Raw genomic sequence first — 111045 nt, forward strand, 5'->3', positions numbered from 1 at the left:
TTCGGTGACTCGCTTTACGTTACGTATTCGCTGCCGGATTGCCTGGAAGTCATGACCTCGGACGTATCGAAAGGGCGCGCGCTGCGTTTCGTGCTGGAGCGGCTCGATCTCGAGACCGCGCAGTGTGTTGCTTTCGGCGACAACATGAACGATATCGACCTGCTCGAAACCGCCGGGCATCCGTTCATGATGAACAACGCAAATCCCGATCTCATGAAACGCCTGCCCGACGTACCGCGCGTCGGAAACAACTTCGAGGCGGGCGTCGCCCATCAGCTGCGCAAGCTGTTCGGCATTCGCGACGAACTGGCGTCGCCCGGACAGACGCCCGACTGAGCCGGCGTCACGGCGGGCCGCCGATGTTCGACGGCCGCCTGAGCCATTTATCCGCGACGGCCCCAGTTGTTGCCGTAACCGCCGTGGTTCCAGCGGGCGCGGTCGTATCGGCCGTAGTCGTGGTCGCCGCCGTGCCAGCGCGGCGCTTCATGGCGGTAGTACGGCGCGCGATACGCCGGAACCGCCGGACGCACATACACCGGAGCCGGCGCCACGTAAGCCGGCGCGCCGACCGAAACGCCGATGTGCAGATCGCTGTGGGCCTGAGCCGCTCCGACTGCACCGATGACAAGGCCGGTCGCGACGAGCATATGGGTGACGATGCGCTTCATTGTGTTTCTCCTTTAAGGCGACGTGTGTCGCATGAGTCCAATTTAAGCGCCGGCCGTCTTACATGCTTCGAGGACTTGTTACGGTGTGCAAGGACGATGTAAGCCGGAAAATAAGGGTGCCAGAACGGGCCGAATCGCCGGAAGCCTTATTCCATGGACCTCGCACGGCATGCCTCGATTTTACGAAATGAGTGTCGCAACAATTCATAAGCAGGCTGCGTAATTCGCCATTACATCTGTCGCGCCCAATTAATCTTTCGGGCGTCCGTTGTGGCGCAAAAACAAAAACGGGCGCATTTCGCGCCCGTTTTAACGACTGCTGCTTCTTTCCCGCCGAAACTTATTTCTGACGCGTCAACGCCGGATAAAGCACGCCCGCGAGAATCGCACCGATGATCGGCGCGATCCAGAACATCCACAACTGGTCGAGCGCCCAGCCGCCGACGAAGAACGCCTGGCTCGACGAGCGCGCCGGATTCACCGACGTGTTCGTGACCGGGATCGAGATCAGATGGATGAGCGTCAGGCACAGGCCGATTGCGAGCGGCGCGAAGCCTCTCGGCGCGCGGTCGTCGGTGGCGCCGAGGATCACGAACAGGAAGAAGAACGTCATTGCGACTTCGCAGACCAGCCCCGCCGTCATCGAGAAATGACCCGGCGAGTGCTCGCCGAAGCCGTTCGCTGCGAACCCGCTCGTCGCGAAGTCGAAGCTCGGATTGCCCGTCGCGATCAGGTAGATGACCCATGCGCCGAGCGTCGCGCCGATCACCTGCGCGGCGATGTAAGGCACGAGATCGCGCACCGGGAAGCGGCCGGCGGTTGCGAGACCGATGCTCACGGCCGGATTCAGATGGCAGCCCGAGACGTGACCGATGGCGTAGGCCATCGTGAGCACGGTGAGGCCGAACGCCAGCGAAACGCCGGCGAATCCGATACCGAGGTTGGGAAAGGCCGCGGCGAGCACGGCGCTTCCGCAGCCGCCCAGCACGAGCCAGAAAGTACCGAAAATTTCAGCGCCGAGACGCTTCGACAAATGCATGATCCTGTCTTCGTGAAAGAAATAAAAGCCGTTGATTTAAAACAAGAACGCATGACGTGCTTGTGCAGCGGAGTCTACGCGCGGCTTCTTTTAAAAACTGTCAAAAATGGTCGATCGGCTCTTAATTCACGGGCATTAGGTCGAAACTTCGGATTGTTCCTTATCGATAGACAAATCTGGCGCGGGTTTTTGCCTTAAGACGGCGGCGCATGAAAAAAATGCCGCCCGGCAAGCGGGCGGCATTCGATGCGATGCGAGTCAGACGATGGCTATCAGCCCACCGCGACTTGACGCAGCACCGGGCGTTTGGCGGCCTGGAGCATCGCCGTGTAGCTTTCGACGTAGTTCTGCGCCATCGTGTGCGCGCTGAAGCGGCGCTCGAACTGTGCGCGGATTTCCGTGCGCGACAGCTCGTCGAGACGTTGCAGCGCGCCGACCGCGCCCTGCACGTCTTCGCAGATGAAGCCCGTCACGCCGTGGTCGATCACTTCCGGCACCGAGCCGCGGTTGAACGCGATCACCGGCGTGCCGCAGGCCATCGCCTCGATCATCACGAGGCCGAACGGCTCGTTCCAGTCGATCGGGAAGAGCAGCGCCTTCGCGCCCGACAGGAATTCCGGCTTCTGCGCTTCGTTGATCTCGCCGATGAATTCCACGTGAGCCTGCGACAGCAGCGGCTCGATCGTCGACTTGAAGTATTCCTGGTCGACCTTGTCCACCTTGGCGGCGATCTTCAGCGGCAGGCCGCTCTGTGCCGCGATCTTTATCGCCAGATCGGCGCGCTTTTCCGGGCAGATACGGCCGAGAAACGCCAGATATTCCGGCTTCTTGTGCGGCTGCGGCGCGAGCAACTCGTTCGGCAGACCGTGATAAACGGTGTTCAGCCAGTTCGCCTGCGGCAGCGGACTGCGCTGGTTGTCCGAGATCGAAATGACGTTCGCCTTCGTGAACGTGTTGAAGATCGGCTGCAGTTCCGGCAGGTCGAGGCGGCCGTGCAGCGTGGTCACGAACGGCGTGTCCATCTGAGTGAACAGCGGGAACGGCATGTAGTCGAGGTGAAAGTGCAGCACGTCGAACTCGTGCGCGCGCTGGCGGACCGTTTCGAGCAGCAGCATGTGCGGCGCGAGCGCGTCGCGCACGGTCGGATCGAGGCGCAACGCGCGCGGCCACACCGATTCGAGGGTTGCCTTGGTTTGCGAATCGCCGCTCGCGAACAAGGTTACATCGTGGCCGAGCTCGACGAGCGCATCGGTCAGATATGACACGACGCGCTCAGTGCCGCCGTAAAACTTCGGAGGTACTGCTTCGTGCAACGGTGCAATTTGTGCGATTCGCATAACGTGACTCTCCATGTAGGTGAGGCATTGCAGTCACGCTCCGGTCGAGCGCTCAACACATGCCATTCGGGCGGGCCGCGTGTGGTGTGGACGCCGCCCGAGATCGGCCCGGAGATGAAGAAAACATCGCGACCGGGTTATCCCTTACTGCTCATTATCGGGATCGAGAGCGGCATTTCACGTCATTTTTCAATCGCTTATCGTTGTTACAGCGCGAAACATGTGCTGTTACGAAGTCAGAAATTGCACCGAAGAAGGCGATATGAACCGATGTGGAGCGTGGAACGGGCCGCGCGGCATAGGCAAGCAATTTGCGATCCCAAGCCTGGTGGGGCGTTTCGGGACGCGCGACCGTCGAAAATAAGCACTTCAACCATTAAGTCAGACGAATGATTGCCGATAATTCAAGTCTGCCGATCGGCAACCGAAGCCGCCGCCGTGTAAGAACTATTCCTACATGAATCTTCGCGAAACTCCGTCGTTGCGTCGGAAGCTTTATCCGACAGGCGCGGCCGCGGGCATCGGCGACAATCGAATCGACACTAGACAACGCGCGTGGGGCCGCATTCGCCTTTCCTTTGCGAATTCGAGCAAACGTTCACCACGCCGGGCCTGACCAGCCACGTATCGATTCGGGGAAAAGATGACGACCAGCAATACGAGTACGCTCGCGGAAATCCGCGAGGTGAATCTGTCGTACTTGCTCCTCGCGCAGAGGCTCCTTCAGGAAGACCGCGTTTCGGCGATGTATCGCCTCGGCCTGTCCGAGCAGGTCGCGCAGGTGCTGACCTCGCTGACGCTCGCACAGGCGGTGAAAGTGGCGTCGTCGAGCCATTTGCTGTGCCGCTTTCGTTTCGACGACCACGCGATCCTGTCTTCCCTCGCCGACAAGGACAAGAGCGCGGCACTCGCGCACGCCCACGCGGCGATCCTGCTGGCCGGCGCGCCCGTCGAGCAGATCGGCTAAGGCGCGCGAGCGACCGATGGCGACGAAAAGCGTAGTCGCGGAAGTGCGCGAAATCACCTTGGCGATCGAACTGATCGAACTCGGCGCGCGTCTGCAATTGCTCGAAGCGGAAACGAGCCTGTCGCGCGACCGCCTCATCAAGCTCTACAAGGAGCTGAAGGGCGTCTCGCCGCCGAAGGGCATGCTGCCGTTTTCGACGGACTGGTTCATGACCTGGCAGCCGAACATCCATTCGTCGCTGTTTCATGGCATTTACCGCTTCATCGACGAACACGGCGGCGCTGGCGGCACGCAGAGCACGATCCAGGCGATCGTAAAAAGCTACCGCCTCTACCTCGAGCACGCGACGCTGCACGGCGACGAGCCCGTGCTGTCGCTCACGCGCGCGTGGACGCTCGTGCGCTACTTCGAGTCCGGCATGTTGCAGACGAACGCCTGCACGCGCTGCGGCGGCCGCTTCGTCGCGCACGCCTACGAGCTGCGCGCGGGCTACGTGTGCGGCCTGTGCCAGCCGCCGTCGCGCGCGGGCAAGACGCGCAAGGCGCTTGCGCCGTCCGATGCTTCGGAGCGCGTGTCGCGCATCGCCGCCTGACGCCGCGTCATCGGCGGAACCTCGCGGCGACGCGGGGTTTACCGTTTGCCCGCGCCGTGGATTTGCCCCCAAAGTTTTCCAGTCGAGTGCCGTAAACCACTTAACGGCGGTCTTACCGCATCAAAACGTGAGGACTCGACTGTGCTGATTTTCGTGGGATCGCTCGTGACATTGCTGTCGGTTTTCGGCGGTTATGCGCTCGAAGGCGGGCACCTTGGCGCGCTCATGCAACCGGTCGAGATTCTGATGATCGCGGGCGCGGGCGTCGGCGCGTTCATCCTCGGCAACAACGTGAAGACGATCAAGGCGACCATTCAGGTCCTGCCGACGCTCTTCAAGGGCGCGAAGTACGACAAGAGCATGTACATGGAGCTGATGGGCCTGCTCTACGTGCTGCTCGCGAAGGCGCGCAAGGAAGGCACGCTCGCGCTCGAAGCGGATATCGAAGATCCGTCGAAGAGCCCGGTCTTCAGCCAGTACCCCAAGATTCTCGCCGATCACCACATCGTCGAATTCCTGACGGATTATCTGCGCCTCATGGTGAGCGGCAACATGAACGCGTTCGAGATCGAGAGCCTCATGGACGAGGAAATCGAGACGCATCACGTCGAGGGCGAGGCGCCCGCGCACGCGCTGACCAAGGTCGGCGACGCGATGCCCGCGTTCGGCATCGTCGCGGCGGTGATGGGCGTCGTGCATACGATGGCCTCCGCCGACCAGCCGCCCGCGATTCTCGGCGAGATGATCGCGCAGGCGCTCGTCGGCACCTTCCTCGGCATTCTTCTTTCCTATGGCTTCATCGGGCCGCTCGCGAACGTCGCGGAGCAGCGCGTCGCGGAGCAGACCAAGATGTTCCAGTGCATCAAGGTGACGATTCTCGCGAGCCTGAACGGCTACGCGCCCGCGATCGCGGTGGAGTTCGGCCGCAAGGTGCTGTTCTCGACGGAACGCCCGTCGTTCTCCGAACTGGAAGAACACGTGCGCCGGGTCAAGGCGAAGTGACGTTCCCATTGACCGAGACACAGCGATGAGCAACGAAACCGATCGCCCGATCTTCATCAAGCGCGTCGTCGCCGGCAAGAAGGGGCATCACGGCGGCGCGTGGAAGCTCGCCTACGCGGACTTCATGACCGCGATGATGGCGTTCTTCCTGCTGATGTGGCTGCTTTCGTCGACCTCGCCGGTGCAGCGGCGCGGCATCGCCGAATACTTCCAGATGCCGCTCAAGGCGGCGATGGTGGGCGGCAAGACCGTCGGCATGGACAACAGCATCATCACCGGCGGCGGGCGCGATATCTCCAGCATCGAAGCGGGCGCGGCGCGCAAGACCGATGGCAGCACGCAACTCGCGCAGCGCGCTTCGTCCGACACCGACGAGGAGCTGCTCAAGGCCGCGCAAGGCGAGCTCGAACGGCGCGAGCAGGTGCGTCTGCACGACCTTCAGGTGAAGCTCATGGCCGCGATCGAGGCCAATCCGACGCTGCGCCAGTTCAAGCAGCAGATCCGCATCGAATCGACGCAGCAGGGCTTGCGCATCGAGATCGTCGATACCCAGAAGCGCCCGATGTTCGCGCTCTCCAGCGACGCCGTGCAGCCGTACATGCGCGACATCCTGCGCGAGATAGGCCGATCGCTGAACGACGTGCCGAACCGCATCGTCGTGCAGGGACACACCGACGCCGTGAAGTACGCGGGCGGCGACAAGGGCTACAGCAACTGGGAGCTGTCGGCGGACCGCGCGAACGCGTCGCGGCGCGAGCTGGTCGCGGGCGGCATGGACGAAGCGAAGGTGATGCGCGTGCTCGGACTCGCATCGACGCAGAACCTGAACAAGAAGGATCCGCTCGATCCGGAAAACAGGCGCATCAGCGTCATCGTGCTCAACCGCAAGACGGAGCTTTCGATGCTGCGCGACGACGGCTCGCCCCCCGCGACGCTCGACAACGGCACGGACGCGAACGGCAAGCCATCGGCGTCGTTCGGCCTGTTCGGCGGCGTCGCGCCCAAACCCGCGGCGTACTGAGCAAATACCTCGAAAAAGACGCTCAAGACTCGACACGTTTCGACCGTCATCACGGCAAGAGACAAACATGATCAAGAACATTCTGGCAATCGACGATTCAGCCGCGATGCGGCAAATCCTCTCGGCGACGCTCGCGACGGCCGGTTACGAAGTGACCGTCGCGTCGGACGGCGACGAAGGCCTGGAGTGGGCGCTCGCGGAGCGCTTCGATCTCGTTCTGACCGACCAGCACATGCCGGGCAGAAGCGGGCTCGATCTGATCGTGGCGCTGCGCGGCAACCCCGCGTACCGGGCCACGCCGATTCTCGTGCTGACGACCGAAGGCGGCGAGCCGTTCAAGGACGCGGCGCGCTCGGCGGGCGCGACGGGCTGGATCGAGAAGCCGCTCGATCCGGACCTCCTGACCGAACTGGTCGCCGCGCTCTCGGAAGACACGCAGCACTGAACGGCAAAGAAAGCCCCATTAAAGAGCGCGCACAACGGCGCCGATTGAACAGCATTCCTGCGGTGACTCAAGCATGACACTCGACATTACCCAGTTCTATCAAACCTTCTTCGACGAAGCGGACGAACTGCTCGCGCAGATGGAGCAACTGCTGCTCGTTCTGGACATCGCGCATCCCGACCCGGAAGACCTCGCAGCGATCTTCCGCGCGGCGCACTCGATCAAGGGCGGCGCGGCCACATTCGGCTTCACCGCGCTCACCGAAACGACGCACATCCTCGAATCGCTGCTCGACCGCGCGCGCAACAACGAGCTCGTCCTGCGCCGCGACATGATCGACACGTTCCTCGCGACGAAGGACGTGCTGTCCGATCAGCTCGCCGCCTATCGCGCGAGCGCCGAGCCGGATGCGGCCGCCGCCGCCGCGATCTGCGCGAAGCTCGAGCGCCTGAAGAACGAGCAGGCCGAAGGCGGCCAGCCGGGAAATAGCGAGCCGCCCGCGCTGCCGGGCGCCGGCAACGGCGCGGCGAGCGCGAACGTCGCGCCCGCGTACGATGGCCCGAATGCGCCGCCCGCGCACGTCATCGCACAGGCGATGGACGCGATCGAGGACGACGGCAACTGGGACGGCGCGTTCGAACTCGCGGACGGAACCAACGCAGGAAATACGCATGCAGGGACCGCTGCCGCTGCGACGCCGGGACACACCGGCGCGCCGGTGGCGGAAGTGGGACCCCACCTGAAAATTACGCTACGGGGGGTGGGCGAGAAGGACCTGGCGACTCTGATCGAGGAGCTGGGGAATCTGGGAAGCATCGTCGGAGAGAAGAAGACGGACGCCGAGTACGTGGTTTGGCTCGACTCGGACGTCCCCGCCGACGATATCGTCGCCGTGTGCTGCTTCGTGATCGACGAAACGCAGATCACGATCGGCCGTGGCGATGCAGCGGCGCAATCCGCCGAACATGCACCGGCGACGGCGCAGGCGGTGCAACCCACGCTACAGCAAGAGCCGAAGCAATCGCGGGCGGAAGTCGCGCCCGCATCCGCGGCCAGCAATGAAGCAGCAAGAGAAGCAGCAAAAGAAGAAGCGGCGACGGCGGCGGGTTCGAAGGACCCGTCCGCCGCCCAGCCGTCGAAAGCATCGGCCACCGATGCGGACAAGAAGGCGCGCCCCCAAGCCGCGGCATCGGCGGAAGGCAGTTCGATTCGCGTCGGCGTGGAGAAGGTCGATCAGCTCATCAATCTGGTGGGCGAGCTCGTCATCACGCAGGCGATGCTCGCGGAAACCACGAGCACCTTCGATCCCGCCTTGCACGACCGCCTGTTCAACGGCATGGCGCAACTGGAGCGCAACGCGCGCGACCTGCAAGAGGCCGTCATGTCCATCCGCATGATGCCGATGGATTACGTATTCAGCCGCTTCCCGCGCCTCGTGCGCGATATCGCCGGCAAGCTCGGCAAGGAAGTGGAGCTCGTCACGTTCGGTCAGGCGACCGAACTCGACAAGAGCCTGATCGAGCGCATCATCGATCCGCTCACGCACCTCGTGCGCAACTCGCTCGATCACGGCATCGAAACCGTGGAAGCGCGCCGCGCGGCGGGCAAGTCTACTACCGGCCAGCTCGTGCTGTCGGCGGCGCATCACGGCGGCAACATCGTCATCGAAGTGAGCGACGACGGCGCCGGCCTGCGCCGCGACAAGATTCTCGCGAAGGCGCAGAAGCAGGGCATGCAGGTTTCCGAATCGATGAGCGACGAAGAAGTCTGGCAACTGATCTTCATGCCGGGCTTCTCGACCGCCGAACAGGTGACCGATATTTCGGGCCGCGGCGTCGGCATGGACGTGGTGAAACGCAATATCCAGTCGATGGGCGGTCATGTCGAAATCATGTCGCGCCAGGGCGCGGGCACGACGACGAAGATCGTGCTGCCGCTCACGCTCGCGATTCTCGACGGCATGTCGGTGAAGGTCGGCAACGAGATCTTCATTCTGCCGCTCAACTTCGTGATGGAGTCGCTGCAGCCCGTCGCCGACGACATCTACACGGTCGCGAACGGCGAGCGCGTGGTGCGCGTGCGCGGCGAATATCTGCCGCTCGTCGCGCTGCACGGCGTGTTCGATGTCGAAGGCGCGCGCACCGATCCGACGCAGGGCATCGTCACGATCATGCAGACCGAGGGACGCCGCTTCGCGATGCTGATCGACGAGCTCGTCGGCCAGCAGCAGGTCGTCGTGAAGAACCTCGAAACGAATTACCGCAAGGTGCACGGCATCTCCGCCGCGACCATCCTGGGCGACGGCAGTGTCGCGCTGATCGTCGACGTCGCCGCGCTCAACCGCGAATCGCGCGCGCAGCACGGCGCGCACTCTCACTGATACCGAAGGAGCCTTTCATGGCAGACGTTCAATCGATTCATACCGCTGCGCCTTCGCGACGTGATGCGCAACACGCCGAGGCCGCGGGGCAGGAGTTTCTCGTGTTCACGCTCGGCGCCGAGGAATACGGCATCGACATTCTGAAAGTGCAGGAGATTCGCGGCTACGACAACGTGACACGCATCGCGAACGCGCCCGCGTTCATCAAGGGCGTGATCAATCTGCGCGGCATCATCGTGCCGATCGTCGACATGCGCATCAAGTTCAATCTGGGCCGCGTCGAGTACGACAACCAGACGGTCGTGATCATCCTGAACGTCGCGCATCGCGTGGTCGGCATGGTGGTCGACGGCGTGTCGGACGTGCTGACGCTCACGCAGGAGCAAGTCATGCCCGCGCCCGAATTCGGCGGCACGCTCGCGACGGAATACCTCACGGGCCTCGGCACGGTCGACGGCCGCATGCTGATCCTGATGGACATCGAAAAACTCATGACGAGCCGCGAGATGGAGTTGATCGACTCCGTCGCCGCATAAAGCACGCAGGAACCAAGCCATGCTGAAGAAGTTGTCGATCCGCACGACGCTCACGCTCGTCGGCCTGTTGTTCACCGGATGCGCGGCGCTGATCGGCGCGCTCGCGCTCGTCGGACTCAATTCCGCCGGTGCGTCGCTTACCTCGCTCGCGCAGGAAGACATGGTCGCGATGCGCGCGCTCTCGGAAACGTCGTCTTATCTGCTGCGCTCGCGCGTCACGCTCGACCGCGTGCGCTCGCTCACCGAAGCGGGCAGCACCGAAGAAGCGAACAAGGCGATCGAGCGCGGTCAATATCTGCTCGACAAGAGCAACGAGAACTGGAAGCTCTACCTCGATACGCCGAAGCCGACGCTGCCGAAGGAGACGCTCGACGCGCTCATCACGCAGCGCGACACGCTCGTGAAGACCGGCGTGGAGCCGGAGTTCGCCGCGATCCGCGCGAACGACATGGCCGCGTATCACGCGATCGCCGACACGAAGATCAGCCCGATGTTCGTCGCGTTCGATCAGGCCGTGACGACTGCCGTCGCGGCGCATCAGGAACACGCGGAGCATTCGCGCGCCAGCACGTCGTCGCATATCGCGGCGCTCAACATGACGATCGGCGCGGTGCTCGTGCTCGCCGTGCTGATGCTGATCGGCACGCGCATGGCGCTCTCCAGCCTGATCGTGAAGCCGATCAACGAGGCCGTCGATCACTTCGACCGCATCTCGCGCGGCGATCTCACGCAGTCCGCGCACACCGACAAGCGCAATGAAATCGGCCGCCTGTTCGCGGGCATCGAACGCATGCGCGGCAACCTGACCGCGATGGTCGGCGCGGTGCATCGCGGCGCGGAATCGATCGATGTCGGCGCGCATGAGATCGCGAGCGGCAACACGGATCTGTCGCAGCGCACGGAAGAGCAGGCGGCGTCGCTGCAGGAAACCGCATCGAGCATGGAAGAGTTGACGAGCACGGTGAAGCAGAACGCCGACAACGCACGCCAGGCGAGTCAGCTCGCGGTGAACGCGTCGGATATCGCATCGCGCGGCGGCGATGTCGTCGAGCAGGTCGTCGAGACGATGCAGGCGATCGCATCGAGCTCGAACAAGGTCGTCGACATCATCGGCGTGATCGAGGGCATCGCGTTCCAGACCAACATTCTCGCGTTGAACGCGGCCGTCGAGGCGGCGCGCGCGGGCGAGGAAGGCCGCGGTTTCGCGGTGGTCGCGGGCGAAGTGCGCTCGCTCGCGCAACGCAGCGCGGCGGCGGCGAAGGAAATCAAGGCGCTCATCGGCGACTCGGCCGCGAAGGTCGACAGCGGCACGGAACTCGTCGCCCGCGCCGGTCAGACGATGGGCGAGATCGTGCAGGCGGTGCGCCGCGTGACCGACATCATGGGCGAGATCAGCGCGGCGTCGGAAGAGCAGTCCGACGGCATCGAGCAGGTCAATCGCGCCGTCACGCAGATGGACAGCGTCACGCAGCAGAACGCCGCGCTCGTCGAAGAGGCGGCGGCCGCCGCGGCATCGCTAGAGGAGCAGACGCGTCAGTTGAAGGGCGTGGTCGCGCAGTGGCGCGTGGAAAGCGCCGCGCCGGTGCGCGCGAGCGCATCGACGGCGGCGGCGCGTCTTTCGCCCGCGACGCGTATCGAACCTTCGACGTCCGCGATCGCATCGAAGGCGAAGTCCGCCGAGACGCCAAAAGTTGCGCCGGAAGCGGCCGTTAATAAGGAAACAGCGAAGGAATCTGCCAGCGAAGCGCCCAAGGCCGCGAGCAAGCCGATGGTCAAGCACGCGAGCGTAGCGAAGGCCGCCCCGGCCCCGCGCGCAAAAGCGACGACCGCCGACGACGGCGACTGGGAAACCTTCTAACCGGAACCGGACACGGCCATGCAGGCATCGCGCATCACGATCGATAACCGGCGCTTCATCGAAGCGCACGGAAGACGCGAGTCCGCATGGTCGAGCGCGACGAACACGCCACATCGGGCGTCAGGGACGACGTCAAGGAAGCACGAAACATCATGATGGCAACGCGCAACACGCGCGTCGACTCGTCCGCCAGTGTGCGCGGCCCGGAAGTCGAGCGCGATTTCGAATTCACGTCGGCGGATTTCGCCCGCATTCGCGAGCTGATTCATCGCCGCGCGGGCATCTCGCTGTCGGACCATAAACGCGATATGGCGTACAGCCGACTCGCGCGCCGGCTGCGCGCCTGCGGCATCGATACGTTCAAGCAGTATCTCGACCGCCTCGAAACCCACGAGGACAACGCCGAGTGGGAAGCGTTCGTCAACGCGCTGACCACCAACCTCACGGCATTCTTCCGCGAGTCGCATCACTTTCCGATTCTCGCGGAGTTCGTGAAGCGCCGGCAGCAGCCGTTCTCGGTGTGGTGCTCGGCAGCCTCGACGGGCGAGGAGCCGTATTCCATCGCGATGACGCTCGTCGAAGCGCTCGGCGAGCATGCGGCGCGTCAGTGCACGGTGTTCGCGAGCGACATCGACAGTCAGGTGCTCGCGAAGGCCGAAGCGGGCGTGTATTCGCTCGATCAGGTGAAGGCGTTGCCGGTGGAGCGCCTCAAGCGTTTCTTCCTGAAGGGCACGGGCTCGCACGCCGGCCTCGTGAAAGTGCGGCCCGAACTGCGCGCGATGGTGAACTTCGGCCGCGTGAATCTGACGGAAGCGCGCTACGACGTGAAAGGCCCGTTCGACGCGATCTTCTGCCGCAACGTGATGATCTACTTCGACAAGCCGACGCAAGGACAAGTCCTGTCGCGCTTCGAGCCGTTGATGAAGCCCGGCGCGTTGCTCTTCGCGGGACATTCGGAGAACTTCACGTACGTGTCGCAGGCATTCAGGCTGCGCGGACAGACCGTCTACGAACTGACGCGCGACACGAAAGTGGCGAGCGGTTCGAAACGCGCGCTCGCAGGAGAGCCGGCATGAGCGGACTTCCGATGGCGTCGAATCTCTATTTCGACAATCACTTCAAGAAGCCGGGCGTAAAGCTCTTGCCGAACGAGTTCTACATGACGAGCGATGACATGGTGCTCGTCACCGTGCTCGGCTCGTGCGTGGCGGCGTGCATCAACGATCGCACGGCGGGCATCGGCGGCATGAATCACTTCATGTTGCCCGACGACGGTTCCGACGCGTCGCATGCATCGTCGGATTCGATGCGCTACGGCGCGTACGCGATGGAAGTGCTCATCAACGAGCTCATCAAGCGCGGCGGACGACGCGAGCGCTTCGAGGCGAAGGTGTTCGGCGGCGGCGCGGTGCTCGCGGGCATGACGACCATCAACATCGGCGATCGCAATTCGGAGTTCGTGCGGCGCTATCTCGCGCTGGAGAAGATTCGCATCGTCGCCGAGGACTTGCAGGGCGCGCATCCGCGCAAGGTCGCGTTCATGCCGCGCTCGGGCCAGGTGATGGTCAAGAAGCTGAAGACGCAGCACGATCCGGTCGTCGTCGAACGCGAGCAGGCGCTCGTGCAGCGCACGCCGGAAGAGCGCGCGGAGCGGCTCGCGAAGGCGCGCGCGCGTGTCGAGCTGTTCCAGTCGAACGCGGCGGGCGCGAAGCCGCGCGCGGAGTTGTTCACCGCGTCCGCGAAGCCGGTCGTGAATCCGGCCGCGCATTCGACCACGAAGCCGCGCGTCGAACTGTTCGGCAATGCCGCGCGCATCCCGCGCGGCGTCAAGGCGGTGGAGGAAGCATGACACTCACCCACACGATGAACACGAACAAGATCAAGGTGCTGTGCGTCGACGACTCGGCGCTCGTGCGCAGCCTGATGACCGAGATCATCAATTCGCAACCGGACATGCACGTATGCGCGACCGCGCCCGATCCGCTCGTCGCGCGCGAGCTCATCAAGCTGCATAACCCGGACGTGCTCACGCTCGATGTCGAAATGCCGCGCATGGACGGCCTCGACTTTCTGGAGAAGCTGATGCGCCTGCGACCGATGCCGGTCGTGATGGTGTCGTCGCTGACCGAGCGCGGCAACGAAATCACGCTGCGCGCGCTGGAGCTCGGCGCGGTCGATTTCGTCACGAAGCCGAAAGTCGGCATCCGCGACGGCATGCTCGACTACGCCGAAAAGCTCGCCGACAAGGTGCGCGCCGCATCGCGCGCGCGCGTGAAGCAAAACGCGCATGTCGCGAGTGCGCCGGCGAGCGCCGCGACGCACAAGCCCGCGCCGCATTTCAACAACCCGCTCGTGTCGACGGAGAAGCTCGTGATCGTCGGCGCGTCGACGGGCGGAACCGAAGCGATCCGCGAAGTGCTCGTGCCGCTGCCGCCCGATGCGCCCGCGGTGCTCATCGCGCAGCACATGCCGCCTGGTTTCACGAAGTCGTTCGCGCAGCGCCTGAACGGGCTGTGCCGCATCACGGTGAAGGAAGCGGAGCATGGCGAGCGCGTGCTGCCGGGCCACGCGTACATCGCGCCGGGCCACGCGCATCTGGTGCTCGCGAGGAGCGGCGCGAACTATGTCGCGCATCTGTCGGACGCGCCGCCGGTCAACCGGCATCGGCCGTCGGTCGACGTGCTGTTCCGCTCGGCGGCGCAGCACGCGGGCAAGAACGCGATCGGCGTGATCCTGACCGGCATGGGCCGCGACGGCGCCGCGGGACTTCTGGACATGCAGCAGGCGGGCGCCTACACGCTCGCGCAGGACGAAGCGAGTTGCGTGGTGTTCGGCATGCCGCGCGAAGCGATTGCAATGGGCGGCGCGAGCGAAATCGCGCCGCTCTCTGAAATGAGCCGGCGCGTGATGGCGCGGCTTGCCTCGATGGGCGAACGCGTGCAGCGCGTCTGAACTTTTTGGATTAAGCGGCGCCGCCGCATTGAGAACTCAAGGGAGTAAAGATGGACAAGAACATGAAGATCCTCGTCGTCGACGATTTTCCGACGATGCGCCGTATCGTGCGCAATCTGCTCAAGGAACTGGGCTACGGCAACGTCGACGAAGCCGAAGACGGCGCGGCGGGTCTCGCGCGCCTGCGCGGCGGCGGCTTCGACTTCGTGATCACCGACTGGAACATGCCGAACCTCGACGGCCTGTCGATGCTGCAGCAGATTCGCGCGGACGCGACGCTTTCGCATCTGCCGGTGCTGATGGTGACGGCGGAGTCGAAGAAGGAAAACATCATCGCGGCGGCGCAGGCCGGCGCGAACGGCTATGTCGTGAAGCCCTTCACGGCTGCCACGCTCGACGAGAAGCTCACCAAGATTCTCGAGAAGATGGCCAAAGCGGGGAGCTGATCGTGACCGATCTGACCACTGAATTCGCAGCCGCCGTTGCCGCGGTTGCCGACACCGAGGGCGATCCGTCGAGCGACCGCATTCTCGCGCGCATCGGGCAACTGACGCGCACGCTGCGCGACTCGATGCGCGAGCTCGGCCTCGACAAGCAGCTCGAAGCCGCCGCGCAGGCCGTGCCCGACGCGCGCGACCGCCTGAAATATGTCGCGACGATGACCGAGCAGGCGGCCGAGCGCACGCTCAACGCGATCGAGCTCGCCAAGCCGATGCAGGAAGCCATGCAAACCGAGGCGCAGGCGCTCGATGCGCGCTGGGCCAAGTGGTACGACGCGCCGCTCGCGCAGGGCGAGGCGGGCGAACTGCTCGGCGAGACGCGCACGTTCCTGCAGAGCGTGCCCGAGCGGACGCAGGCGACCAACGCGCAATTGCTCGAAATCATGCTCGCGCAGGACTTCCAGGATCTGACCGGTCAGGTGATCAAGAAGATCACGGACGTCGTGTATCTGATCGAGCAACAATTGCTGGGCGTGTTGCTGGAGAACATCGCGCCGGAGCGGCGCGAGCAGTTCGCGGCGTCGGCGGCGGCGCTGATGTCGTCGGCGACCGGCAGCCCGGAAGGCTTGCTCAACGGGCCGCAGATCAACCCGGAAGGGCGCAGCGACGTCGTTCAGGATCAGTCGCAGGTGGATGATTTGCTGGCGAGCCTGGGCTTCTGAGGTGCGTTGCAAGCGATAGGTATTTCGACGTACTCAGCGTCACCCCGACACGCGAAGCGCATACCATTGCGCTTCGCGTTTTTTCTTATGTGCGCTTGCGAACGTTAGAGCTATTCCTCGCGGCTGGCATACTTATGGTATTCGCACTGAAAAAAACAGGGCGTGAAGCGGTGGCGCATCTGTCACTCAATCGTCAAGAACCGGCCGCGAGCAAAGGGTGCGCGGCCGGCGGATAACCGATAGGAGGCCCAGTGAAGGCACCGAAGCAATCCCGTCATGGGCATCTTGTAGGCGCGCTGGCATTCGTCGCCGGCGCGTTGAGCGCAGGCGCGGCCGCGCCCGCCTACGCAGTGCTCGGCGGCCAGCCGATGACCGCGCCGCAAGGCGCCAGCTCGACGTCCACCAATGCGGTCGCGCGTGCGGCCGTCGCGAGCGGTGCGTCGAACGCATCGTCGACATCGGCGGTGAATTACACCGTACGCACGACCACGCTCGCAAGCGGCACGGTCGTCAATGAATATTTGTCCACGGAAGGCGTGGTGTTCGGCATCGCGTGGCACGGTCCGCGCGTGCCGGATCTCGCCAGCCTGCTCGGCAGCTATTTTCCGCAGTACCAGGAGGGCCTGAAGGCGCAGCGCGCCGCGCGCGGCGGCCGTGGGCCGGTCAGTGTGCAAGGGTCCGGGCTCGTCGTGGATTCGGGCGGTCACATGGGCTCGTTCGCGGGCAGCGCGTATTTGCCGCAATCGTTGCCGGCCGGCGTGTCCGCCAGCGATATCCAGTAAGCGACGGGAGACTCAGTATGCATAGAACGACACTCGGCCATCCCGCCTTTTCTTCGTCCCGACGCGGCGGACTCGTCCGCTGGCTCGGCGTGCTCTGTCTTTCCGTCATGCTCGCCGCCTGCGGCGGTGGCGGCGACTCCAGCTCCAGCAGCAATAGCGGCGGCGGATCGTCCGGCGGTTCGGGCGGCTCCGGCGGCGGCAGTTCCAGCACCAGCAGCGCGAACGCGCAACCGATCGCGGCCAACGGCACGAACGCAGTGCCGATCAACGTCAACTCCGGCGTGGCGGGCTTCGTCAACATTCCGAACGTGTCGGTGACGGTGTGCGCGCCGGGCTCGTCGGTGTGTCAGACCATCGACAACATTCAGGTCGACACCGCTTCCTTCGGCCTGCGCATTCTCGGCTCGGCGGCGCAGTCGGTGCTCGGCAGCCTGCCCACCTCGCGCGCGTCGAACGGCGGCCAGCTCGCGGAATGCGCTGGCTTCGCGGACGGCTACACCTGGGGCACGGTGCGCACGGCCGACGTGAAGATCGGCACGGAAGTGGCGTCGAACGTGCCGCTGCAGATCATCGGCGATCTCGACGCATCGGCGGCGCCGACGGGCGATAACGGCTGTCCGTCCGGCAGCGACGAAAATTCGACCGCCGACATCGGCGCGAACGGCATTCTCGGCATCGGGCCGCAGACGTACGACTGCGGCTCCGGATGCGTGAGCACGCCGCTCAACGCGATGTACTTCTCGTGCAGCAACGGCGCGAATTGCTCGGGCGTCGCGGTGCCGCTCGCACAGCAGGTGACGAATCCGGTCACGAAGTTCGCGGTCAACAACAACGGCGTGATCGTCCAGTTGCCGCCGGTTCCCGATAACGGCGCGGCCACTGCGACCGGCGTGCTGATATTCGGCATCGGCACGCAGAGCAACAACGCGATCAGCAACGTGACGAAGTACGGCACGGACCAGTACGGCGACCTGACCGGCACCTACAAGGGCAAGACGTACAAGACGTTCTTCGACACGGGATCGAACGGCAACTTCTTCCAGGACAGCTTCCCGCTGTGCTCGGGTTCGACGGCGTTCTATTGCCCGAGCTCGCAGCAGTCGCTTTCGACGACGATCCAGGGCACCGAAGGCAACAGCGCGGTCGTGCCGTTCCTGCTCATCAGCGCGAGCACGCTCACTCAGGGCAAGAACAAGTTCGCCTTCAATAGTCTCGGTGGCCAGTTGGGCATGACGAACTTCTTCGACTTCGGCCTGCCGTTCTTCTTCGGCCGGCACGTCTATGTCGGATACGAGTTGCCGAACAGCTCGGCCTACGTGGCGTTCTGATGCGCCGATGACCTGACCGGAGATCGATTCCGGTCAGGCGGTCCGCCAATGAAAAACCGGCTGCGTTATGGCGCAGCCGGTTTTTTTTGTGTCACTCGCCCGCGCGAGGCTTGCGCGGCGCGCGCTCGGCGAGCGCGTCATAGAGCCAGCGCGGCAGCGCGTGCATCAGCATGCCCGCGACGCGCATCTGCCACGGAAACGTCGCGTAGCGCACCCGGCGTTCGATCGCGTCGGCGGCTTTCGCGGCGAAGCGGTCGGTGTCCATCAGAAAGGGCATCCGATACGGATTGTGCGCGGTCATCTCCGAGCGCACGTAGCCCGGCGCAATGGTGACGACGGCCACGCCGAGTGGCCGCATCTCGACGCGCAACGCTTCCAGATACTTCGCGACCGCCGCTTTCGACGCGCTATACGCGCCGCCGCCCGGCAGCCCGCGCACGCCCGCGACGCTCGCAATGCCGACGAGCGTGCCGCGCCGCGCGGCGGTCATCGACGCGACGAAAGGCTCGAACGTCGCGACCATGCCGAAATAGTTCACGTCCATCACGGTGCGGAAAGTGTCGAGATCGCCGTGGCCCGTCAGCGCGCCGCGGCTCATGCCCGCGTTCGCGATGACGATATCCGCCGCGCCATGCTCCGCGATGAAGCGGCGCGCGGCCTCGGCGAGCGCGTCGGCGTCGCGCACGTCGGCGGGATAAATCGAGATGGAGCTTCGAGGATGGCGCGCGGCGAAGGCCGCAAGAGATTCGGCGCGGCGGGCGACGAGGCCGAGCACGGCCCCGCGCTTCACGTATTCCTCGGCCAGTGCGAGGCCGATGCCGCTCGATGCGCCGGTGATGAAGACCTTCAGGCGAACTGCGTCCATACCGGCGCGAGAGGGATTCAGAGCTTCTTGTCGCGGACTTGCTGGACGAGGAAGTCCATGACTTGCGTCGTGCCCGGCAGGCTGTTGGTCATCGCCGGGCCGGTCTCGTACTTGCCCTGCACGACGACCGTCGGCACGCCGTCGATCTTGTAGTCCTGCAGGAGCTTCGCGTCGCGCTGCACGGCGCTTTGCGTCGAGAACGAGTTATACGCGTCCATGTACTTCTTCGGATCGACACCCTGCGTCTTGAGGAAATCCGCCTGCGCCTGCGGCGTCAGCAGATAGTTCTTCTTCACGTGGATCTCGTTGAACACCGCTGGCGTGACCTTCTCCGCGACGCCGAGCGCATCGAGCGCGTGGTACATCTTCGAATGCGGAATGAAGTCGTCGCGGAATGCCACCGGCACGCGCTTGAACACGACATCCGGCCCTTGCTTCTTCGCCCATGCCTCGATGTACGGCTCGAACTCGTTGCAGTGCGGGCAGCCGTACCAGAAGAACTCGATGACCTCGACCTTGCCGGCGGGCGCGGCGATCGGCTGGGGCGCCTGCAGCACGGTGTAGTCCTTGCCGGCGGCGGGCGCCGCGATCGCCGAACTCGCGACGCTCAGGGAGGCGGCTGCGATGCCGAGGGAGAGAGCCAACGCGCTGAAGATTTTTTTCATGATTGAAGAAGGTACGCAGTGAATACGCGACGGAACAAAAGCAGGTCCATAAGTGGGACATACGACGCTTAAGCCACGCTTAAGCGCCGACGCCCTTCGACTTCGTTTGCTGCGTTATTGCTTCGAGAAACGGATCACGGCGGTGTCGACGCCCGCATCGGAGAGACGTTGACGTGCGGTGTTCATGTCCTCGAATTTCGCGAACGGTCCGATGCGCACGCGATAGTACGTCACGCCGCCGGCATCGCGCTGCGTGACCTTCGATTCGAAGCCCTGAAAGCCGAGACGCGCACGCTGCTGTTCGGCATCTGCCTGCGTCTTGTAAGCACCGACTTGCAGGAAGTAGCCCGTGTTCGGCTCGCCGGGCGCGGGCGGCGTGGATTTCGCAGTCGCGGGCGCGGAGCCGCCCTTGGCCGGCGTGGCGTTCGCGTTACTCGTCGCGGCAGGCGCGTTGGGGGCGCTTTCCGGCTTCTTCGCGGGCGTCGTGCTCGCGGTCTTCGGCGCGGATGCCGTTCCGGCCGATGGCGGCACTTCGACGATCTGCGGCTCGTCGAGCATGCCCGACGACTGCGTCTGATTGTTGGTCTGACCCGGCGCGGTATTGGGCGGAGTGGGCTGGGCGGCCTGCGGCACCGCCTGACCCGGCGTCTTGCCCTGGAGCGGACGATTCGGATCGTACGGTTGTGCGGTGGCGGGCGCGGAGTTGGCCTCCGAAGGCGGCGGCGCGACCTTTGCCACGAACGGCGTCGGCGCGCGCGTGATGTACAGCGCGACGATCACGGCGATCGCGAGGCCGACAATCAGGCCCAGCACGATGCCAATGAACGTTCCCCCCGTTTGCTTCGACTGCTTCGATGTGCGGCGTGGTTTTGCCATCGTATGAATCACCTGCGAGAAAGTCTTCTGGTTGGGCGACGATTATAGCGGCGGCTCAAGGCAAGCCCGCGCCAGGCATCTGTTCGCGCACGCCGAAAATTCTGAATTCCGTGCGTGCGCGGCAGAAGGATCACATCTTTTGAGGAGCGGAAACGCCGATGGTCGCGAGACCGTTCTCGAGGACCTGGCGCGTCGCCGCGAGCAGCGCGATGCGCGCGGTGCGTTCCTTTTCGTCGTCCACGAGCACGCGCTCCGCATTGTAGAACGAGTGAAATTCGCCAGCGAGATCGCGCAGATAGAACGCGACCGCGTGCGGCGCGAGTTCGTCGGCGGCGTGCGCGAGCATTTCCGGGAATTCGGCGAGCTTGTTGAGCAGCGCCATCGCGCGGTCGCTCGACAGCGGCGAAAGGTCGGCCTTGGCCGCTTGCGCGACGTCGCCCGCGTAGCGCTCCTTCCAGTCGTTGAGGATCGTGCAGATGCGCGCGTGCGCGTATTGCACGTAGTAGACCGGGTTTTCGTCGTTCTGCTTGAGCGCGAGGTCGATGTCGAACACGAATTCGGTATCGGCCTTGCGCGAGATGAGGAAGAAGCGCACCGCGTCGCGGCCGCGGCGGATCGTGTCTTCGTCGATCTGATCGGGCGCGGTCTCGTGGCCCGGCGCGAGACCGCCCGACCATTCGATCAGATCGCGCACCGTCACGTAGCTGCCCGCGCGCTTGGAGATCTTCACTTCCTGGCCGTCGCGCATGACGGTCACCATCTTGTGCAGCACGTAATCGGGATAGCCCTTCGGAATGCCGACGCCCAGTCCTTGCAGACCGGCGCGCACGCGCGCGATCGTGCCGTGGTGATCCGAGCCCTGGATGTTGATGACCTTCGTGTAGCCGCGCTCCCACTTGGTCACGTGATAGGCGACGTCCGGCACGAAGTACGTGTACGTGCCGTCGGACTTCTTCATCACGCGGTCTTTGTCGTCGCCGTCGTCGGTGGTGCGCAGCCACAGCGCGCCGTCCTGTTCGTAGGTCTTGCCCGCATCGACGAGCGCCGCGACCGTCGTCTCGACGCGACCTTCCTTGTACAGCGACGACTCCAGATAGAACTGGTCGAACTTCACGCCGAACGCGGTCAGATCCATGTCCTGCTCGTGGCGCAGATAGGCCACCGCGAAATGGCGGATGGCTTCGAGGTCTTCGACGTCGCCTTTGCCCTTGACCGGCTCGCCGTCTTTCGCCGCGACGGTTTCGCCCGCCATGTAGTCGCGCGCGATATCGGCGATGTACTCGCCGTTGTACGCGGCTTCCGGCCACTCGGCGTCGCCGGGCTTGAGGCCGCGCGCGCGCAGTTGCGTCGAGACCGCGAGATTGTTGATCTGCACGCCCGCGTCGTTGTAGTAGAACTCGCGATGCACGTCGTAGCCCTGCGTTTCGAGCAGGTTCGAGAGCGCGTCGCCGAGCGCGGCCTGGCGGCCGTGGCCCACATGCAGCGGGCCTGTGGGGTTCGCCGACACGAACTCGAGGAGCACGTGCCTGCCGGCTTCGCGCGTCGAGCGGCCGAATGCGGCGCCTTCGCCGAGCACGGCCGGGATCACGTCTTGCTTGGCGGTGGCTGAAAGACGCAGATTGATGAAGCCGGGACCCGCGACTTCGGCGCTCTCGACGAGACCCTTGGCAGCCGGCAGGCCGAGCACCGCATCGATGATCTGCTGGGCGAGCTGACGCGGATTCGCGCGCAGCGGCTTGGCGAGCTGCATCGCGACATTCGAGGCGACGTCGCCGTGCGCCGCGACCTTCGGCCGCTCGAGGACGATTGCGGGCGCGACGAAGGCCGCTTCGCCCGGCGCCAGCGTGGCTTGCGCGACCTGCTTGACCGCGTCGGTGAGGAGCGTTTCGAGAGTGTGTTTATGTGCAGGCAGCATGCTGAATGTGATCCAGTGGAGCGAGGGCTGACGGGGCGCGTTCCGGCGGGTGCGCCGGCCCGGAATGGCGACTTCGCGACGCGTGGGCCCCGGAGTGTGGTGTTAGCAGCCGAACGTAATCGGCCACCACATAAAGTGGGGATTTTAGCAGGTGCTAATATGTCGAATCAGGGTGTCGTCATGTTGTCAGGGGGACCGGCTCGTCTGCGCGTTTCGTTTGCAAACCGCCTATGACCCAACATAAACAAAAGGACCATGCCATGCTGATCACATTCAAATCCCCGGCTTCACCGGACGTCATCATGCTCGAAAACCTCGCGGAGTACTTGCTCGGCATCATCGGCAAGCAGCTCACCGCGCGCGGCGTCATCACGCACGATGAAATTCCCACTGCCATCGAGAAACTCGAAGCGGCCGTCGCCACCGACAAGAAAGAGCGCGCGGAGCACGAGGGCCATTTTCACGAAGGCGAAGAAGGTCATGTGCCGCACGAGCATCCCGTCGGGCTCGCGCAACGCGCGTTTCCTTTCCTCGACATGCTGCGTCTTGCGCAAAAGGACAACAAAGACATTCTCTGGGGCGTCTGATTCGCGTCGTCCGTGGCGCCGACAAAGAAAAACCCGCATCGTTGCCGATGCGGGTTTTTTTCTTCCGAGGAAACGTCTGACGGCTTCGGTCGCTGTGCCGCGAGTTACTGCGACTGGCCGCTTTCCGCGCCAGCGGGCTTCGCGGGCGTGTGCGGTTTCTTCGGCTTCTTCGGTTTCTTCTTGTGCTCCGACTGCGGCGGCGAGTACGACGATGCCTGAGTGCTGCTCGCCTGCGCGAATGCAGCGGAACTCGATGCTGCGAGCAAAGCCGCGGCGATCGCTACGGTTACGGCGGACGTCATCTTCTTCATGCGACTTTCTCCGTTGACGAAAAGAGCGCGCTGGCCGTCATGACGACGGCTCATCGCGCTGACAAGTCTACGGAATTCAAAATTTCCCCGCCGGTTCCGTGCATATTCCCGACATCACGCGCGCGATATGTCCTTCAGCGCAGCGGCGCGAGCGCGCGTTCGGCATCGGCAGCCGAGATCGCCATGCGCCCGGCGTAGCTCGCGAGCTGGTCGTCGCCGATCTTGCCCACCGAAAAGTACGTGCTGTCGGGATGCGCGAGATAGAAGCCCGAGACGCTCGCGGCCGGCAGCATCGCGAGCGATTCGGTCACGCTCATGCCGATCTCGTCCGCCTGAAGCACTTCGAACATATCGCGTTTCACGAGGTGATCCGGGCACGCCGGATAGCCCGGCGCCGGACGAATGCCGACGTACTTTTCCGCGATCAGCGCATCGTTGTCGAGCGTCTCGTCCGACGCGTAGCCCCACAGTTCGCGGCGCACGCGCGCATGCAGCGCTTCGGCGAAGGCTTCCGCGAAACGGTCGGCCAAGGCCTTGAGCATGATCGCGCTGTAGTCGTCGTGATCGGCTTCGAACTGTTGTTCCTTTTTATCGACGCCGATGCCCGCCGTCACCGCGAAGATGCCGATGTAGTCCTTCGCGCCCGAGTCTTTCGGCGCGATGAAATCGGCGAGCGAGCGGTTCGGGCGCATCACGCCGTCGACCACGGGACGCACGCTCTGCTGGCGCAGATTGCGCCAGGTCATCGCAACTTGCGCGCGCGATTCGTCCGTATAGATCTCGATGTCGTCGTCGTTCACGGTGTTCGCGGGCAGCAGCATGACGACGCCGTTCGCCGTCAGCCAGCGGCCCTGGATCACGCGCGAGAGCATCGACTTGCCGTCGGAGAAAACGCGCCGCGCCGATTCGCCGACGATCTCGTCGTTGAGAATCGCCGGATAGGGACCGGCGAGATCCCACGTCTGGAAGAACGGACCCCAGTCGATGTAATTCGCCAGATCCGCGAGATCGTAGTTCCTGAACACGCGACGCCCGATGAAGCTCGGCTTCTTCGGCGTGTATGCGCTCCAGTCGATCTTCGTCTTGTTGGCGCGCGCCTCGTCGTAGGTGACCATCGGCTGCGCTTTCCGGTTCGCGTGCTGGGTGCGGATGCGCTCGTAGTCGCTCTTCAGCTCGTCGAGGTACTTCGCCGCGCCTTCGTCCGACAGCAGGCTCGACGCCACCGACACCGAACGCGACGCATCCGGCACGTACACGACCGGCCCTTCGTAATGTGGCGCGATCTTGACCGCGGTATGCACGCGCGAAGTCGTCGCGCCGCCGATGAGCAACGGCGTCTGCTTGCCGCGGAAATAGTCGTCGCGCTGCATTTCCGATGCGACGTACGCCATCTCTTCGAGGCTCGGCGTGATGAGGCCGGAAAGCCCGATAATGTCCGCGCCTTCTTCCTTCGCCTTCTGCAGGATGGTCGCGCAGGGCACCATCACGCCCATGTTGACCACCTCGAAGTTATTGCACTGAAGCACGACCGACACGATGTTCTTGCCGATATCGTGCACGTCGCCCTTCACGGTCGCGATGACGATCTTGCCTTTCGAGCGCACGTCCGCGCCGGCTTCGGCGAGCCGCTTCTTCTCTTCCTCGATGAACGGAATCAGATGCGCGACGGCCTGCTTCATCACGCGCGCGGACTTCACGACCTGTGGCAGGAACATCTTGCCCGCGCCGAACAGGTCGCCGACGACGTTCATGCCGTCCATCAACGGACCTTCGATCACGTTGATCGGCCGTCCGCCCGCCTTGTCGATCTTTTGACGGACTTCCTCGGTGTCTTCGACGATGAAGTTGGTGATGCCGTGCACGAGCGCGTGCGACAGACGCGCCTCGACCGGCTGATTGCGCCATTCGAGATTCTCTTCCTTCTTCGCCGCGCCGGTCTTGAACTTGTCGGCGATTTCGAGCAGCCTGTCGGTGCCGTCTTCGCGGCGATTCAGCACGACGTCTTCGACCCGGTCGCGCAACTCGGCGTCGAGATCGGCATAGACGCCGAGCTGCCCCGCGTTGACGATGCCCATGTCCATGCCCGCCTGGATCGCGTGATACAGGAACACGGTGTGAATCGCTTCGCGCACCGGATCGTTGCCGCGAAACGAGAACGATACGTTCGACACGCCGCCGCTCACCTTCGCGTGCGGCAGGTTCTGCTTGATCCAGCGCGTCGCTTCGATGAAATCGACCGCATAGTTGTTGTGCTCTTCGATGCCCGTCGCGATCGCGAAGATGTTCGGATCGAAGATGATGTCTTCCGGCTCGAAGCCGACTTCGTTCACGAGGATGTCGTACGAGCGCTTGCAGATTTCCGTCTTGCGCTGGAAGGTGTCCGCCTGGCCCTGCTCGTCGAACGCCATCACCACCGACGCCGCGCCGTAGCGGCGAATCAGTTTCGCGTGATGCTTGAACGCGTCTGCGCCTTCCTTGAGCGAGATCGAGTTGACGATCGCCTTGCCTTGCACGCACTTCAGGCCCGCTTCGATCACCTCCCACTTCGACGAATCGATCATGATCGGCACGCGCGCGATATCCGGCTCCGATGCGATCAGATTCAGAAAGCGCACCATCGCGGCTTTCGAATCGAGCATGGCTTCGTCCATGTTGATATCGATGACCTGCGCGCCGTTTTCGACCTGCTGGCGCGCGACGGCGAGCGCTTCGTCGAACTGGCCGTTCAGGATCATGCGCGCGAACGCCTTCGAGCCGGTCACGTTCGTGCGCTCGCCGACGTTGATGAAGAGCGAGCCGTCGGTGACGTTGAACGGCTCCAGGCCGGAGAGGCGCATCGTGTGATCGGTCATGTCTTGTATCTCTTTATCGATGTCAGGCTGCTTCTTACGCGACTTCGCGATATTGCGACGGGAACGCGCGTGGCTTCACTTCGGCGAGCGCCTTCGCGATTTCCGCGATGTGCTCCGGCGTCGTGCCGCAGCAGCCGCCCGCGACGTTCACGAGACCGGCCGTCGCGAATTCCTTCAGCAGGCCCGAGGTCACGTCCGGCGTCTCGTCGAAGCCCGTGTCGCTCATCGGATTGGGCAGGCCCGCGTTCGGATAGCAGGACACGTAGGTATCGCACAGCTTCGCCAGCTCGGCGATGTACGGACGCATCAACGCCGCGCCGAGCGCGCAGTTCAGGCCGAACGTGAGCGGCTTCGCGTGACGCAGCGAGTTCCAGAACGCTTCCACCGTTTGCCCGGACAGGATGCGGCCCGATGCATCGGTGACCGTGCCCGAAATCATGATCGGCGCGAGCTCGCCGGTGTCGTCGAACAACTGGTCCAGCGCGAACAACGCGGCCTTCGCGTTCAGCGTGTCGAAGATCGTTTCGACGAGGAACAGATCGCAGCCGGCATCGAGCAGCGCCTTCGCCTGCTCGTAGTACGCGTCGCGCAGTTCGTCGAAGGTCACGTTGCGCGCGCCCGGATCGTTCACGTCGGGCGAAATGCTCGCGGTCTTCGGCGTCGGTCCGATCGCGCCCGCGACGAAGCGCGGCTTGTCTGGTGTCGAATATCTGTCGCAGGCTTCGCGCGCGAGCTTCGCCGACTCGATGTTCATCTCGGCGGCGAGGTCTTCCATGCCGTAATCGGCCTGCGCGACGCGCGTCGCGCCGAACGTATTGGTCTCGACGATGTCCGCGCCCGCCGCCAGATATTGCTCGTGAATCTCGCGAATGACGTGCGGCTGCGTGATCGACAGCAGTTCGTTGTTGCCCTTGATGTCGCGGCCATAGTCCCTGAAGCGCTCGCCGCGGTATGCGGCTTCGTCGAGCTTGTAGCGCTGGATCATCGTGCCCATCGCGCCGTCAAGGATCAGGATGCGCTTTTGCAGCAGCGCGGGCAGCGTCGCACCGCGCGTGTAGGCGCGCGCGCGGGCTTTCGGGAGGGCGTTCTGGGTCATGACGGACGAGGCCTGCACCAAATGTGAAATAGCCTGACATTGTAGCCGCAGCGCCGGGCGGTCGCTTCCGGTCGAGGGCGCGCGCTTTTCATCGATGCGGGCAAAAAAAACCCCGCCAATTGCGGGGCGGGGTTTTCGGCAGATGGCGAGTGTCGCCTGAGCCGCGGGTCCGCGCGGCGGCGGGCGCGAGCGGCAGGCGCCGCCCGCGCGCGTGCATGCATCAGTGGAGCACGACGGGTTGGTTCATCAAGACATCGAACTGGCCGAGGAATTCATCGACATCCTCGAGCGACGGCTCTTCAGCGATCAACTGTTGCACGTGCTCGCGAAACTTCGCCGCGAGCGCGCCGTCGATGAAGATCTCCCGCTGCGTGTTCTTGTCGACGATCTCGTAGCCGCCTGCTTTCATCGCGAGATGGTTGTCTTGCGGCGGAAATTCGACGACGCAATAGTTGGGGCTGTTGTAGATCATTTGCATGGCGACACTCCTTATTCCTTGTTTGCTCCGTGGCAATCCTGAACCGTAGTTGGAGCGATTGGGTTGGAATTCAAGGGGTGGCCTCGATGTGATGCCGGTTGTATCGAGGCTTCTTTCGCAACAAAAACAGGAAGAATCAGGTCGAACCGCGTAAAAAGTTGCCCAATAATGCGGAAAAGCGCTGCGATTCCTCCACCGGTGTCAGATGCGCGGCATTGAGTATTTCGAATTGTGCGCCCGGCACCGTGTCTGCGACGACCTTCGAAGCAGCATGTGGCGTGCCAACATCGTGCTGACCCGCGATCACGAGCGTGCGCTTGCTCACGGAAGCCAGTTTGTCTCGCGCATCGAAACGGCTGACGGCCTCCGCCGCGCGCGCGAACCCCTCAGCGGGCGTACGCGCGATCGTGTCCCCGATCGGCTCGACCACTTCGGGGTGCGCCTTGCGGAATTCAGGCGTGAGCCAGCGCTCGAGCGTCGCTTCCACGATACTCGCAGTCCCGTGTTCGCGCACGGAAGCTGCTCGTTGCGCGAATGTCGGACGCGCGTCCTCGGCAATACAGGCCGGCGCGCCCACGACGGTCAGCGATTCCACTTTGTCGGCATGGTTGATCGCGAGCTTTTGCGCGACCATGCCGCCGATCGACAGCCCCACCACGTGCGCCGAGGGTGCGCCGAGCCGGTCGAGCAGATGCGCGAGATCGTCGGCGAGATCGTCGATCGTGAACGAATCCGGCGACACGGCCGTATCGCCATGACCGCGCAGGTCGTAGCGCAACACGGTGAAGTCGTGGCGGAAGTAGCCGGCCATCTGGTCCCACACCGAGAGATCGCCGGCAAGTTGATGGATGAAGACGAGCCACGGGCCGCCGCCTTCGTTGTCGAGAACGTAGTGTGTATCGATGCGATTGATCGTCAACTGCATGTCGGCTCCGTAAAGACTGCGGTTTGCGATGCTGTTTCCGATGGACTGCACGAAATGCCGCGCTTTCGCCTTGCCCGATGTCACGGAGTGTGACGGCCGCGTTACGGTTTGTCCGCCTGCAAAAGCGCGGGCGCAGCGGGCGCGGATTCCTCTGACGCAGCTTGCGTGCCCGACGCGACACTTTGTGCCGCCGCCGATGGCGCCGCGAGCCTGCCCGCCCAGAGCAGCTCGATTTGCATTCCGTTCGGCTCGGTTTGCAGAATCCGCACGGGCAGCCAGCCTATCGACGGCGCGAGCCAGATATCGAGCTTGCGGCGATCGCCCTCCTTGCGCGGCAGGCGCGTGAAATGGCGCGCGGTCGTGAAGCCGCCGCGCGCCTGAACGGTTTCGTCGCCGACGGTTTCGATCGGCCAGATTTCGTTGCTGTCGTTGTCCGCGACGCTGAATTGCCGCGTGACGCCCGGCGTGTACTTGTCCGGCGCGCCGCGCACGAGGCTCGCCAGTTGCATGACCACGCTGAAGCGGTCCTGCGCGCCGTCCGCGAGCGGCTGGCTCTGCGGCGTTTTCGTGTAGACGATCTGTTTCGTGTCGCGGTTGAAGATGGCGATATCGGCGGCGCGGCGGCCGCGCTGCTCGGAGTACTGCTCGGGCGCGATGCCGAATCCGTCGATATGGCCCTTGCTCGAATACACATAAGGACCGACGAACGGCAGCGGAATCGACACCACCATTTCGTAATGCTGGCCGTCGTTGCTCCAGTGGATCGTGCCGGTCTGGTTCATCACGCCGTTCACGAGCGTGTCGTAACGCAACTCGCCGGCGGGCGGAACACTGAACTTGTCGCCCGATGCCGCCGCTGGTTGCGATGCGGGAGAGGGCGCTTGGGCTTGCGCCTGCGCGGAGCCCGAGGCCGGCGCGGCTGCGGCCGGCGCGGACGCCGCCAACCCCGACGCAGCCGCCGGCGCGTCCGGCTGGGGCGTCGCGGCGGTCAATATCGGCGCGGGCGCGGGCGCGGGCGCAGGTTTCGGCGCAGGTGCGGCCGATTTCGGCGGCGCCGGCGGTGTCGGCCGCGCTGCCGCTGCTGGCGGCGTTGGCGCCGGCGGGGCGATCGGCCTGGGCGTCAGCAATTCCACCTGCACGGGCGGTGTTTCAGGCGCGGCGTTCGTCGGCTGCCGATTGCGCTCGATCCAGCGCACCGCGCTCAAGTGCAGGCCGACGACGATCAGCACCGCCAACATCCAGCGCCCCCAGCGTCGCGAAGTGGCGGAGTCTGAGTCGGATGCGGCATCGGACGGCTCGCCCGAGGCGGGGCGGGGACGGCGGAATTGAAACAGTGACATCGTGCAGGCGTGAAAAAGCGCTTGGTGCGGAGGAGCGAACGAAACGCGCAAGGAACGAAACGCGTAAGACACGCGCCATCGAAGCGATGTTCCTGGCCCGTCGATGAGCGCTGTCAGCGCTCGCCCGCCTTGTACCCCAGTTCATAGGACAGGCCGCGCGCGCATTCTCGCAACGCGGAGTCGATTTCACCGCCCCAGCGCAGGTCGAACGTGCCTTCGTGCCCGAGCGCGATGAGACCCAGCGCGAGCTCGCCCGTCGAATCGAAGACCGGCGTGCAGAACGCGTGGATCGTCGGCAGAAGCATGCCTTCCACGCGCGCCGCGCCGTGCTCGCGCACTTCGGCGAGGAGCGGCTCGACGTCGGCCAGCGTCTCGTTCGTCGTCGCGAGTTCGCGCTCGAGCATCGGCTGCGTCTTGCTGCGCGGCAGATACGCGGCAAAGAGCAGGCCGGTCGCGGACGAGAGCAGCGGCATCACGTCGCCGAGCTTGAGCGATGCCTTCGCGGGATGGCTCGATTCCATCCAGTGCACGACGGTCGGCCCCTGATTGCCCCACACCGCGATGCCGACCGTCTGATCGAGCCGGTCGCGCAGTTCCGCGAGCGCGATGCGCGCGAGTCTCACGCCATCGACACGTGCGAGCCGTGCGAGACCCATCTGCAACGCAAAGCCGCCGAGTTCATAGCGCCCGGACACCGGATCCTGCGACGCAACGCCGAGCCGCAGAAAACTCACCAGATAGCGATGCGCCTTCGCCGGGCTCATGCCCGCGCGCTGCGCGAGGTCACGCAGCATCATCGCGCGCGGCTCGTTGGTGAGGACGTCGAGCAGCCGGAAGCCGACTTCGATCGATTGAATGCCGGAGCGGGTTTTCTCCTCGGCGGTGTCGTTGGGGTCGAGGTTGTCTTCGTCGTCGGAAGCGGCGGATCGAGTCGATTGCATGAAGGGTGATAGCACAGCCAGGGGATTCACCATCGTAAAATAGATTTCCCCTAACGTCATCCCAAGTCACCGACACCCGCTCCATGAAACTCGCAACATTAAAGGACGGCACGCGCGACGGCCAACTGATCGTCGTATCGCGCGATCTGCGCACGGCAGCGATCGCCGACGGAATCGTATCGACACTGCAACGCGCGCTCGACGACTGGACCTTCTACGCGCCGCAACTCATGGAAGTCTATGAAGCGCTGAACGCCGGCCGCGCGCGCAACCCGTTCTCGTTCGATCCGAAGGCCTGCATGGCGCCGCTGCCGCGCGCGTTCCAGTGGGCAGACGGCTCGTCGTACGTGAATCACGTCGAGCTCGTGCGCCGCGCGCGCAACGCGGAAATGCCGCCCGAGTTCTGGACCGATCCGTTGATGTATCAGGGCGGCAGCGACGACTTCATCGGGCCGACGGACGACATCGTGTGCGCGACGGAATCGTACGGGATCGACTTCGAGGCGGAAGTCGCCGTCATCACCTCCGATGTCCACACGGCCGCGATGCCCGACGAAGCGCTCCGCGGCGTGCGCCTCCTGATGCTCGTGAACGACGTGTCGCTGCGCAATCTCATTCCCGCGGAACTCGCGAAGGGTTTCGGCTTCTTCCAGAGCAAGCCCGCGACCGCGTTCTCGCCGGTCGCCGTCACGCCCGACGAGCTCGGCGACGCGTGGCGCGAAGGCCGCGTGCATCGTCCGATGATCGTGCACTGGAACGGCAAGAAAGTCGGCCAGCCCGATTGCGGCACGGACATGGTGTTCCACTTCGGCCAGTTGATCGCGCACGCGGCGAAAACGCGCAATCTGCGCGCGGGCTCGATCGTCGGCTCGGGCACGATCTCGAACAAGGACACGAAGCGCGGGTACTGCTGCATCGCCGAGAAGCGCTGCCTCGAAACCATCGAGCACGGCGCGCCGCAAACGGAATTCATGAAGTTCGGCGACAGCGTGAAGATCGAGATGTTCGACGAAGAAGGCAAGTCGATCTTCGGCGCGATCGATCAGGCGGTCGTGCAACCCGAGCACTGAAGCCGCGCGCATCGCAACGGGTTTAGCCCGATGCGATGCGCGCCGGCCTCGCCTTACACTTTGCCGGGCTGCTTTCGCGCAGCGAAAAAACGTACAAGAAAAGGAGACGTCGATGGCGGCAGGCAAGTGGAAATTTCTGGCGGGCGCGGCGTTCGCGCTCGCCGCGACGACGGCGGCATTCGCGCAGACGGCGCAGCACGTGAAGATCGGTCTCGTGCTGTCGCTCACGGGGCCGGCCGCGTCGCTGGGCATTCCCGCGCGCGACACCGTCGCGCTTCTGCCGAAGGAAATGGGCGGCAAGCCGGTCGACTACATCGTGCTCGACGACGCATCCGACACCACGCAGGCCGTGCAGACGACGAAGAAGCTCATCAGCGAGGATCGGGTCGATGCCATCATCGGCTCGTCGATCACGCCGAACTCGCTCGCGATGATCGATGTCGTGGCGCAAGGGCAAACGCCGATGATCTCGCTGGCGTCGTCGTCGAAGATCATCGAGCCTGTCGACGACAAGCGCCGCTGGGTCTTCAAGACGCCGCAAACCGACGCGATGATGGCCTCCGCCATCGCCGAGCACGCGAGCAATCACGGCGTGAAGACGCTCGCGTACATCGGTCAGGCGGACGCGCTCGGCGAGACCTTCTACGCCGAAGTCGCGAAATTCGCGCAACTGCACAAGATCGAAGTGGTCGCGAACGAACGCTTCAATCGCACCGATCCGAGCGTGACCGGACAGATCCTCAAGATTCTCGCGGCGAAGCCTGATGCGGTGGTCGTCGGCGCGGCCGGCACGCCCGCCGCCCTGCCGCCGAAGACGCTCGCGCAGCGCGGCTATAAAGGCAAGGTTTATCACAATCACGGCGTGGGCAACCGCGACTTCCTGCGCGTGTGCGGCGCGGATTGCAACGGAACGTTCCTGCCCGCGAGCCCGGTGCTCGTCGCCGCGCAACTGCCCGACGATCACCCGGCCAAGCGTCTCGCGCTCGAATACATCAAACTGTACGAGGCGAAGCAGGGCGCGGGCACCGTGTCGGCGTTCGGCTCGTATGCGTGGGACGCGGGCATGCTGCTCAATCGCGCGGTGCCCATCGCGATGAAGGCGGGCGCGCCCGGTACGCCGGCGTTTCGCGCCGCGCTGCGCGATGCGCTCGAAGGCACGAAGAATTTCTCCGACACGAACGGGCAGGTCAACATGACGCCCAACGACCACATCGGCCTCGATCAGCGCGCACGCGTGATGGTCGAGATCCGCGACGGCAAGTGGATCTATCAGCCGCGCTAACCTTCAATCGACGAGACCATGAGCGATCTATCCATGTATTCGGGCTACCAATCGCTCGAATTGCGCCGCCATCCGCACGGCGTGCTCGAAGTCGTCATGCCGGGCGCGGGCGCGAACAAGAGCGGCCTTTCCACCGCCGACGCCAACATGCATCGCGAGCTCGCGGACATCTGGCGCGACATCGACCGCGATCCGCAGACGCGCGTCGCGCTGATCCGTGGCGAAGGCAAGGGCTTCTCGGCGGGCGGCGATCTCGGGCTCGTCGAGGACATGGCGAACGACTTCGACGTGCGCGCGCGCGTGTGGCGCGAGGCGCGCGATCTGGTCTATAACGTGATCAATTGCGGCAAGCCGATCGTCTCCGCGATGCATGGCCCGGCGGTCGGCGCGGGACTGGTCGCGGGCTTGCTGGCCGATATCTCGATCGCGTCGAAGTCCGCTCGCATCATCGACGGGCATACGCGACTCGGCGTCGCGGCGGGCGACCACGCGGCGATCGTATGGCCGCTGCTGTGCGGCATGGCGAAGGCCAAGTACTATCTGCTGCTGTGCGAGCCGGTGAGCGGCGAGGAAGCGGAACGCATCGGGCTGGTGTCGCTCGCCGTCGACGAGAACGAATTGATGCCGAAGGCGATCGAAGTGGCGAACCGTCTTGCGCAAGGCTCGCAGACGGCGATCCGCTGGACCAAGTACGCGCTCAACAACTGGCTGCGCTCGGCGGGGCCGACCTTCGATACGTCGCTCGCGCTCGAATTCATGGGCTTCGCGGGCCCGGACGTTCACGAAGGCGTGCGATCGCTGCGCGAGCGGCGCGCGCCGGATTTCCCTGGCGGCGCGCCGTTCTGAACGACGCGAACCTCACACGAAAACAAGGAGAGTCGAATGACCGATAACACCGGCGGCACGCCGCCCTACACGATTCCCGGTTTTCCCGGATTCGGCCAGGCCGACATGATGGGCAAGATGTGGGAGCTGATGCGCCTGAACCCGTTCGCCGCCGCGATGCCGGGCGGCGGGCAGGGCATGGGTCCTTCCCTCTCGATGATGTCCGACATGCTCGCTCCGCTCACCAACATCGAAGAACTCGACAAGCGCGTGACCGACATGCGCGCTGTCGAACACTGGTTGAAGCTCAATCTCAACATGCTGCAATCGGCAATTCAGGCGCTCGAAGTGCAGCGCGCGACGCTCGCGACGCTGCGCGCGTTCGGCGCGTTCGCGCAGACGTCGGTCGAGAGCGCCCACAGCGCGGCCGCGGAGAACGCGAAGGCCGCGACCGCTGGCTGGCCGATGAGCGGCGCGGCCGCGAAACCGGAAGCGCCGAAGGAAGAGGCCGCGCAGCCATCGTCCGACGAGAACGACGAAACCGCCGACAAATCGTCCGCGCCGCCGCCCGGTTTCGATCCGGCCGGCTGGTGGAACGTGCTGCAATCGCAATTCAATCAACTCGCGCATCTCGCGATGCTCCAGCCCGGCATGGGCGGCCCGCTCGACGCGGCAGGCGCGGCGGGCGAGCAGGCGGCAGCCGCCGGCGAACACGGCGCGCAGCCGGCGGACGGCGCCGAGGACAAACCCGAAGCCGCGGCCGCGAAGAAAGCCCCGGCACGCAAGGCCGCGCCGCGCAAGAAACCCGTCTGAATTCGCGCGTTCCGGCGCGCTCACGTCTTCTGTTCTCCGCACCCGGCGGCGCGCAATGCTCCGCCGGGCTTCGTGATTCCTTCGATTTGCAAGCCTGCATCGAACCGCGTCTTCGCGTCATCTGCATTCGTCACGCAGAAACGCATCTCAGCAGCACCGTTTGTTTCGAATTTGTCTATGATGAAAGCTCGACGGAGCAAAAAGCTTGTCCACCTTTCATGCCGGGCATGTAACCTGCATCGAGTGCGGCATGTTCGTTTAACTAGATTTGTCCATGACAAACTCATCAGAGCAAGACTTCGATTCCGAACCGGTCTCCGATAGCGACAACCTGCCGGACCCCGGCCTGCCGCGCACGGCGACCTCGGCCGTGACAGGAATCGGCATAGGCGCGATCGCTCAGGAAATTGGTCTGACGAAGGACACGCTGCGTGTCTGGGAGCGTCGCTACGGGTTCCCGCAGCCCATGCGTTCCGCCGGCGGCGAGCGCTTGTATCCGCAGGAGCAGGTCACGAAGCTGCGGCTCGTCAAGCGTCTGCTCGACGCGGGACATCGGCCGAGCAAGGTGCTCGGGCAATCGATCGACGTGCTGCAACAACTGGCCGAGAGCTCGGGCGTCGGCCAGGACGCGCCGGACGCCGAACTCGATCACCTGATCTCACTGCTGCGGGCGAGCGCTTACGAAGACTTCCGCTTCGGCCTGCTGAAGCGGGCGACGCGCGACGGGCTGGAGCGCTTCGTTCTGGATGTCGCGGCGCCGCTGTCGGCACGCGTCGGCAACGCGTGGGCGGCGGGCAGTTTGCAGGTGTACCACGAACATCTGTTCAGCGAGACGATCCAGTCGACGATGCGCGCGTTGATGCGCCCGCTCTCCGACGCCCTGCGCGGACGCGGCGGCCGTCCGCGCGTGCTGCTCACGACGCTCTCCGGCGAAGGCCACGGCCTGGGCATCCTCATGGCCGAGGCGATGTTCACGCTCTCCGAGTGCGAGTGCGTGCAACTGGGATTGCAGACGCCGCTGCACGATATCGTCGATGCGGTGACGGCCCATAACGTCGATATCGTCGCGCTGTCGTTCACGGCGGTGCTGCCGGCGCAGTCCATCGCGAACGGCCTGGCCGACCTGCGCAACCTGCTGCCGCCGCACGTGCGCATCTGGGTTGGCGGGAGCAGCCCGGCGCTGCGCCGCAAGTTCAGCGACGGCGTGCATCACATCGCGGGGTTGACCCCGATCGAGGAAACTGTCGCGGATTGGCGGGAATCCACCATGCTATGATGAAAGACGCGCGCCATGACGAGCATCGGCGCGGAAGCTGGCATGACGGGCGCATCGCATCTTTGTCATGCGAGCACGTCATACTGCGCAGCCGGCGCGGTTCCGGCGGCAGGCACGGCACCACTTGAAGATACCTCAGGCACAGGTTTCGCTCCTCACCCACGGTAGAACAAGACGCACAACAGCAACATTTGCACGGGGAAGTGCAGTGTTTACGCGGGGCGCGACGCGTTGCCGCAGCGCCAAATTTGCGCGCTCGTTGTCGCTTTTCGTCTTTGGCCGACCGAATCCCGCGTAAAATTGAAAGCTTGGCTGCTTGCGTGCAAGGCTTTTCTGCACGTCACGGCTGAAAGTCAATATAGATATAACGTCGCATAAGTGGCATCAGGGGTGGACAATGAACACCATGCTTTATCCGGAACTTTATAAATCGCTGGAATCTGTCCGCTGGGACATGGAGAAGGACATTCCCTGGGACAAGTTCGATGCGTCCCTGCTTACCGACGAGCAGGCCAGGACCATCAAGATGAACGCGATCACCGAATGGTCCGCTCTTCCCGCAACCGAAATGTTCCTGCGTGACAACCACCATGACAGCGACTTCTCCGCTTTCATGAGCGTGTGGTTCTTCGAGGAGCAGAAGCATTCGCTCGTGTTGATGGAGTATCTGCGTCGCTTCAAGCCCGACATGGTGCCGACCGAAGAGGAACTGCACGCGGTGCGCTTCGAATTCGATCCCGCGCCGCCGCTCGAAACGCTGATGCTGCATTTCTGCGGCGAAATCCGCCTGAACCACTGGTATCGCCGCGCCGCCGAATGGCACACGGAACCGGTTATCAAGCATATCTACGAAACCATTTCGCGCGACGAAGCCCGCCACGGCGGCGCGTATCTGCGCTACATGAAGAAGGCGCTCGCAAATGCGGGCGACACCGCGCGTGCGGCGTTCGCGAAGATCGGCGTGCTGATGGCGTCCGCGCGCCGCACGGAAAAGCCGCTGCATCCGACCAACCTGCACGTGAATCAGGCGCTTTTCCCGCGCGATACCGTGCAGTCGCGCCTGCCCGACCCCGAATGGCTCGAGCGCTGGCTGGACGATCAGATCCGCTTCGACGACAGCTGGGAGAGGAAGGTCGTCGAACGTATCCTGCACAATCTGTCGATTCTGTTCGAGCGTTCGTTCGCGACCGCCCAGGAGTTGAATCGCTACCGCAAGGAAGTGACGCAACGTCTGCAAGCCGCGCCGGGCGGCGCGGCCGAACAGCCGGCCTGAGCTATCGGGCTTCGATGAACAGACGGCCCGCCGGTCAGCACCGGCGGGCCGTTTTGCTTTGTTCCCCGGCGAAACGCCGTGGCACAATGCGCGCTTTCAGCACACCGCAACGAGCGCCGCCATGCCCGCCTTTTTCGAACGCAAGATCATCACGCGCGAAGCGCTCGCCGCGCGCCGTCCGACGCTCGCCGGTCCTGTCGTTTTTACCAACGGCGTCTTCGACATTCTTCATCGCGGACATGTGACCTATCTCGCCGACGCGAAGGCGCTCGGCGCGACGCTCATCGTCGGCGTGAACAGCGACGCTTCCGTGCGTACGCTCGGTAAAGGTGACGATCGCCCGATCAATCGCGAGGACGATCGCATGGCGCTGCTCGCGGCGCTGGAAAGCGTCGACTGGGTCGTGAAGTTCGAGGAATCGACGCCGCTGCAACTGATCGATGCAGTACATCCCGACGTGCTCGTGAAGGGCGGCGACTACGACATGGACAAGCTGGCCGAATCGGCGCTCGTGCGCGGCTGGGGCGGCACGGCGCTCGCCATCGCGTTCGAGCACGATCGATCCACCACCGCACTGCTCAGGAAAGTCCGCGCGCAATCCTGAGTCGTCCTCCTGCGCTCACTGCCCGAGCGGCGCGGTCTGCACGTTGGCGGCAGGCGCCGGTCCGCCGACGCGCGGCTGATCGAACGCTTCGTCGGGGCTCAGCGGGCGCGTCGCGAGCGCCTCGGGATGTACTTGCTGCAACAGATGATGCGGCTCGCGCGCGCCGGCGGCGGGCAGCGGGCCGAACATGCCGCGCATGACCGCGAACATCAGCAAGTTGGCGAGAATCAGAAGGGCGATCAGCCAGCGCAGCATTCTTGGGCTCCGTCCGTCAATCAGATCAGAAAGTCAGGATAAATGGCGCGCCGTCGCGTCGCGCGCGATGAGCGCGAGGCCGGACAGCACGAGGGAATCGTGGCGAGTATGGGGGACGTCGAGCGCGCCCGCGATTTCATTGGCAGCGCCGCCGCCGAGCACGAGCCGGACTTCGGCGTGCCAGTCCGCTTTCAGGTCGCGCCACGCGCGCTCGATCAGACTCGCCTGCGCGAGCAGACATCCGGCCGAGAGCGCGGCGGCGGTATCGGTGGCGAAGAGACTGCGCGTCTGCGTGAGCGCCTCGCGCGCCGATGCGGCGTCGAGCGTCGGCAATTGCGCCGTATGGCTGCCGAGCGATTCCATCATCAGCGACCAGCCGGGCGCGATCAGGCCGCCGGTGAACACGCCGTCGGCACGCAGCGCCTCGAGCGTCGTCGCGGTGCCGAAGGTCGCGACCAGCAGATGTTCGCCCGGATAGGCCGCGCGCGCCGCGATCATGCCGGCCCAGCGATCGCTGCCGAGCCGCGTCGGGTCGGCGTAGCTGTTGATCACCCCGCATTGCTCGGCGCGCGCGCGCACGACGGTGCGCGGCAGCGTCGGCCAGCGCGCGTCGAGCAGGCGCTGGATGCGGTTCTGCACCGGCATGCCGGCGACGTTCGAAATCCATGCGCTCGCCGGCGTGGGCAACTCGGACCAGTCGGCGAGGGCGGCGTCGTCGGCGGCGGTCGAGTGATGCGCGTGTTCGAAGGCGCCGTGCGAGAGCGACGCGCCGGTTTCATCGACGAGCGACCATTTGATGCGGCTATTACCCGCGTCGATGAGCAGATACGGCGCATCGTGACCGGTGGACTTCACGGACGTTCCTTCGCAAGCCGCAGCGTCAGCTCGCCGGTGGTGACGGTGCGCGGGCCCTCGGGTGCGTCGATCATCAACTGGCCGCTTTCGTCGACGCCCGCTGCGATTCCGCGCGTGACTTCCATGCCTTGATCGATCAGCGCGACTTCGCGTCCGGCCCACGCGTGCGCGTCGAGCCAGCGCTGGCGGAACGGTTTGAAGCCTTCGGCCTCGAAGCGCGGCAGCGCTGCGTCGAGCGCGTTGAGGAGCGCGGCGAGCGTGTCGGTGAGATTGGCGTCGGGCCAGGCGCGCGCGAGCGCGGCCGGCGCGGTGCCGGGCGCGGACTGTGCGGAGAGCCGGTTCGCATCGTCCACTTGCGCGGCGAGTTGTTCCGCGCCGTGCAGGTTCATGCCGATGCCGATCACGACCGCCGTCGCGTCCGGTGTGTTCCACGCGGTTTCGATGAGAATCCCGGCGAGCTTGCCGTCGTCGAGCAGGACGTCGTTCGGCCACTTCAGCGCGGGACGCGCGGACGGCGTGAGCGGCAGGCGCGCGAGCGCATCGAGCACGGCGGTGCCGATGGCGAGACTCAAGCCCGACAAACCTTCGATCGGCCGCCGCAATACGCAGCCGACCGACATCAGCAGCGCGTTGCCCGGTTCCGCGAGCCACGCACGGCCGCGCCGTCCGCGTCCGGCGGATTGCGAATAAGCGACGCGCACGACGGGTGAAGGCGTGCCGCCGCGGCGCGCCGCGCGCAGATGGTCCATCAGGTCGGCGTTCGTGGAGCCCGTTTCGTCGACGATGTCAATGGTCCAGTCGCGAGCGGGCCGCTCGGCAAGCGCCGCGAGCCGGGTGCGGTCGATGCGCCAGGGCGCGTCGGGGGCGAAGGGGGAGGAGTTCATGGCGGCTATTGTAGCGGCGCGGGGGCCGTACGACGCCTGCGAAAATTGCAAACGAACGCGATGCGCAATCGCTTGCCGCAAGCCTCGGCGTAGCCCTGCCATGTGTCGAGTGTGGGCGCGTCTTTGCCGTTGGGCGGCGATGCGTCGAAAAGCGCTACGGCCGATGTAGTCTTGCGCATCGGTTCGGTGGTTTGCGGTGCGTGAGACCGGGCACCTCGCGCGCGAAGGACGGTATCGAAGGCGTCGTATGCGGCCCTTGACGCGACCGACCGCCTGATGCGGCGGCGGTAGAACGTGATCGTCCGCGGATCGAACACGTCTGAGATTACATATTTGCTACATTGAAAGACTAGCCACGGCGACCGGCCGAGCCGCGCCACCGTCACCGTGCCCCCGCGATACTCTTCGCTACAATGTCCACTTCCCTTTAACCGCGTCTCATCGCGCCATCGATCCTTGGACTTCGACACGCCGCCGCGCCTAAGAGTGGAAGCCGGTCAGCAGGGCAAGGTGGTCCGGCTTTCAGGCCAGTGGACCGCGCTCGCGCTCGCCCGTGATCGTGCGAAGAGCGGCGTTACGCGGCGGCTGCGCGCGATCGGGCGCGAGGCGATCGGCCAGTGGGATCTGTTGTCCGTCGAGCGGCTCGATCACGTCGGCGGGCAGGCGCTCTGGCGTGTCTGGGGCCGCAAGATGCCCGCGACCATCGCGCTGTCCGACACGCAACGCGAGATCTTCGAGCGCGTCGCGCTGCTCGACGCCGAACGCGAGGAACCGGAACCCGTCGATCGCGTCGATCCGGTCACGCGCCTCGGCCAGCTCATCTTCGATTTCTTCGATCACCTCTACGGCGGCCTCGCGATGTTCGGCGGCTTCGTGCTCGATCTCATCGGGCTCGTTCGGCGTCCGCAGCGAATTCCGTGGACGGAGATTTCCGCCAACATCTACAGCGCCGGCGCGCAGGCGCTCGCGATCACCGCGCTCGTCGCGTTTCTGATCGGCATCGTGCTGAGCTATCTGTCCGCGCAGCAACTGCAGGCGTTCGGCGCGAATCAGTACATCGTGAATATCCTCGGGCTTTCGGTGATCCGCGAGCTCGGGCCGGTGCTGTCCGCGATTCTCGTCGCCGGTCGCTCGGGCTCCGCGATCACCGCGCAGATCGGCGTGATGCGCGTCACCGAGGAACTCGACGCGATGCAGGTCATGGGCATCCCGCATGGCCTGCGCCTCGTGCTGCCGCGCGTGATCGCGCTCGGCGTCGCGATGCCGCTGCTCGTCATGTGGACCAACATCATCGCGCTGACCGGCGGCGCGGTCGCCGCGAAGCTGGTGCTGGCCATCGACATGAATTTCTTCATCCGCTCGCTGCCGTCGGTCGTGCCGATCGCCAATCTGTGGATCGGGCTCGGCAAGGGTGTCGTGTTCGGCATGCTGATCGCGCTCGCCGCGTGTCATTTCGGTTTCCGCATCAAGGCGAATTCGCAGAGTCTCGGCGAAGGCACGACGACGTCCGTGGTGACGTCGATCACCATCGTGATTCTCGCGGACGCCGTGTTCGCGATCCTGTTCCAGCACGTCGGACTCTGACCGCCATGTCGACCACGCTCGCCACCGCCGTCCGCCATCAGCCGCCGCCCGTCATCGCGGAGCCGGTGATCGAAGTGCGCGATCTCACCAAGCGTTACGGGCGCACGGTGATCCACGAGCATCTGAATCTGGATGTACGGCGCGGCGAGATCGTCGCGTTGCTGGGCGGTTCCGGCTCGGGCAAGACCACGCTCGTGCGGCAGATTCTCGGGCTGGAAGCGGCGACCTCGGGCACGATTCGCGTGCTCGGCGAGGAATGGGCGCGCATGGACGACGAAACCGCGAAGATGCTGCGCACGCGCTCGGGCATGATGTTTCAGCAAGGCGCGCTGTTCTCGTCGCTGACGGTGTATGACAACATCGCGCAGCCGTTTCGCGAGCTCGGCAAGATTCCCGAGGATCTGATCCGCGAGTTCGTGATGTTGAAGCTGGAGATGGTCGGCCTCTCCTGCAAGCACGCGAGCAAGATGCCGGCGGCGTTGTCGGGCGGGATGGTGAAGCGGGTCGGCATTGCGCGCGCGATCGCGCTCGAGCCCGAACTGCTCTTTCTCGACGAACCGACTGCCGGCCTCGATCCGAAGGCATCGGACGAATTCGTCGATCTGATCGCCACGCTGCATCGCGCGCTCGGACTGACGGTCGTGATGATCACGCACGATCTCGATACGATGGTCGCGCTCTCCACGCGCGTCGCGGTGCTCGCGGACCGGCGCGTGCTCGTCGCGGCGCCGGTGGAGGAGGCGTGCGCGGTGGATCATCCGTTCATCCGCGAGTATTTTCTGGGGCGGCGCGGACGCCGCGCGCTGCAGGCCTTGCCGGCCGAGCGCCGCGCGAAGCTGCCGCCGTCCGCGCTCGAAGACGCGTCGATCGCCGTGAACAAGTGAGCGCGCGAAGCACGCGCGCTAGAGGAACCTGCCGATGGAAAACAAATCACACGCGTTCTGGACGGGGCTTTTCACGATCGTTCTCGTGCTGGCCATCGCGTTCGCCGCGTTCTTCTTCAACGTGGACCGGACCGTGCGCGTGCCTTACGACCTCATCGCGCGCACCAATGTCACCGGACTTTTCACGGACGCGGCCGTGCGCTATCGCGGTCTGGGCGTCGGCAAGGTGCAGTCGATCAGCTTCGACAAGAGTCATCCGGGGCAGATCCGCATCCGCATTCTCGTCGACAAGAACGCGCCGATGACGCACTCGACCTTCGCGACGCTCGGCTTTCAGGGCGTGACGGGTATCGCGTTCGTGCAACTCGACGACACCGGCAACGATCCGACCGCGCTGGCTTCGTCGCCGCAGCACGTTGCCGAAGTGCCGATGCGCCCGGGCCTGTTCGAGCAGTTGCAGCAGCGCGGCGACGTGATCCTGAAGAAGTTCGAGCGCCTCGCCGACGACGCCGACAAGTTCCTCTCCGACGACGTGCGCAATCAGCTCATGGCGACGACGAAGAGCCTGCAGGGCGCGGCCGACGGCATCGCGACACTGGCGAGCCAGGTCCAGCCCGCGACTGCACAACTGCCGCAGACGCTCAAGCAGATCGACGCCACGCTCGCCTCGACCAACAAGTTCGTGCAGAACCTGAATCGGCCCGACGGCCCATTCGTCACCAATCTGAACAAGGCGGGCAAGGCCGCGGAAGACGCGAGCGCGGCGCTCGCCGACATGAACGAATCGCTGCGCTTCGTGACGGCGCGCGTCGGCTTCGAGGCGTTGCCGCGCTTCTACTCGTTCAGCGACGACGTGAGCGCGGCGGCGCGTTCCGTCGATCGCGCCGCCGACGCGTTCAGCACCAATCCGCGCAGCGTGCTCTTCGGCGCGCCGCAGAAGGAGCCCGGACCGGGCGAGCCGGGCTTCACGTGGCCCGCGAAAGCAGCGCATTGATCGAGACAACGACATGGCAGACATCGACATGAAAGGAGCGATCGCGGCGTTCGCGCTCGGCTGCGTCACCTTGCTCGCGGGGTGCGGATCGACCTCGACCGCGATGCCGGACGCGCGTTACGACCTCGGCGCGACGCCCGCCGCCAGCGCGAGCGCCAGCGGCTTGCCGATGCCGCCGGTGAAAGTGCTCGCCGTGGCCGCGCCGCGCAGTCTCGAAAGCGACGCGTTCGCGTATCGGTTGAGCTACGTCGACGCACAGCGCACCGGAAACTATTCGAACAGCCATTGGACGATGCCGCCCGCGCAACTGCTGACGCAGCGCCTGCGCGAGGCGCTCGCGGCACGCGGCCCGATCCTGTCGGGCGCCGATCCGGTGCGCGCCGTGCCGCTGCTCGAAGTCGAGCTGACGAGCTTCGAGCAGGTTTTCGACGCGCCCGAGCAAAGCCACGGGCTCGTGTCGGTGCGCGCGACGCTCACGCAGCAGGGCCGTGTGGTCGGCCAGCGCAGCTTCGCCGCGAGCGCGCCCGCACCGAGCGCCGACGCGCCCGGCGGCGCCCGGGCGCTCGCGGCCGCATCGGACGACGTGATCGCGCAACTTTCCGCGTGGCTCGCCGCGCAGCCCCTTTCCGCTTCACGATGATCTTCGGCAGCTTCACCCTCCGCCCTGCACGAAGGCGTCCGGGCGGCTCATGACGATCAAGCAATGGCAGCGCCGCCCGTCGGCGTTTTCCCGGCAGGCGCTCGCCGCGTATGCGGCGCTCGTCGTCTATGGTTCGCTCTATCCGTTTTCCGGCTGGCGCTCGCTCGGTCTGAGCCCGCTCGCGTTTCTGCTCGATCCGCTGCCGCAATATCTGACCGTTTTCGATGTCGTCACCAATGTGCTCGGCTACATGCCGCTCGGCGCGCTGATCGTGCTCGCGCTCTATCCGCGCGTGCGCGGCACGCTCGCGGTGGGCGCGGCGCTGATCGGCGGCGCGCTGCTCTCCGGCACGATGGAAGCGATCCAGACGTATCTGCCGACGCGCGTCGCATCGAATCTCGATCTCGCCGCCAATGCGTTCGGCGCGCTCGTCGGCGGCGTGCTGATCGCGCCGGCGACGAGCGCGCTGCTCGATCGCGGCCTTTTGCGGCGCATCCGCTTCGCCTGGTTCGAGCGCGACGCGGCCTATGTCCTCGGGCTGACCGCGCTCTGGCCTTTCGCGGCGATGTTCCCCGCGCCGTATCTCTTCGGCGGCGGCGATCTGCCGCGCGTGCTGTGGGACGAGCTCGATCCGGCGATGCAGGACGCGATCCTCGCGTGGACGCCCGCCGCGTGGGACGTCGAAAGCTGGCCGGACCGGCTGGGCGCGCTCCTGCCGGACGACACATGGGAAGCGCTGATCACGTCGACGGGTCTGTTCGCGGCGCTCGTGCTCGCGACCCTGCTCACGAGAAAACGCGCGCCGCGCATCCGGCTGATGCTCGGCCTGATCGCGATGACGATCTTCGCGAAAGCGGGGGCGACCTTCCTGCAATCGCGCGCGGGCCTGACCTTCGACTGGGCGACGGACGGCGCGCTCGAAGGCATCGCCATCGCGACGATCTTGGGCGCGCTGTCGGTGTCGCTGCCGCGCGGCCTGAGAGCGGCGCTCGCGGGCGCGGCGCTCGTCGTCTCGCTCGCGCTCGTCAATCTGCTGCCGGTGAATCCGTATTTCGACATCGTGCTCGCCGACTGGCGGCAGGGACGCTATCTGCATTTCAACGGCCTCGCGCACTGGCTCGCATGGGTGTGGCCGTATGCGGCGCTCGGCTGGCTCGCGTCGGCGGCGGAGCGCGCGTGGCTCGCGCGCCGCCGCGCGCGCCGCGACGCCCGCTCCCCATAAGGAGCGGGCACGAACATCGCTGGCTATAATCGACCGACACTCTCACCGCACCACGCTCATGGATTCCTTCTACAAGTACCACGTGTTTTTCTGCCTGAACCAGCGCGATGCCGATGCGCCGCGTCCTAGCTGCGCGAACTGCAACGCGCAGACCATGCAGGAGCACGCCAAAAAACGCGTGAAGCAACTGGGCCTCGCGGGCGAAGGCAAGGTGCGCATCAACAAGGCGGGGTGCCTCGACCGCTGCGAACTGGGACCGGTGGTGGTCGTGTATCCGGAAGGCACGTGGTACACGTACGTCGACGAAACCGACATCGACGAAATCGTGGACTCGCATCTGGCCAACGGCAAAATCGTCGAACGTCTTCTGATCGATCAACCCGCATGAACGCGCAAACCGAAAAATTCCTGATCGACGGGCCGGTCGGCAAGATCGAATGCGCGCTCGACCGCACCGATGCCAATGGCCGACCCGCGCGCGGCATCGCGCTCGTCGCGCATCCGCATCCGCTCTTCGGCGGCACGATGGACAACAAGGTCGCGCAGACGCTCGCGCGCACCATGGTTCAACTCGGCTACGTGACGTATCGCTCGAATTTCCGCGGCGTCGGGCAGACGGGCGGCGAGCATGACAACGGCATCGGCGAGCAGGACGATCTGCTCGCGCTGATCGATCACATGCGCGCGCAACCCGGCCAGGCCGACGTGCCGCTCGTGCTCGCGGGCTTTTCGTTCGGCACCTTCGTGCTGTCGCATGTCGCGAAGCGCATGCTCGAAGCGGGCAAGGAAATCGAGCGCATGGTGTTCGTCGGCACGGCGGCGAGCCGCTGGGACGTCGCGCCCGTGCCCGACACCACGCTCGTGATCCACGGCGAAGTCGACGACACCGTGCCGATTCAATCCGTCTACGACTGGGCGCGGCCGCAGGAACTGCCGGTCGTCGTGATCCCGGGCGGCGAGCATTTCTTCCACCGCAAGCTGCATATTCTCAAGCGCGTGATCGTCGACGCCTGGCGTTGAGCGGTCCTTCGTCCAGCGAGCCGCGCAAGGTCTTCGAATGGCTTTGCGCGCGCTCGCGCGTCGATCGGTAAAACCGGCTAGGCGTAGCCTGAAAAACGTTAAAACGAGCGTCGACTGCGCAGAATCGAAGGAAAACGGAAGCGGCCCGCGCGTATAATGGCGCAGAATTTTTTCACTGTTTCCGGCCACGCGACGTTCTCGTGAACGCATCGCGGTCGTCGAAACCCGGCTTCAGAGAACCGTTTTTGCGTCCGTCTGTCGAACGAGCGCTTCTTCGCCGCGGCGCCGCGCGTGCCGCTGTCCTGGCGAAAAGCCCGACCGGCAGCGACGGTCAGCCTGTTCAACCCGTGCTTCGCCGATCATCCGATCCTCGATCGTCATCGTCGCAGCGTGCTTTTTCCGCCGATCGATCCTATGCGCTTTGTCCCTTCCGGCTTGTCTCTTCCTTCTATTTCCGTTTCCGCAAAAGCTGCTCTCGTTCTGCCCGCCGTGCTGGCCGCAGCGAGCGCTTTCGCGCAAGTCGCGCCGCCCGAAGTGACGGCCCGTTCGTGGGTGCTCGTCGACGCCACCAGCAATCAGGTGCTCGCGTCGGGCAATCCTGACGAACGCGTCGAGCCCGCATCGCTCACGAAGCTGATGACCGCGTATCTCGTCTTCGATGCGCTGAAGTCCAAGAAGATCAACATGGATCAGACCGTCATGCCGAGCGAGGCCGTGCGCCGCGTGCGCACGGACGAGTCGCGCATGTTCATCGAAGCGAACAAGCCGGTCACCGTGCACGATCTCGTGTACGGCATGATCATTCAGTCGGGCAACGACGCGGCCATCGCGCTCGCGGAGCTCGTCGGCGGCAGCGAAGGCAACTTCGTGACGCTGATGAACGCGGCGGCGAAGCGCATCGGCATGAAGAACACGAACTTCGCCGACGTGAACGGCATGCCAGATCCGCAGCACTACACGACCGCCGGCGATCTCGCCGTGCTGTCCACGCGCCTCATCCGCGACTTCCCCGAGTACTACAGCATCTTCTCGGTGAAGGACTTCACCTACAACAAGATCAAGCAGCCGAACCGCAACCGCCTGCTGTGGCTCGATCCGACCGTCGACGGCCTCAAGACCGGCCACACGAAGGCCGCGGGCTACTGCCTGATCGCGACCGCGAAGCGCTCGCTCGTCGGCGTGCCCGACGCGAGCCGCCGTCTCGTCGCCGTGATGATGGGCGAGCCGAAAGAGCACAACCGCGTGCAGGACAGCCTGAAGATGCTGAACTACGGCTACACCGCGTACGACGCGCTGCGTCTGTACAAGGCGAATCAGGTGATCGAATCGCCGCGCGTGTACAAGGGCGCGGCCGACAACGTGCAGGCCGGCGTCACGACGGATCAGTACATCACCGTGCCGAAGGGGCTCGGCGAGAAGGTCAAGCCGACCGTCACGCACGACAATCTCATCGTCGCGCCGATCAAGAAGGGTCAGCAGATCGGCACCGTCAAGATGGTCGCCGACGGCAAGGAAGTCGCGCAGTTCCCGCTCGTCGCGCTGCAGGACGTGCCGGAAGCGGGCATCTTCGGCCGCCTGTGGGACTCGGCGCTGCTGTGGTGGCAAAAGCGCAAGTAATCGACGAGCTGAAAAAGGAGCGGTCCCGATGAGCCAAGCCGAAGTATTCGATCCGACGGTCTATCTGAACGGCGAGTGGGGGCCGCTTTCCGAAGCGCGCATTCCCGTGCTCGATCGCGGGTTCATCTTCGGCGACGGCGTGTATGAAGTCGTGCCGCTCTACGCGCAAGCCGATGGCGCGCGCCTGCCATTCCGGCTCAGGCAGCATCTCGCGCGGCTCGATCGCAGTCTGGGCAAGATCCGCATCGACAATCCGTTCGACGAGGCCGGCTGGCGTGCCCTGATCGATCGCGCCATTCAGGAGAACGCCGGCAACGGCGACGCGCTCGTCTATATCCAGGTGACGCGCGGCGTCGCGAAGCGGCGCGGACACGCGTTCCCGGCGGGCATCACGCCGACCGTGTTCGTCATGCTCGGCCAGCTCGTGTTTCCGGGCATGGCGGATCGCGCGCGCGGCGCCGTGGCCGTGACCGCCGAAGACAAACGCTGGCTGCATTGCGACATCAAATCGATTTCGCTGCTCGGCAACGTGCTGATGGCGCAGCACGCCGCCGAAAACGATGCGCTCGAAACCATCCAGCTGCGCGACGGCTTGCTTACCGAAGGTTCGTCCTCAAATGTATGGATCGTGAAGGGCGGCACGCTGCTGGGCGCGCCGCGCGGACCGCGCATTCTCGAAGGCATCCGCTACGGGCTGATCGAGGAGCTGGCGCGCGAGAAGGGCATTGCTTTCGAGGAGCGCGACATCACCGAAGCCGAGTTGCGTTCGGCCGACGAGATCATGATCAGCTCCGCGACCAAGGAAGTCATGCCGATCACGACGCTCGACGGCAAGAGCGTCGGCGACGGCCGCCCCGGCCCGGTCTATGCTGCACTGTACGACGCCTACCAGCAGGCCAAAGCGCGCGAATTCGCGCAAGAGCGGAACGGCGCGAAGTGAAGGAGAAAGTCATGACCGATTCGAAACCGCAATCCACCGATCCGACCGACAGCGCGAAGCACAGCGCCGACGAACTGTTCGACTTCCCGTGCGATTTCCCGATCAAGGTGATGGGCAAGACGCATCCGGAATTCCACGACACGATCGTCGAAGTGCTCAAGGGCTTCGACAAAGACTTCGATGCGTCGCGTGTCGAAGCGCGCCCGTCGTCCGGCGGCAACTACACCGGCCTCACCTGTACCGTGCGGGCGCAGAACCGCGCGCATCTGGACGACATCTATCGCGCGCTGACCGGCCATCCGATGGTCAAGGTAGTGCTTTGATCTTGCCCGCGGGCGCATCGCACACGGCCGGCGTGCGTTCGTAGAGCAGCCTGAACTGCTCGGCTTCCTCGAAAACCCATTCTCTGAACGCCTGTACGCGCTTCGTTTGAAGGAGCGCCGTCGGGCACACGAAGTAGTATTTCCATGGGCTCGGGCCGTCGACGTTGAACAGCCGCACGAGGCGTCCCGCCAGGATCTCCTGCATCGCGAGCGAGCGCCGCACGAGCGCGACACCCTGACCGTCGATGGCCGCCTGCAGCAGATTCGACGAATCCTCATACAAGACGCCGCGCTTCGGTTCGGGAAGATCGGCGAGTCCGGCCGCGTCGAACCACGGGCGCCACAACTCCTCGTCGGACCGCAAGAGCGGCGTGGACGCGAGATCGCGCGGTACGCGCGGCAGCTCGCCGCCCCGGAAATTCGGCGAGCAGGCCGGAAAGAACACTTCGTCGAGCAATTCCTCCGTGTGCAGCCCCGCGTACTTGCCGTAGCCGAAGCGAATCGCGACATCCACGTCGTCGCGGTTGAAGTCGGTGAGCGCGTTCGTCGACAGCAATTCGAGATCGACTTCCGGGTGTTTCTCGATGAACCGTCCAACGCGCGGTGTGAGCCAGCGCGCCGAAAAAGACGACAACATCGACACGATCAGGCGCCGGTCGCGGTCGCCCGAGCGGATGCGGCGCGTCGATTCCGCCAGCGCGACGAGCGCCGCGCGCACTTCGGTGGCGTACCGCTTGCCGCGCTCGGTGAGACGCACGCGCTTGCCGTCGCGCGCGAACAGCGACACGCCGAGCTCGGCTTCCAGAGCGCGAATCTGATGACTGACCGCGCCGTGCGTGACGAAAAGTTCGTCGGCGGCGCGGGAAAAGCTTTCGTGTCGGGCGGCGGCCTCGAAGGCGCGCAGCGCGTTCAGCGCGGGAAGCTGGCGGAGGTCCATGTGGATTCTCGGCGTTATCGTTGTGAATACAGCTCACATAGCGGTGAAAATTGATCGTTTTGCCTGATGCCTTGTCACGCCTAGGATTGTAGTCATCGAAACGTTCCCTTGGCGGAGTGGATCATGCGAGAAATATCAACAAGCGTCACTTTCGAAATCAAGCCTGGCGAAACCGTGCCGATGCGCATCGCACGCGGCACGCGCCTGAGTGTGCAAGGAAGCGCCGTCTGGGCGACGCGCAGCAACGACATCGAGGATTACTGGCTCGTGCCAGGCGACAACCTCAGGCTGCGCGAACGCGAACGGCTCTGGCTTTCCGTCGAGGGCGACCGTCCGGCCTACGTCGTTTTCACGATCCTGCCGCGTTGCGACGAGCGCGCGATGCACTGGGTTTCGACGCGCATCGAGCGTTTGGCGCAGCGCCTGCGCTCGGGATGGCGCACCGTCTGAGCGTCAACTATTCGAATTTGCCATCGCAGGCATGCGAATTCACCATCGGCGGGCATGGGCCTATTTCGGTAAACTACCGGCACCATGTCCGCCACACCGCTCGCAGTCCCACACGAAATCCACGACGCGCCCGACACCGTGCTCAGTTCCGGTGAGTTTCCGGTCGCGCTGCGCTGGCGCGGCCTCGAGCCGTACGGCGAGAGCTTCGACGCGATGCGCGCCTTCACCGACGCCCGCACGCCCGATACGCAGGACGAAATCTGGCTCGTCGAGCATCCGCCGGTCTTCACGCTCGGTCTCGCGGGCGATCCGGCGCATCTGCTGCTCGCCGAAAGCGGCATTCCGCTCGTCAAGGTGGATCGCGGCGGACAGATCACGTATCACGGACCGGGGCAGATCGTCGCTTATCTGCTGATCGATCTGCGCCGCCGCAAGCTGATGGTGCGCGAGCTGGTGCGGCGCATCGAAGAGGCCGTGATCGAAACTCTCGCGACGTATAATCTCGCCACTGACCGCAAGGCCGGCGCGCCCGGCATTTACGTGGCGCGGCCATCGGCGCGGCAGGCCGAAGTACATCCGAACGTTCGTCTGCACGAACTGCATGAAGGCGCGAAGATCGCCGCGCTCGGACTCAAGATTCGCAACGGCTGCAGTTATCACGGCGTGAGTCTCAATGTGCGCATGGACTTGCAGCCGTTCCTCGCAATCAACCCGTGTGGCTACGCGGGGCTCGAAACGGTCGACATGGCGACGCTCGGCGTCGCGGCCGACTGGCGCGACGTAGCTCTCGTGCTGGCCGAACGGCTGGCGCTTCAAATCGGCGGCCTCCCCGCAATTGCCGCTGCAACAACCGGATCGACCGAATGACTGACGCAACCGCAAACCTGGCTGGCGATACCGCCGCTTCTGCTTCGTCGCCCACCGCTTACGACGCCACTGCAAAGCAGAAGGCACAAGCGAAGACGTCGAGAATTCCGATCAAGGTCATCCCGATCGAGAAGCTGAAGAAGCCGGACTGGATCCGTGTGCGCACCGCGACGGGCAACTCGCGCTTCTACGAGATCAAGCAGATTCTGCGTGAGCACAACCTGCATACGGTGTGCGAGGAGGCGAGCTGCCCGAACATCGGCGAGTGCTTCGGCAAGGGCACGGCGACGTTCATGATCATGGGCGACAAGTGCACGCGCCGCTGCCCGTTCTGCGACGTCGGCCACGGCCGCCCCGATCCGCTCGACGCGGACGAGCCGCTGAATCTCGCGCGCACCATCGGCGCGCTGAAACTGAAGTACGTGGTGATCACGTCCGTCGATCGCGACGATCTGCGCGATGGCGGCGCGGCGCACTTCGTCGAATGCATCAGGCAGGTTCGCGAGCATTCTCCGGAAACGCGCATCGAGATTCTGACGCCGGATTTCCGTGGCCGTCTGGATCGCGCGATCGGCATTCTGACCGCCGCCCCGCCCGACGTGATGAATCACAATCTCGAAACGGTGCCGCGTCTTTACAAGGAAGCGCGTCCGGGTTCGGACTATCACCACTCGCTGAAGCTGCTGAAGGACTTCAAGGCGCTGCATCCGGAAGTCGCGACGAAATCGGGGCTGATGGTCGGTCTCGGCGAAACGGAAGAGGAAATTCTTCAGGTGATGCGCGATCTGCGCGCGCACGACGTCGACATGCTGACGATCGGACAGTATTTACAGCCGTCGGAGCACCATCTGCCGGTGCGAGCCTACGTGCACCCGGATACGTTCAAGATGTACGAGGAAGAGGCGTACAAGATGGGCTTCACGCATGCGGCCGTCGGCGCGATGGTGCGTTCGAGCTATCACGCGGATCTGCAAGCGCATGGAGCGGGCGTGGTTTGAGCGGACCCGGCGGCTCGGCTCGCAGAGAAAACCCACGGGCGACCGTGGGTTTTTTGTTATCCGTGCACTAGGCCGAACACAACCCGGCGATCGCGCCGGAAAGGCCCGCCGATCGCTCACATGAGCGCCACCGTCGTCCAGAACGCCAGACACCCGCATTCCGGATTTCCGGAAACCCGGACGCCGCGCCGCGCCGCGCTAAGAAAAATCTCGAAAAATCATAAACTTAAGCGAAGCTTAAAACTGGCATTCCCCTTGCGATATAAGTGGCACGGCCCATGAGCCGCCCATAAAAGTCAAGGAGACACGCCGATGACCCCTCTCGCATCCAAACGTCCCTGAATCCGTCGACGAAGCGGCTATCGCTTACGCGGCGCGATTCGGCGTGCGCATCCCACAGATTCATCCGCGCATCCAGAACGCTTCCGCGCGTCAACGCTCGCCGCTGGCCCTACTTCCGCCAACTGCTTGTCATTGCCTGGAAACATCGTGAAAAAACCTATCCATAAAGTCCTGTACGTGCAGGTGATCGTGGCCATCATCATCGGCATCGCGCTCGGGCACTTCTATCCCGCTCTCGCCACCGACATGAAGCCGCTCGGCGACGGATTCATCAAACTCATCAAGATGGTGATCGGGCCGATCATCTTCTGTACCGTCGTGACCGGTATCGCCGGCATGGAGGACATGAAGAAGGTCGGGCGCGTCGGCGGCAAGGCGCTGCTGTACTTCGAAATCGTGTCGACGTTCGCGCTGATTCTCGGTCTCGCCGCGACGCACATCCTGAAGCCGGGCGTCGGCTTCAACGTCGATCCGTCGACGCTCGACCACAAGGCCGTCGATTCCTTCGCGACGAAGGCGCACGGCCAGAGCACGGTCGACTTCTTCCTGCACATCATCCCGGACACGCTGGTGTCGGCGTTCGCGCAGGGTGAAATCCTGCAGATCCTGCTGATTGCACTGCTGTTCGGCGCAGTGCTCGCGCATATCGGCGAACGCGGCAAGGTGGTGACGACGTTCATCGAAGGTCTGTCGAGTATCCTGTTCGGCATGGTCGGCATCATCACGAAGCTCGCGCCGATCGGTGCGTTCGGCGCGATGGCGTTTACCATCGGCAAGTACGGCATCGGCTCGCTGCTGCCGATGCTCAAGCTGATCGGCACGTTCTATCTGACGTCGATCATCTTCGTCGTGTTCGTGCTCGGCGCGATCGCGCGCATGGTCGGCTTCTCGATCCTGAAGTTCGTCGCGTACATCAAGGAAGAGATGCTGATCGTGCTCGGCACGTCGTCGTCGGAAGCGGCGCTCCCGCAACTGATGCTCAAGCTCGAAAAGCTCGGCTGCTCGCGTTCGGTCGTGGGTCTCGTCGTGCCGACCGGCTACTCGTTCAACCTCGACGGCACCAACATCTACATGACGATGGCCGTGCTGTTCATCGCGCAGGCGACCAACACCGACCTCTCGTGGGGCCAGCAGTTGACGCTGCTCGCGGTCACGATGCTCACGTCGAAGGGCGCGAGCGGCGTGACCGGCGCGGGCTTCATCACGCTGGCGGCGACGCTGGCCGTCGTGCCGACGATTCCGCTCGCGGGCATGGTGCTGATTCTCGGCATCGACCGCTTCATGTCGGAATGCCGCGCGCTGACCAATATCGTCGGCAACGGCGTGGCGACGGTCGTCGTGTCGGCATGGGAGAAGGAGCTCGACCGGAGCAAGCTGAAAGCGGCGTTGTCGCGTGATGTCGACGTGACCGACACCGAAGAAGCGAAGTCGGCGTAAGCACGTCATCAGCGATTCCCGGACACGCGATCATGCAAGCGGCGAAGCCTCAGTCTGCGAGTGCTTCGCCGCAGCCGTTTTCGGCGGCTGATCGCGCCCAGGCGTATGACACAATGGCAGATCCTCTCTCGCGGGAATCTGCTCACGTGTCGCGCCGCATCCTCGTGTTTTTCGCGCTTTTCGCCGCGCTCGTGGCGTGCTGCGCGCTCACGTGGCATCTCGCGTGGCAAAGCGGCATCGACGAACTGAGGCTCAATGCCGCCGCGCGCGTCGATCGCACGACGAATACGCTCAAGAGCACGCTCGACCGTTACGAATATCTGCCGTATTTGCTGTCGCGGCATCCGGTCGTGCAGGACGTGCTCGATCATCCGGATCGCGCCAGCGTCGAACGCGCGAACCGCTATCTCGAAGATCTCAACGCGCGCGCGCACGCCACCGTCACATATCTGATCCGCGCGAACGGAATCAGTGTCGCGGCGAGCAACTGGAACGCGGCGGACAGCTTCGTCGGCGTGGACTATAACTTCCGGCCGTATTTCATCGACGCGATGAAAGGCGGCGTCGGCCGGTTCTTCGGCATCGGGACCATCTCGACCGAGCCCGGCTACTACATCTCGCAGCCGGTATATCGGGAAAACGAGCACGGGGGCGCGCGCGAGATCATCGGCGTCGTGGTCGTGAAGCTGAATCTCGAATGGCTCCAGGGCGCGGATGCGTCCGAGCCGCTCATCGTCACCGACGATCACGGCGTGATCTTTCTCTCGTCGGTGCCGGCGTGGAAATACCACACGGTTCGGCCGCTGCCGCAGAACATCGAGGCGTCCGTCTATGCGACGCGCCAGTACGCGCAGCAAGCGATCACGCCGCTGCCGATGACCATCGTGAAGACGCTGGAAGGCAGCGCGCAGATCGTGCGCGTCGGCGGCGGGCGCAACGCCCCGGCGTATCTCGCGACGCATCGTTCGATCGGCGAACCCGACTGGCAACTGATCACGATGGCCGCGCTCGATCCCGTAGAGAGCGCCGCGCAGAACGCGGTCATCGTCACCGCGCTCGTGTTCGTCTCGCTGTGCCTGCTCGCGTTCTACTGGCGCATGCGCCGTGCGCGCGTGCGCGAGATGATCCGGAGCCGCGAGATGCTGCAGACGGCGTATGCCGAATTGAATCAGCGCGTCGCGGAGCGCACGGCGGATCTGTCGGCGGCGAACGCGCAACTCACGAAGGAAGTGAACGAACGCACCCGCGCGGAACAGGACCTGCGCGCCGCGCACGACGAGCTCATTCAGGCGAGCAAGCTCGCCGCGCTCGGCCAGATGGCTGCGGGCATCACGCACGAACTGAATCAGCCGCTCGCCGCGTTGCGCAGTTTCTCCGACAACACGCGCGTGCTGATCGATCGCGGCGATCAGGCGGCGGCGCGCGAAAATCTCGAAGCGATTGCGTCGCTGACCGAGCGCATGGGCAACATCACGAACCAGTTGAAGCTGTTCGTCACGAAGGCGCGGCCGAAGAACGCGCGCGCGGACGTCGCGCGGGCGCTGCGCAATGTGTTCTCGATGCTGCGTCCGCGCATGAAGAACGCTGTCATCGATATCGCGCCGGAGCTCGCCGAAGACAGCGCGCCCGTTTTCGTGCGCTGCGAGGATTTGCGGCTCGAGCAGGTGTTCATCAACCTCATCGGCAACGCGCTCGACGCGGTCGCGTCGTGCGACAGGCCGCGCATCGTCATCGAGCTGAACGCGCACGCGGATACGGTCGAACTCATCGTGCGCGACAATGGTCCCGGCATTCCCGCCGATGCGCTGCCGCGTCTTTTCGAGCCGTTCTTCACGACGAAGGAAATGGGTCAGGGCCTGGGCCTCGGCCTCGCGATTTCATCGGCGATCGCGCGCGATTACGGCGGCACGCTCGTCGCGCGCAACCGCGAGGCGCCGATCGTCGCGGACGGTCCAGAAGGGGGCACGCAGGCCGACGCCGACCATTCGCATGGCGCGGAATTCGTGCTGACGCTGCGCCGCGCGTAACACTTTGCAGAGGCAAGACATGACCACCGGTTTGCAGGTGATCTTCATCGAGGACGACGAGCTCGTGCGGCGCGCGAGCGTTCAAAGCCTGCAGCTCGCGGGCTTCGACGTGACCGGCCACGGCAGCGTCGAGTCCGCGGCGCGCGCGGTCGACGCGAGTTTCCCGGGCGTGATCGTGAGCGATATCCGCCTGCCCGGCGCGAGCGGTCTCGATCTGCTCGCGCAATGCCGCGAGCGCGCGCCCGAAGTGCCGGTGATTCTCGTCACCGGTCACGGCGACATCTCGATGGCCGTGCAGGCGATGCGCGACGGCGCGTACGATTTCATCGAAAAGCCGTTCGCTTCCGAGCGATTGATCGAAGCCGTGCGGCGCGCGCTGGAGCGCCGCAAGCTCGTGCTGGAGAATCAGGCGTTGCGGCGCGAACTGGCGGGCGCGGGGCAGAGCCGCATCATCGGGCGCAGTCCGGCGATCGAACAGGTGCGCCGGCTGATCGCGAACGTCGCGCCGACGGACGCGTCCGTGCTCATCAACGGCGATACGGGCGCGGGCAAGGAGCTCATCGCGCGCAGCCTGCACGACATGTCGCCGCGGCGCGACAAGCCTTTCATCGCGGTGAATTGCGGCGCGCTGCCGGAGCAGATGTTCGAATCGGAGATGTTCGGCTACGAGGCGGGCGCGTTCACCGGCGCGCAGAAACGGCGCGTCGGCAAGCTGGAGCATGCGTCGGGCGGCACGCTTTTTCTCGACGAAATCGAGAGCATGCCGCTTTCATTGCAGGTGAAGCTGCTGCGCGTGCTGCAGGATGGCGTGCTGGAACGGCTCGGCTCGAATCAGCCGGTGCGCGCGAATCTGCGCGTCGTCGCGGCGGCGAAGGGCGACATGAACGAGCTCGTCGCCGATGGCACGTTCCGCCGCGACCTGCTGTACCGGCTGAACGTGGTGACGATCACGCTGCCGCCACTCAACGAGCGCCGCGAAGATATCGTGCCGCTCTTCGAGCATTTTCTTCTCGATGCCGCCGTGCGCTACGAGCGGCCCGCGCCGCTCATCACGGATCGTCAGCGCGCCGAACTGATGCAGCGCGACTGGCCCGGCAACGTGCGCGAACTGCGCAACGCGGCGGACCGCATGGTGCTCGGCATTCTCGACGGCGGCGGCGGCGCGGCGGCGCTCGATGCATCGACGCAATCGCTCAAGGAACGCACCGAGCAGTTCGAACGCGCCATGATCGCGCAAGCGCTGGAGCAGTGCGGCGGCGCGGTCGCGGTGGCGGCGGATCGGCTGCAGCTCGGCAAGGCAACGCTTTACGAGAAGATCAAACGGTACGGAATCGTCGTGAAAGGCGAGTCGTCCGAGCGATAAAAAAAGCCCGCTGTTGTCGCCAGCGGGCTTCTTCTCCGATTTCGGAAGCGCTCAGGCCGAACCGAGCGCCTTGTCGAGCAGTTGATCCAGTTCCGCGAACGTCGGCTCGCCGACATAGCGCTTCAAAATCTTCCCGTTCTTGTCGATGACGAACGTCGTCGGCGTCAGTTGCACGTTGCCGAACTGCTTCGCGGCGCTGCCGTCGTCCATCGCGACCTTGAACGGCAGGTTGCGCGTCTGCGCGTAATTGCTGACGTACATCGGCGCGTCGTAGTTCATCGCCACCGCGACGAACTCCAGGCCGCGGCCCTTGAACTTGTTGTACGTGTCGATCATTTGGGGCATTTCCTTCATGCACGTCTCGCAGCTCGTCGCCCAGAAATTGACGAGATAGACCTTGCCCTTGAGGTCGCCCGATGTCGAGATCTTCTGTCCCGAGAGAAGCGTGAACGTGGCGTCCGGCACTTTCTGCTGGCCGCCGAACGCGAAATACCCGGTGCAGGCGATCACGCCCGCGACGAGCGCCATCACGATATAGCGCAGCGGGCTCTTGGCGCGCGTGGATGTTTCTTGCGTGGCTTGGGACATGAGGAACCTCGAAATGCTCTCCGGCGAACGGCGGACGCAGCCGCAACGGAGACTGCTGCGTATTTTAGCGCCAATTTCAGGATGAGTTCGTGACGTGCCGATAAGCCGGGCATTGCAGCGCGATAATGATGGTTTTCACGCAGCGGTTCGTCATGAAGCGAGTTTTCTCCGTGTTTCCATTCCATTTTCGACGCGCGGCTTCGCGCTTTCTTCTGAAGATCGTCCCGGCGCGCAGAGTGGTGTGCGCATCGGTCGCATGCGGCGCGCTGCTCGCCTGCACGCCCTCGTACGATTGGCGCACCGTGATGAACAACGACGATGGCTACGAAGTGACCTTGCCCGCGAAGCCGCGCTCCGACGAGCGGAAGATCGAAATCGCGGGCAAATCGATGACCATGCGCATGCAGACCGCCGAAGCGGGCGATGCCGTTTTCGCCGTCGGCACGGTGGTGCTGCCGAGCGCGGATCCGCAATTGCAGCGCGCGACGCTCGATTTCCTTCAGCAGGGTCTCGCGCGCAACGTGAACGCGAAGCCCGAAGCCCGCGCGACGCAGGTCGATCTGGCAGCGGGCGGGCGCGTGTTCGGCAGCGAGATCGAAGTGAAGGGAGAAGGCGGGGAGAGGCGCGAGTCACGGACGATTCACGCGCGCTTCGTCGCGCGAGGCGCGCATGTCTATCAAGTCGCAATCGTGTCAGACAAAGCGCCACCGCGGGAGCAAGCCGAGCAGTTCTTTACATCCTTCAAACTCTTTTAGAGGAAGGCCTCGAATTCTGCACGCGCTGACTTAAGAGGCGTCTTAGTCCATCTGAATAAAGCGAAGTTCCTTCGTAAGTTTACGTGCTAATGCGCGGATTCGTATGGACTTTTTCCGCTATCCACAGTGTCTGTGGATAACTGTGTGGAAAAGAGTGTGCGGTGGCGCTCAAAAGCCCGATGCATGCGGTTTACGTTAGTTTGCCTTCGTTCGTGGCAAGTTAAATAGTTCAATAAAATCAATGATCTGTGAAATAGGCTCAAAATGAGGTATTGATCGGATGAAAAAACGACCCGGATCGTTTCGGTGTGTATAAGTCAAGTCTTGACAAGCACTTTTCCGACTAGCAGAGCGCGGACCAGGCCCCGTCCACGCTGGCTTTATGCAACTAGTACACGCCGATACTGCACCGCCTCGGCGACGTGAGAGGCATCGGGCATGTCCGCGCCCGCGAGGTCCGCGATCGTTCGGACGACCTTCAGCACACGGTAGTAAGCGCGCGCCGACCAGCCGAAGCGCTCGCCCGCCGCGCGTAGCAATGCTTCGCCTGCGGAATCGGGGCGGCAGACTTCGTCGGCCTCGCGGCCATCGAGATTGCGATTGATCTTGCCCTGACGCTGCGTCTGAATGTCGCGGGCCGCCGCGACGCGGGCGGCGACGGCGGCGCTCGGCTCGCCGCGCTCCTTGCCGCGCGCCGACAGTTCTGCGGGCGATAACGCCGGCAACTCGATCTGAATGTCGATGCGATCCATCAGCGGCCCCGACAGCTTGCGCAGATAGCGCGCGGCGACATCCGGCGAACAGCGGCACCGGCCGCCCGGATCGCCACGCCAGCCGCACGGACATGGGTTCATCGCGGCGACGAGCTGGCATGCCGCCGGAAAATCCGCTTGCTGCGCGGCGCGCGAAATCGTGATCTGACCGACTTCGAGCGGCTCGCGCAGGGTTTCGAGCACTTTTCTGTCGAATTCAGGAAGTTCGTCCAAAAACAGGACGCCCAGATGCGCGAGCGTGATCTCGCCCGGCTGCGGCGGATTGCGCCCGCCGACGAGCGCCGCCGAACTCGACGAATGATGCGGCGCTCGAAACGGCCGTCGCCGCCACTGCTCGGGCGTGAAGCCGATCGAACTCGCCGAGAGGATCGCGGCGGAGGTGAGCGCTTCGTCGTCGTTCATCGGCGGAAGGAGGCCCGGCAAACGCGCGGCGAGCATCGATTTGCCCGCGCCGGGCGGTCCGATCATCAACAGATGATGTCCGCCGGCCGCGGCCACTTCGAGGGCGCGTCGCGCGGCGGGATGGCCGATCACGTCGGCGAGATCGGCGCAAGGCGCGGCGACCGGGGGCAGCGGCACCGCGTGCACCGGCATGAGGCGCGCGTCGGGCACGCCGTTCAGATGCGCGCAGAGCGTCGGCAAGTCGGCCGCGCCGAAGACTTCGATGCCGGGCACGAGTGCCGCTTCCGCCGCGCTCGCAAGCGGCACGTAGATTTCAGGGATGCGCGTGGCCGCGCCGCGCATCGAAGCGTAATGGCGCACCGCGCCGCAGACCATCGCGAACGCGCCGCGCATGGGACGCAGCGCCCCGGTCAGTGACAGTTCCCCGGCGAACTCGCGATGTTCGAGCGATTCAGGCGGAATCTGACCGCTTGCGGCGAGAATGCCAAGCGCGATCGGCAGATCGAAGCGGCCGCTTTCCTTCGGCAGATCGGCGGGCGCGAGATTGACGGTGATTCGGCGGACGGGAAAATCGAAGCCGCAGTTCTGCAGCGCGGCGCGCACGCGCTCGCGGCTTTCGCGGACTTCGAGATCGGGCAGACCGACAATGGAAAACGAAGGCAGCCCGTTAGCGAGATGGACCTCGACGACGACTTCGGGCGCGCGCCCAGGAGCGGGCGCGCGGCTGCGTACCACGGCAAGCGACATGATTTCACCTGAAACGGCGCGACGATCGCGCCGGCAATAAAACTAGAAACTCACGGCTCGCTAGCCGAGGTATGCAGTAGGGCGGCGCCGGACTCTAGTCTTGCGCGGCTGAGCTTCCGCCCGCGAGACGCTGCTCCAGTTGCGCGACACGCTTCTCGAGTTCTTCGAGACGCGCACGCGTGCGCATCAGCACTTGCGTCTGGGTGTCGAATTCCTCGCGCGTCACGAGATCCAGCTTCGAAAAACCTTGCGAGAGCATCGCCTTCATATTCCGTTCGACGTCTTTCGCGGGCGAATTCTTGAAGAGATCGCTCATCTTCTGCTGCAGGTCGTTGAAAACGTCGTTGGGCTGCTTCATCGTTTCTCCCTTTTGCACAAAAAAAGTGCATTCATTGTTAGGTCAGTGCTCCGCACTATCGAATGTTCGATATTGGTGCGCGCCTCATGCGACGCGGCCAGGATGCGAAGCACCTTTGGGGCGCCGCGATTTTAGCGCTGCCGCGCCCTCGCGTTGTCCGCCCATGCCCCTTTTTGCGGGACCTTGAGACCACTCTAGCAACGAACCTACCCCGGCGCCAGCACGCGCCGCGCGCGTTGGCCGTTCGGCAGACCCTTCGCGCGAAGGTTTCGCGAAATCGCGCAGACCCGCATGAATACTCGCTTGGCATACGAGTTGCATAAGTGGCGCGACCTTTTCTGCACGCTTCAATGGACGGCATCGAAGGATCAGCACACCACAGCGAGGGATACATGAAGCTCATTACCGCAATCATCAAGCCGTTCAAGCTGGACGAAGCGCGTGAAGCGCTGTCGGCAATCGGCGTCTCGGGCATCACGGTGACCGAGGTGAAAGGCTTCGGCAGACAGAAGGGACACACCGAGCTTTATCGGGGCGCGGAGTACGTCGTCGACTTTCTGCCGAAAGTGAAGATCGAGGCGGCCGTTTCGGACGACATCGTCGATCAGGCGATCGAGGCCGTCGAACGCGCCGCGCGCACGGGCAAGATCGGCGACGGAAAGATCTTCGTCACCGCAATCGAACAGGTCATCCGCATCCGCACCGGCGAGACCGGCGCCGACGCGCTCTAACAAGAAATTGGCGATAAGAGGAACCAGAAGAATGCGTAACTTTTTGATGTCACTGTTGGTGGCGGGCGCGCTGGTCGGCGCGAACGTCGGCACCGCTCTCGCCCAGGATGCGTCCGCTCCGGCCGCTGCCTCGGCACCCGCGTCGGACGCCGCCGCAAGCGCACCTGCCAGCGCCAATACGGCGATGGCGTCTTCCGCGGATGCCGCGTCGGCGGCGGCGGCCGCTTCGGGCGCGTCCGATGCCGCCCCTGCCGCGCCGACCGAGCCGGTCATGATCGATTCGTCGAAGATCAGTTCCGGCGATACGGCGTGGATGCTGACCTCGGTTGCTCTCGTGCTGTTCATGACGATTCCGGGCCTCGCGCTGTTCTACGCGGGCATGGTCCGCAAGAAGAACGTGCTCGCCACGGCGATGCAGAGCTTCGCGATCTGCTGTCTCGTGACGATCCTCTGGACGGTCGTCGGCTACAGCATCGCGTTCACGCCGGGCGGCTCGTTCATCGGTGGGTTCTCGCGCGTGTTCCTGCACGGCATGGCCTACATCAAGGGCGACAAGGCGACAACGCTCACCGTGAGCCATCTCGCCACGACGATTCCCGAGTCGGTCTACTTCGCGTTCCAGTTGACGTTCGCGATCATCACGCCGGCGCTGATCACAGGCGCGTTCGCCGACCGCATGAAGTTCTCGGCGATGCTCGTGTTCATGACGCTGTGGTCGCTCATCGTCTACTCGCCGGTCGCGCACATGGTCTGGGAACCGACCGGCTGGCTCGCATCGGCTGGCGTGCTCGACTTCGCGGGCGGCACGGTGGTTCACATCAACGCCGGTATCGCAGGCCTGATGTGCTGTCTCGTGCTCGGCAAGCGCGTCGGCTACGGCCGCGAAGTGATGGCCCCGCACAACCTCGTGCTCTCGCTGATCGGTGCATCGATGCTGTGGGTGGGCTGGTTCGGCTTCAACGCGGGTTCGGCGGTCGCGGCTGACGGCCGTGCCGGCTTCGCGATGCTCACGACGCAGATCGCCACCGCGTTCGCCGCTTTCGGCTGGATGTTCGCGGAGTGGATCACGAAGGGCAAGCCGTCGGTGCTCGGCATCATCTCGGGCGCGGTCGCGGGTCTGGTGGCGGTGACGCCGGCTTCGGGCTTCGTCGGCGTGACGGGTGCGATCGTGATCGGCATCGTCGCGGGCGTGGTCTGCTTCTGGTCGGCGACCTGGCTCAAGCACAAGTTCAACTACGACGACTCGCTCGACGCGTTCGGCGTGCACGGCGTGGGCGGGATCATCGGCGCGCTCCTGACCGGCGTGTTCGCGGTGAAGGACATCGGCGGCTTCGACGGCAGCGTGCTCGTGCAGGCGAAGGGTGTGCTCGTCACGCTCGTGTACAGCGGCATCGTCAGCTTCGTGTTGCTGAAGATCATCGACATGACCATGGGCTTGCGCGTCACGGAAGAACAGGAACGCGAAGGTCTCGACGTCACGCTGCACGGCGAGCACGTCGAATAAGTCTTGTGCCGCGACCGGCGCGCCGCGAGAGGGCGCACCGGATCGCGTGCAAAGAACGAGCGCAGCGACTTCGCCCGCCTTCATGGCGGGCATTTTTTTTCCGCGGTGCTTTCGTCGGGGTTTCGTCGAACCCAGGTGCGGGAATAAGCGCGGGAATCTATCGGGACGACGGGCGCAAACGAGCGCGGAGGCCGTGCGACAGGGGCCGGAAACCTTGTCGATTGGCGGTTCATCCCCAATTAGGCAAAGCAATTGCTCTACAATCTTTTCCTCCCCTTTGCGACCGGACCTGGCGCTGCAACGCCTTCTCCGGTCTCATGCAACGCACCGCGAGTAATACATGGTTCCGCACCTTGTTACGGCGTTAAGTGGCCCACTGCTCGACCTCGAGCGGAAAATTCTCGAGGCCATGCCTGCGATCGAACGCTGGTTCCGGCTCGAATGGCAAGAGCACACGCCGCCGTTTTACTGTTCCGTCGATCTGCGCAATGCGGGGTTCAAGCTCGCGCCGGTCGACACCAATCTCTTCCCCGGCGGTTTCAACAATCTGCCGCAGGAAGTGCTGCCGCTCGCGGTGCAGGCGGCGATGGCGTCCATCGAGAAAATCTGCCCGGACGCGAAGAATCTGCTCGTCATTCCGGAGCGTCACACGCGCAACGCGTTCTATCTCGAGAACGTCGCGCGCCTTGCGCTGATCATGCGGCAGGCGGGACTCAACATCCGCTTCGGCACGCTCGACGAGAACATTCACGGCCCGGTGACCATCGCGCTCGCGGATGGCCAGAAGATCGTGCTGGAACCGCTCGAGCGCACGCCGCGGCGGCTCGGCCTGAAGAATTTCGATCCCTGTTCGATCCTGCTCAACAACGATCTCTCGGCCGGCATTCCGCCCGTGCTGGAGAATCTGCACGAGCAGTATCTGCTGCCGCCGCTGCATGCCGGCTGGGCCGTGCGCCGCAAGTCGACGCACTTTTCCTGCTACGACGATGTCGCGAAGAAGTTCTCGAAGCTCGTCGAGATCGATCCGTGGATGGTGAATCCGTACTTCGCGCACGTGGAAGGCGTCGATTACGAGGCGCGCACGGGCGAAGAGGCGCTCGCCGAGGCCATCGACGGCGTGCTCAAGAAGATCGCGAAGAAGTATCGCGAATACGGCATCAGCGAGCGCCCCTATGTCGTCATCAAGGCGGATGCGGGCACCTACGGCAAGGGCGTGATGACCGTGCACGACGCGAGCGAAGTCGCCGCGCTGACCAAGCGCGAGCGCACGAAGATGAACGACGCGAAGGAGGGCCTGCAAGTCCACGACGTGATCGTGCAGGAAGGCGTGCATACCTTCGAGCGCGTTGAGAATGCGGTCGCGGAGCCGGTGGTCTACATGATCGACCGGTATGTCGTCGGCGGTTTCTATCGCGTGCACGAATCGCGCGAGCGCGATCAGAACCTCAACGCGCCGGGCATGCATTTCGTGCCGCTCGGCTTCGAGCACACGGCGCTGCCGGACACGCACGCCAAGCCGGGCGCCGCGCCGCCGAACCGCTTCTACATGTACGGCGTGGTGGCGCGGCTCGGGTTGCTGGCGGCATCGCTCGAGCTCGAGAAGACTGATCCGGAAGCGATTCAGGTGTGATCCGGTGCGAAATGACGGCTTAAGGTAAGCTCGCAGACCGCGCACCGAACTAGCGAATTCTCATGAACATCCTCTTTATCGCCGACCCGCTCGATCGCTTCAAGATCTACAAGGACACGACCTACGCGATGATGGCCGAAGCCGCGCGGCGCGGCCACGTGCTCTACGCGTGCGAGCCGCAGCATCTCGCGTGGACGGGCAGCCAGGTCGAGGCGGGCGCGCGGCGCATCGCGATCGTCGGCGACGAGGCGAACAGCGACCGCTGGCCGTGGTACGCGGCCGAGCAGGCCGAGCATTTGTCGCTCACGCATTTCGATGCCGTGCTGATGCGCAAGGATCCGCCGTTCGACATGGAGTACGTGAACGCGACCTGGCTGCTGGAGATCGCCGAGCGCAACGGCGCGCGCGTGTTCAACAAGCCTCAGGCGATCCGCGATCACTCCGAGAAGCTCGCCATCGCGGAATGGCCGCAGTTCGTCGCGCCGACGCTCGTCACGCGCGACGCCGCGCGCCTTCGCGCCTTCCACGCCGAGCACGGCGACGTGATTCTGAAGCCGCTCGACGGCATGGGCGGCATGGGCGTGTTCCGCGTGAAGGCGGACGGCATGAATCTCGGCTCCATCGTCGAGATGCTGTCCGAGGACGGCGCGCGCACGGTGATGGCCCAGAAGTTCATTCCCGAGATCACGGACGGTGACAAGCGCATCCTCGTGATCGGCGGCCAGCCGGTGCCGTATTCGCTCGCACGCATTCCGCAGGGCAGCGAAGTCCGCGGCAATCTCGCGGCGGGCGGTCTCGGACGTGCGCAGCCGCTGTCGGCGCGCGATCGCGAAATCGCCGAGACGCTCGGCCCGGTGCTGCAAGCGCGCGGCCTGCTGCTGGCCGGTCTGGACGCGATCGGCGACTATCTCACCGAAGTCAACGTCACGAGCCCGACGTGCTTCCGCGAGATCATGGATCAGACCGGCTTCGACGTCGCGGGCATGTTCATCGACGCACTCGAACGCGCGGCGCAATGAGTCTGTCGACGAACGGAACGCGCGCGGGCATCGCGCCAAACTCGCTTCTGCGGGACTGTTAGAATTGACTTCCCGGCGCCCGGTTTTCTGGGGCGCAATCGCGTCTCGAATCAGGCTCGAGCATCGAGGCGCAGCCAGGGGTAAGGGTGTCGGAAGGCAGTTGATTTCAGCCGGACCGGCGCCCACTTTAGAGTTATGTTCCGCGCCGCTCGCGCGCATTCGAGCGAACTCGGGCGCAATCGTCTGAGTTTTATCGCTAAATTGTCGCTGGGGCAATATCCTGACATGGCTGGCATCCTGATCATCGCGCACGCACCTTTCGCCACCGCGCTACGCGAGTGCGTGGCTCATATTTACGGCGGTCTGCCGGCGCGCATCGGCGTCATCGACGTGATGCCGGACTGCGATCCCGTGGAAGTCCGCGCGTTCGCGCGCTCCGAGATCGATCGTCTGAAGGAAGACAACGGCGCGATCGTGCTGACCGACGTGTTCGGCGCGACGCCCGCGAACATCGCGGCGAGCCTGCACGACGCCGACGTGCGTGTGCTCGCCGGCTGCAATCTGCCGATGCTGGTGCGCGCGGTCTGCTATCGCGCGACGCCGCTCGACACACTCACCGAAAAAATTCTCCAGGGCGGCTCGAAGGGCATCCAGGAACTGGATTCGTCCACGCCGCTCAATCCCTGCGCCCTTGCGACGAAGGCTGCCGGCTCGCCCGATCCGGCATGCTCGGCGAGCGCCGATCTCGTCAGCGCCAAGGCCGCCAGCCACTGATACCGCTCATTTCATCCATCTAGCGTCTCGGAGCATCATGCTGCAACAAGAAACAACAATCGTGAACAAGTTGGGGCTCCATGCACGCGCTTCGGCCAAGCTCACGCAACTGGCGGGCAACTATCAATGTGAGATCTGGATGAGCCGCAACGGACGCCGGATCAACGCGAAAAGCATCATGGGCGTGATGATGCTGGCGGCGGGCATCGGCAGCACGGTGACGATCGAGACCGAAGGCTCCGACGAAGCCGACGCGATGCAGGCGATCCTCGCCCTGATCGCCGACAAGTTCGGAGAAGGGCAGTAAGTGTTTCGACACACGGTCCTTTCAATCAAAAGCCGCGCATCGACGCGGCTTTTTCGTATCCGCGCGACCCGTTCGCGTAACGTCGCGCAACCGTTCCGGCCGCGACGCGAGCGTGTGTTCAGGGACTTGCCAGTGCAATCGAACTTATAATGGACGCGCGGTTTGTGCCCGCCGAGGGGGCTCCCGGCAGACCGCGACAATCAAAACTAGAGGAGGTGCGCGTGTCGTTCACGCTGCATGGAATTCCCGTCTCGCGCGGTATCGCCATCGGGCGCGCTTATCTGATCGCGCCGGCGGCGCTCGACGTAGACCATTACCTGATCGAACCCGATCAGATCGACGCGGAAATCGCACGATTCCTCGCGGCGCAGGCGGCCGTCCTTTCCGAACTGGAAGCGCTGCGCGAAGACCTTTCCGCCGACGCGCCCAGCGAAATGGGCGCGTTCATCGATGTCCATACGATGATCCTGAACGACGCCATGCTCGTGCAGGAAACCATCGACCTGATCCGCACGCGCCGTTACAACGTCGAATGGGCGCTCACCGAGCAACTCGAAATTCTCGGCAGCTATTTCGACGAGATCGAAGACGAGTATCTGCGCGAGCGCAAGGCGGACGTCGAGCAGGTGGTCGAGCGGCTGCTCAAGGCGCTGGCGGGCGCGCCGACGGCCGCGTCGCTTGTCGTGCACACGGCGGCGAGCAACGGGCACAACGAGATGATCGTCGTCGCGCACGATATCGCGCCGGCGGACATGCTCCAGTTCAAGACGCAGGCGTTCAAGGGATTCGTCACCGATCTGGGCGGGCGCACGTCGCACACGGCGATCGTCGCGCGCAGTCTCGGCATTCCGGCGTCCGTCGGCGTGCAGCAGGCGAGCGCGCTGATCCGGCAGAACGATCTCATCATCGTCGACGGCGATCATGGCATCGTGATCGTCGATCCGGCGCCGATTGTCCTCGAAGAGTATTCGTATCGACAGAGCGAGAAGCTGCTGGAGCAGCGCAAGCTGCAGCGCCTCAAGTTCTCGCCGACGCAAACGCTCTGCGGCACGAAGATCGAACTCTGCGCGAACATCGAATTGCCGGACGACGCGCAAGTCGCCGTCGAAGCGGGCGCGATGGGCGTGGGCCTGTTCCGCACCGAGTTCCTCTTCATGAACCACAAGGACCAGTTGCCGGAGGAAGAGGAGCAGTTCGAGGCTTACAAACGCGCAGTCGAGTTGATGAACGGCAAGCCGGTGACGATCCGCACGATCGACGTCGGCGCGGACAAGCCGCTCGATTCGATGAGCGGCGGCGATGGCTACGAGACCGCGCCCAATCCCGCGCTCGGCCTGCGCGCGATCCGTTGGAGCCTGTCCGAGCCGCAGATGTTCATCACGCAACTGCGCGCGATCCTGCGTGCGTCGGCGTTCGGCCCCACCAAGATCCTGATTCCTATGCTCGCGCACGCACAGGAGATCGATCAGACGCTCGACCTGATCCGCGAGGCGAAGCGTCAACTGGACGAGGAAGGCGTTGCGTATGACCGCCAGGTTCAGGTCGGCGCGATGATCGAGATTCCCGCCGCGGCCATCGCCGTGCGGCTGTTTCTGAGCCGGCTCGATTTCCTGTCGATCGGCACGAACGACCTCATCCAGTACACGCTCGCGATCGACCGCGCCGATAACGCCGTCGCGCATCTCTACGATCCGCTGCATCCGGCGGTGCTGAACCTGATCGCGTTCACGTTGCGTGAAGCGAAGCGCGCGGGCGTGCCGGTGTCGGTGTGCGGCGAAATGGCGGGCGATCCCGCCGTCACGCGGCTACTGCTCGGACTCGGGCTCACCGAATTCTCGATGCATCCGAGTCAGTTGCTGATCGTGAAGCAGGAGATCCTGCGCTCGAATCTGAAGGCGCTCGAGAAGCCGGTCGCGGATGTGCTCGCGGCTTACGAGCCCGCCGAGCTGCAGGCCGCGCTCACCGCGTTGCAGAAGGTCTGAGTCAGCGCGCGCGGCAGACCGGGCAATCCGGCTGCCGCGCGATCTTCATCGTGTTCCATTCCATGCGCAGCGAGTCGAGCATCATCAGCCGGCCCGCGAGCGTCTCGCCGAAGCCGCCTATCACGCGCAACGCTTCGGCGGCCTGCATCGCGCCGATGATGCCGACCGTCGGCGCGAACACGCCCATCGTCGAGCAGGCGACTTCCTCGAACGGCTGATCCGGCGGAAACACGCACGCGTAGCAGGGCGAGTGCGGCGAGCGGAAGTCGAAGGTGCTGATCTGCCCGTCGAAGCGCAACGCCGCGCCCGACACGAGCGGCACGCCATGCGCGACGCAGGCCGCGTTGATCGCGTGGCGCGTCGCGAAGTTGTCGCTGCAATCGAGCACGACCGACTTGCCGGGCACGTTGAGGTCGAGCCATGCGGCGTCCGCGCGCGCGTTCACCGTGATGACCTCGATGTCCGGATTCAGCGCGTTCAGGGTCTCGCGCGCCGATTCCACCTTGGGCGTGCCGACCGATCGCGTCATGTGGACGATCTGCCGTTGCAGATTCGTGAGATCGACGGTATCGGCGTCGGTGAGCGTGATTTTTCCGACGCCCGCCGCCGCGAGATACATCGCCGCCGGCGCGCCGAGTCCGCCCGCGCCGATGATGATCGCGTGCGCGTCGAGAAAGCGCTGCTGCGCCTCGATGCCGATTTCATCGACGAGGATATGGCGGGAATAGCGAAGGAGTTGGTCGTCGTTCATCGCGGGGAGAATCGGCTTGCTCGAACGAAGCATTCTAAGCGCGCAAAAGAGAAAAGGCTTCGCAGCGTCATGCTGCGAAGCCTTCGCGGAACTACGGAAACTTACTTCGACTGCTGCTGCGCGGTCGGCGACGAAGCTGGTTGCGCACCCGACGCCGGCGCGGAACCCGGCGTGGCCGGCAGCGCCGGCTGTGCGACGACCGGAGCGGACGCCGAACGCGGCGGCTTGTTCTGCGCGAGCTTGCGTTCGCTGTACGACTTCGACTCGACGACCTGCTTGCCTTCCAGCTTGTTCAGCCCCTGCTGGAGCATGAAGTCGTCAGAGCTGCCGAACTCGACCGGCTTGCGCTCGCGGTCCTTGCGGCGCTGCTCGGGCGTTTTCTTGTCGTTCTGCTCTTCGAGAATGCGCAGTTGCTCCAGGCGATCCGCCTCGCGCTGCTCCTGTTCCTTCTTCTCGTTCGGATCCTGCGTGTTCGCAAGGTGGTTCGAGTAGTCCACTTCGCGCGTGACGAGCGCGTCGTCCGGATCGCCGTCCGCGTATTGATCCACCGGCACGTCGGGGCGCACGCCCTGGTTCTGGATCGACTTGCCGCTCGGCGTGTAGTAGTAGGCCGTCGTCAGGCGCAGCGCGCTGTCGGCGGTCATCGGACGGACGGTCTGCACCGAGCCCTTGCCGAACGTCGTCTTGCCGACGATCAGCGCGCGATGATGATCCTGCAGCGCGCCCGCGACGATCTCGGAAGCCGACGCCGAATAGGCGTTGGTCAGCACGACCATCGGCACCTTCTTGAAGATGTCCGGCACGCTCTTCAACGGGTCGGAATCGAAGGACGGCAGGCGGTAGTTGTCATAGGTGTCGCGGAAGGTCTGCTTCGCGTCCGCGATCTGACCATTGGTCGACACGACCACCGCGTTATCCGGCAAGAACGCGCCCGCTACGCCGACCGCGCTTTGCAGCAAGCCGCCGCCGTTGTTGCGCAGGTCGAGCACGAGGCCCTTCAGGTTCGGCTGCTGGCGCGCGAGATCCTGCAGCTTCGCGGCGAGATCCGGCACCGTGCGCTCCTGGAAGCTCGTGATGCGAATGTAGCCGTAGCCCGGCTCCGGCACCTTCATCTTCACCGACTGCACGCGGATCAAGGCGCGCGTGACGGTGAGCGGGAACGTGCGGTCGTCGCTCTTGCGGAAGATCGTGAGCGTGACCTTCGTGCCCGGCTCGCCGCGCATCTGCTTCACGGCTTTATCCAGCGTCATGCCGCGCACCGGCTTGTCGTTGATGCGCGTGATCAGGTCGCCCGGACGGATGCCGGCGCGGAACGCGGGTGTGTCTTCGATCGGCGAAATGACCTTGATCAGCCCGTCTTCCGAGGAAATCTCGATGCCGAGGCCCGCGAAACGGCCCTTGGTCTGCTCCTGGAGTTCTTCGTAATCGGTCTTGTCGAGGTAGGACGAGTGCGGGTCGAGGCTCGACACCATGCCCTTGATCGCGGCAGTGAGGAGCTTCTTGTCGTCGACCGGTTCGACGTATTCGTGCTTGATCTGACCGAAAACTTCGGCGAAAAGCCGCAATTGTTCGAGCGGCAGCGGCGAGGAAGCGGCTTGCTGTGCGGATGCGGAAATCTGCAGGGTTGCCAGGGCGCCGGCAGCAACGCCGACGGCGACCAGGCCGAAGTTTTTCAGGTTCTTTCGCATAGAGAGTGCGGTCGGAATCGGATGGGCGGCATGGTATGTGACGGGCCAGTATACCCGCTCGCCTCGATTGGCGACTTAAAGGCAACTTAAATGCCTGAGCCTTTGATGCCTTGAAGCGTAAGCTTGCGCACGTTTCGACGGGATTCTGTCGGTGCCGCCGGCGCTTCGTCAGCCGGGCGCCATGAATAGGAAAGGGCGCCGGTCACGGCGCCCTCGCGAGGTGAAACGCTTGCCGGACGGGCTGGAAACCCGCCTGTGCCGGGGCTTCAGCCCGCCTTGCCCTGCTTGGCGACAGCCGCTTGCGCCGCCGCGATGGCTTCCGGATCGCCCAGATAGTAGTGCTTGATGGGCTTCAGGTTTTCGTCGAGTTCGTACACGAGCGGCACGCCGTTCGGGATGTTCAGTCCGACGATGTCCTGATCGGAGATATTGTCCAGATACTTCACCAGCGCGCGGATCGAGTTGCCGTGCGCCGAGATCACGACCTGCTTGCCCGACTTGATGGCCGGCGCGATCGACTCGTTCCACACGGGCAGCACGCGCGCGACGGTGTCCTTCAGACATTCGGTGAGCGGCAATTGCTCGCGGGGCACCTTCGCGTAGCGCGGATCGTCGTACGATGCGCGCTCGTCGCCCGGTTCGAGCGCGGGCGGCGGCGTGTCGTAGCTGCGGCGCCAGACGAGCACCTGGTCGTCGCCGTATTTCTTCGCCGTTTCGGCCTTGTTCAGGCCGGCGAGCGCGCCGTAGTGACGCTCGTTCAGACGCCACGAATGCACGACCGGGATATACATCTGGTCCATTTCGTCCTGCACGTGCCACAACGTGCGGATCGCGCGCTTCAACACCGACGTGTAGGCGATGTCGAACTTGTAGCCGGCTTCCTTCAGCAGCACGCCGGCCTGACGCGCCTCGCGGTTGCCCTGCTCGGTCAGGTCGACGTCGACCCAGCCGGTGAACCGGTTTTCCTTGTTCCACGTCGATTCGCCGTGGCGGATGAGCACTAGCTTGTACATGATTTCGGTCGGTCAGTTGAAAAAGCGGGTGCGCCGATCGCACTCCGTCATCTTGCGCATGCGGACGAAGTGTCGCCATCGGCCGGACGGCGGAGGCCATCGCGGGAAACGGTTATTTTATAATGCCGCGATTGCGCCTATTTCCCTTTCTTCCTTTCCTACTAAATTTCGGCGGCCCTCGACGTGAAGTTTTTCACTGATTACACGAATATCGCACTTATCGTCATCGCGCTCGTTTCCGGCGCGCTGCTCCTGTGGCCCGCCATCTCGCGGCGCGGGCGCGGCGGCATTTCCGCCGCCGAGGCCACCACGCTCATCAACCGGCGCAACGCCGTCGTTGTGGATCTGCGGCCGGCCGCGGAATTCGCGAAGGGGCATCTGCCGTCGGCACGAAATATCGAATTGGCGGAGCTCCAAGCAAAAATCGGCCAGATCGCAAAGAATAAGAGCAATCCGGTCGTGCTCGTTTGCCAAACCGGTCAAGAATCGCAGCGCGCGAGCCGCGCCGTGTCCGAGGCGGGTTACGCCGAGGTCCACGTTTTGCAAGGCGGAGTGGACGCCTGGCAAAAGGCCGGCATGCCGGTGGTGAAACAAGGAGCAGTCAAGTGAAGAAAGTGGTGATGTACAGCACGGTCGTGTGCCCGTATTGCCAGATGGCCGAACGTCTTTTAAAGTCCCGCGGGGTCGAAACGATCGAAAAGATCCTGATCGATCGGGAGCCGGGCCGGCGCGAGGAAATGATGACGCGCACCGGACGGCGCACCGTGCCGCAGGTCTATATCGGCGAAACGCATGTTGGCGGCTACGACGACCTGTCTGCGCTCGACCGCAAGGGCGGCCTCGTGCCGCTGCTCGAATTGGCCTGAAGATATACTCGCGGCGCGCGATTCAGCGTGAATGTGCGCGCGTCGCAAACCGGATTACCTAGGAAATCATTATGTCCGACGATAACAACCAGCCGTTTTTCAACATCCAGCGCATCTATCTGAAGGACATGTCGCTCGAGCAGCCGAATTCGCCGGCCATCTTCCTTGAGCAGGAAATGCCGTCGGTCGAAGTCGAAGTCGACGTGAAGGCCGACCGCCTCGCTGAAAGCGTGTTCGAAGTGCTGGTCACGGGCACAGTCACGGCGAAGGTGGCCGACAAGGTCGCGTTTCTGATCGAGGCAAAGCAAGCGGGCATCTTCGATATTCGCAATATCCCGGCCGAGCAGATCGATCCGCTCGTCGGCATTGCGTGCCCGACCATTCTGTTCCCGTACCTGCGCTCGAACATCGCCGACGCGATCACTCGGGCCGGCTTCCCGCCGATCCACCTCGCGGAAATCAACTTCCAGGCGCTGTACGAGCAGCGTATCGCTCAACTCGCGAGCGCTCAGGAAGGCGCGGCGAACGGCGCAACGCACTAATCCTCGATCTTCCGGACCGGAGCCGAGCATGAAAGTAGCCGTTCTCGGCGCCGGCGCGTGGGGCACCGCACTTGCGGGCCACCTCGCGACCCGGCACGACACGAAGCTCTGGGCGCGCGACGCCGCGCTCATCGAATCCCTTTCCCGCACGCACGAAAACACGCGCTATCTCCAGGGCGTGGCATTGCCGCACGCCCTGCAATTCGAGACGGAGTTTGCCGCCGCGCTCACGCATGCGGCGGCGGACGATGCGCTGTGCGTCGTCGCGACGCCCGTCGCCGGCTTGCGCGCGTTGTGCCGTGCGATGCGGCAGGCCGGCGTCGTGCCGGCGCATATTGTCTGGCTTTGCAAAGGCTTCGAGGCGGATACGCAATGTCTGCCAAATGAAGTCGTCGCGGCCGAACTGCCCGAGCATCGCAGCAACGGCACGCTGTCGGGCCCGAGCTTCGCGCGCGAGGTGGGGCAGGGCCTGCCGGTCGCGCTGACGGTCGCGAGCGCATCGGCGGAACTGGGCGCGCGCACCGTCGCGGCGTTCCACCACGGCGCGATGCGCATCTATACCGGCGACGACGTGATCGGCGTCGAAGTGGGCGGCGCGGTGAAAAACGTGCTCGCGATCGCGACAGGCATCTCCGACGGCCTCGGCCTCGGCCTGAACGCGCGGGCGGCGCTGATCACGCGCGGTCTCGCGGAAATGTCGCGTCTGGGCGTCGCGCTCGGCGGCCGCGCGGAGACCTTCACCGGGCTGACCGGCCTGGGCGATCTCATTCTCACCGCGACGGGCGATCTGTCGCGCAACCGCACCGTCGGCATGCAGCTCGCGAGCGGGCGCACGCTCGACGAAATCCTCGCGGCGCTCGGCCATGTCGCCGAAGGCGTACGGTGCGCGCGCGCCGTGCTCGGACTTGCGCAGTCGCGCGGCATCGAGATGCCGATCACGCAGGCGGTATGCCGCGTGCTCTTCGACGACGTGACGCCGCGCGATGCCGTGCAGGCGCTGCTCAGCCGGGACGCGAAAGCCGAATAGCATCGCGTTCGTCCGCAAGGAGGTGTGCGATGGTCCAGTTCGAAGCCCAAGTCGTCGACATCACCACGCTCGAAGTCGACGCCGTCGTCAATGCGGCGAACACGTCGCTGCTCGGCGGCGGCGGAGTCGACGGCGCGATCCATCGCAGGGCCGGAAAGGCATTGCTTCGTGAGTGTGAAACGCTCGGCGGCTGCGAAACCGGAGACGCCAAAATCACGCGCGGCTACGATCTCCCCGCGAAGCACGTGATTCATGCGGTCGGGCCGCGCTGGAGCGGCGGCAAAAAGAACGAGCCCGACCTGCTCGCGCGCTGCTACCGGCGCTCGCTCGAGCTCGCTCAGGATGCGGGCTGCAAGTCGATTGCGTTTCCCGCGATCAGTTGCGGCATCTATCGCTTTCCGCCCGAGCAGGCGGTGAAGATCGCCGTGCGGACGGTTATCGATACCTTGCCTTCCACGCCTTGCGTGCAGCGGATCGTCTTTGCATGCTTTCAGGACGACATGCTCGCGTTCTACCGGGCTGAACTCGACGCTCAGGCGCCGCCTTCGAAGCCCGTCTGACGCCACGCCTCGAACGTCACGATCGCCACGGTATTCGACAGATTCAGACTGCGATTGCCCGGCCGCATCGGCAGGCGCACGCGCTGTCCGGTCGGAAAGCGCTCCAGCAGTTCGGGCGCGAGGCCGCGCGTCTCCGCACCGAACACGAACCAGTCGCCCGGCTCGAACGCGTGATCGAAGAACGGCGTCGAGCCGCGCGTGGTGAACGCGAACATGCGCGTCGCATCGGGCGCTTCCTTCGCGATGAAGGCATCCCAGTTGGCGTGCACATTCATTTCGGCGTACTCGTGATAGTCGAGACCGGCGCGGCGCATTTTCGCGTCGTCGAGCGGAAAGCCGAGCGGTTCGATCAGATGCAGGCGCGCACCCGTGTTCGCGCACAGGCGGATCACATTGCCGGTGTTCGGCGGAATTTCGGGTTCGACGAGTACGACGTTGAACATGGATTGCTTGTAGAAAAGGTGATTAATCTTTCGGCGTGCGCAGCGCCACGAAATTGCTGACGCGCCGCGCGCCGGAAAGCTTGAGCGTGCGCGCGAGCGCGTCGAGCGTGGCGCCGGAGGTCATCACGTCGTCGACGACGCCGATGTGCTTGCCGCGCACATCGCCCGAAACGGCGAACGCGCCCGCGACATTGCGGCGGCGCGTTTCCTGATCGAGCCGCGATTGCGCCGACGTATGCCGGACACGCGCGACGATCGATGCATCGCCGCGCACGCCCATCATGCGTGCGAGCGGGCGCGCGATGGCCCACGCCTGGTTATAGCCGCGCGCGACGAGTCTCGCACGCGAAAGCGGCATCGGCACGATCACGTCCGGCACCGGCAGATCGCTATCCTCGAAAAGCGCGTGCAGATGCCGCGCGAACGCTTCGCCCACGGCCAGCCGCGCACGAAACTTCAGCTCCACCGCGAGCGTATCGAGCGGTGCGTGATAGTCGGCGAGCGCGAGCGTGTCGTTGAACGCGGGCGGCGATTCAAGGCATGCGGCGCAATGCATGCGTGTGTTTTCGCGTTCGCGTCTCGTCGTCGATGCCGCCAGCGGCAATGCGCACGTCGCGCAGCGCAGGCGCGGCTCGTTCCAGTACTGCGCGTCGCAGCCGTCGCAAAGCAGTTCTTGCGACAAATTGCCGCACAACGCGCACTGGCTCGGCAGCGCGCGCTCGACGAGCCGTTTCGCCGCCGCCGCGAATTCGCGAACGCGCGCTGCGACGGGCGTCCTGAACGAGAGGTGGATGTTGTCGGCTTTCATGACGGCTGGATCGGAAAAATCGCGGCTCGACGCGCTAAACATGCGCGTTCGTTGCGCTTCAGGAAGCGTTTATGCCTCGTATCAGCACTTCGCATGGGTCGTTTTCGAGACGACCGAGTATACTTCGCACTCTCCGCAAAAAGATCGACATGCCCCCGACATCCCCTAAAACTAGCCGTCCGGCCTATGATCCGCGCCGTTTGCGCGCGATCTTCGATGGCCGTGCCGCGGCCTTCGACGAGGTCGCGTTCCTGCCGCGCGAAATCGCGGAGCGCATGCGCGAGCGGCTCGAATACATCAAGGTCGCGCCGATGCGCGTCCTCGATGCGGCGTGCGGCGCCGGGGCGGACCTGGGCGGTCTGCGGGAACGCTTTGCGGAGGCGTCGGTGACCGGCGTCGACATTTCGTCCGCGATGCTCGCGCGCGCGCGTGCCGCCGAGGCCACGGACGCCGACAACGGCGCGGGCTGGCGCCGCTTTCTTCCGTCGACGCTCGCGAAGGCGTTCGGTGCGCGCGGCCCTCAACTCGCGCAGGCGGATTTCTCGGCGCTGCCGTTCGCATCGGGCGCGTTCGAGTTGTTGTGGTCGAACCTCGCGCTGCATTGGCATGCGCGTCCCGACCTCGTTCTTCCCGAATGGCAGCGCGTGCTGAAGGTGAACGGCCTGCTGATGTTCAGCACGTTCGGCCCGGACACGCTGCGTGAGCTTCGGGCGGCGTATCGCGAAGCGGAGCGCTCGCTCGGGCTCGGGCCCGAGCCGCATACGATCGATTTCGTAGACATGCACGATCTCGGCGACATGCTCGTCGAGAGCGGCTTCGAAATTCCCGTGATGGATCAGGAAGTGCTGACCATCACGTACAAATCGCCCGAATCGCTGTTCGCCGACGTGACGCGCTGGGGCGCGTATCCGTTCGAGCGCGCGTTCGAGGCGGGCCGGGCGGACTCGAAGGCGGTGCGCGGCGCGGTGCATCAGGCGCTCGAAGCGCTGCGCCGCGATGACGGCACGATCCCGCTGACCTTCGAAGTAATCTACGGCCATGCGTGGAAGGCGGTGCCGCGCACGACGGCCGAAGGGCACGGCATCGTGCGTCTGGAAGATATCGGGCGAGGCTCGAAACCGAAACGCTGAATCGGTAAAGAGCACGGTTGTTATGTCTGAAATTTGCGCGGAAAAAGCGCGCGAAAAGGTGCGTCAAAAAGGCGCAGAAGCTTGTGGCGCTTGGCTTTGCGAGGTTACGACCCTTGCTTGTGGATGCCACTTAAGACGCCTATAATGCGTCAGTTTGTCGCCCGGACGGACACAAATTTGGGCGAAATCCGAGCAAATGTATGTGATTGCGTGCGGATTGATGGAGGCAGCGATGCAAGCCAGCCAGACGTTGACGGAGTCCGAGCCGGTCATCAAGGACTGGCTGATGAAGCGAAACTGCTCGGTCTCGCCGCGTCAGTTCGTGGGCTTCTATGTGTCGCTTGCGCTGCTTTCGCTGGCAATCGCAATGTCGCTGTTCCTGAACGGCGCCTGGCTGGTGCTGCCGTTCACCGGAATCGAGTTGGCGGTCGTGGGCGTCGCGTTCGTGATCTACGCGCGCCATGCCGTCGACTACGAGCGAATCCGGCTGTATCAAAACCGGTTGTTGATCGAACAGATGAACGCCGAAGAGCTGACGCAGTTCGAGTTCAACCCGCGTTGGGTGCGGGTCGAAGCGGGCGCGACACCGAGAGAGCCGCTCACGATCGTATCGCGCGGTCAATCGGTGAAAATCGGACAACACCTTGCACAGCATCGTCGCAAACAGTTTGCTGCCGAGTTGCGGGCGTCGCTGAGACGCCTTTGAGAGGAGCCGGCAGACGCGCGATGCCCACGGGGGTCGAGGGTTTGAATGGAAAATTTGGGTAAGGATGCTATGAAAACAATCAAGCGAGCCCTCTCGGGCGTGCTGGCGGCGGGCGCACTGCTCTCTGCCGGCGCTGCCCTGGCGGTCGAAAACAGTCCAGGCGGTCCCGCTGTCAACGAGATCAACTTCCAGCAGCCTGTGACGAAGATCGCCGAGGAGCTCTACGGCCTCCATATCTTCATGCTCATCATCTGTACCGTCATTTTCCTTGGCGTGTTCGGGGTGATGTTCTATTCGCTCTTCAAGCATCGCAAGTCGAAAGGCTTCAAGCCGGCCAACTTCCACGAAAGCACCACGGTCGAAATCATCTGGACGATCGTGCCGTTCGTCATCGTCATTCTGATGGCGCTGCCGGCGACGAAGGCCGTCGTCGCGATGAAGGACACCTCCAACGCCGACCTCACCGTGAAGGTCACCGGCTATCAATGGAAGTGGGGCTACGACTACGTGAAGGGACCGGGCGAGGGCATCAGCTTCCTCTCCACGCTGTCCACGCCGCGCAGCGAAACCAACGGCCAGAAACCGATCTCGACGCTGTATCTGCAGGAAGTCGACAATCCGCTCGTCGTTCCGGTCGACAAGAAGATCCGCATCATCACCACGGCGAACGACGTCGTGCACTCGTGGTACGTCCCGGCGTTCGGTGTGAAGCAGGATGCGATTCCGGGCTTCGTGCGCGACACCTGGTTCAAGGCCGAGAAGGTGGGCACGTATCGCGGCTTCTGTACGGAACTGTGCGGCAAGGAGCACGCGTATATGCCGGTGGTCGTCGAAGTGCTGTCGGCTGACGACTACGCGAAGTGGGTCGACGCGCAAAAGAAGAAGATGGCCGCAGGCGCCGACGATCCGCTCAAGACGTACACGAAGGATGAGTTGATGGCGCGTGGCCAGCAGGTCTACACGTCGAATTGCGCGGTCTGCCACCAGGCGACTGGCAAGGGCGCGGGCCAGTTCCCGGCGCTCGACGGCTCGAAGATCGCGAACGGCTCGATCGCCGACCATCTGAACATCGTGCTGCACGGCAAGGGTGCGATGCCGCCGTGGCAAGGCGTGCTGAGCGATGTCGAGATCGCCTCGGTCGTCACGTTCGAGCGCAATAGCTGGAGCAACCACACCGGCGACTTGCTGCAACCGAAACAAGTGATCGACGCCAAGGCGGGCAAGATGCCGCAAGGCGGCGGCAATGCGGCTGCTGCATCGGCGCCGGAAGCGGCGAGCGCCGCGCCCGCGGCTGCGGAAGTCAGCGCGCCGGCTGCATCGGGCGCCGAGGCATCGCAGGCCGCCGGCCTGCCCGCGAGCATCTACTTCGAGACGGGCAAGGACACGCTGCCCGCCGACGCGAAAAGCGCGGTGGACGCCGCAGCGGCCTACGCAAAGGCGCATCCGGACGCGAAGATCGCGTTGTCGGGATTCACAGATGCGACCGGGAGCGCCGACCTGAACGCCGATCTCGCCAAGCGCCGCGCGCAAGCCGTGCGCGACGCGCTGAAGGCAGCGGGCGTGTCGGAAGACCGCATCGTATTGAAGAAACCGGAAACCATCACGGGCGGCGCCGACAACAAGGAAGCCCGTCGCGTGGAAATCAGTCCGGCTGCTTGACGTGCCGAGCGTGGCCCTTTCCTTCGCCCGAGCGCAACGGAAAGCCACGCGTCATTGCCAAGTGCCCCGAGTATTCGCTTTAGGAGATGATTGTCATGTCTAGCATCGGACACGATGTAGGCGCAGGTCACGACCACGCGCACGACGACCATGCGCACGAGACGCCGCATGGCTGGCGCCGGTGGCTCTTCGCCACCAACCACAAGGACATCGGTACGCTGTACCTGCTGTTCTCCTTCATCATGTTCCTCTCCGGAGGCGTGATGGCGCTCGGCATCCGTGCCGAGTTGTTCGAGCCGGGCCTGCAGATCATGCGCCCCGAGTTCTTCAATCAGCTGACCACCATGCACGGCCTCATCATGGTGTTTGGTGCGATCATGCCGGCGTTCGTCGGTTTCGCGAACTGGATGGTGCCGCTGCAGATCGGCGCATCGGACATGGCGTTCGCGCGGATGAACAACTTCAGCTTCTGGCTGCTGCCGGCCGCCGCGGTTCTGCTCGTCGGCTCGTTCTTCGTGCCGGGCGGCGCGACCGCAGCGGGCTGGACGCTCTACGCACCGCTCTCCACGCAGATGGGCCCGGGCATGGACTTCGCGATTTTCGCGGTCCACATCATGGGTGCGTCGTCGATCATGGGCGGCATCAACATCGTCGTGACGATCCTGAACATGCGCGCGCCGGGCATGACGCTCATGAAGATGCCGATGTTCGCGTGGACGTGGCTGATTACCGCGTACCTGCTGATCGCCGTGATGCCGGTTCTGGCCGGCGCGATCACGATGGTGCTGTTCGACCGTCACTTCGGCACGTCGTTCTTCAACGCGGCGGGCGGCGGCGATCCGGTGATGTATCAGCACATCTTCTGGTTCTTCGGTCACCCCGAGGTGTACATCATGATCTTGCCGGCGTTCGGGATCGTGTCGCAGGTAATCCCGGCGTTCTCGCGCAAGCCGCTGTTCGGCTATAGCTCGATGGTGTACGCAACCGCATCGATCGCGATTCTGTCGTTCATGGTGTGGGCGCACCACATGTTCGCGACCGGCATGCCGGTGACCGGCCAGCTCTTCTTCATGTACGCGACGATGCTGATCGCGGTGCCGACGGGCGTGAAGGTGTTCAACTGGGTGGCGACGATGTGGCGCGGCGCGCTCTCGTTCGAAACCCCGATGCTCTTCGCGATCGGCTTCCTGTTCGTGTTCACGATGGGCGGCTTCACGGGCCTGATCCTCTCGATGGCGCCGCTCGACATCCAGATGCACGGCACGTACTACGTGGTGGCGCACTTCCACTACGTGCTGGTGGCGGGTTCGCTCTTCGCGCTGTTTTCGGGCTGGTACTACTGGGCGCCGAAGTGGACCGGCTGGATGTACAACGAGATGCGCGGGAAGATCCACTTCTGGGCGTCGATGATCTTCTTCAACATCACGTTCTTCCCGATGCACTTCCTGGGTCTCGCCGGCATGCCGCGTCGCTATGCGGATTACCCGGCGCAGTTCACCGACTTCAATCAGGTCGCGACGATCGGCGCGTTCGGCTTCGGCCTCGCGCAGGTGTACTTCCTGTTCGCGGTCGCGCTGCCCACGTACCGTGGCGGCGGCGAGCTCGAAAAGGCCGGCGACAAGCCGTGGGATGGCGCGGAAGGCCTCGAATGGACCGTGCCGAGCCCGGCGCCGTTCCATACGTTCGAAAATCCGCCGACGGTCGAATAAGTAGTTTGTCTGGTTCGCGGGGCGTCATCGAGCACGCCCCGCGAATGAAAAGTCAGGAAAGCATGGCCCCGAATCCACAAAAAAGACGCACGCCCGAGGAAATCCGCGCGGGCAACAAGCGGCTCGGAATCATCATGATGTTGATTGCCGCCGTCTTCTTTCTGGGTATCGTCGTCAGGCAATACCTGTTGTCGCGAGGGTAGGAAAGCAACGTGTCCACTCAGCAGGAAAATTCGCATGTCGACCGGTCCTTCAATCGGTCGATGCTGGTGAAGCTCTTCGTCGTCGCCGCGCTGATGTTCGGCTTCGGCTTCGCGCTCGTGCCGATGTATCGCGCGATCTGCCAGATCACCGGCATCAACAACCTCGTGCAACGCGACGTCGGCGCGCGCGAGGCGAAGAACACGCAGGTGGACATGAGCCGCACGATCTCGATCGAATTCGATGCGAATGCGCGCGGCCCGCTGCGGTTCAAGCCGGAGCAGAACACGCTGGATATTCACCCCGGCGAAGTGATGACAGTGATGTACGACGTGACCAACGAGCAGAATCGCACGGTGAACGCGCAGGCGATTCCGAGCTATGCGCCGAAGCAGGCCACCGAGTACTTCAGGAAGATCGAATGCTTCTGTTTCACGCAGCAGACGCTCGCGCCGAACGAAACCAAGCGCATGCCGGTGGTGTTCGTCGTCGATCCGAAGCTGCCGAAGGATGTGAAGACGATCACGCTGTCGTACACGTTTTTCGAGCTGAACGCGCCGAAGTCGGTGGCGAAGGGGTCATGACCATCATGAGCGCGGATCCTCCGAACAAGGGCGGTTTCTTCAAGCTCGTGAAGGCGGTGTGCTGGTCGTTCTTCGGCGTGCGCCGCCGGGCCGACCTGGAAAGCGATGCGGCGCAGTTGAAGCCGCTGCATCTGATCACGGCGGGCATCATCGGAGCGGTGCTGTTCATCGTCGTGTTGCTGCTGGTCGTGCGCGCGGTAGTCGGATAGACGGAACGCCGGGGACGTGTCTCAGACATGCATCCGGCGGCAAAAGAAAATTCAAGCAACTGGATCGAAGTGGAGAATCAACAATGAGCGGTCAAAACGAGAGCCCGTACTATTTCGTGCCGCATCCGTCGCGGCATCCGGTGATGGCTGCATGCGGCCTGCTGATCATGCTGGCCTCGCTGGCATCGTGGGTGAACGGCCATAGCTTCGGGCCAGTCGGCACGTTCATCGGCCTGCTGTTCGTGTTGTTCGTGCTGTGGCACTGGTTCGGCGACGCGATTTCCGAGTCCGAAGGCGGCATGTACGGCAAGCGCGTCGATGTGTCGTACCGCTGGAGCATGAGCTGGTTCATCTTCTCCGAAGTGATGTTCTTCGCGGCGTTCTTCGGCGCGCTGTTCTATGCCCGCGCGATCGCGATGCATGAGCTCGGCAGTCTCGACTACAAGCTGATCTGGCCGGACTTCACCGCCGTGTGGCCGAACAACGGTCCCGCCGCGCTCGTGCCGCATTTCCGCGCGATGGTGCCGTGGCCCCTGCCGACCATCAACACGGCGCTCTTGCTGTCCTCCGGCGCGACGCTGACGGTGGCGCACCATGCGCTGCGTGAAGATCATCGCAAGAAGGCGATCATCTGGCTGGGCGCGACCGTGCTCCTCGGCCTGATCTTCCTGTTCTGCCAGGGCTACGAGTATTTCCACGCGTACAACGAACTGAACCTGACGCTCAATTCGGGCGTGTACGGCTCGACCTTCTTCCTGCTGACCGGGTTCCACGGCTTCCACGTGTTCCTCGGCGGCACGATGCTGGCCGTGGTGATGGTCCGCCTGATTCGCGGCCACTTTACGGCGGAGCACCACTTCGCGTTCGAGGGCGCCGCTTGGTACTGGCACTTCGTCGACGTCGTGTGGCTGGGGCTGTACGTCGTCGTCTACTGGCTGTAAGCGAATATCGTGCGGGTGCGCGCAATGCGCCGTCCGCGATGCAAGGCCGGCGGTGACGCCGGCCCGAGAGCAAAGAAGCAGTGATCAACACGCCGCCCTCGTTGTCTCAAGGGGCGGCGTCGTCGTTTGAAGGCCGGTGCGTTTTGGCGCAGCGTTGCGACAAAAGGTCCCGTAGGGCGGAACCCCCGCGACGGGTTATCGTCCGATGGGAATGCCCGACGATTGAATCCAGCCCATCCAGTGCGCGAACAGGATGAAGAGAAAGAGCGAGATGGACAGCCCGACGCGTGCGGCGAGCGACCATACCATTCGCTTCGTCCTGCCACGGTCGGTCATCATGAAGTAGAGCGCCGAGCCCAGGCTGCCGATGATAAGGATGAACGCGATAGCAACGATGATGTGCATGAAACCAGTCAGCGAATTTGCTCGGGAACCACAGTGAGCAGTATTAATTTGGATCGTCTCATTATCTCACCCGATGCATGGTGCCGTGCAGCGAGCGGCCCGATGCCGGCAGTAAGGCTTGCAGCATGAAGATTCGATTCTGGCCCGCGCTCCTGATTCTGATCGTCGTTGCAGTGACGGTGCGTCTCGGCTTCTGGCAGCGCGACCGCGCGCATCAGAAGGAAGCGCTCAACGCACAGATCGTCGCGTTCGAGAATGCGCCCGCGCGCGAAGTGAGCGTCGAGCCGATGCCGCTCAAATCGATCGAGTTCCATCGCGTGGAGGCGCGCGGCGAGTTCATGCCGGAGCGCGTCGTGTATCTGGACAATCGTCCGTATAACGACCAGCCAGGCTTTTATGTCGTGATGCCGCTTAAACTCGAGGGCGGCGGCTATGTGCTCGTCAATCGCGGATGGCTGCCGCGCAACATGGCGGACCGCACGGGCATCGAACCGTACGAGACGCCGAAGGGTGTCGTCGAAGTGAAAGGGATCGCGCGCGCGAACGCGTCGCAGGCGTTCGAGCTGGGCAGCGGCGGGTCGGCCGCGCACAAGGAGATCCGCCAGAACCTGGACATCAGGTCGTACGCGGCCGAAACCGGGCTCGCGCTTCAGCCGTTCGTGATCCAGCAGACGAACGACACCGGCGACAAGCTAGTGCGCGACTGGCCCGCGCCGACGCTCGGCGTCGAGCGCAATTACGGCTACATGTTCCAGTGGTGGGGCATGGCGGCCGCAGCCATCGCGTTCGGCCTGTATGCCGCGCGCCGGGCCGCGAAGAAGCGCGGCGACGCCGATGAAAGCGACGTACACGACGAAGAAGCCGAGCACCACGCCTGAACCCCTGACGAACCCAGACACGTTTTTAGCGATGCAATCACAACGTTCCTCCACCGCCGACAAGGCGCGCACGCAGCAACCGACGGCCCGCAAAGGCTCCTGGATCAGCGGCCGCTGGATGCTCCTGCTGCTCGCGCTGGTATGCGCCGCGCCGGTGATTGCGTCGTACCTGATGTATTACGTTTTCAAGCCGGCGGGCGGTACGTCGAGCTACGGCGCGCTGATCGAGCCGCAGCGCCCGATTCCGGCGCAACTGGCCGTCACCGACGAGAAAGGGCAGAGCCTGCCGTTCAAGTCGCTCGAAGGCAAATGGCTGATGATCATCGTCAACGGCGGCGATTGCGACGAGCAGTGCGCAACGCGTCTCTACTTTATGCGTCAGGTGCGCGCGCTGCAGTCGGGCGAGCGCGATCGCGTGGTGAACGTGTGGCTGCGCACCGATGACAAGCCGGTCGCCGACGTCATCAAGACAGCCTATCCGCAGCCGGACACGCGCATGCTCGTCGCCGACGAGAAGGCGATCGCGGCGTGGCTGCCCGTCGATGACGGCACGAAACTCACGGATCACATTTTTTTGGTCGATCCGAACGGCAATCTGATGATGCGCTTCCCGAAGAACCCCGACCCGAAGAAGATCAACGCGGATCTGGCGAAGCTTTTGAAGTGGTCGCGAATCGGCTAAATGCGGGCTGAAGGTAGAAAACATGTTCCTGCTTCAACTGGGTCTGATCGGCATATGTATCGCGCTGTTGCCGCTGTCGTACGTGTGGGTCAAGGCCGATGACGACAAATTTCGCAAGCTCGTCTGGTTGACGACCTTTCTGACGCTCGATCTCATCATGTTCGGCGGCTTCACGCGCCTCACCGATTCCGGCCTCGGCTGCCCGGACTGGCCCGGCTGCTACGGCACGTCGTCGCCGTTCATCGCGCACGCGCAGATTTCGGCCGCGTATCAGGCGTTGCCGACCGGCCCCGTCAGCATGGTGAAGGCGTGGATCGAGATGCTGCATCGTTATTTCGCGATGGCGATCGGCGTGCTGATCATCGCGCAGGTGATCATCGCGTGGACGGCGCGCATCAAGAAGCGTCCGCTGCACGTGTCGCCCTGGTGGCCCACCGGCATTTTGCTGCTCATCCTGCTTCAGGGCGCGTTCGGCGCGTGGACCGTCACGTTGAAGCTCCAGCCGGTGATCGTGACGACGCACTTGCTGCTCGGACTCGCGCTCCTCGGCGTGCTCGGCTGGCTCGCGGCGCGCATGACGCCGATTCCGTCGCTGGATTCGGCCGCCGCGCGCTGGATGCCCGCAGCGGCATTCGGCTTGCTGCTGCTCGTCGTGCAGATCGCGCTCGGCGGCTGGGTCAGCACGAACTACGCCGTGCTGGCGTGCACGGACTTTCCGCTCTGCAACGGCCAATGGGTGCCACCGATGAACTTCGAGCACGGCTTTCATCTCTGGCGTGCGCTCGGCATGACCGGCGACGGCGACGTGATCTCGCAGGACGCGCTCGTCGCGATTCACTGGACCCATCGCACGTTCGCGGTCGTCGTCGTGCTGTATCTGCTCTGGCTCGCGCTGAGACTGCGACGTTTCGAATCTCTGCGAAAGCCCGCGAACGGCGTATTGTTGATGATCGTCGTCCAGTTCCTGACGGGCATGTCGAACATCGTGCTCCAGTGGCCGCTGCCGGTCGCGGTGGCGCACAACGGCGGGGCCGCGATCCTGTTGCTGCTACTCGTTATGCTAAACTTTCGAATCTCTTCCAGCCGTCCCGGCCGCGCCGCAGTTCCCGCGCGCGACGTCGTTTCAGCGTGACTCCACATCATGGATAGCACGACACTCAATTCCCCACTTGGCAGCCGCGCATCGCAGTATCTCGCGCTGACGAAGCCCCGCGTGACGCAGCTCGCCGTGTTCTGCGCCGTCATCGGCATGTTCCTGTCCACGCCCGGCATGGTGCCGTGGGACAAACTGATCGGCGGCGCCGTCGGCATCTGGTTGCTGGCCGGCGCGGCATTCGCCATCAATTGTCTCGTCGAGCAAAAAGTCGATGCGAAGATGCGCCGCACCGCGTGGCGGCCGTCCGCGCGCGGGCAAATCACGCCGGCGCAGATCTTGACGTTCTCCGCAGTGCTCGGCGGCATCGGCATGTGGACGCTCTACACCTTCACCAATCCGCTCACGATGTGGCTCACCATCGCCACGTTCGTCGGCTATGCGGTCATCTATACGCTGCTGCTCAAGCCTTATACGCCACAGAACATCGTGATCGGCGGCGCCTCGGGAGCGATGCCGCCCGCGCTGGGCTGGGCCGCCGTAACGGGCACCGTGCCCGGCGACGCGTGGATTCTCGTGCTGATCATCTTCGTGTGGACGCCGCCGCATTTCTGGGCGCTCGCGCTGTATCGTCGCAAGGACTACGAAAACGCCGGCCTCCCGATGCTCCCGGTCACGCACGGCGAGAAGTACACGCTGCTCAACATCTTCCTTTACACGCTCGTGCTGTTCGCGGTCACGCTCATGCCGTATATCTCCGGCATGAGCGGCGTGGTTTATCTGGCGAGCGCGATCGCGCTCGGCGCGGGTTTCATCGGTTACGCGTGGAAGATGTATCGCGACTATTCGGATGCGCTTGCACGCAAGACTTTCCGTTATTCGATCGTGTATCTGTCGCTGCTCTTCGGCGCGCTGCTCGTCGATCACTATGTGCGCACGGTGATCGGCGCATGATGATCGTCCTTCGTCGTGTTTTTGCGCTGCTGGTTTTCGCGGCGCTGCTGTCGGCCTGCGAGAAAGCTCCCGACTTCAAGAATCTCGATATCACCGGCAACAAGCAATTCGGCAGCGATTTCTCCCTACCCGACACGCACGGCAAGACGCGCACGCTCGCGGACTTCAAGGGCAAGGCTGTCGTGCTGTTCTTCGGCTACACGCATTGCCCGGACGTGTGCCCGACGACGCTCGCCGAACTCTCGCAAGCGATGCAGCAGCTCGGCGACAAATCGAAGGACGTGCAGGTGCTGATGGTCACCGTCGATCCGGCCCGCGACACGCCCGATCTGCTCGGCCAGTATGTGGCGGCGTTCAACTCGTCGTATATCGGCTTGCGGCCCGCAAACGACGCACAACTCGCGCAGGTCGCAAAAGACTTTCGGGTCTACTACGCGAAGTCACAGGGCAAGACGTCCGACGACTACACGATGGATCACACCGCCGCGAGTTACGTGTTCGACAAGGACGGCAAGCTGCGTCTCTTCGCGCGCGACGGGCAGGGCGTGGACCCGTGGGTCCACGACTTGAAGCTTCTGATCGACTGATCGCGAAAGTGGCCCGTGCGGGCCACTTTTCACATCAACTATCCGCGGATGGCTCGGGCAGATTCAGCCCGGGTGCAAGCCGCGTCGCCTTGAATTCGGTGATCTCGTAATGCGCGAGGCTTTGCTGCGCGAACGGGTCTTCCGCGATGATCGCATCGAGCCGATCGCGTTCGATGCCCGACGCCAGAATGATGCCGCCTTCGCGCGGCACCTTTGGCCCCGCGACGACGAATATGCCCGCCGCGAAATAGCGTTCGAGATAGACGCGATGTGCGTCGAGGGCATCGTCGATCTCGGCGAGCGCGCCTGTATATCGAAGATTGATCACGTACATGATGAAAATCGCCTCCGGTGCGCGAGAGTTTGTGACGTTCTGTCGCGATTCTATCCGCGCCGTGCTGCCTGGTGATATCCACATGAGCATTCGATATTTCCTCTCGCACCCAAGCCGTGCGAACATCCGTCACCCTGCTTGAATCGCTCGCCGGAGTCGAATCACGCAATCCAGCAAGAACGCATCATCGAAACAGGAACACCATGCAGCGCAGAAATTTGCTCAAAGCCATTACCGCCGTCGCGGCGTCCGCCGCACTCTTCACGAGTCTCGCCGCGCACGCCGACGACAAGGTGATCAAGGTCGGCACCATCAGCGGCCCCGACGCGCAAATCTGGCAAGTCGTGCAGAAGGTCGCGAAGCGCGAAGGGCTCAACGTGAAGGTGATCGAGTTCAACGACTACGTGCAGCCCAACGCTGCGCTCGACGCCGGCGATCTCGACGCGAACAGCTTTCAGCATCAGCCGTATCTCGACAGTCAGGTCAAGCAGCGCGGCTACAAGATCGTGAATGCGGGGCTCACGTATATCTCGCCGCTCGGCGTGTATTCGAAGAAACTGAAGTCGCTGAAGGACTTGCCGCAAGGCGCGAAGGTCGCGGTGCCGAATGATCCGTCGAACGAGAATCGCGCGCTGCTGCTGTTGCAGTCGCAGGGCGTGATCAAGCTGAAGGCGGGCGCCGGCACGAACGGCAATAACGCGACAGCGCTCGACGTGGCCGAGAATCCGAAGAAGATCAAGCTGGTCGAACTCGATGCCGCGCAATTGCCGCGCACGCTCGCCGATGTCGATGCCGCCGCGATCAATACGAACTTCGCGCTTGCAGCGGGCCTGCAACCGACAAAGGACGCAATCGCGCTCGAGGACGTGCATAGCCCGTACGCGAACCTGATCGCGGTGCGGGCGAAGGACAAGGATCAGCCGTGGGTGAAGAAGCTGGTCGCGGCTTACCAGTCCGAAGACGTGCGCCAGTTCCTCAAGAGCGAATTCAAGGGTTCGGTCGTGCCTTCGTTCTGACCGGGACTTCTCGCATATTTGTTACGGCGTCCCGAGGGACGCCGTTTTTTTGCGCCGCAGTTTTCAGTCGACGAGAATCTGCTGCAACGCGCGTTCCCAAAGGATGCCCCTCGACCCTTCCTGCACAGGTTTGAAACCAGTTCGCAGGAACAGCCCGCAAAGATCTTCCTGAGGCTCCTCGAGCCGGCAGATCACCTGATCGTAGCGAGCGCCGTGCGCGAAATTCGTGCAGGCCGCGACCAGCTGCTCACCCAGTCCCCGCCGACGCGCACCCGGCTCGACGAACAAAAGTTCGATGCGCGCTTGTGTTTCGGACTCCGCCGCCAGCATCGCCGCTCCGATGCGCGTGGCGTTCGCCTGCTCCGCTACCCAGCAGGCGATACGCGGAGTGTTCGCCTGCATCGCGGAGAGAAAGCTTGCGACCATTTGCGTTGCGCACGCCTCATTGACGAGCTTCGGACGCTCGCACGCGCTGAGATGCGCCAGGCGCTCGATCATCCAGCCGAAGTCTCCGCCGCGCGGCACGCGCAGCCGGATTTCTCCATCGGCGCGCGCAGGGGAGAGCAGCCGTTCCACGTCCGCCATCGCCGTGCATAACTGATCGATCTCGGCGGCGCTCAGCCGCTTGAGCAGCGTGGCGGTCTCGGCAGAAACGTGCAGATCTATTTCATCGACCTTCGCTTTCGCCTCGGGCGTGATGTGCAGCAAATGCGCGCGACCATCCAGCTCGTTCTTTCGTCGCATCACCAGGCCGAGTTTCTGAAAGTTGTTGATCAACCTGCTCAGATAACCCGTATCCAGACCGAGGTTGCGCGACAAGTCGGCGGCCGTGGTGGCTCGCTCTTGCGCCAGCTCGTGCAGGATGCGTACTTCAGTCAGGGAAAAGCTGCTTTGATGCAGCCGTTCGTGGAGTGCGCCCGTGTGGCGCGCGTAAAAACGGTTGAAGCGGCGCACCGCTTCGACGGCCCGGCTCGGATCGGAATAGCCCATTGTGTCAGTCTCTCTCTTTGGTTTTGTTGAAATTAATTGCGAATCCGAACTAATGGATGCATTGTGCCAAAGGAGAACGACCGTGCGAATACGAAAATGCCCGAAAAGTGGGTTGCCCGGCAATTAAGCAAGTGGTTCAGCAAGTGGATTGCATATGCGGGTAAGTCCCGATAGCAGTTTTGTTTCCGTGTTTTCTGTTAAACACTTTATAACTAATTGATTTTTATGCATTTTTGTCCTCAAAGGTGAGTGGTGGTCTCGACATTGACTGGTATTATGTTGGTTATATAATGGGCTCCACTTCAGCAGGTGAGGGCGTTAGATGGAGCATCGTTGGCAAGTCCTGACGCCCGACGCGCAGAGCGACACGCCGCTTTATCTTCAGTTGGCCTCGCGGCTCGCCAGGGCGATCCACGCGGGCAACTGGGCGGCCGGCGAGGCGCTGCCTTCGGAGCGCACGCTGTCCGAACGGGTCGGCGTGTCGCGCATCACGGCGAGAAAGGCGCTTGCGTTGCTCGTCGAGCAGGGCTTGATCCGGCGCGTGCGCGGGGCGGGCACTTTCATCACGCCGCGCGTCGAAGATCCGCTGTCCCGGCTGACTGGTTTCACCCGAAAGATGGAACAACGCGGTTTCATGCCGGACTCGATCTGGCTCGATCGCGGACTGCGCGCAGCGAATCGCGACGAAGCCGTGCGTCTCGGTTTGTCGCCGGGCGCGTCCGTTGCGAGCCTGCGGCGGTTGCGCCGCGCGGACGGCATCGTGATGGCGGTCGAGCATTCGACCTTGCCTGTCGCGGTCGTGCCGGACCCGCTTGCGATCGGCGCATCGCTGTATCGATATCTGGAGGAGCGCGGGTTGTCGGTGGTGCGCGCATTGCAGCACTTCCGCGCGGTGAACGCGGGCGCGGAAATCGCGCGGCTGATGGGTGTGGCGCCGCGCGCCGCATTGCTCGTGATCACGCGCATCGGCTATTCGGCGGATCAGCGTGCCATCGAATTGACGGACACCTACTGCCGCGACGACTACTACGACTTCGTCGCGGAACTGCATCGATAAGCGTCGGCACAGACGCGCATGACCCAGGAAGCATCAACAGGGCAAACAAGAGAACGAGAGGATCCAAGGAAGCCGTTCGCTACTTTCGCGACGAAAGCCTGCTCGCAGCACGGCGCGGACGGCGCCGAACCTCATTCATGCATCGCGTACTTCCAGAGAACTTCATGCTGAAAGGAAACATACTCACGACCGACGGCTGGATCCACGGCTCGGTCCGATTCGAAAACGGCCGCGTGACGGCGCTCGAAGGCCATATCGCCGATCCGCTCGCCAACGACGCGCCGTACATCCTGCCGGGCTTCATCGACCTGCACGTGCATGGCGGCGGCGGGCGCGACATCATGGAAGGCGGCGACGCGGCGGACACCGTCGCGCGCCAGCATGCGCAGCACGGCACCACGAGCCTGCTCGCCACCACGATGACCGCCCCGCGCGATGAACTCATGGCCGTCGTCGCGGGTCTCGGCGAACAGGCGAAACACCGCGCCGCCGGCGGCGCGCGCATGCTGGGCGTGCATCTGGAAGGCCCGTACATCAATCCCGGCAAGCTCGGCGCGCAGCCGGACGCCGCCGCCGTCGCCGTGCGCGATGAAGTGCTCAAGTATCTCGAGCTCGCGCCGATCCGCGTCGTCACGATCGCGCCGGAGATCTCGGGTCATCTCGACATCATTTCCGAACTGGCCGCGCGCGGCGTGCGCGTGCAGCTCGGTCATTCGCTCGGTACGTACGACGACGCCGTCAACGCGCTCAAACACGGCGCGCGCGGCTTCACGCATCTGTTCAACGCGATGTCGCCGCTGCATCACCGCGATCCCGGCATGGTCGGCGCCGCACTCGCGCATGCCGAATACGCCGAACTCATTCCCGACCTGCTGCACGTGCATCCGGGCGCCATTCGCGCCGCGATGCGCGCGATCCCGCGCCTCTACGTCGTGACCGACAGCACCTCGGCCGCCGGCATGCCCGACGGCGAATATCGCCTCGGCAGCCAGCATGTCACCAAATGCATGGGCGGCGTGCGTCTCGCGGACGGCACGCTCGCCGGCAGCACCCTGACGATGGATCAGGCGCTGCGCAATCTCGTTTCGCTGGGCATTCCGCTCGCGGACGTCTCGAATCGCCTGTCGCGTTTCCCCGCCGACTATCTCGGACTCGAAGACCGCGGCCGCATCGCGCGCGGCGCATGGGCCGATCTCGTCGTGCTCGACCGGGAACACGCGCTGACCGCCACGTACGTCGAAGGAGAATCAATTGTCGAATATGCTTAATGAGGCGCTGGAGTCCGCCGACGTCGTCGCGGCCCAGCTCGCCGATACCTCGCGCATCGAGGAACTCGCGGAGAAGCTCAAGGAGCAGCCGCGCAATGTCGCGCTGACGGTCGCGCGCGGCAGCTCGGACCACGCCGCCAGTTATTTCGCAAGCCTGACGATGAGCCGCATCGGCGTGCCGGTCGCGTCGCTGCCGATGTCGGTCGCGACGCTCCAGCAGGCGCCGCTGCGCGTCTCCGGACAACTCGCCGTCGCGTTCTCGCAATCGGGCAAGAGCCCCGACCTCGTCGGCACGATGCAGGCGCTGCGCGATGCGGGCGCGTTTACCGTGGCCGCCGTCAACGTCAATGGCTCTCCGCTCGAAGACGCGTGCGAATACTTCCTGCCTTTGCTCGCCGGCCCTGAACTTTCCGTCGCCGCGACGAAGAGCTATATCGCGATGCTGTCGCTGTCGGCGATCGTGATCGCGCACGTCCAGCGCGACGTCGAATTGCTCAACGCGCTGAAGACGCTGCCCGACGCGCTGCGCGCCGCCGGCAGGCTCGACTGGACGCGCGCCGTCGACGAGTTGAAAAACGTCGATCGCATGATCGTGATCGGCCGTGGCCTCGGTCTCGCCATCGCGCAGGAGGCCGCGCTCAAACTGAAGGAAACGTCGGGCATCCAGGCCGAAGCGTTTTCGAGCGCGGAAGTGCGTCATGGTCCGATGGAAATCATCGATAAAGACTATCCGCTGCTCGTGTTCGCGCCGCGCGGGCCGGAGCAGGCGGGGCTCATCCAGCTTGCAGCCGATATGCGCGCTCGCGGCGCGCGTGTGCTGCTCGCCGCGCCGGACGACGTCGCGCAGGCGGAACTGCCGCTCGTCGCCACCGATCATCCGGCGCTCGATCCGATCGCCGCGATCCTTTCGTTCTATGTGATGGCCGCGGGTCTGGCCGCCGCGCGCGGGCGCAATCCCGATGCGCCGCGCCACCTGAACAAGGTCACCGAAACCCATTGAGTGAGATAGCCGATGCGCCGTGCCGAGGAGTCCCTGTTGAACCATTCCATCGATAACCCGAACGACGTCGTGCTGCTCGCGCCGTTCACCGGTCCCGTCGTGCCGCTCGCCGAGGTGCCCGATCCCGTGTTCGCCGAGGGCATGTTCGGCGACGGCATCGGCATCGATCCGCTCGATAACGTGCTCGTCTCGCCCTGCGACGGCACCATCACGCATCTCGCGCGTACGCATCACGCCGTGACGCTGCGCACGAAAGAAGGCGCGGAGATTCTGGTGCACATCGGCATCGACACGGTCGAGCTCGGCGGCAAGGGTTTCACGCCGAAAGTCCAGCAGGGCGCGACGGTGCGCGCGGGCGAGCCGCTCATCGAATTCGATGCCGACTTCGTCGCGCGGCACGCGCCGAGTCTCGTCTCGGTGATCGCGGTCGCCAATGGCGATGCCTTCGATGTCGCCGATCGCGCCGGCCGTGGCGTGCTGAACGCGGGCTCGCGCATGCTGGTCCTGCGCGCGAAGCAGGGCGAGAAGGCCGAGACGGCGCGCGCGGGCGTGGTCGTACTGGAAGAGGCGCGCCGCAGCCTGACGCTGGCGCATGCAGGTGGCTTGCATGCGCGTCCGGCGGCGCGGGCGCGCGAGGCGGCGCGCGGCTTCGACGCGAAGGTCGAAGTGCGCTACGAAGGCAAGAAGGCGCCGGTCGAAAGCGTGGTCGGTCTGCTCGGTCTCGGTGCGGGCGAGGGCGCGACGATCGAGCTCGTCGGCATCGGCGCGCAGGCGCAACAAGCCGTCGAAGCGGTCGCCACGGAGCTGCTGCGCGCGGCGCAGGGCGAAGTCGAAGAGACGCCCGCGCGCGCGAAGTCGCCGGCGCCGGTCGTGAAGGCGGGCGTATCGGGTGAGCCGTTGCCGCCGAACACGCTCGCGGGCGTGTGCGCGGCGCCGGGCATCGCGGTCGGCAAGCTGGTGCGCTGGGACGATCAGGAAATCGTGCCGCCGGAACAGGCGAGCGGTTCGTCGGCGGCGGAAAGCCGGGCGCTCGATAAAGCCATCGCGCAGGTCGACGCCGAACTGGGCGAAACCGTACGCACCGCGTCGCAGCGCGGCGCGGTCGGCGAAGCGGGCATTTTCGCGGTGCATCGCGTGCTGCTCGAAGATCCGACGCTCGTCGATGCCGCGCGCGATCTGATCAGCCTCGGCAAGAGCGCGGGTTTCGCGTGGCGCGAGGCGATCCGCGCGCAGATCGCGCTGCTTTCGAACGTGCAGGACGACTTGCTCGCCGAGCGCGCGGCCGATCTGCGCGATATCGAGAAACGCGTGTTGCGCGCGCTCGGGCTCAGCAACACGGCAGCGCGCGAGTTGCCCGAAGAAGCGGTGCTCGCCGCCACCGAGTTCACGCCGTCCGATCTGTCATCGATCGACCGCACGCGTGTCACCGCGCTCGTGATGGCGCGCGGCGGCGCGACGTCGCACGCGGCGATCATCGCGCGGCAGATCGGCATTCCGGCGCTCGTCGCCATCGGCGATGCGCTGCATGCGATTCCCGACGGCACGCAGGTGGTCGTCGATGCATCGGCGGGACGCGTCGAGCACGCGCCGACCGCGCTCGACGTCGAACGCGCGCGCAACGAACGCGAGCGTCTCGCGAGCGTGCGCGAGGCAAACCGGAAGCTGTCGCGGGAAACTGCATCGACGAAAGACGGCCGGCATATCGAAGTCGCCGCGAACATCGCGACGCTCGACGACGCCCGCGCCGCCGTCGAGAACGGCGCCGATGCGGTCGGCCTGCTGCGCACCGAACTGCTGTTCATCCATCGCCAGTCGGCGCCGACGGTCGCGGAGCACGCGCAAAGCTATCAGGGCATCGTCGATGCCTTGCAGGGCCGCACCGCGATCATCCGCACGCTCGATGTCGGCGCGGACAAGGAAGTCGATTATCTGACGCTGCCGCCCGAGGAAAACCCGGCGCTCGGCCTGCGCGGCATCCGTCTCGCGCAAGTGCGTCCCGACTTGCTCGACGACCAGTTGCGCGGCCTGCTCGCCGTGAAGCCCGCGGGCGCCGTGCGCATCCTCCTGCCGATGGTGACCGATGCCGGCGAGTTGCAGCGCCTGCGCGCACGTATTGACGAACTCGCGCGCGAAGCAGGTCGCACCGAGCCGATCGAAGTGGGCGTGATGATCGAAGTGCCGTCGGCGGCGCTGCTTGCCGATCAACTCGCGAAGCACGCCGATTTCCTCTCGATCGGCACCAACGATCTCACGCAGTACACCCTCGCGATGGACCGTTGCCAGCCCGATCTCGCCGCGCAGTCCGACGGTCTGCATCCTGCCGTGCTGCGGCTCGTCAAGGCGGCGGTGCAGGGCGCGGAAAAGCACGGCAAATGGGTCGGCGTATGCGGGGCGCTCGGCGGCGATCCGGTCGCGGCGCCCTTGCTCATCGGGCTCGGCGTGACGGAATTGTCGGTCGATCCGGTTTCCGTGCCCGGCATCAAGGCGCGCGTGCGCAATCTCGATTACCAACTGTGCCGTCAGCGCGCCGAGGATTGCCTCGCGCTCGAATCGGCTCAGGCAGTGAGAGCGGCAAGCCGCGAAATCTGGCCTCAGGACTAACCGTCCGTTCTGCAGCCGGTTTCACGGATGCTTTTTCATCATCCCCCGAAGCAGTAACGACAAGACTTATATTTTTGGAGAACCCGATGGACGCCAACCCGTTTGCAAAGATGCAGCGACTAGGCCGCGCGCTGATGCTGCCGATCGCCGTACTACCGGTGGCCGGCCTGCTTCTGCGTCTCGGTCAGCCCGATGTCTTCAACATCAAGATGATCGCCGACGCCGGCGATGCGATCTTCACCAACCTGCCGCTCCTGTTCGCGATCGGCGTGGCGGTTGGTTTCGCGAAGGACAACAACGGCACGGCGGGCCTCGCCGGAGCGATCGGCTATCTGATCGAAGTGGCCGTGATGAAGGACATCAACGACAAGCTCAACATGGGCGTGCTGTCGGGGATCATCGCCGGTATGGTGGCCGGCTATCTGTACAACCGGTACAAGGACATCAAGCTGCCCGAATATCTGGCGTTCTTCGGCGGCAAGCGTTTCGTGCCGATCGTCACGGGCGTCGCGTGTCTCGCGCTCGGGATCGTCTTCGGCTACATATGGCAGCCGGTGCAGGCGGCCATCGACGGCGCGGGCAACTGGCTGACGACGGCCGGCGCACTCGGCACCTTCGTGTTCGGCGTGCTGAACCGGATCCTGCTCGTGACGGGCCTGCATCACATCATCAACTCTCTCGCGTGGTTCGTGTTCGGCTCGTTCACGCCCCCGGGCGGCGGCGCGGTGGTGCATGGCGACCTGCATCGCTTCTTCGCGGGCGACCCCACCGCGGGCGGCTTCATGACCGGCTTCTTCCCGATCATGATGTTCGGCCTGCCGGCAGCCTGTCTCGCGATGTTCCATGAAGCGCCGAAGGAGCGCCGCGCGATCGTCGGCGGCCTGCTGTTCTCCATGGCGCTGACCGCGTTCTTGACGGGCGTGACCGAGCCGATCGAGTACAGCTTCATGTTCCTCGCTCCGGTGCTCTACGCGATTCACGCGGTCTTGACCGGCCTGTCGCTCGCGATCTGCTCGGCGCTCGGCATCCACCTGGGATTCACGTTCTCGGCGGGCGCGATCGACTACGTGCTGAACTATGGTCTGTCGCAGCGCGGCTGGCTCGCGCTCGTGATCGGCGCGGTGTACTTCGTCGTCTACTATGGGCTGTTCCGCTTCTTCATCCGCAAATTCAACATGGCCACGCCGGGCCGCGAGCCCGCGACGACCGATGCGGAAACGGATGTCGATACCACGGTCGCGGGCGGTCTGATTCCGCCGGTTCCGGGCGCGGTTGCGTCGGCGTCGAACTCGCGCGCTGCGAAGTACATCGCGGCACTCGGCGGGGCGTCCAACCTGACGCTCGTCGATGCCTGCACGACGCGTCTGCGTCTGTCGGTCGTGGATTCGGAGAAAGTGTCGGAGCCGCAGTTGAAGACGATCGGCGCGCGCGGCGTGCTCAAGCGCGGCGCGACCAACGTGCAGGTGATCATCGGGCCGGAAGCCGACCTGATCGCCGATGAAATCCGAAGCGAACTCGAGCACTCGTCGACGCGCGGCGCGACGCCCGCATCGTCGACGCCGGCGCCGGCGCAACCGGTCGCGGCAGCATCGAGCGCCGATCAGACGCCCGGTCCGCTCGATCCGGACCCGTTCCGCTGGCTCGCGGTGTTCGGCGGCGCGACCAACGTCGCCTCGCTCGACGCGGTTGCCCAGACGCGCCTGCGCGTGGTCGTCCGCGATCCGGCGTCGGTCGATCGTCAGCGCTTGTCTTCGCTGGATGTCGCCTGGGTGTCAGCGGATACGTTCCACATCGTTGTAGGTGCGGCGGCGCAACGTTACGCGACGCAGTTGTCCACGCGCTTGTCGGGCAGCGGCGGCGGCACTGCACCGATGCCAGCCTGACGCGATAGCCGATGGTTGAAAACGAGCGGCACCTTCGGGTGCCGTTTGTTTTTTCAGCGCGGAGCAAAAGAAAGAGCCCGCCGTCTTGTCGACGGCGGGCTCTTCAATTTCTGCTACAGCACAGTCGGGTGTTATGCGTAGTCGTGCAACGCCGAGCGCATCTTCTTCATCGCGCTCGCCTCGATCTGGCGAATGCGCTCCGCCGATACGCCGAACTCGTCGGCGAGTTCATGCAGCGTCTTGCCGCCCGAGCCGTCGTCCTGCACGTCGAGCCAGCGCGCCTTGATGATCCGGCGGCTGCGCTCATCGAGCGATTCGAGTGCGTCGGCGAGGCCGTCGCTTTGCAGCTTGTCGAACTGGCGCGCAGCGATGACGTTGGTCGGCTCGTTGTGCGAATCGGCCAGATAGGCGATCGGCGCGAACGCTTCTTCGCCGTCCTCGACCTGGCCTTCGAGCGCGATATCGCCGCCCGACAAGCGCGTTTCCATCTCCGCGACTTCCTCGCGCTTCACGTTCAGCTCGTTCGCGAGACCGTCGATCTCGTCCGGCGTGAACGCCGAATGACTGGTCTTGTGGCTACGCAGGTTGAAGAACAGCTTGCGCTGTGCCTTGGTCGTCGCGACCTTCACCATGCGCCAGTTGCGCAGGATGTATTCGTGGATCTCGGCCTTGATCCAGTGCATGGCATACGACACCAGGCGCACGTTTTGCTCCGGGTCGAAGCGCTTCACGGCCTTCATCAGACCGATGTTGCCTTCCTGGATCAGGTCCGCGTGCGGCAGTCCGTAACCAAGATAGTTACGGGCGATCGACACGACAAGGCGCAGGTGCGAAAGCACTAGCTGGCGCGCGGCGTTCAGGTTGCCCTGCTCGCGAAATTCGGTGGCGTACTGTCGTTCCTCTGCCTGTGAAAGCATCGGAATACGGTTCACTGCTTGTATGTATGAATCGATGTTGCCGATCTGGCCGGTCAGCATCGACGACTGTGCGTACGTCAGCGCGCCTGCCGAAGATGCCTTGGCAGGTGCCGAGTTCACAACATTCGGAAGGGTCATCGCATTGGTCACGCTCATAAGCTCCTTATCAACTATTCACATGCCGCTTAAAACGGCGGCAGGTCAGACACGATATTAGCACTCCGCTTCAACGAGTGCTAAGTGTTAGAGCAAGGGGGAATGTGGGAGTTCCCACAAAAACTATCGAATTTGCGGGACCAATAGGACAGACTGTTGCGCAGAGCGCGGAAGAAGCTACCGAAGACGGATTTATCCTCGAATCAATTGCCGGTTTTGTGCGCCGCGGCGAAAGAAAATTCAACGAACTAGCGAGACGCGATGCGATTTCTGCAATTGTTTCAAAACGTCACTAGAATTCGCCAGACGACTGTAGCTAGTGCAACACGCCCTTCTTCCGGGTAAATGGGGTGCTCATGCATAAAAACAAGAGTTTACGGCATCGCCCGCTATCGCGCGTGGCAGTGTGTGCTGTGTTTGGCCTCGCATCGACGGCGGCACATGCTGATCGATTCGGCGTCCAGGTGGCGGGCGGCGTGGCCGACCGCGACATCAAAAAAGCCGATATCGGCGTGTCCTGGGACCCGGGCCTCACCTGGTGGGAGATCGGCGGCTTTCACTTCACGCTCATCGGCGAGGGCCATGTGTCCTTCTGGCATACGACCGAGGACAACGCCGTGCATCCGAACATCTGGGAAATCGGCATTACGCCGGTGGTGCGCTTCGTGAAGAGCGCGGGCTACTTCCGGCCGTTCATCGAGGCCGGCGTCGGCGTGCGGCTGCTTTCGCACACGCGCATTACGGAGGATTTCAGCGTGGGGTCGGCGTTCCAGTTCGCGGACATGGTGGGCGTCGGCATGATCTTCGGCGCGAAGCAGAACTATCAGGCGGGCCTTCGTTTCCAGCATCTGTCGAACGGCGGTATCAAAGAGCCGAATCCTGGTATAAATTTCAGCCAGCTATATCTGCAATACAACTTCTGACGAGGCGCCGGCGCATCGGTTCCTCGACACAAGGGGAATCGACAGATGCCGGCAAAAACCATTGAGGCCATCCGCGGCCTCGAGCGCGACCGCTTCCGTGCCATGGTCGAGGGCGACGGCCCGGCGCTGGATGCGCTGCTGGCCGAAAACGTCAGCTACGTCCACACCAACGGCAAGCGGGAGACGAAGCGCCAGTTCATCGACGCGATCACCGCGGGCCGCCGCCGCTATCGCCAGATCGAGATTCAGTCGCAGGACGTGCTGCCTGCCGGCCGCGATACGTGTCTCGTGTCGGGTCGAGCGTTGATCGAGATGGAATCGAAGAACGGCGCGCTGCTGTTTCCGATCGCCTATACCGCCGTTCACGTGCAGACCGAAGGTCAATGGCAACTGCTCGCGCTGCAGGCGACGCGCGTGGCGCTCGAATAGCCACGCGCGCCGCGCGTCACGCTTCGACGGCCTCGTCCTGCCGCACGTCGTCGACGATCCGCCCGGAGCGGTTGACCGCGCTCACGACGGCATCGGCGACCGCGAGCGCCGGATTCGCATGCACCGCGACGCCGAAGCGGGTCGGACCATCGCCGACGCGGCAGCCGACGAACGCCGCGGTGTCGCCGCTCGCAGTCACGGCTGTCTCGAACCAGTTCACGTTCGCGTCCGCGCCGAGCGCCGAGGCGACCGCCTGCGCGTAAGCGTCGCCACTTGCAGCGCTCGCCGCCGGCGTCAGCGCAACGCGCCGCCCGAACACCGCCAGCGTCGAAACGTCGACGCGCGATACCGGCCCGCCGGCGTCGAAATACTCGCGCTCGAAGAGTTCGCAAATCGCTTCACCGCCGATTTCCGCGCCCGATGCATCGGCGATCCGTTGCACGGCGTGGCTGAACTCGATCTGCACGCGCCGCGGCGGCGTGAAGCCCAGCCCGCGTTCGAGCAGATACGTCGAACCGCCCTTGCCGGACTGACTGTTCACACGGATCACGGCATCGTAGCTGCGGCCGAGATCGGCCGGATCGATCGGCAGATAGGGCACTTCCCACGTCGTGCCCGACACGCGCTGCGCAAAGCCCTTGCGGATCGCGTCCTGATGCGAACCCGAAAACGCGGTGAACACGAGGTCGCCCGCATACGGATGGCGCGGATGCACCGGAATCTGGTTGCAGCGCTCGACGACGCGGCGCACTGCGTCGATATCGGAGAAGTCGAGGCCCGGGTCGATGCCCTGTGTGTACAGATTCATCGCGAGCGTGACGAGATCGACGTTGCCGGTGCGCTCGCCGTTGCCGAACAGGCAGCCTTCGATCCGGTCCGCGCCCGCGAGCACCGCCATTTCCGCCGCCGCGACCGCCGTGCCGCGATCGTTGTGCGGATGCACCGACAGCACGATGCTGTCGCGAAAGCCCATGTTGCGGTCCATCCACTCGACCTGATCGGCGAACACGTTGGGCATCGCGGCTTCGACCGTCGCGGGCAGATTCACGATCATCTTGTGATCGGGCGTCGGACGCCACATTTGCGCGACCGCGTCGCAGACTTCGCGCGCGAACGAGAGCTCCGTCATGCTGAAGGTCTCGGGTGAATACTGGTAGATCCAGTGCGTGTCCGGCCGCGCCGCCGCACATTCCTTGATGATGCGCGTGCCTTCCACGGCGAGCGCCTTGACGTCCTCTTTCGACTGGTTGAACACGATCTTGCGGAACGCCGGCGCGATCGCGTTGTAGAGATGCACGATCACCTTGCTCGCGCCTTCGACGGCTTCGAACGTGCGCTCGATCAGCTCGCGGCGCGACTGCACGAGCACTTCGATGGTCACGTCGTCCGGAATGCGCTTTTCGTCGATCAATTTGCGCACGAAATCGAAATCGGTCTGCGATGCCGACGGGAAGCCCACCTCGATTTCCTTGAACCCGATTTTCACCAGCATCTCGAAGAATTCGAGCTTCGCGGCGATGCTCATCGGCTCGATGAGCGACTGGTTGCCGTCGCGCAGATCGGTGCTCATCCAGATGGGCGCCTTCTCGATCGTGCGGTTCGGCCAGCGGCGGCCATTCAGACGGACTTGCGGAAACGGGCGGTATTTCTCGGCGGGGTTCGGCATCATGATCGTCGATCTCTCTTTGGACGGTTTGCGTAGCGCCTGCGAGAGAGGCCGTGTCCGGCGGCTGGCCGGGCGTGGCGGAATGCACGTGAGACTGGGCCGTGCGCGCGTGTCACGGAGTCACCAGCGATGGTGACGCCTGCGACCAACGTGAACGTGCGCGAAGCAGCGTGCATTTGACCCTCGCGTTTTCGTCTCGCGGGATGCGCGAACGAAAAAGCTGACGACTACAGGTGGTAAGAAAAGGAACTGCGGGAACTGCTGGCAGGACCGCGCGCCTTGCGACGCACGGCGCTACGTCTGGCGACTTACGCTAGACGTAGCGATAGGGGCCGCGCTAGGCGGCCCGAGATAATTCGGAGGGAGACGTGCTGGTTGAAGCTCATGGCGTTCACTTTAAACCAGCGCTGAAGAATGTGTCAAATCGGGTTTGCCTAGTTATCGACCGGTTTGCGAACGACATCGGCGATCACTTCGACCTGCCGCGCGACCGCGGGCGGCACCGGCACGTCACCGCGCAGCACGCATTCGATCCAGCGCGCGGTGGTCGCGGCATCGAGCGTCTCAGGCAGATCGACGCGCGGCGCGTCCGGCTGCGAATGCTCCGGCGCGATCAGCGTGTCGACGTGGCCGTCGTGGAACCAGTCGACCTGGACCTGGCGACGCGTATCCGCGACGGCTTCGCCTTCCGTGCCGCGCGCAAGCAGTGCGCCGCCCGCCGCCGCGTCTGGGTGCTCGGTGAAAAGCCCAGTGAGGCTCTCGCGATACTCCGGATGCGTGTAGTTGACGAGCCTCAGGCCCGGATCGGCGAACGGCTGAAGAATTTTCACGAGTGTGTGCGTCGAATTGCGCACGCCCATGCGGCGTCTGAGCGCGAGGAGACGCGCGAGCTTTGGCGCGAGCACGGTGATCGGCGCGAACGCGAGACGGCGCGACGCGAGGCTGTCTTCGATTTCATCGTGCGAAGCCGCGTGCGCGATGCCCAGTTCGGCGAAGATTTCGGCGCTCGTCACGCGGCCGGGATCGTCGCTGACGCCGTGCACCAGCACCGGCACGCCTTCGCGCGCGAGCAGAAGCGACAGGAGAGGCACCAGATTCGGCGTCCTGCGCGCGCCGTTGTAGCTCGGAATCGACACGGGCCGCGCGTGCTCGCGGCCATCCTGGACATGGAGCGGCTCGAACGAGCGATGTGCGGCGGAAAGCATCGCGGCGAGTTCGGCGGCGGATTCGCCCTTGACGCGGTAGGCGAGCAGCACCGCGCCCAGTTCGAGTTCGGGGACGCGGTCCTCGAGCATCGCTTCGTAGAGCGCGTAGGTGTCGTCGCGAGAAAGAGCGCGCGCGCCGTTCGGCCCACGGCCGATTTCTTTGATGTAGCGTGCGCAGGCAAAAGTGGGGGCAGCGGAGTCGGTCATCGGAAAGATGCGCGAACGGGCGCTCGATTCCGTACTGTGAGCGATGCCGTTGCGCGTTCAAGGGTGCAGGAATGCTATTGAGTATCGCATTTGTTGGGCGCTGGCAAGCCGCGCGAGCCGAACGTTTCGCGCAGTATTCCTTCGATGCTTACTAAAACCGTCGCGCCGCCCGCTCGTCCGAAGGCCGTGCGAAAGCTCGCAAAGCCAAGCCTGACAAGCGTCGCCACGATTTGCACGCGCACGTTAAACTCTTTGTTCTCGTCGGCGGCCAGCGCCGGCGCATTTGTTCATGAATCTGCAAATCAAAACAGCAACAGGAGAGCGGGATGAGCTATGTGTTTTCTCCGGCGCCGGCGGCAGCGGTGCCCGTCGATGGTTCGAACGAGCAGTTTCCCGTGCGCCGCATCTACTGCGTCGGGCGCAATTACGAAGCCCACGCGCGCGAAATGGGCCACGATCCGGACCGGGAGCCGCCGTTCTTCTTCAGCAAGCCAGCCGACGCCGTGCTGAACGTAACGCCGGGCTCGACGGCCGAATTCCCGTATCCGTCGCAGACGAAAAATCTGCACTTCGAGATGGAGCTCGTCGCCGCGATCGGCAAGCAGGGCAAGGACATCCCCGCCGATAAAGGGCTCGATTACGTCTACGGCTATGCGCTCGGCCTCGACATGACACGCCGCGATCTGCAAGCCGAAGCGAAAAAGCTCGGCCGCCCGTGGGACACTGCGAAGGGCTTCGATCGCTCTGCGCCGATCGGCCCGATCCATCCGGTGTCAAAGGTCGGACATCTGGAGAAGAGCGCGATCTGGCTGACCGTGAACGGCGAGGAAAAGCAGCGCTCGGATATCTCGCAACTGATCTGGTCGGTCGGCGAGACGGTCGCGTATCTGTCGACGCTTTTCGAGCTCTTCCCCGGCGATCTCATCTTCACCGGCACGCCCGAAGGTGTCGGCGCCGTCGTGAAGGGCGACTTGCTGAAGGGCGGCGTCGATGGCATCGGCGAATTTTCCGTGCGTGTGGTCTGAGTCCGTAAATATGAAGCTCTATAGCTATTTCCGCAGCTCGGCGGCGTATCGCGTGCGTATCGCGCTGAATCTGAAGGGACTCGACTACGAGTACGAAGGCGTGCATCTGCTGCGCGAGGGCGGCCAGCAACTGAAGCCCGAGTATCGCGCGATCAATCCGGACGGCATCGTGCCGGCGCTGGTCGACGGTGACGATGTCCTCACGCAGTCCCTCGCGATCATCGAGTATCTGGAGGAGACGCATCCCGAGCCGGCGCTGCTGCCGAAGGGTCCGTCCGATCGCGCCTTCGTGCGCTCGGTCGCGATGCAGGTCGCGTGCGAGATTCATCCGCTCGACAATCTGCGCGTGCTCAAGTACCTGAAGCATCAGGTCAAGGTGCCGGACGAAGTGAAGGACGCGTGGTACCGGCATTGGGTCGAGACGGGCTTCGCGTCGCTCGAAAAGCGCCTTGCCGCCGACAAGCGCGTCGGCGCGCTCACGTTCGGCGACACGCCCACCGTCGCCGATCTGTGCATCGTGCCGCAGGTATTCAACGCGCGTCGCTTCGGCATCGACGTGAGCCCCTATCCGACGATCGCGCGCATCGCCGATTACGCCTGCACACTCGATGCGTTCGCGCGGGCCGCGCCGGCGCAGCAACCGGACGCCGAATGACGGCGGCGCATTCCGCGGGAGCGTTGTCGAGTTATCTGTCGGGTGCGGGACTTGGAGCGAGCCTGATCGTCGCGATCGGTGCGCAGAATGCGTTCGTGTTGCGGCAGGGGTTGAAGCGCAGGCACGTAGGCATCGTCGTGTCGATCTGCGCGTTCATCGACGTGATGTTGATCGCGCTCGGCGTCGGCGGAATGGGCGCGCTCATCGCGCGTGCGCCTTTTCTGCTCGATGTGATTCGCTGGGCAGGCGCCGTTTTCGTGTTTCTGTATGGCGTGCGCGCGTTCATCGCGGCATGGCGCGGGCCGGGACATCTGAACGCATCGGATGGCGATTCGCAAACGGCGATCGGGGCGGCGTCCACCGTGCTCGCCTTGTCGCTGCTCAATCCGCACGTTTATCTCGATACCGTCGTGCTGCTCGGCGGCATCGGCGCACAGCGTGGCTGGCCGGGCAATGCATGGTTCGCGGCGGGCGCCATGTGTTCGTCGGTCATCTGGTTCACCGCGCTCGGCTACGGCGCGCGTCTGCTGGAACCGTGGTTCGAGAAGGACATGTCGTGGCGCGTGCTCGATGTGATCGTCGGCTGCGTGATGTGGTGGATCGCGGCTTCCCTCGTCATCGCCCGATAAAAAAGAGCGTCCGCGTGGACGCTCTTTTCAGGTTCAGCCGAGCAACGCGTCCGCGAATTCTTCCGCGCTGAACGGCTGCAAATCCTCCACCTTTTCGCCCACGCCGATGAAGTACACCGGAATGGGCCGCTGACGCGCGATCGCGGCGAGAATGCCGCCCTTCGCGGTGCCGTCCAGCTTCGTCACGACGAGGCCGGTCAGACCCAGTGCGTCGTCGAACGCCTTGACCTGTGCGAGCGCGTTCTGACCCGTGTTCGCATCGATCACGAGCAGCACTTCGTGCGGCGCGTCGGGCATCGCTTTCGCGATCACGCGGCGCACCTTGCGCAGTTCTTCCATCAGATGAAGTTGCGTGGGCAGACGGCCGGCGGTGTCGGCCATCATCACGTCGATCTTGCGCGCGCGCGCCGCGCCGACCGCGTCGTAGATCACGGCGGCGGCGTCGCCGCTTTCCTGTGCGATCACCGTCACGTTGTTGCGCTCGCCCCAGACCGCCAGTTGTTCGCGCGCCGCGGCCCGGAACGTATCGCCCGCGGCGAGCAGCACCGACTGGTTGAAACGCTGCATGTGCTTCGCCAGCTTGCCGATGCTCGTCGTCTTGCCGACGCCGTTCACGCCCGCGATCATGACCACGAGCGGTTGCGCGCGGCCGAGCATCAACGACTTCTCGAGCGGGCGCAGCAGATCGACGAGCAGTTCGCGTAGCGCCTTCTTCACCTGCGCCGCGTCCGTCAGACGTTCCGCGCGCACCTTTTCACGCAGCGATTCGAGCAGAAATTCGGTCGCGTCGACGCCGGCGTCGGACATGAGCAGCGCGGTTTCGAGCTCTTCGTACAAGTCTTCGTCGATCTTCGCGCTGACGAAAATGCCGGTCAGATTGGAACTCGTCTTCGAAAGACCGTGACGCAGACGCGACATCCACGACTTCTTCGCGACCGCATCGAGCGTGGGCGGCGGAACGACTTCCTCGCTCGCCTGATCCGTTTCCGGGCCGCGCGCCCATTGCGATTGCGTGCGGCCTTGCCAGTATTCCTTCGATTCTTCAGATGGCGGCGCTGCGGGCGGCGTCGGCGCGGCGGGCGCAGCGGACGCCGGTGCGACGGATTCGACAGGCGCGGGTTCTTCCGGCTGCGCTTCTTCCAATGGCGCATCGGCGCCTAGCGCCTGCCGTTCGAGCTCGGCGTCGGAGAACGCTTCGTCCTCGGCCGCCTCGATGGATTCTTCCTGCGGCGTGTCGAGCGGCGCGTCAGCCGGCTTTTTGAATTTCTTGAAGAAGCTGAACATGGATGTGTGGCGATGATGCGCGCGTGATCCGATGGCCCCGTGCGCGCGTTCGAGACGCTGTGCGCGCGGCCTGCGCGATGAGATAGAAGGCGCATATTTTATCAGGCGCGGCCGTCCGCGCCCGTGCGGCTCCCGGCATGGCGCGCGCGTGTGGTAACGTTGGCTTTCATTGCTCGCGCCGGACGTTCGTCAAGTAAAAATACGCCGGCGCGCCCGACACCAACCTTTCTTCTATGCCCCGCTCGTCCGCCACTCGCTCCGCCTTGCCCAGCCATACGCCATCGCGCGGAGGCAAACCGCACACGATCCGCATCATCGGCGGAGACTGGAAGCGCACGCCGCTGCCCGTGCTCGATCTCGACGGCCTCAGGCCCACGCCGGATCGCGTCCGCGAGACGCTCTTCAACTGGCTCGGGCAGGATCTTTCCGGACAGCGTTGTCTCGATATGTTTGCCGGCAGCGGCGCACTCGGTTTCGAGGCGGCGTCGCGCGGCGCGACGCGCGTGCTGATGGTCGAAAGGAGCGCCAAGGCGGCGGCGCAGATCCGGGCGAATCAGGCGAAGCTCGGCGCGCGCAATATCGAGATCGCGGAAGCGGACGCGCTGCGGCTCGTCGCCAGCGTTGCACCGGGTTCGTTCGACGTGATCTTTCTGGACCCGCCGTTCGGCGATCACGCGTTGCTTTTGCGCGCGCTGGAACTGGCCGCGCCGCTCGTCGCGCCGGACGGAGCGATTTACGTCGAATGCGGCGATCCGCTCGACGTGGCGGGCATCGATGCGCTCGCTGGCTGGAGCGTCGTGCGCGAAGGCAAGGCGGGCGCGGTCCGCTATCATTTGCTGCGCCGCGAAAATGAGGAATAATGCGCGTTCCCGATTTTGGCGCAGCCGATCTCGCAGGAAATGAGGCAGAGTTGGTCGTCGCAGCCACGCGGCCCAATGTAAATAGAAGAGGAGAAGCTCATGGTTGTCGCCGTGTATCCGGGTACGTTCGACCCGCTCACTCGCGGGCATGAGGACATCGTCCGGCGCGCATCGAGCATTTTCGATCAGCTCGTCGTGGGCGTCGCGGACAGCCGCGCAAAGAAGCCGTTTTTCTCGTTGCAGGAGCGTCTGGATATCGCGCACGAGGTGCTCGGGCACTATCCAAACGTGCAGGTGAGCAGTTTTACCGGGTTACTAAAGGATTTCGTGCGCAAGAACAACGCGCGCGTGATCGTGCGCGGACTGCGCGCCGTTTCCGATTTCGAGTATGAGTTCCAGATGGCCGGGATGAATCGCTATCTGCTGCCCGATGTCGAGACGATGTTCATGACGCCGTCCGATCAATATCAGTTCATCTCGGGCACGATCGTGCGCGAGATCGCGCAGCTCGGCGGCGACGTCAGCAAGTTCGTGTTCCCGTCGGTGGAAAAGCGGCTGATGGACAAAGTCGCTATCCTGTCACAGAAGGATCCTGCGGCGCCGTGAGCGCCGGGCCCGCGCGCTTCATCCGGATTGCACGATGCGCGCGGGCGTCATGCCGGTTTCGGAACCGGCGCAAGAGAGTGAAGCATGTCTTTGATCATTACCGACGAGTGCATCAACTGCGACGTTTGCGAGCCCGAGTGCCCGAACGACGCCATTTCGATGGGTCCCGAGATCTACGTGATCGACCCGAACAAATGCACTGAATGCGTCGGCCATTTCGACGAGCCGCAGTGCCAGCAAGTGTGCCCCGTGGAATGCATTCCGCGTGACCCGGCGCACGTCGAAACGCCCGAACAGTTGATGGCCAAGTACCACGTGCTGATGGCGGCCAAAAGCAATTCCTAGCCGACGATCTGCGTCAGCGCCGCGACGAGCGTGTCGCATTCGGCCGGCGTGCCGATCGAAATGCGCAGATGCTGGTCAATGCGCGGCAGCCTGAAGTGGCGCACGAAAATCTCTTGCGCTTTGAGCGCGGCGGCAAGTGTCGCGGCATCGTGCGCAGGATGTTTCGCGAAGACGAAGTTGGCTGCCGATGGAACGACGTCGAAACCGAGCGTCCGTAGCTGCCCGATCAACTTGTCGCGGCTCGCGACGACCTTCGCGCAGCTTTCCTCGAACCACGCCTGATCCTCGTACGACGCGAGCGCCGCGACCTGCGCGAGGCGATCGAGCGGATACGAGTTGAAGCTGTCTTTCACGCGCGTGAGCGCCTCGATGAGCGCCGGGTCGCCGAACGCGAAACCAACGCGCATGCCCGCCAGCGAACGCGCTTTCGAAGTCGTCTGCACGACGAGCAGGTTCGGATAGGCGTCGATCAGATTCACGGCCGATTCCGCGCCGAAATCCACATACGCTTCATCGATGATGACGGGCGCATCCGGATTCGCCTTCAGCAGCACTTCGATTTCCGAAAGCGGCAGGGCGCGGCCCGTCGGTGCATTCGGATTCGGAAGCAGCACGCCGCCGCTCGGCGCGCGGTAATCGTCGACATCGATCGCGAAATCCGCGTTCAACGGCACGGTCTCGTATTCGACGCCGTAGAGCTGCGCGTACACCGGATAGAAGCTGTACGTGATGTCGGGGAAGCGGATCGGCTCGTCATGCTTGAGCAGTGCCTGGAACGCGTGCGCGAGCACTTCATCGGAACCGTTGCCGGCGAACACCTGTTCGATGCGCAAGCCGTGATGTTTCGCGACGGTTTCGCGCAGCGCACGCGCGGTCGGATCGGGATACTTGCGCAACGAAGCGCCATCCTCGCCGAGCTCGCGGCGAATCGCTTCGACCACGCGCGGCGACGGCGGATACGGATTTTCGTTGGTATTGAGCTTGACGGGGTGCGCCAGCGCGGGTTGCTCGCCCGGCACATACGGCGTCAGACGATGGACGATGTCGCTCCAGAAACGGCTCACGGTCGGCTCCAAATTATGAGTTGCGATGCAGGTTCATCATGGCACGCTCGGTTTCGCCGGCGACGACGAAAGGCATCACGGCGAGCGCGCGCTCGATCGACTGATCGATCACGTCCTGTTCCTCGCGGCGCGGCGGCTTGAGGACGAAGTTGGCGACATCGGGTTTCGCGCCGGCGCGCGCGCCTTCGGGAATGAGATCGCGCGGATGCCCGATGCC

At 64.2% G+C, this 111045-nt stretch carries 115 protein-coding genes (2 of these 115 running past the window's edge); 80 read left to right on the forward strand and 35 right to left on the reverse strand.

The genetic code is table 11. The features are described 5' to 3' along the window. Nucleotides 1-336: the final stretch of a Cof-type HAD-IIB family hydrolase gene (locus U4Y90_RS08760; protein ID WP_321794180.1), read on the forward strand. Its footprint begins 501 nt before the window's first position; only the last 336 of its 837 coding nucleotides appear in the window; the start codon falls outside the window, past its left edge; its stop codon occupies nt 334-336. A gap of 47 nt (nt 337-383) precedes the next feature. Here U4Y90_RS08760 and U4Y90_RS08765 read toward each other — a convergent pair whose 3' ends face one another. The 3 genes from U4Y90_RS08765 to U4Y90_RS08775 form a co-directional block, all read right to left on the reverse strand. Beyond that, nucleotides 384-668: a hypothetical protein gene (locus U4Y90_RS08765; RefSeq protein WP_321794181.1), complete on the reverse strand. Its 285-nt coding sequence runs from the start codon at nt 666-668 to the stop codon at nt 384-386. A gap of 340 nt (nt 669-1008) precedes the next feature. Continuing rightward, nucleotides 1009-1707 (reverse strand): aquaporin Z, encoded by a 699-nt coding sequence (gene aqpZ, locus U4Y90_RS08770; protein ID WP_321794182.1) that lies wholly within the window; start codon nt 1705-1707, stop codon nt 1009-1011. 272 nt (nt 1708-1979) lie between these two features. Continuing rightward, nucleotides 1980-3044: a glycosyltransferase family 4 protein gene (locus tag U4Y90_RS08775; protein ID WP_321794183.1), complete on the reverse strand. Its 1065-nt coding sequence runs from the start codon at nt 3042-3044 to the stop codon at nt 1980-1982. Between the two features lie 643 nt (nt 3045-3687). On the opposite strand from U4Y90_RS08775, the gene flhD reads away from it, so the two are divergent. From flhD to U4Y90_RS08850, 15 genes are all read left to right on the forward strand, one after another. Further along, nucleotides 3688-4011, forward strand: coding sequence for a flagellar transcriptional regulator FlhD (flhD, locus tag U4Y90_RS08780; RefSeq protein ID WP_321794184.1), 324 nt, complete (start codon nt 3688-3690; stop codon nt 4009-4011). A 16-nt stretch (nt 4012-4027) separates the two neighbouring features. Further along, on the forward strand, nt 4028-4603 hold the full coding sequence (gene flhC, locus U4Y90_RS08785) for a flagellar transcriptional regulator FlhC (protein WP_321794185.1): 576 nt from the start codon (nt 4028-4030) through the stop codon (nt 4601-4603). A 141-nt stretch (nt 4604-4744) separates the two neighbouring features. Further along, nucleotides 4745-5605 (forward strand): flagellar motor stator protein MotA, encoded by an 861-nt coding sequence (gene motA / locus U4Y90_RS08790; RefSeq protein ID WP_321794186.1) that lies wholly within the window; start codon nt 4745-4747, stop codon nt 5603-5605. A gap of 25 nt (nt 5606-5630) precedes the next feature. After that, nucleotides 5631-6626 carry a flagellar motor protein MotB gene (motB, locus tag U4Y90_RS08795; RefSeq protein ID WP_321794187.1) on the forward strand — a complete coding sequence of 332 codons (996 nt, stop codon included), beginning with the start codon at nt 5631-5633 and terminating at the stop codon, nt 6624-6626. A gap of 67 nt (nt 6627-6693) precedes the next feature. After that, nucleotides 6694-7071: a response regulator gene (locus U4Y90_RS08800; protein WP_321794188.1), complete on the forward strand. Its 378-nt coding sequence runs from the start codon at nt 6694-6696 to the stop codon at nt 7069-7071. Between the two features lie 73 nt (nt 7072-7144). Then, on the forward strand, nt 7145-9451 hold the full coding sequence (gene cheA, locus U4Y90_RS08805; protein ID WP_321794189.1) for a chemotaxis protein CheA: 2307 nt from the start codon (nt 7145-7147) through the stop codon (nt 9449-9451). A gap of 17 nt (nt 9452-9468) precedes the next feature. Further along, nucleotides 9469-9987, forward strand: a complete 519-nt coding sequence (cheW, locus tag U4Y90_RS08810; protein ID WP_321794190.1) for a chemotaxis protein CheW — start codon at nt 9469-9471, stop codon at nt 9985-9987. A gap of 19 nt (nt 9988-10006) precedes the next feature. After that, nucleotides 10007-11845, forward strand: coding sequence for a methyl-accepting chemotaxis protein (locus tag U4Y90_RS08815; RefSeq protein ID WP_321794191.1), 1839 nt, complete (start codon nt 10007-10009; stop codon nt 11843-11845). 152 nt (nt 11846-11997) lie between these two features. Then, the gene (locus U4Y90_RS08820; protein WP_321794341.1) at nt 11998-12921 is read left to right on the forward strand and encodes a CheR family methyltransferase; all 924 of its coding nucleotides are present in this window, start codon (nt 11998-12000) and stop codon (nt 12919-12921) included. Beyond that, a complete protein-coding gene (gene cheD / locus U4Y90_RS08825) occupies nt 12918-13694 on the forward strand; it encodes a chemoreceptor glutamine deamidase CheD (RefSeq protein WP_321794192.1) in 777 nt (258 codons plus the stop codon). Before U4Y90_RS08820 ends, cheD begins: the two co-directional genes overlap by 4 nt. 14 nt (nt 13695-13708) lie before the next feature. Continuing rightward, a complete protein-coding gene (locus U4Y90_RS08830; RefSeq protein WP_321794342.1) occupies nt 13709-14797 on the forward strand; it encodes a chemotaxis response regulator protein-glutamate methylesterase in 1089 nt (362 codons plus the stop codon). A gap of 50 nt (nt 14798-14847) precedes the next feature. After that, nucleotides 14848-15243 (forward strand): chemotaxis response regulator CheY, encoded by a 396-nt coding sequence (cheY, locus tag U4Y90_RS08835; protein ID WP_008351870.1) that lies wholly within the window; start codon nt 14848-14850, stop codon nt 15241-15243. 2 nt (nt 15244-15245) lie between these two features. Further along, nucleotides 15246-15959, forward strand: a complete 714-nt coding sequence (cheZ, locus tag U4Y90_RS08840) for a protein phosphatase CheZ (protein ID WP_321794193.1) — start codon at nt 15246-15248, stop codon at nt 15957-15959. 251 nt (nt 15960-16210) lie between these two features. Next, entirely contained in the window at nt 16211-16741 is a 531-nt protein-coding gene (locus U4Y90_RS08845; protein WP_321794194.1) for a DUF2844 domain-containing protein, read from the forward strand. 17 nt (nt 16742-16758) lie between these two features. Then, nucleotides 16759-18069, forward strand: a complete 1311-nt coding sequence (locus tag U4Y90_RS08850) for a DUF3443 domain-containing protein (protein WP_321794195.1) — start codon at nt 16759-16761, stop codon at nt 18067-18069. A 91-nt stretch (nt 18070-18160) separates the two neighbouring features. Here the strand turns inward: U4Y90_RS08850 and U4Y90_RS08855 are convergent, their stop codons facing one another. The 4 genes from U4Y90_RS08855 to argS all read right to left on the reverse strand — a co-directional run bounded on the left by U4Y90_RS08855 (nt 18161) and on the right by argS (nt 22390). Continuing rightward, nucleotides 18161-18934 (reverse strand): SDR family oxidoreductase, encoded by a 774-nt coding sequence (locus U4Y90_RS08855; RefSeq protein ID WP_321794196.1) that lies wholly within the window; start codon nt 18932-18934, stop codon nt 18161-18163. Nucleotides 18935-18951: 17 nt separating this feature from the next. Next, a complete protein-coding gene (locus tag U4Y90_RS08860; RefSeq protein ID WP_321794197.1) occupies nt 18952-19599 on the reverse strand; it encodes a thiol:disulfide interchange protein DsbA/DsbL in 648 nt (215 codons plus the stop codon). 114 nt (nt 19600-19713) lie between these two features. Next, complete coding sequence (locus tag U4Y90_RS08865; RefSeq protein WP_321794198.1) at nt 19714-20475, reverse strand: SPOR domain-containing protein; 762 nt, start codon at nt 20473-20475, stop codon at nt 19714-19716. Between the two features lie 130 nt (nt 20476-20605). After that, the gene (argS, locus tag U4Y90_RS08870) at nt 20606-22390 is read right to left on the reverse strand and encodes an arginine--tRNA ligase (RefSeq protein WP_321794199.1); all 1785 of its coding nucleotides are present in this window, start codon (nt 22388-22390) and stop codon (nt 20606-20608) included. 260 nt (nt 22391-22650) lie between these two features. On the opposite strand from argS, the gene U4Y90_RS08875 reads away from it, so the two are divergent. Further along, the gene (locus U4Y90_RS08875; protein WP_321794200.1) at nt 22651-22977 is read left to right on the forward strand and encodes a DUF1840 domain-containing protein; all 327 of its coding nucleotides are present in this window, start codon (nt 22651-22653) and stop codon (nt 22975-22977) included. 104 nt (nt 22978-23081) lie between these two features. Here the strand turns inward: U4Y90_RS08875 and U4Y90_RS08880 are convergent, their stop codons facing one another. The 7 genes from U4Y90_RS08880 to U4Y90_RS08910 all read right to left on the reverse strand — a co-directional run bounded on the left by U4Y90_RS08880 (nt 23082) and on the right by U4Y90_RS08910 (nt 30980). Next, a complete protein-coding gene (locus tag U4Y90_RS08880; protein ID WP_035497479.1) occupies nt 23082-23288 on the reverse strand; it encodes a hypothetical protein in 207 nt (68 codons plus the stop codon). Nucleotides 23289-23422: 134 nt separating this feature from the next. After that, entirely contained in the window at nt 23423-26161 is a 2739-nt protein-coding gene (gene metH, locus U4Y90_RS08885) for a methionine synthase (RefSeq protein ID WP_321794343.1), read from the reverse strand. A gap of 13 nt (nt 26162-26174) precedes the next feature. After that, on the reverse strand, nt 26175-27236 hold the full coding sequence (locus U4Y90_RS08890; protein ID WP_321794201.1) for a homocysteine S-methyltransferase family protein: 1062 nt from the start codon (nt 27234-27236) through the stop codon (nt 26175-26177). 220 nt (nt 27237-27456) lie between these two features. Continuing rightward, the gene (locus U4Y90_RS08895) at nt 27457-27714 is read right to left on the reverse strand and encodes a DUF3567 domain-containing protein (RefSeq protein WP_321794202.1); all 258 of its coding nucleotides are present in this window, start codon (nt 27712-27714) and stop codon (nt 27457-27459) included. A gap of 136 nt (nt 27715-27850) precedes the next feature. After that, complete coding sequence (locus U4Y90_RS08900; RefSeq protein ID WP_321794203.1) at nt 27851-28639, reverse strand: alpha/beta fold hydrolase; 789 nt, start codon at nt 28637-28639, stop codon at nt 27851-27853. A gap of 101 nt (nt 28640-28740) precedes the next feature. Next, nucleotides 28741-29979, reverse strand: coding sequence for a DUF3108 domain-containing protein (locus U4Y90_RS08905; protein WP_321794204.1), 1239 nt, complete (start codon nt 29977-29979; stop codon nt 28741-28743). A gap of 113 nt (nt 29980-30092) precedes the next feature. After that, nucleotides 30093-30980 carry an IclR family transcriptional regulator gene (locus tag U4Y90_RS08910; protein ID WP_321794205.1) on the reverse strand — a complete coding sequence of 296 codons (888 nt, stop codon included), beginning with the start codon at nt 30978-30980 and terminating at the stop codon, nt 30093-30095. A gap of 23 nt (nt 30981-31003) precedes the next feature. On the opposite strand from U4Y90_RS08910, the gene U4Y90_RS08915 reads away from it, so the two are divergent. From U4Y90_RS08915 to rfaE2, 7 genes are all read left to right on the forward strand, one after another. After that, nucleotides 31004-31990: a fumarylacetoacetate hydrolase family protein gene (locus tag U4Y90_RS08915; RefSeq protein ID WP_321794206.1), complete on the forward strand. Its 987-nt coding sequence runs from the start codon at nt 31004-31006 to the stop codon at nt 31988-31990. A 112-nt stretch (nt 31991-32102) separates the two neighbouring features. Beyond that, a complete protein-coding gene (locus tag U4Y90_RS08920; protein ID WP_321794207.1) occupies nt 32103-33272 on the forward strand; it encodes an ABC transporter substrate-binding protein in 1170 nt (389 codons plus the stop codon). Nucleotides 33273-33290: 18 nt separating this feature from the next. Next, nucleotides 33291-34118 (forward strand): enoyl-CoA hydratase/isomerase family protein, encoded by an 828-nt coding sequence (locus tag U4Y90_RS08925; protein WP_321794208.1) that lies wholly within the window; start codon nt 33291-33293, stop codon nt 34116-34118. A gap of 36 nt (nt 34119-34154) precedes the next feature. Beyond that, nucleotides 34155-34910 carry a PhaM family polyhydroxyalkanoate granule multifunctional regulatory protein gene (locus tag U4Y90_RS08930; RefSeq protein WP_321794209.1) on the forward strand — a complete coding sequence of 252 codons (756 nt, stop codon included), beginning with the start codon at nt 34155-34157 and terminating at the stop codon, nt 34908-34910. A 274-nt stretch (nt 34911-35184) separates the two neighbouring features. Further along, nucleotides 35185-36186 carry a MerR family transcriptional regulator gene (locus U4Y90_RS08935; protein ID WP_321794210.1) on the forward strand — a complete coding sequence of 334 codons (1002 nt, stop codon included), beginning with the start codon at nt 35185-35187 and terminating at the stop codon, nt 36184-36186. 397 nt (nt 36187-36583) lie between these two features. After that, complete coding sequence (locus tag U4Y90_RS08940; RefSeq protein ID WP_321794211.1) at nt 36584-37459, forward strand: ferritin-like domain-containing protein; 876 nt, start codon at nt 36584-36586, stop codon at nt 37457-37459. 121 nt (nt 37460-37580) lie between these two features. Further along, nucleotides 37581-38063: a D-glycero-beta-D-manno-heptose 1-phosphate adenylyltransferase gene (rfaE2, locus tag U4Y90_RS08945; RefSeq protein WP_321794212.1), complete on the forward strand. Its 483-nt coding sequence runs from the start codon at nt 37581-37583 to the stop codon at nt 38061-38063. A gap of 15 nt (nt 38064-38078) precedes the next feature. Here rfaE2 and U4Y90_RS08950 read toward each other — a convergent pair whose 3' ends face one another. Genes U4Y90_RS08950 through U4Y90_RS08960 form a run of 3 tightly spaced genes read right to left on the reverse strand, consistent with a single transcriptional unit; the run spans nt 38079 to nt 40057 of the window. Next, the gene (locus tag U4Y90_RS08950) at nt 38079-38318 is read right to left on the reverse strand and encodes a hypothetical protein (RefSeq protein ID WP_321794213.1); all 240 of its coding nucleotides are present in this window, start codon (nt 38316-38318) and stop codon (nt 38079-38081) included. Between the two features lie 33 nt (nt 38319-38351). Continuing rightward, entirely contained in the window at nt 38352-39173 is an 822-nt protein-coding gene (locus tag U4Y90_RS08955) for a type III pantothenate kinase (RefSeq protein ID WP_321794214.1), read from the reverse strand. After that, nucleotides 39170-40057 carry a biotin--[acetyl-CoA-carboxylase] ligase gene (locus tag U4Y90_RS08960; protein WP_321794215.1) on the reverse strand — a complete coding sequence of 296 codons (888 nt, stop codon included), beginning with the start codon at nt 40055-40057 and terminating at the stop codon, nt 39170-39172. The genes U4Y90_RS08955 and U4Y90_RS08960 overlap by 4 nt, the downstream gene beginning before the upstream one ends. A 456-nt stretch (nt 40058-40513) precedes the next feature. On the opposite strand from U4Y90_RS08960, the gene U4Y90_RS08965 reads away from it, so the two are divergent. From U4Y90_RS08965 to U4Y90_RS09010, 10 genes are all read left to right on the forward strand, one after another. Continuing rightward, complete coding sequence (locus U4Y90_RS08965) at nt 40514-41641, forward strand: ABC transporter permease (protein ID WP_321794216.1); 1128 nt, start codon at nt 40514-40516, stop codon at nt 41639-41641. Between the two features lie 5 nt (nt 41642-41646). Then, on the forward strand, nt 41647-42525 hold the full coding sequence (locus U4Y90_RS08970; protein ID WP_321794217.1) for an ABC transporter ATP-binding protein: 879 nt from the start codon (nt 41647-41649) through the stop codon (nt 42523-42525). Nucleotides 42526-42559: 34 nt separating this feature from the next. Beyond that, nucleotides 42560-43519 (forward strand): MlaD family protein, encoded by a 960-nt coding sequence (locus tag U4Y90_RS08975; protein WP_321794218.1) that lies wholly within the window; start codon nt 42560-42562, stop codon nt 43517-43519. Between the two features lie 13 nt (nt 43520-43532). Then, nucleotides 43533-44159, forward strand: coding sequence for an ABC-type transport auxiliary lipoprotein family protein (locus tag U4Y90_RS08980; protein ID WP_321794219.1), 627 nt, complete (start codon nt 43533-43535; stop codon nt 44157-44159). Between the two features lie 49 nt (nt 44160-44208). Beyond that, entirely contained in the window at nt 44209-45381 is a 1173-nt protein-coding gene (locus U4Y90_RS08985; RefSeq protein ID WP_321794220.1) for a VanZ family protein, read from the forward strand. A 58-nt stretch (nt 45382-45439) separates the two neighbouring features. Continuing rightward, complete coding sequence (locus U4Y90_RS08990; protein WP_321794221.1) at nt 45440-45769, forward strand: (2Fe-2S) ferredoxin domain-containing protein; 330 nt, start codon at nt 45440-45442, stop codon at nt 45767-45769. After that, complete coding sequence (locus U4Y90_RS08995) at nt 45766-46401, forward strand: alpha/beta hydrolase (protein ID WP_321794222.1); 636 nt, start codon at nt 45766-45768, stop codon at nt 46399-46401. The genes U4Y90_RS08990 and U4Y90_RS08995 overlap by 4 nt, the downstream gene beginning before the upstream one ends. A 414-nt stretch (nt 46402-46815) precedes the next feature. After that, nucleotides 46816-48018, forward strand: coding sequence for a D-alanyl-D-alanine carboxypeptidase family protein (locus U4Y90_RS09000; protein WP_321794223.1), 1203 nt, complete (start codon nt 46816-46818; stop codon nt 48016-48018). A gap of 28 nt (nt 48019-48046) precedes the next feature. Further along, nucleotides 48047-48958: a D-amino acid aminotransferase gene (locus tag U4Y90_RS09005; RefSeq protein WP_321794224.1), complete on the forward strand. Its 912-nt coding sequence runs from the start codon at nt 48047-48049 to the stop codon at nt 48956-48958. 11 nt (nt 48959-48969) lie between these two features. Then, nucleotides 48970-49281 (forward strand): DUF493 family protein, encoded by a 312-nt coding sequence (locus tag U4Y90_RS09010; protein WP_321794225.1) that lies wholly within the window; start codon nt 48970-48972, stop codon nt 49279-49281. On the opposite strand, the gene U4Y90_RS09015 is transcribed toward U4Y90_RS09010, so the two are convergent. Further along, nucleotides 49265-50218: a transcriptional regulator GcvA gene (locus tag U4Y90_RS09015; RefSeq protein ID WP_321794226.1), complete on the reverse strand. Its 954-nt coding sequence runs from the start codon at nt 50216-50218 to the stop codon at nt 49265-49267. The genes U4Y90_RS09010 and U4Y90_RS09015 overlap by 17 nt on opposite strands. A 123-nt stretch (nt 50219-50341) precedes the next feature. Here U4Y90_RS09015 and U4Y90_RS09020 point away from each other — a divergent pair, with 123 nt between their 5' ends. The 6 genes from U4Y90_RS09020 (at nt 50342) to U4Y90_RS09045 (ending at nt 57702) form a co-directional block, all read left to right on the forward strand. Next, nucleotides 50342-50668: a DUF2917 domain-containing protein gene (locus tag U4Y90_RS09020; protein WP_321794227.1), complete on the forward strand. Its 327-nt coding sequence runs from the start codon at nt 50342-50344 to the stop codon at nt 50666-50668. A gap of 84 nt (nt 50669-50752) precedes the next feature. Then, nucleotides 50753-51535, forward strand: a complete 783-nt coding sequence (gene lipB, locus U4Y90_RS09025) for a lipoyl(octanoyl) transferase LipB (RefSeq protein WP_321794228.1) — start codon at nt 50753-50755, stop codon at nt 51533-51535. Next, nucleotides 51532-52533, forward strand: a complete 1002-nt coding sequence (gene lipA / locus U4Y90_RS09030) for a lipoyl synthase (protein ID WP_321794229.1) — start codon at nt 51532-51534, stop codon at nt 52531-52533. The genes lipB and lipA overlap by 4 nt, the downstream gene beginning before the upstream one ends. Nucleotides 52534-53022: 489 nt before the next feature. Next, nucleotides 53023-54312, forward strand: a complete 1290-nt coding sequence (locus tag U4Y90_RS09035) for a dicarboxylate/amino acid:cation symporter (RefSeq protein ID WP_321794230.1) — start codon at nt 53023-53025, stop codon at nt 54310-54312. Between the two features lie 32 nt (nt 54313-54344). Continuing rightward, the gene (locus U4Y90_RS09040) at nt 54345-56339 is read left to right on the forward strand and encodes a sensor histidine kinase (RefSeq protein ID WP_415749317.1); all 1995 of its coding nucleotides are present in this window, start codon (nt 54345-54347) and stop codon (nt 56337-56339) included. A gap of 19 nt (nt 56340-56358) precedes the next feature. Further along, entirely contained in the window at nt 56359-57702 is a 1344-nt protein-coding gene (locus U4Y90_RS09045; protein ID WP_321794232.1) for a sigma-54 dependent transcriptional regulator, read from the forward strand. A gap of 51 nt (nt 57703-57753) precedes the next feature. On the opposite strand, the gene U4Y90_RS09050 is transcribed toward U4Y90_RS09045, so the two are convergent. Continuing rightward, nucleotides 57754-58290 carry a peroxiredoxin family protein gene (locus U4Y90_RS09050; protein WP_086966009.1) on the reverse strand — a complete coding sequence of 179 codons (537 nt, stop codon included), beginning with the start codon at nt 58288-58290 and terminating at the stop codon, nt 57754-57756. Nucleotides 58291-58442: 152 nt separating this feature from the next. Between U4Y90_RS09050 and U4Y90_RS09055 the strand changes: the two genes are divergently transcribed. Further along, nucleotides 58443-59045 (forward strand): hypothetical protein, encoded by a 603-nt coding sequence (locus U4Y90_RS09055; RefSeq protein WP_321794233.1) that lies wholly within the window; start codon nt 58443-58445, stop codon nt 59043-59045. A gap of 380 nt (nt 59046-59425) precedes the next feature. On the opposite strand, the gene U4Y90_RS09060 is transcribed toward U4Y90_RS09055, so the two are convergent. Both U4Y90_RS09060 and U4Y90_RS09065 read right to left on the reverse strand, forming a co-directional pair. Then, a complete protein-coding gene (locus U4Y90_RS09060) occupies nt 59426-60967 on the reverse strand; it encodes a YifB family Mg chelatase-like AAA ATPase (RefSeq protein ID WP_321794234.1) in 1542 nt (513 codons plus the stop codon). 94 nt (nt 60968-61061) lie between these two features. Then, complete coding sequence (locus U4Y90_RS09065; RefSeq protein ID WP_321794235.1) at nt 61062-61325, reverse strand: accessory factor UbiK family protein; 264 nt, start codon at nt 61323-61325, stop codon at nt 61062-61064. Nucleotides 61326-61717: 392 nt separating this feature from the next. Here U4Y90_RS09065 and U4Y90_RS09070 point away from each other — a divergent pair, with 392 nt between their 5' ends. From U4Y90_RS09070 to ptsP (U4Y90_RS09100), 7 genes are all read left to right on the forward strand, one after another. After that, nucleotides 61718-62056 (forward strand): P-II family nitrogen regulator, encoded by a 339-nt coding sequence (locus tag U4Y90_RS09070; RefSeq protein ID WP_014190273.1) that lies wholly within the window; start codon nt 61718-61720, stop codon nt 62054-62056. A gap of 31 nt (nt 62057-62087) precedes the next feature. Further along, the gene (locus tag U4Y90_RS09075) at nt 62088-63560 is read left to right on the forward strand and encodes an ammonium transporter (RefSeq protein WP_321794236.1); all 1473 of its coding nucleotides are present in this window, start codon (nt 62088-62090) and stop codon (nt 63558-63560) included. Between the two features lie 340 nt (nt 63561-63900). Then, a complete protein-coding gene (gene gshA, locus U4Y90_RS09080) occupies nt 63901-65190 on the forward strand; it encodes a glutamate--cysteine ligase (RefSeq protein ID WP_321794237.1) in 1290 nt (429 codons plus the stop codon). A gap of 62 nt (nt 65191-65252) precedes the next feature. Continuing rightward, complete coding sequence (gene gshB / locus U4Y90_RS09085) at nt 65253-66209, forward strand: glutathione synthase (protein ID WP_321794238.1); 957 nt, start codon at nt 65253-65255, stop codon at nt 66207-66209. A 285-nt stretch (nt 66210-66494) separates the two neighbouring features. Continuing rightward, the gene (locus U4Y90_RS09090; RefSeq protein WP_321794239.1) at nt 66495-66983 is read left to right on the forward strand and encodes a PTS sugar transporter subunit IIB; all 489 of its coding nucleotides are present in this window, start codon (nt 66495-66497) and stop codon (nt 66981-66983) included. 37 nt (nt 66984-67020) lie between these two features. After that, nucleotides 67021-67290 carry an HPr family phosphocarrier protein gene (locus U4Y90_RS09095; protein WP_321794240.1) on the forward strand — a complete coding sequence of 90 codons (270 nt, stop codon included), beginning with the start codon at nt 67021-67023 and terminating at the stop codon, nt 67288-67290. 221 nt (nt 67291-67511) lie between these two features. Beyond that, the gene (ptsP, locus tag U4Y90_RS09100) at nt 67512-69272 is read left to right on the forward strand and encodes a phosphoenolpyruvate--protein phosphotransferase (protein ID WP_321794241.1); all 1761 of its coding nucleotides are present in this window, start codon (nt 67512-67514) and stop codon (nt 69270-69272) included. A 1-nt stretch (nt 69273) separates the two neighbouring features. On the opposite strand, the gene U4Y90_RS09105 is transcribed toward ptsP (U4Y90_RS09100), so the two are convergent. From U4Y90_RS09105 to gpmA, 3 genes are all read right to left on the reverse strand, one after another. Beyond that, the gene (locus U4Y90_RS09105; protein ID WP_321794242.1) at nt 69274-70023 is read right to left on the reverse strand and encodes a molybdopterin-synthase adenylyltransferase MoeB; all 750 of its coding nucleotides are present in this window, start codon (nt 70021-70023) and stop codon (nt 69274-69276) included. Nucleotides 70024-70124: 101 nt separating this feature from the next. Further along, on the reverse strand, nt 70125-71711 hold the full coding sequence (locus U4Y90_RS09110; RefSeq protein ID WP_321794243.1) for a S41 family peptidase: 1587 nt from the start codon (nt 71709-71711) through the stop codon (nt 70125-70127). Between the two features lie 266 nt (nt 71712-71977). After that, nucleotides 71978-72724, reverse strand: coding sequence for a 2,3-diphosphoglycerate-dependent phosphoglycerate mutase (gene gpmA / locus U4Y90_RS09115; RefSeq protein WP_321794244.1), 747 nt, complete (start codon nt 72722-72724; stop codon nt 71978-71980). Nucleotides 72725-72907: 183 nt separating this feature from the next. Between gpmA and U4Y90_RS09120 the strand changes: the two genes are divergently transcribed. The 5 genes from U4Y90_RS09120 (at nt 72908) to U4Y90_RS09140 (ending at nt 75719) form a co-directional block, all read left to right on the forward strand. Continuing rightward, entirely contained in the window at nt 72908-73333 is a 426-nt protein-coding gene (locus tag U4Y90_RS09120) for a rhodanese-like domain-containing protein (RefSeq protein WP_321794245.1), read from the forward strand. Then, nucleotides 73330-73590, forward strand: a complete 261-nt coding sequence (gene grxC, locus U4Y90_RS09125; RefSeq protein WP_321794246.1) for a glutaredoxin 3 — start codon at nt 73330-73332, stop codon at nt 73588-73590. Before U4Y90_RS09120 ends, grxC begins: the two co-directional genes overlap by 4 nt. 71 nt (nt 73591-73661) lie before the next feature. Then, on the forward strand, nt 73662-74132 hold the full coding sequence (gene secB, locus U4Y90_RS09130; protein ID WP_321794247.1) for a protein-export chaperone SecB: 471 nt from the start codon (nt 73662-73664) through the stop codon (nt 74130-74132). 28 nt (nt 74133-74160) lie between these two features. Beyond that, nucleotides 74161-75159, forward strand: coding sequence for an NAD(P)H-dependent glycerol-3-phosphate dehydrogenase (locus tag U4Y90_RS09135; protein ID WP_321794248.1), 999 nt, complete (start codon nt 74161-74163; stop codon nt 75157-75159). A gap of 29 nt (nt 75160-75188) precedes the next feature. Then, on the forward strand, nt 75189-75719 hold the full coding sequence (locus U4Y90_RS09140; protein ID WP_321794249.1) for an O-acetyl-ADP-ribose deacetylase: 531 nt from the start codon (nt 75189-75191) through the stop codon (nt 75717-75719). On the opposite strand, the gene trmL is transcribed toward U4Y90_RS09140, so the two are convergent. Together trmL and U4Y90_RS09150 are read right to left on the reverse strand one after the other, a co-directional pair. Then, nucleotides 75692-76162 (reverse strand): tRNA (uridine(34)/cytosine(34)/5-carboxymethylaminomethyluridine(34)-2'-O)-methyltransferase TrmL, encoded by a 471-nt coding sequence (trmL, locus tag U4Y90_RS09145; RefSeq protein WP_321794250.1) that lies wholly within the window; start codon nt 76160-76162, stop codon nt 75692-75694. The two genes, U4Y90_RS09140 and trmL, sit on opposite strands and share 28 nt — an antisense overlap. Before the next feature lie 22 nt (nt 76163-76184). Continuing rightward, on the reverse strand, nt 76185-76970 hold the full coding sequence (locus tag U4Y90_RS09150) for a ComF family protein (RefSeq protein ID WP_321794251.1): 786 nt from the start codon (nt 76968-76970) through the stop codon (nt 76185-76187). 149 nt (nt 76971-77119) lie between these two features. Here U4Y90_RS09150 and U4Y90_RS09155 point away from each other — a divergent pair, with 149 nt between their 5' ends. The 8 genes from U4Y90_RS09155 (at nt 77120) to U4Y90_RS09190 (ending at nt 84109) form a co-directional block, all read left to right on the forward strand. Continuing rightward, entirely contained in the window at nt 77120-78100 is a 981-nt protein-coding gene (locus tag U4Y90_RS09155) for a methyltransferase domain-containing protein (protein WP_321794252.1), read from the forward strand. A 232-nt stretch (nt 78101-78332) separates the two neighbouring features. Then, complete coding sequence (locus U4Y90_RS09160) at nt 78333-78806, forward strand: DUF2244 domain-containing protein (protein ID WP_321794253.1); 474 nt, start codon at nt 78333-78335, stop codon at nt 78804-78806. Nucleotides 78807-78851: 45 nt separating this feature from the next. Continuing rightward, complete coding sequence (gene coxB, locus U4Y90_RS09165; RefSeq protein WP_321794254.1) at nt 78852-80465, forward strand: cytochrome c oxidase subunit II; 1614 nt, start codon at nt 78852-78854, stop codon at nt 80463-80465. A 95-nt stretch (nt 80466-80560) separates the two neighbouring features. Beyond that, the gene (gene ctaD, locus U4Y90_RS09170; protein ID WP_321794255.1) at nt 80561-82174 is read left to right on the forward strand and encodes a cytochrome c oxidase subunit I; all 1614 of its coding nucleotides are present in this window, start codon (nt 80561-80563) and stop codon (nt 82172-82174) included. 62 nt (nt 82175-82236) lie between these two features. Next, nucleotides 82237-82377 carry a cytochrome oxidase small assembly protein gene (locus tag U4Y90_RS09175; RefSeq protein ID WP_086972134.1) on the forward strand — a complete coding sequence of 47 codons (141 nt, stop codon included), beginning with the start codon at nt 82237-82239 and terminating at the stop codon, nt 82375-82377. Nucleotides 82378-82386: 9 nt separating this feature from the next. Continuing rightward, on the forward strand, nt 82387-82959 hold the full coding sequence (locus tag U4Y90_RS09180) for a cytochrome c oxidase assembly protein (RefSeq protein WP_321794256.1): 573 nt from the start codon (nt 82387-82389) through the stop codon (nt 82957-82959). A gap of 5 nt (nt 82960-82964) precedes the next feature. Continuing rightward, a complete protein-coding gene (locus U4Y90_RS09185) occupies nt 82965-83168 on the forward strand; it encodes a DUF2970 domain-containing protein (protein WP_321794344.1) in 204 nt (67 codons plus the stop codon). Between the two features lie 83 nt (nt 83169-83251). Continuing rightward, on the forward strand, nt 83252-84109 hold the full coding sequence (locus U4Y90_RS09190; RefSeq protein WP_321794257.1) for a cytochrome c oxidase subunit 3: 858 nt from the start codon (nt 83252-83254) through the stop codon (nt 84107-84109). A gap of 195 nt (nt 84110-84304) precedes the next feature. Here U4Y90_RS09190 and U4Y90_RS09195 read toward each other — a convergent pair whose 3' ends face one another. Beyond that, nucleotides 84305-84514: a twin transmembrane helix small protein gene (locus U4Y90_RS09195; protein ID WP_061116867.1), complete on the reverse strand. Its 210-nt coding sequence runs from the start codon at nt 84512-84514 to the stop codon at nt 84305-84307. Between the two features lie 125 nt (nt 84515-84639). Between U4Y90_RS09195 and U4Y90_RS09200 the strand changes: the two genes are divergently transcribed. Genes U4Y90_RS09200 through U4Y90_RS09220 form a run of 5 tightly spaced genes read left to right on the forward strand, consistent with a single transcriptional unit; the run spans nt 84640 to nt 88708 of the window. Then, nucleotides 84640-85392: an SURF1 family protein gene (locus tag U4Y90_RS09200; protein ID WP_321794258.1), complete on the forward strand. Its 753-nt coding sequence runs from the start codon at nt 84640-84642 to the stop codon at nt 85390-85392. A gap of 31 nt (nt 85393-85423) precedes the next feature. Beyond that, complete coding sequence (locus U4Y90_RS09205) at nt 85424-86074, forward strand: cytochrome C oxidase subunit I (protein WP_321794259.1); 651 nt, start codon at nt 85424-85426, stop codon at nt 86072-86074. Between the two features lie 22 nt (nt 86075-86096). Continuing rightward, nucleotides 86097-87206, forward strand: a complete 1110-nt coding sequence (locus tag U4Y90_RS09210; protein WP_321794260.1) for a COX15/CtaA family protein — start codon at nt 86097-86099, stop codon at nt 87204-87206. Nucleotides 87207-87215: 9 nt separating this feature from the next. Beyond that, nucleotides 87216-88121 carry a heme o synthase gene (cyoE, locus tag U4Y90_RS09215; RefSeq protein WP_321794261.1) on the forward strand — a complete coding sequence of 302 codons (906 nt, stop codon included), beginning with the start codon at nt 87216-87218 and terminating at the stop codon, nt 88119-88121. Beyond that, nucleotides 88118-88708 (forward strand): SCO family protein, encoded by a 591-nt coding sequence (locus U4Y90_RS09220; RefSeq protein WP_321794262.1) that lies wholly within the window; start codon nt 88118-88120, stop codon nt 88706-88708. Before cyoE ends, U4Y90_RS09220 begins: the two co-directional genes overlap by 4 nt. A gap of 34 nt (nt 88709-88742) precedes the next feature. Here the strand turns inward: U4Y90_RS09220 and U4Y90_RS09225 are convergent, their stop codons facing one another. Continuing rightward, nucleotides 88743-89042, reverse strand: a complete 300-nt coding sequence (locus U4Y90_RS09225) for a YciI family protein (protein WP_321794263.1) — start codon at nt 89040-89042, stop codon at nt 88743-88745. A gap of 203 nt (nt 89043-89245) precedes the next feature. On the opposite strand from U4Y90_RS09225, the gene U4Y90_RS09230 reads away from it, so the two are divergent. Beyond that, nucleotides 89246-90058 (forward strand): MetQ/NlpA family lipoprotein, encoded by an 813-nt coding sequence (locus U4Y90_RS09230; RefSeq protein WP_321794264.1) that lies wholly within the window; start codon nt 89246-89248, stop codon nt 90056-90058. A gap of 63 nt (nt 90059-90121) precedes the next feature. Here U4Y90_RS09230 and U4Y90_RS09235 read toward each other — a convergent pair whose 3' ends face one another. Beyond that, nucleotides 90122-91048: a bifunctional helix-turn-helix transcriptional regulator/GNAT family N-acetyltransferase gene (locus U4Y90_RS09235; RefSeq protein ID WP_321794265.1), complete on the reverse strand. Its 927-nt coding sequence runs from the start codon at nt 91046-91048 to the stop codon at nt 90122-90124. A 322-nt stretch (nt 91049-91370) separates the two neighbouring features. Here U4Y90_RS09235 and U4Y90_RS09240 point away from each other — a divergent pair, with 322 nt between their 5' ends. The 5 genes from U4Y90_RS09240 (at nt 91371) to nagE (ending at nt 98857) form a co-directional block, all read left to right on the forward strand. Next, the gene (locus U4Y90_RS09240; RefSeq protein WP_321794266.1) at nt 91371-92105 is read left to right on the forward strand and encodes a GntR family transcriptional regulator; all 735 of its coding nucleotides are present in this window, start codon (nt 91371-91373) and stop codon (nt 92103-92105) included. Between the two features lie 164 nt (nt 92106-92269). Beyond that, nucleotides 92270-93373 carry an N-acetylglucosamine-6-phosphate deacetylase gene (gene nagA, locus U4Y90_RS09245; RefSeq protein ID WP_321794267.1) on the forward strand — a complete coding sequence of 368 codons (1104 nt, stop codon included), beginning with the start codon at nt 92270-92272 and terminating at the stop codon, nt 93371-93373. Next, nucleotides 93366-94373 (forward strand): SIS domain-containing protein, encoded by a 1008-nt coding sequence (locus U4Y90_RS09250; protein ID WP_321794345.1) that lies wholly within the window; start codon nt 93366-93368, stop codon nt 94371-94373. Before nagA ends, U4Y90_RS09250 begins: the two co-directional genes overlap by 8 nt. A 12-nt stretch (nt 94374-94385) precedes the next feature. Beyond that, nucleotides 94386-96974: a phosphoenolpyruvate--protein phosphotransferase gene (gene ptsP / locus U4Y90_RS09255; protein ID WP_321794268.1), complete on the forward strand. Its 2589-nt coding sequence runs from the start codon at nt 94386-94388 to the stop codon at nt 96972-96974. An 86-nt stretch (nt 96975-97060) separates the two neighbouring features. Next, complete coding sequence (nagE, locus tag U4Y90_RS09260; RefSeq protein ID WP_321794269.1) at nt 97061-98857, forward strand: N-acetylglucosamine-specific PTS transporter subunit IIBC; 1797 nt, start codon at nt 97061-97063, stop codon at nt 98855-98857. A 131-nt stretch (nt 98858-98988) separates the two neighbouring features. On the opposite strand, the gene rpoH is transcribed toward nagE, so the two are convergent. After that, the gene (gene rpoH, locus U4Y90_RS09265) at nt 98989-99924 is read right to left on the reverse strand and encodes an RNA polymerase sigma factor RpoH (protein ID WP_321794346.1); all 936 of its coding nucleotides are present in this window, start codon (nt 99922-99924) and stop codon (nt 98989-98991) included. 362 nt (nt 99925-100286) lie between these two features. Between rpoH and U4Y90_RS09270 the strand changes: the two genes are divergently transcribed. Next, a complete protein-coding gene (locus U4Y90_RS09270; RefSeq protein ID WP_321794270.1) occupies nt 100287-100853 on the forward strand; it encodes an acyloxyacyl hydrolase in 567 nt (188 codons plus the stop codon). A gap of 45 nt (nt 100854-100898) precedes the next feature. Continuing rightward, the gene (locus U4Y90_RS09275) at nt 100899-101282 is read left to right on the forward strand and encodes a nuclear transport factor 2 family protein (RefSeq protein ID WP_008351729.1); all 384 of its coding nucleotides are present in this window, start codon (nt 100899-100901) and stop codon (nt 101280-101282) included. Between the two features lie 16 nt (nt 101283-101298). Here U4Y90_RS09275 and leuA read toward each other — a convergent pair whose 3' ends face one another. Further along, entirely contained in the window at nt 101299-102951 is a 1653-nt protein-coding gene (gene leuA, locus U4Y90_RS09280) for a 2-isopropylmalate synthase (RefSeq protein WP_321794271.1), read from the reverse strand. A gap of 431 nt (nt 102952-103382) precedes the next feature. Continuing rightward, nucleotides 103383-104360, reverse strand: a complete 978-nt coding sequence (gene ybiB / locus U4Y90_RS09285; protein WP_321794272.1) for a DNA-binding protein YbiB — start codon at nt 104358-104360, stop codon at nt 103383-103385. A gap of 326 nt (nt 104361-104686) precedes the next feature. Here ybiB and U4Y90_RS09290 point away from each other — a divergent pair, with 326 nt between their 5' ends. Genes U4Y90_RS09290 through U4Y90_RS09300 form a run of 3 tightly spaced genes read left to right on the forward strand, consistent with a single transcriptional unit; the run spans nt 104687 to nt 106669 of the window. Further along, the gene (locus tag U4Y90_RS09290; protein ID WP_321794273.1) at nt 104687-105385 is read left to right on the forward strand and encodes a fumarylacetoacetate hydrolase family protein; all 699 of its coding nucleotides are present in this window, start codon (nt 104687-104689) and stop codon (nt 105383-105385) included. A 10-nt stretch (nt 105386-105395) separates the two neighbouring features. Next, nucleotides 105396-106040 carry a maleylacetoacetate isomerase gene (gene maiA / locus U4Y90_RS09295; RefSeq protein ID WP_321794274.1) on the forward strand — a complete coding sequence of 215 codons (645 nt, stop codon included), beginning with the start codon at nt 105396-105398 and terminating at the stop codon, nt 106038-106040. Beyond that, nucleotides 106037-106669 carry a LysE/ArgO family amino acid transporter gene (locus U4Y90_RS09300; RefSeq protein WP_321794275.1) on the forward strand — a complete coding sequence of 211 codons (633 nt, stop codon included), beginning with the start codon at nt 106037-106039 and terminating at the stop codon, nt 106667-106669. The genes maiA and U4Y90_RS09300 overlap by 4 nt, the downstream gene beginning before the upstream one ends. A 33-nt stretch (nt 106670-106702) precedes the next feature. On the opposite strand, the gene ftsY is transcribed toward U4Y90_RS09300, so the two are convergent. After that, a complete protein-coding gene (gene ftsY / locus U4Y90_RS09305) occupies nt 106703-107953 on the reverse strand; it encodes a signal recognition particle-docking protein FtsY (protein ID WP_321794276.1) in 1251 nt (416 codons plus the stop codon). 233 nt (nt 107954-108186) lie between these two features. Between ftsY and rsmD the strand changes: the two genes are divergently transcribed. The 3 genes from rsmD to U4Y90_RS09320 all read left to right on the forward strand — a co-directional run bounded on the left by rsmD (nt 108187) and on the right by U4Y90_RS09320 (nt 109764). After that, nucleotides 108187-108813 (forward strand): 16S rRNA (guanine(966)-N(2))-methyltransferase RsmD, encoded by a 627-nt coding sequence (rsmD, locus tag U4Y90_RS09310; protein WP_321794277.1) that lies wholly within the window; start codon nt 108187-108189, stop codon nt 108811-108813. Nucleotides 108814-108912: 99 nt separating this feature from the next. Continuing rightward, nucleotides 108913-109419, forward strand: coding sequence for a pantetheine-phosphate adenylyltransferase (gene coaD, locus U4Y90_RS09315; RefSeq protein WP_321794278.1), 507 nt, complete (start codon nt 108913-108915; stop codon nt 109417-109419). An 84-nt stretch (nt 109420-109503) separates the two neighbouring features. Then, the gene (locus tag U4Y90_RS09320; protein ID WP_321794279.1) at nt 109504-109764 is read left to right on the forward strand and encodes a YfhL family 4Fe-4S dicluster ferredoxin; all 261 of its coding nucleotides are present in this window, start codon (nt 109504-109506) and stop codon (nt 109762-109764) included. On the opposite strand, the gene hisC is transcribed toward U4Y90_RS09320, so the two are convergent. Both hisC and pth read right to left on the reverse strand, forming a co-directional pair. Continuing rightward, nucleotides 109761-110828 (reverse strand): histidinol-phosphate transaminase, encoded by a 1068-nt coding sequence (gene hisC / locus U4Y90_RS09325; protein WP_321794280.1) that lies wholly within the window; start codon nt 110826-110828, stop codon nt 109761-109763. The genes U4Y90_RS09320 and hisC overlap by 4 nt on opposite strands. 13 nt (nt 110829-110841) lie before the next feature. Next, on the reverse strand, nt 110842-111045 hold the final stretch of the coding sequence (gene pth, locus U4Y90_RS09330) for an aminoacyl-tRNA hydrolase (protein ID WP_321794281.1). Its footprint extends 399 nt past the window's final position; the window shows 204 of its 603 coding nt (coding positions 400-603); its start codon lies beyond the right edge, outside the window; its stop codon occupies nt 110842-110844.

Origin of the sequence: Caballeronia sp. J97 (assembly GCF_905220305.1) — a bacterium.
Classification (GTDB): Bacteria; Pseudomonadota; Gammaproteobacteria; order Burkholderiales; family Burkholderiaceae; genus Caballeronia.

What these genes read in the sequence shown, in the direction of transcription:
- gshA (WP_321794237.1), top strand. Translation starts at nt 63,901, where the DNA reads ATGGTTCCGCACCTTGTTACGGCGTTAAGTGGCCCACTGCTCGACCTC.
- U4Y90_RS09110 (WP_321794243.1), bottom strand. Translation starts at nt 71,711, where the DNA reads ATGCGAAAGAACCTGAAAAACTTCGGCCTGGTCGCCGTCGGCGTTGCT.
- U4Y90_RS08860 (WP_321794197.1), bottom strand. Translation starts at nt 19,599, where the DNA reads ATGAAAAAAATCTTCAGCGCGTTGGCTCTCTCCCTCGGCATCGCAGCC.
- lipA (WP_321794229.1), top strand. Translation starts at nt 51,532, where the DNA reads ATGACTGACGCAACCGCAAACCTGGCTGGCGATACCGCCGCTTCTGCT.
- U4Y90_RS08980 (WP_321794219.1), top strand. Translation starts at nt 43,533, where the DNA reads ATGGCAGACATCGACATGAAAGGAGCGATCGCGGCGTTCGCGCTCGGC.
- ftsY (WP_321794276.1), bottom strand. Translation starts at nt 107,953, where the DNA reads ATGTTCAGCTTCTTCAAGAAATTCAAAAAGCCGGCTGACGCGCCGCTC.
- nagA (WP_321794267.1), top strand. Translation starts at nt 92,270, where the DNA reads ATGCTGAAAGGAAACATACTCACGACCGACGGCTGGATCCACGGCTCG.
- U4Y90_RS08775 (WP_321794183.1), bottom strand. Translation starts at nt 3,044, where the DNA reads ATGCGAATCGCACAAATTGCACCGTTGCACGAAGCAGTACCTCCGAAG.
- rfaE2 (WP_321794212.1), top strand. Translation starts at nt 37,581, where the DNA reads ATGCCCGCCTTTTTCGAACGCAAGATCATCACGCGCGAAGCGCTCGCC.
- U4Y90_RS08895 (WP_321794202.1), bottom strand. Translation starts at nt 27,714, where the DNA reads ATGCAAATGATCTACAACAGCCCCAACTATTGCGTCGTCGAATTTCCG.
- U4Y90_RS08950 (WP_321794213.1), bottom strand. Translation starts at nt 38,318, where the DNA reads ATGCTGCGCTGGCTGATCGCCCTTCTGATTCTCGCCAACTTGCTGATG.
- U4Y90_RS09190 (WP_321794257.1), top strand. Translation starts at nt 83,252, where the DNA reads ATGAGCGGTCAAAACGAGAGCCCGTACTATTTCGTGCCGCATCCGTCG.
- U4Y90_RS08990 (WP_321794221.1), top strand. Translation starts at nt 45,440, where the DNA reads ATGGATTCCTTCTACAAGTACCACGTGTTTTTCTGCCTGAACCAGCGC.
- argS (WP_321794199.1), bottom strand. Translation starts at nt 22,390, where the DNA reads ATGCTGCCTGCACATAAACACACTCTCGAAACGCTCCTCACCGACGCG.
- U4Y90_RS09175 (WP_086972134.1), top strand. Translation starts at nt 82,237, where the DNA reads ATGGCCCCGAATCCACAAAAAAGACGCACGCCCGAGGAAATCCGCGCG.
- U4Y90_RS08900 (WP_321794203.1), bottom strand. Translation starts at nt 28,639, where the DNA reads ATGCAGTTGACGATCAATCGCATCGATACACACTACGTTCTCGACAAC.
- coxB (WP_321794254.1), top strand. Translation starts at nt 78,852, where the DNA reads ATGGAAAATTTGGGTAAGGATGCTATGAAAACAATCAAGCGAGCCCTC.
- U4Y90_RS08910 (WP_321794205.1), bottom strand. Translation starts at nt 30,980, where the DNA reads ATGACGTTAGGGGAAATCTATTTTACGATGGTGAATCCCCTGGCTGTG.
- U4Y90_RS09205 (WP_321794259.1), top strand. Translation starts at nt 85,424, where the DNA reads ATGCAATCACAACGTTCCTCCACCGCCGACAAGGCGCGCACGCAGCAA.
- U4Y90_RS08850 (WP_321794195.1), top strand. Translation starts at nt 16,759, where the DNA reads ATGCATAGAACGACACTCGGCCATCCCGCCTTTTCTTCGTCCCGACGC.
- U4Y90_RS09220 (WP_321794262.1), top strand. Translation starts at nt 88,118, where the DNA reads ATGATGATCGTCCTTCGTCGTGTTTTTGCGCTGCTGGTTTTCGCGGCG.
- U4Y90_RS09005 (WP_321794224.1), top strand. Translation starts at nt 48,047, where the DNA reads ATGAGCCAAGCCGAAGTATTCGATCCGACGGTCTATCTGAACGGCGAG.
- trmL (WP_321794250.1), bottom strand. Translation starts at nt 76,162, where the DNA reads ATGTTCAACGTCGTACTCGTCGAACCCGAAATTCCGCCGAACACCGGC.
- U4Y90_RS09095 (WP_321794240.1), top strand. Translation starts at nt 67,021, where the DNA reads ATGCTGCAACAAGAAACAACAATCGTGAACAAGTTGGGGCTCCATGCA.
- U4Y90_RS09040 (WP_415749317.1), top strand. Translation starts at nt 54,345, where the DNA reads ATGCAAGCGGCGAAGCCTCAGTCTGCGAGTGCTTCGCCGCAGCCGTTT.
- U4Y90_RS08960 (WP_321794215.1), bottom strand. Translation starts at nt 40,057, where the DNA reads ATGAACTCCTCCCCCTTCGCCCCCGACGCGCCCTGGCGCATCGACCGC.
- U4Y90_RS08865 (WP_321794198.1), bottom strand. Translation starts at nt 20,475, where the DNA reads ATGGCAAAACCACGCCGCACATCGAAGCAGTCGAAGCAAACGGGGGGA.
- ctaD (WP_321794255.1), top strand. Translation starts at nt 80,561, where the DNA reads ATGTCTAGCATCGGACACGATGTAGGCGCAGGTCACGACCACGCGCAC.
- motB (WP_321794187.1), top strand. Translation starts at nt 5,631, where the DNA reads ATGAGCAACGAAACCGATCGCCCGATCTTCATCAAGCGCGTCGTCGCC.
- cheD (WP_321794192.1), top strand. Translation starts at nt 12,918, where the DNA reads ATGAGCGGACTTCCGATGGCGTCGAATCTCTATTTCGACAATCACTTC.
- U4Y90_RS09010 (WP_321794225.1), top strand. Translation starts at nt 48,970, where the DNA reads ATGACCGATTCGAAACCGCAATCCACCGATCCGACCGACAGCGCGAAG.
- U4Y90_RS09155 (WP_321794252.1), top strand. Translation starts at nt 77,120, where the DNA reads ATGCCCCCGACATCCCCTAAAACTAGCCGTCCGGCCTATGATCCGCGC.
- lipB (WP_321794228.1), top strand. Translation starts at nt 50,753, where the DNA reads ATGTCCGCCACACCGCTCGCAGTCCCACACGAAATCCACGACGCGCCC.
- U4Y90_RS08930 (WP_321794209.1), top strand. Translation starts at nt 34,155, where the DNA reads ATGACCGATAACACCGGCGGCACGCCGCCCTACACGATTCCCGGTTTT.
- U4Y90_RS08975 (WP_321794218.1), top strand. Translation starts at nt 42,560, where the DNA reads ATGGAAAACAAATCACACGCGTTCTGGACGGGGCTTTTCACGATCGTT.
- U4Y90_RS09055 (WP_321794233.1), top strand. Translation starts at nt 58,443, where the DNA reads ATGAAGCGAGTTTTCTCCGTGTTTCCATTCCATTTTCGACGCGCGGCT.
- flhC (WP_321794185.1), top strand. Translation starts at nt 4,028, where the DNA reads ATGGCGACGAAAAGCGTAGTCGCGGAAGTGCGCGAAATCACCTTGGCG.
- U4Y90_RS09065 (WP_321794235.1), bottom strand. Translation starts at nt 61,325, where the DNA reads ATGAAGCAGCCCAACGACGTTTTCAACGACCTGCAGCAGAAGATGAGC.
- cyoE (WP_321794261.1), top strand. Translation starts at nt 87,216, where the DNA reads ATGGATAGCACGACACTCAATTCCCCACTTGGCAGCCGCGCATCGCAG.
- U4Y90_RS09075 (WP_321794236.1), top strand. Translation starts at nt 62,088, where the DNA reads ATGCGTAACTTTTTGATGTCACTGTTGGTGGCGGGCGCGCTGGTCGGC.
- U4Y90_RS08820 (WP_321794341.1), top strand. Translation starts at nt 11,998, where the DNA reads ATGATGGCAACGCGCAACACGCGCGTCGACTCGTCCGCCAGTGTGCGC.
- U4Y90_RS08830 (WP_321794342.1), top strand. Translation starts at nt 13,709, where the DNA reads ATGAACACGAACAAGATCAAGGTGCTGTGCGTCGACGACTCGGCGCTC.
- U4Y90_RS09020 (WP_321794227.1), top strand. Translation starts at nt 50,342, where the DNA reads ATGCGAGAAATATCAACAAGCGTCACTTTCGAAATCAAGCCTGGCGAA.
- cheY (WP_008351870.1), top strand. Translation starts at nt 14,848, where the DNA reads ATGGACAAGAACATGAAGATCCTCGTCGTCGACGATTTTCCGACGATG.
- cheA (WP_321794189.1), top strand. Translation starts at nt 7,145, where the DNA reads ATGACACTCGACATTACCCAGTTCTATCAAACCTTCTTCGACGAAGCG.
- ptsP (WP_321794268.1), top strand. Translation starts at nt 94,386, where the DNA reads ATGCGCCGTGCCGAGGAGTCCCTGTTGAACCATTCCATCGATAACCCG.
- U4Y90_RS09060 (WP_321794234.1), bottom strand. Translation starts at nt 60,967, where the DNA reads ATGTCGCTTGCCGTGGTACGCAGCCGCGCGCCCGCTCCTGGGCGCGCG.
- flhD (WP_321794184.1), top strand. Translation starts at nt 3,688, where the DNA reads ATGACGACCAGCAATACGAGTACGCTCGCGGAAATCCGCGAGGTGAAT.
- rsmD (WP_321794277.1), top strand. Translation starts at nt 108,187, where the DNA reads ATGCCCCGCTCGTCCGCCACTCGCTCCGCCTTGCCCAGCCATACGCCA.
- U4Y90_RS09000 (WP_321794223.1), top strand. Translation starts at nt 46,816, where the DNA reads ATGCGCTTTGTCCCTTCCGGCTTGTCTCTTCCTTCTATTTCCGTTTCC.
- U4Y90_RS09185 (WP_321794344.1), top strand. Translation starts at nt 82,965, where the DNA reads ATGAGCGCGGATCCTCCGAACAAGGGCGGTTTCTTCAAGCTCGTGAAG.
- U4Y90_RS08815 (WP_321794191.1), top strand. Translation starts at nt 10,007, where the DNA reads ATGCTGAAGAAGTTGTCGATCCGCACGACGCTCACGCTCGTCGGCCTG.
- U4Y90_RS08855 (WP_321794196.1), bottom strand. Translation starts at nt 18,934, where the DNA reads ATGGACGCAGTTCGCCTGAAGGTCTTCATCACCGGCGCATCGAGCGGC.
- U4Y90_RS09160 (WP_321794253.1), top strand. Translation starts at nt 78,333, where the DNA reads ATGCAAGCCAGCCAGACGTTGACGGAGTCCGAGCCGGTCATCAAGGAC.
- gpmA (WP_321794244.1), bottom strand. Translation starts at nt 72,724, where the DNA reads ATGTACAAGCTAGTGCTCATCCGCCACGGCGAATCGACGTGGAACAAG.
- U4Y90_RS09140 (WP_321794249.1), top strand. Translation starts at nt 75,189, where the DNA reads ATGGTCCAGTTCGAAGCCCAAGTCGTCGACATCACCACGCTCGAAGTC.
- U4Y90_RS09240 (WP_321794266.1), top strand. Translation starts at nt 91,371, where the DNA reads ATGGAGCATCGTTGGCAAGTCCTGACGCCCGACGCGCAGAGCGACACG.
- U4Y90_RS09270 (WP_321794270.1), top strand. Translation starts at nt 100,287, where the DNA reads ATGCATAAAAACAAGAGTTTACGGCATCGCCCGCTATCGCGCGTGGCA.
- U4Y90_RS08935 (WP_321794210.1), top strand. Translation starts at nt 35,185, where the DNA reads ATGACAAACTCATCAGAGCAAGACTTCGATTCCGAACCGGTCTCCGAT.
- U4Y90_RS08940 (WP_321794211.1), top strand. Translation starts at nt 36,584, where the DNA reads ATGAACACCATGCTTTATCCGGAACTTTATAAATCGCTGGAATCTGTC.
- U4Y90_RS08890 (WP_321794201.1), bottom strand. Translation starts at nt 27,236, where the DNA reads ATGACCCAGAACGCCCTCCCGAAAGCCCGCGCGCGCGCCTACACGCGC.
- U4Y90_RS09210 (WP_321794260.1), top strand. Translation starts at nt 86,097, where the DNA reads ATGTTCCTGCTTCAACTGGGTCTGATCGGCATATGTATCGCGCTGTTG.
- U4Y90_RS08970 (WP_321794217.1), top strand. Translation starts at nt 41,647, where the DNA reads ATGTCGACCACGCTCGCCACCGCCGTCCGCCATCAGCCGCCGCCCGTC.
- U4Y90_RS09045 (WP_321794232.1), top strand. Translation starts at nt 56,359, where the DNA reads ATGACCACCGGTTTGCAGGTGATCTTCATCGAGGACGACGAGCTCGTG.
- U4Y90_RS09050 (WP_086966009.1), bottom strand. Translation starts at nt 58,290, where the DNA reads ATGTCCCAAGCCACGCAAGAAACATCCACGCGCGCCAAGAGCCCGCTG.
- maiA (WP_321794274.1), top strand. Translation starts at nt 105,396, where the DNA reads ATGAAGCTCTATAGCTATTTCCGCAGCTCGGCGGCGTATCGCGTGCGT.
- U4Y90_RS08915 (WP_321794206.1), top strand. Translation starts at nt 31,004, where the DNA reads ATGAAACTCGCAACATTAAAGGACGGCACGCGCGACGGCCAACTGATC.
- U4Y90_RS08800 (WP_321794188.1), top strand. Translation starts at nt 6,694, where the DNA reads ATGATCAAGAACATTCTGGCAATCGACGATTCAGCCGCGATGCGGCAA.
- U4Y90_RS09320 (WP_321794279.1), top strand. Translation starts at nt 109,504, where the DNA reads ATGTCTTTGATCATTACCGACGAGTGCATCAACTGCGACGTTTGCGAG.
- U4Y90_RS09300 (WP_321794275.1), top strand. Translation starts at nt 106,037, where the DNA reads ATGACGGCGGCGCATTCCGCGGGAGCGTTGTCGAGTTATCTGTCGGGT.
- U4Y90_RS08905 (WP_321794204.1), bottom strand. Translation starts at nt 29,979, where the DNA reads ATGTCACTGTTTCAATTCCGCCGTCCCCGCCCCGCCTCGGGCGAGCCG.
- U4Y90_RS08920 (WP_321794207.1), top strand. Translation starts at nt 32,103, where the DNA reads ATGGCGGCAGGCAAGTGGAAATTTCTGGCGGGCGCGGCGTTCGCGCTC.
- U4Y90_RS09195 (WP_061116867.1), bottom strand. Translation starts at nt 84,514, where the DNA reads ATGCACATCATCGTTGCTATCGCGTTCATCCTTATCATCGGCAGCCTG.
- secB (WP_321794247.1), top strand. Translation starts at nt 73,662, where the DNA reads ATGTCCGACGATAACAACCAGCCGTTTTTCAACATCCAGCGCATCTAT.
- U4Y90_RS09015 (WP_321794226.1), bottom strand. Translation starts at nt 50,218, where the DNA reads ATGGACCTCCGCCAGCTTCCCGCGCTGAACGCGCTGCGCGCCTTCGAG.
- cheW (WP_321794190.1), top strand. Translation starts at nt 9,469, where the DNA reads ATGGCAGACGTTCAATCGATTCATACCGCTGCGCCTTCGCGACGTGAT.
- U4Y90_RS09235 (WP_321794265.1), bottom strand. Translation starts at nt 91,048, where the DNA reads ATGGGCTATTCCGATCCGAGCCGGGCCGTCGAAGCGGTGCGCCGCTTC.
- U4Y90_RS09230 (WP_321794264.1), top strand. Translation starts at nt 89,246, where the DNA reads ATGCAGCGCAGAAATTTGCTCAAAGCCATTACCGCCGTCGCGGCGTCC.
- U4Y90_RS09090 (WP_321794239.1), top strand. Translation starts at nt 66,495, where the DNA reads ATGGCTGGCATCCTGATCATCGCGCACGCACCTTTCGCCACCGCGCTA.
- U4Y90_RS08765 (WP_321794181.1), bottom strand. Translation starts at nt 668, where the DNA reads ATGAAGCGCATCGTCACCCATATGCTCGTCGCGACCGGCCTTGTCATC.
- gshB (WP_321794238.1), top strand. Translation starts at nt 65,253, where the DNA reads ATGAACATCCTCTTTATCGCCGACCCGCTCGATCGCTTCAAGATCTAC.
- U4Y90_RS09275 (WP_008351729.1), top strand. Translation starts at nt 100,899, where the DNA reads ATGCCGGCAAAAACCATTGAGGCCATCCGCGGCCTCGAGCGCGACCGC.
- U4Y90_RS09250 (WP_321794345.1), top strand. Translation starts at nt 93,366, where the DNA reads ATGCTTAATGAGGCGCTGGAGTCCGCCGACGTCGTCGCGGCCCAGCTC.
- U4Y90_RS08880 (WP_035497479.1), bottom strand. Translation starts at nt 23,288, where the DNA reads ATGAAGAAGATGACGTCCGCCGTAACCGTAGCGATCGCCGCGGCTTTG.
- coaD (WP_321794278.1), top strand. Translation starts at nt 108,913, where the DNA reads ATGGTTGTCGCCGTGTATCCGGGTACGTTCGACCCGCTCACTCGCGGG.
- U4Y90_RS09135 (WP_321794248.1), top strand. Translation starts at nt 74,161, where the DNA reads ATGAAAGTAGCCGTTCTCGGCGCCGGCGCGTGGGGCACCGCACTTGCG.
- U4Y90_RS09070 (WP_014190273.1), top strand. Translation starts at nt 61,718, where the DNA reads ATGAAGCTCATTACCGCAATCATCAAGCCGTTCAAGCTGGACGAAGCG.
- ybiB (WP_321794272.1), bottom strand. Translation starts at nt 104,360, where the DNA reads ATGACCGACTCCGCTGCCCCCACTTTTGCCTGCGCACGCTACATCAAA.
- U4Y90_RS09150 (WP_321794251.1), bottom strand. Translation starts at nt 76,970, where the DNA reads ATGAAAGCCGACAACATCCACCTCTCGTTCAGGACGCCCGTCGCAGCG.
- U4Y90_RS09290 (WP_321794273.1), top strand. Translation starts at nt 104,687, where the DNA reads ATGAGCTATGTGTTTTCTCCGGCGCCGGCGGCAGCGGTGCCCGTCGAT.
- U4Y90_RS08995 (WP_321794222.1), top strand. Translation starts at nt 45,766, where the DNA reads ATGAACGCGCAAACCGAAAAATTCCTGATCGACGGGCCGGTCGGCAAG.
- aqpZ (WP_321794182.1), bottom strand. Translation starts at nt 1,707, where the DNA reads ATGCATTTGTCGAAGCGTCTCGGCGCTGAAATTTTCGGTACTTTCTGG.
- U4Y90_RS09200 (WP_321794258.1), top strand. Translation starts at nt 84,640, where the DNA reads ATGAAGATTCGATTCTGGCCCGCGCTCCTGATTCTGATCGTCGTTGCA.
- U4Y90_RS08875 (WP_321794200.1), top strand. Translation starts at nt 22,651, where the DNA reads ATGCTGATCACATTCAAATCCCCGGCTTCACCGGACGTCATCATGCTC.
- U4Y90_RS08925 (WP_321794208.1), top strand. Translation starts at nt 33,291, where the DNA reads ATGAGCGATCTATCCATGTATTCGGGCTACCAATCGCTCGAATTGCGC.
- U4Y90_RS09105 (WP_321794242.1), bottom strand. Translation starts at nt 70,023, where the DNA reads ATGAACGACGACCAACTCCTTCGCTATTCCCGCCATATCCTCGTCGAT.
- leuA (WP_321794271.1), bottom strand. Translation starts at nt 102,951, where the DNA reads ATGATGCCGAACCCCGCCGAGAAATACCGCCCGTTTCCGCAAGTCCGT.
- U4Y90_RS08985 (WP_321794220.1), top strand. Translation starts at nt 44,209, where the DNA reads ATGACGATCAAGCAATGGCAGCGCCGCCCGTCGGCGTTTTCCCGGCAG.
- nagE (WP_321794269.1), top strand. Translation starts at nt 97,061, where the DNA reads ATGGACGCCAACCCGTTTGCAAAGATGCAGCGACTAGGCCGCGCGCTG.
- U4Y90_RS09225 (WP_321794263.1), bottom strand. Translation starts at nt 89,042, where the DNA reads ATGTACGTGATCAATCTTCGATATACAGGCGCGCTCGCCGAGATCGAC.